Annotated in this window: 94 protein-coding genes and 1 tRNA gene (2 of these 95 only partly in view); 55 read left to right on the top strand and 40 right to left on the bottom strand. The window is 30.9% G+C overall.

The genetic code is table 11. The features are described from left to right. The 10 genes from GYM73_RS09910 to GYM73_RS09865 form a co-directional block, all read left to right on the top strand. On the top strand, positions 1–2757 hold the 3' portion of the coding sequence (locus GYM73_RS09910) for a PAAR-like protein (protein WP_220233739.1). The gene continues 1434 nt to the left of window position 1, outside the view; only the last 2757 of its 4191 coding nucleotides appear in the window; the start codon falls outside the window, past its left edge; its stop codon occupies positions 2755–2757. Next, the gene (locus GYM73_RS09905; protein ID WP_220234382.1) at positions 2705–4036 is read left to right on the top strand and encodes a hypothetical protein; all 1332 of its coding nucleotides are present in this window, start codon (positions 2705–2707) and stop codon (positions 4034–4036) included. The genes GYM73_RS09910 and GYM73_RS09905 overlap by 53 nt, the downstream gene beginning before the upstream one ends. 106 nt (positions 4037–4142) lie before the next feature. Then, complete coding sequence (locus GYM73_RS09900; RefSeq protein ID WP_220233738.1) at positions 4143–5447, top strand: peptidoglycan amidohydrolase family protein; 1305 nt, start codon at positions 4143–4145, stop codon at positions 5445–5447. Positions 5448–5463: 16 nt separating this feature from the next. Next, positions 5464–6732, top strand: a complete 1269-nt coding sequence (locus tag GYM73_RS09895) for a hypothetical protein (RefSeq protein ID WP_220233737.1) — start codon at positions 5464–5466, stop codon at positions 6730–6732. A gap of 42 nt (positions 6733–6774) precedes the next feature. Beyond that, positions 6775–7608, top strand: coding sequence for a hypothetical protein (locus tag GYM73_RS09890; protein WP_220233736.1), 834 nt, complete (start codon positions 6775–6777; stop codon positions 7606–7608). An 897-nt stretch (positions 7609–8505) separates the two neighbouring features. Further along, entirely contained in the window at positions 8506–9636 is a 1131-nt protein-coding gene (gene tgt / locus GYM73_RS09885; protein ID WP_220233735.1) for a tRNA guanosine(34) transglycosylase Tgt, read from the top strand. Further along, complete coding sequence (locus GYM73_RS09880) at positions 9633–10733, top strand: LptF/LptG family permease (RefSeq protein WP_160557815.1); 1101 nt, start codon at positions 9633–9635, stop codon at positions 10731–10733. Before tgt ends, GYM73_RS09880 begins: the two co-directional genes overlap by 4 nt. 25 nt (positions 10734–10758) lie before the next feature. After that, positions 10759–10956, top strand: a complete 198-nt coding sequence (locus GYM73_RS09875) for a hypothetical protein (protein ID WP_146105538.1) — start codon at positions 10759–10761, stop codon at positions 10954–10956. Positions 10957–10961: 5 nt separating this feature from the next. After that, positions 10962–11624 carry a tRNA (adenosine(37)-N6)-threonylcarbamoyltransferase complex dimerization subunit type 1 TsaB gene (gene tsaB, locus GYM73_RS09870; RefSeq protein ID WP_160542993.1) on the top strand — a complete coding sequence of 221 codons (663 nt, stop codon included), beginning with the start codon at positions 10962–10964 and terminating at the stop codon, positions 11622–11624. Positions 11625–12133: 509 nt separating this feature from the next. Next, positions 12134–19636 (top strand): MBG domain-containing protein, encoded by a 7503-nt coding sequence (locus GYM73_RS09865; protein ID WP_220233734.1) that lies wholly within the window; start codon positions 12134–12136, stop codon positions 19634–19636. 38 nt (positions 19637–19674) lie between these two features. On the opposite strand, the gene lpxB is transcribed toward GYM73_RS09865, so the two are convergent. Further along, positions 19675–20793 carry a lipid-A-disaccharide synthase gene (gene lpxB / locus GYM73_RS09860; RefSeq protein WP_220233733.1) on the bottom strand — a complete coding sequence of 373 codons (1119 nt, stop codon included), beginning with the start codon at positions 20791–20793 and terminating at the stop codon, positions 19675–19677. Between the two features lie 200 nt (positions 20794–20993). Further along, positions 20994–21773, bottom strand: a complete 780-nt coding sequence (locus GYM73_RS09855; RefSeq protein ID WP_220233732.1) for an alpha/beta fold hydrolase — start codon at positions 21771–21773, stop codon at positions 20994–20996. Between the two features lie 94 nt (positions 21774–21867). Between GYM73_RS09855 and cycA the strand changes: the two genes are divergently transcribed. From cycA to glpC, 5 genes are all read left to right on the top strand, one after another. Next, entirely contained in the window at positions 21868–23337 is a 1470-nt protein-coding gene (gene cycA, locus GYM73_RS09850) for a D-serine/D-alanine/glycine transporter (RefSeq protein ID WP_317164177.1), read from the top strand. Positions 23338–23570: 233 nt separating this feature from the next. Next, the gene (gene menB / locus GYM73_RS09845; RefSeq protein WP_220233731.1) at positions 23571–24389 is read left to right on the top strand and encodes a 1,4-dihydroxy-2-naphthoyl-CoA synthase; all 819 of its coding nucleotides are present in this window, start codon (positions 23571–23573) and stop codon (positions 24387–24389) included. Positions 24390–24973: 584 nt separating this feature from the next. Beyond that, complete coding sequence (glpA, locus tag GYM73_RS09840) at positions 24974–26635, top strand: anaerobic glycerol-3-phosphate dehydrogenase subunit A (protein WP_220233730.1); 1662 nt, start codon at positions 24974–24976, stop codon at positions 26633–26635. Then, a complete protein-coding gene (gene glpB / locus GYM73_RS09835) occupies positions 26625–27905 on the top strand; it encodes a glycerol-3-phosphate dehydrogenase subunit GlpB (protein WP_220233729.1) in 1281 nt (426 codons plus the stop codon). The genes glpA and glpB overlap by 11 nt, the downstream gene beginning before the upstream one ends. Further along, on the top strand, positions 27886–29100 hold the full coding sequence (gene glpC, locus GYM73_RS09830) for an anaerobic glycerol-3-phosphate dehydrogenase subunit GlpC (RefSeq protein ID WP_220233728.1): 1215 nt from the start codon (positions 27886–27888) through the stop codon (positions 29098–29100). Before glpB ends, glpC begins: the two co-directional genes overlap by 20 nt. 67 nt (positions 29101–29167) lie before the next feature. Here the strand turns inward: glpC and GYM73_RS09825 are convergent, their stop codons facing one another. Next, the gene (locus tag GYM73_RS09825; protein WP_105296437.1) at positions 29168–29935 is read right to left on the bottom strand and encodes a DeoR/GlpR family DNA-binding transcription regulator; all 768 of its coding nucleotides are present in this window, start codon (positions 29933–29935) and stop codon (positions 29168–29170) included. 289 nt (positions 29936–30224) lie between these two features. On the opposite strand from GYM73_RS09825, the gene GYM73_RS09820 reads away from it, so the two are divergent. From GYM73_RS09820 to GYM73_RS09785, 8 genes are all read left to right on the top strand, one after another. Next, entirely contained in the window at positions 30225–31799 is a 1575-nt protein-coding gene (locus tag GYM73_RS09820) for a glycerol-3-phosphate dehydrogenase/oxidase (protein ID WP_220233727.1), read from the top strand. A gap of 61 nt (positions 31800–31860) precedes the next feature. Then, the gene (pgtP, locus tag GYM73_RS09815; protein ID WP_160542972.1) at positions 31861–33219 is read left to right on the top strand and encodes a phosphoglycerate transporter protein PgtP; all 1359 of its coding nucleotides are present in this window, start codon (positions 31861–31863) and stop codon (positions 33217–33219) included. Between the two features lie 330 nt (positions 33220–33549). Beyond that, on the top strand, positions 33550–34776 hold the full coding sequence (locus GYM73_RS09810) for a glycerophosphodiester phosphodiesterase family protein (protein WP_220233726.1): 1227 nt from the start codon (positions 33550–33552) through the stop codon (positions 34774–34776). Between the two features lie 327 nt (positions 34777–35103). Further along, positions 35104–35967, top strand: a complete 864-nt coding sequence (locus GYM73_RS09805; protein ID WP_220233725.1) for a hypothetical protein — start codon at positions 35104–35106, stop codon at positions 35965–35967. 120 nt (positions 35968–36087) lie between these two features. Beyond that, a complete protein-coding gene (locus tag GYM73_RS09800) occupies positions 36088–37395 on the top strand; it encodes a hypothetical protein (protein ID WP_160542969.1) in 1308 nt (435 codons plus the stop codon). Between the two features lie 128 nt (positions 37396–37523). Beyond that, positions 37524–39029, top strand: a complete 1506-nt coding sequence (gene glpK, locus GYM73_RS09795; protein WP_105296443.1) for a glycerol kinase GlpK — start codon at positions 37524–37526, stop codon at positions 39027–39029. 477 nt (positions 39030–39506) lie between these two features. Then, entirely contained in the window at positions 39507–40256 is a 750-nt protein-coding gene (locus tag GYM73_RS09790; RefSeq protein ID WP_220233724.1) for a hypothetical protein, read from the top strand. A gap of 177 nt (positions 40257–40433) precedes the next feature. Next, a complete protein-coding gene (locus tag GYM73_RS09785; RefSeq protein ID WP_220233723.1) occupies positions 40434–42809 on the top strand; it encodes a hypothetical protein in 2376 nt (791 codons plus the stop codon). 66 nt (positions 42810–42875) lie between these two features. Here the strand turns inward: GYM73_RS09785 and GYM73_RS09780 are convergent, their stop codons facing one another. From GYM73_RS09780 to GYM73_RS09770, 3 genes are all read right to left on the bottom strand, one after another. After that, on the bottom strand, positions 42876–43850 hold the full coding sequence (locus tag GYM73_RS09780) for a D-glycerate dehydrogenase (RefSeq protein ID WP_220233722.1): 975 nt from the start codon (positions 43848–43850) through the stop codon (positions 42876–42878). 67 nt (positions 43851–43917) lie between these two features. Then, the gene (locus tag GYM73_RS09775; protein WP_160542965.1) at positions 43918–44637 is read right to left on the bottom strand and encodes a 3-ketoacyl-ACP reductase; all 720 of its coding nucleotides are present in this window, start codon (positions 44635–44637) and stop codon (positions 43918–43920) included. A 19-nt stretch (positions 44638–44656) separates the two neighbouring features. Beyond that, a complete protein-coding gene (locus GYM73_RS09770) occupies positions 44657–45640 on the bottom strand; it encodes an aldo/keto reductase (RefSeq protein WP_105296448.1) in 984 nt (327 codons plus the stop codon). A 572-nt stretch (positions 45641–46212) separates the two neighbouring features. On the opposite strand from GYM73_RS09770, the gene GYM73_RS09765 reads away from it, so the two are divergent. Both GYM73_RS09765 and GYM73_RS09760 read left to right on the top strand, forming a co-directional pair. Beyond that, positions 46213–48405, top strand: a complete 2193-nt coding sequence (locus GYM73_RS09765) for a glutamine synthetase III (RefSeq protein WP_160542964.1) — start codon at positions 46213–46215, stop codon at positions 48403–48405. A gap of 256 nt (positions 48406–48661) precedes the next feature. Further along, entirely contained in the window at positions 48662–50299 is a 1638-nt protein-coding gene (locus tag GYM73_RS09760) for a fumarate hydratase (protein ID WP_220233721.1), read from the top strand. 80 nt (positions 50300–50379) lie between these two features. Here GYM73_RS09760 and GYM73_RS09755 read toward each other — a convergent pair whose 3' ends face one another. From GYM73_RS09755 to GYM73_RS09740, 4 genes are all read right to left on the bottom strand, one after another. Continuing rightward, positions 50380–51324: a carbohydrate kinase gene (locus GYM73_RS09755; protein ID WP_220233720.1), complete on the bottom strand. Its 945-nt coding sequence runs from the start codon at positions 51322–51324 to the stop codon at positions 50380–50382. A gap of 11 nt (positions 51325–51335) precedes the next feature. Continuing rightward, the gene (locus GYM73_RS09750; RefSeq protein WP_166005054.1) at positions 51336–52346 is read right to left on the bottom strand and encodes a LacI family DNA-binding transcriptional regulator; all 1011 of its coding nucleotides are present in this window, start codon (positions 52344–52346) and stop codon (positions 51336–51338) included. A gap of 19 nt (positions 52347–52365) precedes the next feature. Continuing rightward, the gene (locus tag GYM73_RS09745; protein ID WP_220233719.1) at positions 52366–53709 is read right to left on the bottom strand and encodes a sugar porter family MFS transporter; all 1344 of its coding nucleotides are present in this window, start codon (positions 53707–53709) and stop codon (positions 52366–52368) included. A 460-nt stretch (positions 53710–54169) separates the two neighbouring features. After that, a complete protein-coding gene (locus GYM73_RS09740) occupies positions 54170–54748 on the bottom strand; it encodes a DUF4136 domain-containing protein (protein WP_220233718.1) in 579 nt (192 codons plus the stop codon). 175 nt (positions 54749–54923) lie between these two features. Here GYM73_RS09740 and GYM73_RS09735 point away from each other — a divergent pair, with 175 nt between their 5' ends. After that, the gene (locus GYM73_RS09735) at positions 54924–55697 is read left to right on the top strand and encodes a threonine/serine exporter ThrE family protein (protein ID WP_160566143.1); all 774 of its coding nucleotides are present in this window, start codon (positions 54924–54926) and stop codon (positions 55695–55697) included. Then, positions 55684–56244, top strand: coding sequence for a threonine/serine exporter family protein (locus GYM73_RS09730; protein WP_105296456.1), 561 nt, complete (start codon positions 55684–55686; stop codon positions 56242–56244). The genes GYM73_RS09735 and GYM73_RS09730 overlap by 14 nt, the downstream gene beginning before the upstream one ends. A 228-nt stretch (positions 56245–56472) precedes the next feature. Here GYM73_RS09730 and GYM73_RS09725 read toward each other — a convergent pair whose 3' ends face one another. Then, entirely contained in the window at positions 56473–57471 is a 999-nt protein-coding gene (locus GYM73_RS09725) for an acyltransferase family protein (protein WP_220233717.1), read from the bottom strand. A 519-nt stretch (positions 57472–57990) separates the two neighbouring features. On the opposite strand from GYM73_RS09725, the gene GYM73_RS09720 reads away from it, so the two are divergent. Then, positions 57991–58518, top strand: coding sequence for a hypothetical protein (locus GYM73_RS09720; RefSeq protein WP_220233716.1), 528 nt, complete (start codon positions 57991–57993; stop codon positions 58516–58518). Between the two features lie 236 nt (positions 58519–58754). Here GYM73_RS09720 and GYM73_RS09715 read toward each other — a convergent pair. The 10 genes from GYM73_RS09715 to GYM73_RS09670 all read right to left on the bottom strand — a co-directional run bounded on the left by GYM73_RS09715 (position 58755) and on the right by GYM73_RS09670 (position 67924). Beyond that, positions 58755–58828 (bottom strand) — tRNA-Met (locus GYM73_RS09715). A gap of 71 nt (positions 58829–58899) precedes the next feature. Then, positions 58900–59844, bottom strand: coding sequence for a citrulline utilization hydrolase CtlX (gene ctlX, locus GYM73_RS09710; protein ID WP_220233715.1), 945 nt, complete (start codon positions 59842–59844; stop codon positions 58900–58902). Beyond that, on the bottom strand, positions 59837–60757 hold the full coding sequence (locus tag GYM73_RS09705) for a dimethylarginine dimethylaminohydrolase family protein (protein ID WP_220233714.1): 921 nt from the start codon (positions 60755–60757) through the stop codon (positions 59837–59839). Before GYM73_RS09705 ends, ctlX begins: the two co-directional genes overlap by 8 nt. 109 nt (positions 60758–60866) lie before the next feature. Beyond that, positions 60867–61937, bottom strand: coding sequence for a glycosyltransferase (locus GYM73_RS09700; RefSeq protein ID WP_220233713.1), 1071 nt, complete (start codon positions 61935–61937; stop codon positions 60867–60869). Continuing rightward, positions 61938–62486, bottom strand: a complete 549-nt coding sequence (locus GYM73_RS09695; RefSeq protein ID WP_220233712.1) for a serine acetyltransferase — start codon at positions 62484–62486, stop codon at positions 61938–61940. A gap of 1 nt (position 62487) precedes the next feature. Further along, positions 62488–63639, bottom strand: coding sequence for a glycosyltransferase (locus GYM73_RS09690; RefSeq protein WP_220233711.1), 1152 nt, complete (start codon positions 63637–63639; stop codon positions 62488–62490). After that, positions 63636–64658, bottom strand: coding sequence for an acyltransferase (locus GYM73_RS10030; protein WP_220233710.1), 1023 nt, complete (start codon positions 64656–64658; stop codon positions 63636–63638). The genes GYM73_RS09690 and GYM73_RS10030 overlap by 4 nt, the downstream gene beginning before the upstream one ends. Before the next feature lie 11 nt (positions 64659–64669). Then, complete coding sequence (locus GYM73_RS09680) at positions 64670–65806, bottom strand: glycosyltransferase (RefSeq protein WP_220233709.1); 1137 nt, start codon at positions 65804–65806, stop codon at positions 64670–64672. Positions 65807–65819: 13 nt separating this feature from the next. Beyond that, on the bottom strand, positions 65820–66746 hold the full coding sequence (locus GYM73_RS09675; RefSeq protein ID WP_220233708.1) for a glycosyltransferase family A protein: 927 nt from the start codon (positions 66744–66746) through the stop codon (positions 65820–65822). 11 nt (positions 66747–66757) lie between these two features. Continuing rightward, positions 66758–67924, bottom strand: coding sequence for a glycosyltransferase (locus tag GYM73_RS09670; protein WP_220233707.1), 1167 nt, complete (start codon positions 67922–67924; stop codon positions 66758–66760). Positions 67925–68183: 259 nt separating this feature from the next. On the opposite strand from GYM73_RS09670, the gene GYM73_RS09665 reads away from it, so the two are divergent. The 4 genes from GYM73_RS09665 to GYM73_RS09650 all read left to right on the top strand — a co-directional run bounded on the left by GYM73_RS09665 (position 68184) and on the right by GYM73_RS09650 (position 73886). Then, the gene (locus GYM73_RS09665) at positions 68184–70421 is read left to right on the top strand and encodes a patatin-like phospholipase family protein (RefSeq protein WP_220233706.1); all 2238 of its coding nucleotides are present in this window, start codon (positions 68184–68186) and stop codon (positions 70419–70421) included. 231 nt (positions 70422–70652) lie between these two features. Continuing rightward, entirely contained in the window at positions 70653–71069 is a 417-nt protein-coding gene (ybeY, locus tag GYM73_RS09660; protein ID WP_220233705.1) for an rRNA maturation RNase YbeY, read from the top strand. Between the two features lie 46 nt (positions 71070–71115). After that, positions 71116–72984, top strand: a complete 1869-nt coding sequence (gene mnmG / locus GYM73_RS09655) for a tRNA uridine-5-carboxymethylaminomethyl(34) synthesis enzyme MnmG (protein ID WP_220233704.1) — start codon at positions 71116–71118, stop codon at positions 72982–72984. An 89-nt stretch (positions 72985–73073) separates the two neighbouring features. After that, the gene (locus tag GYM73_RS09650; RefSeq protein WP_220233703.1) at positions 73074–73886 is read left to right on the top strand and encodes a bifunctional 2-polyprenyl-6-hydroxyphenol methylase/3-demethylubiquinol 3-O-methyltransferase UbiG; all 813 of its coding nucleotides are present in this window, start codon (positions 73074–73076) and stop codon (positions 73884–73886) included. A 332-nt stretch (positions 73887–74218) separates the two neighbouring features. On the opposite strand, the gene pgk is transcribed toward GYM73_RS09650, so the two are convergent. From pgk to GYM73_RS09635, 3 genes are all read right to left on the bottom strand, one after another. Next, the gene (gene pgk / locus GYM73_RS09645; RefSeq protein WP_160567761.1) at positions 74219–75412 is read right to left on the bottom strand and encodes a phosphoglycerate kinase; all 1194 of its coding nucleotides are present in this window, start codon (positions 75410–75412) and stop codon (positions 74219–74221) included. A gap of 1196 nt (positions 75413–76608) precedes the next feature. Continuing rightward, the gene (locus tag GYM73_RS09640) at positions 76609–78435 is read right to left on the bottom strand and encodes a lysophospholipid acyltransferase family protein (protein WP_220233702.1); all 1827 of its coding nucleotides are present in this window, start codon (positions 78433–78435) and stop codon (positions 76609–76611) included. 4 nt (positions 78436–78439) lie between these two features. Further along, a complete protein-coding gene (locus GYM73_RS09635) occupies positions 78440–79687 on the bottom strand; it encodes an aspartate kinase (protein ID WP_220233701.1) in 1248 nt (415 codons plus the stop codon). 255 nt (positions 79688–79942) lie between these two features. On the opposite strand from GYM73_RS09635, the gene fbp reads away from it, so the two are divergent. Further along, a complete protein-coding gene (gene fbp / locus GYM73_RS09630) occupies positions 79943–80953 on the top strand; it encodes a class 1 fructose-bisphosphatase (RefSeq protein ID WP_105296477.1) in 1011 nt (336 codons plus the stop codon). Beyond that, a complete protein-coding gene (locus tag GYM73_RS09625; RefSeq protein WP_220233700.1) occupies positions 80940–81410 on the top strand; it encodes a GNAT family N-acetyltransferase in 471 nt (156 codons plus the stop codon). The genes fbp and GYM73_RS09625 overlap by 14 nt, the downstream gene beginning before the upstream one ends. Before the next feature lie 82 nt (positions 81411–81492). Here GYM73_RS09625 and GYM73_RS09620 read toward each other — a convergent pair whose 3' ends face one another. Further along, entirely contained in the window at positions 81493–84036 is a 2544-nt protein-coding gene (locus GYM73_RS09620) for a TonB-dependent receptor domain-containing protein (RefSeq protein ID WP_160557762.1), read from the bottom strand. A gap of 365 nt (positions 84037–84401) precedes the next feature. After that, a complete protein-coding gene (locus GYM73_RS09615) occupies positions 84402–84896 on the bottom strand; it encodes a metallophosphoesterase (protein ID WP_166005001.1) in 495 nt (164 codons plus the stop codon). Positions 84897–84923: 27 nt separating this feature from the next. Here GYM73_RS09615 and truA point away from each other — a divergent pair, with 27 nt between their 5' ends. The 4 genes from truA (at position 84924) to GYM73_RS09595 (ending at position 89540) form a co-directional block, all read left to right on the top strand. Then, a complete protein-coding gene (truA, locus tag GYM73_RS09610; RefSeq protein WP_220233699.1) occupies positions 84924–85664 on the top strand; it encodes a tRNA pseudouridine(38-40) synthase TruA in 741 nt (246 codons plus the stop codon). Then, on the top strand, positions 85661–87424 hold the full coding sequence (locus GYM73_RS09605; protein ID WP_220233698.1) for an ABC transporter ATP-binding protein: 1764 nt from the start codon (positions 85661–85663) through the stop codon (positions 87422–87424). The genes truA and GYM73_RS09605 overlap by 4 nt, the downstream gene beginning before the upstream one ends. A gap of 200 nt (positions 87425–87624) precedes the next feature. Further along, positions 87625–88443 carry a 2,3,4,5-tetrahydropyridine-2,6-dicarboxylate N-succinyltransferase gene (locus tag GYM73_RS09600; RefSeq protein ID WP_160542934.1) on the top strand — a complete coding sequence of 273 codons (819 nt, stop codon included), beginning with the start codon at positions 87625–87627 and terminating at the stop codon, positions 88441–88443. Positions 88444–88457: 14 nt separating this feature from the next. Then, on the top strand, positions 88458–89540 hold the full coding sequence (locus GYM73_RS09595) for a glycosyltransferase family 9 protein (protein WP_160542933.1): 1083 nt from the start codon (positions 88458–88460) through the stop codon (positions 89538–89540). Here GYM73_RS09595 and GYM73_RS09590 read toward each other — a convergent pair. The 3 genes from GYM73_RS09590 to GYM73_RS09580 all read right to left on the bottom strand — a co-directional run bounded on the left by GYM73_RS09590 (position 89514) and on the right by GYM73_RS09580 (position 91677). Then, a complete protein-coding gene (locus GYM73_RS09590; protein ID WP_220233697.1) occupies positions 89514–89897 on the bottom strand; it encodes a DUF423 domain-containing protein in 384 nt (127 codons plus the stop codon). The genes GYM73_RS09595 and GYM73_RS09590 overlap by 27 nt on opposite strands. Positions 89898–89909: 12 nt before the next feature. Beyond that, on the bottom strand, positions 89910–90533 hold the full coding sequence (nth, locus tag GYM73_RS09585; protein WP_220233696.1) for an endonuclease III: 624 nt from the start codon (positions 90531–90533) through the stop codon (positions 89910–89912). 274 nt (positions 90534–90807) lie between these two features. Next, positions 90808–91677, bottom strand: coding sequence for an AraC family transcriptional regulator (locus tag GYM73_RS09580; protein ID WP_220233695.1), 870 nt, complete (start codon positions 91675–91677; stop codon positions 90808–90810). Between the two features lie 171 nt (positions 91678–91848). Between GYM73_RS09580 and hemA the strand changes: the two genes are divergently transcribed. Then, positions 91849–93102: a glutamyl-tRNA reductase gene (gene hemA, locus GYM73_RS09575; RefSeq protein ID WP_220233694.1), complete on the top strand. Its 1254-nt coding sequence runs from the start codon at positions 91849–91851 to the stop codon at positions 93100–93102. Between the two features lie 7 nt (positions 93103–93109). Then, a complete protein-coding gene (gene hemC, locus GYM73_RS09570) occupies positions 93110–94027 on the top strand; it encodes a hydroxymethylbilane synthase (RefSeq protein WP_220233693.1) in 918 nt (305 codons plus the stop codon). A gap of 9 nt (positions 94028–94036) precedes the next feature. Here the strand turns inward: hemC and ribH are convergent, their stop codons facing one another. The 5 genes from ribH to GYM73_RS09545 form a co-directional block, all read right to left on the bottom strand. After that, positions 94037–94516, bottom strand: a complete 480-nt coding sequence (gene ribH, locus GYM73_RS09565; RefSeq protein WP_220233692.1) for a 6,7-dimethyl-8-ribityllumazine synthase — start codon at positions 94514–94516, stop codon at positions 94037–94039. Further along, positions 94516–95223, bottom strand: coding sequence for a tetratricopeptide repeat protein (locus GYM73_RS09560; RefSeq protein ID WP_105296490.1), 708 nt, complete (start codon positions 95221–95223; stop codon positions 94516–94518). The genes ribH and GYM73_RS09560 overlap by 1 nt, the downstream gene beginning before the upstream one ends. A 37-nt stretch (positions 95224–95260) precedes the next feature. Next, positions 95261–95923, bottom strand: coding sequence for a leucyl/phenylalanyl-tRNA--protein transferase (gene aat, locus GYM73_RS09555; protein WP_220233691.1), 663 nt, complete (start codon positions 95921–95923; stop codon positions 95261–95263). 64 nt (positions 95924–95987) lie between these two features. Continuing rightward, entirely contained in the window at positions 95988–96377 is a 390-nt protein-coding gene (locus GYM73_RS09550) for a DUF3127 domain-containing protein (protein WP_220233690.1), read from the bottom strand. A 135-nt stretch (positions 96378–96512) separates the two neighbouring features. Beyond that, positions 96513–97349, bottom strand: a complete 837-nt coding sequence (locus GYM73_RS09545) for an OmpA family protein (protein ID WP_220233689.1) — start codon at positions 97347–97349, stop codon at positions 96513–96515. Positions 97350–97562: 213 nt separating this feature from the next. Between GYM73_RS09545 and GYM73_RS09540 the strand changes: the two genes are divergently transcribed. After that, positions 97563–98330 (top strand): alpha/beta fold hydrolase, encoded by a 768-nt coding sequence (locus GYM73_RS09540; protein WP_160542924.1) that lies wholly within the window; start codon positions 97563–97565, stop codon positions 98328–98330. A 96-nt stretch (positions 98331–98426) separates the two neighbouring features. Next, complete coding sequence (locus GYM73_RS09535; RefSeq protein WP_105296495.1) at positions 98427–98756, top strand: iron-sulfur cluster assembly accessory protein; 330 nt, start codon at positions 98427–98429, stop codon at positions 98754–98756. A gap of 72 nt (positions 98757–98828) precedes the next feature. On the opposite strand, the gene GYM73_RS09530 is transcribed toward GYM73_RS09535, so the two are convergent. Then, the gene (locus GYM73_RS09530) at positions 98829–99254 is read right to left on the bottom strand and encodes a hypothetical protein (RefSeq protein WP_160542923.1); all 426 of its coding nucleotides are present in this window, start codon (positions 99252–99254) and stop codon (positions 98829–98831) included. 393 nt (positions 99255–99647) lie between these two features. Between GYM73_RS09530 and sufB the strand changes: the two genes are divergently transcribed. Next, the gene (gene sufB, locus GYM73_RS09525; protein WP_220233688.1) at positions 99648–101102 is read left to right on the top strand and encodes a Fe-S cluster assembly protein SufB; all 1455 of its coding nucleotides are present in this window, start codon (positions 99648–99650) and stop codon (positions 101100–101102) included. Between the two features lie 85 nt (positions 101103–101187). Here sufB and GYM73_RS09520 read toward each other — a convergent pair whose 3' ends face one another. Genes GYM73_RS09520 through GYM73_RS09510 form a run of 3 tightly spaced genes read right to left on the bottom strand, consistent with a single transcriptional unit; the run spans position 101188 to position 103203 of the window. Next, positions 101188–102096 (bottom strand): ferric siderophore ABC transporter substrate-binding protein, encoded by a 909-nt coding sequence (locus GYM73_RS09520; protein ID WP_220233687.1) that lies wholly within the window; start codon positions 102094–102096, stop codon positions 101188–101190. 3 nt (positions 102097–102099) lie between these two features. Then, positions 102100–102504, bottom strand: coding sequence for a biopolymer transporter ExbD (locus tag GYM73_RS09515; protein ID WP_160566225.1), 405 nt, complete (start codon positions 102502–102504; stop codon positions 102100–102102). 3 nt (positions 102505–102507) lie between these two features. Beyond that, positions 102508–103203 (bottom strand): MotA/TolQ/ExbB proton channel family protein, encoded by a 696-nt coding sequence (locus GYM73_RS09510; protein ID WP_160542919.1) that lies wholly within the window; start codon positions 103201–103203, stop codon positions 102508–102510. A gap of 134 nt (positions 103204–103337) precedes the next feature. On the opposite strand from GYM73_RS09510, the gene hisE reads away from it, so the two are divergent. Continuing rightward, complete coding sequence (hisE, locus tag GYM73_RS09505) at positions 103338–103907, top strand: phosphoribosyl-ATP diphosphatase (RefSeq protein ID WP_220233686.1); 570 nt, start codon at positions 103338–103340, stop codon at positions 103905–103907. On the opposite strand, the gene GYM73_RS09500 is transcribed toward hisE, so the two are convergent. Continuing rightward, positions 103904–104323, bottom strand: coding sequence for a dCMP deaminase family protein (locus GYM73_RS09500; RefSeq protein ID WP_105296502.1), 420 nt, complete (start codon positions 104321–104323; stop codon positions 103904–103906). The two genes, hisE and GYM73_RS09500, sit on opposite strands and share 4 nt — an antisense overlap. Before the next feature lie 208 nt (positions 104324–104531). Here GYM73_RS09500 and GYM73_RS09495 point away from each other — a divergent pair, with 208 nt between their 5' ends. The 11 genes from GYM73_RS09495 to GYM73_RS10025 all read left to right on the top strand — a co-directional run bounded on the left by GYM73_RS09495 (position 104532) and on the right by GYM73_RS10025 (position 115048). Then, entirely contained in the window at positions 104532–105848 is a 1317-nt protein-coding gene (locus GYM73_RS09495) for an OmpA family protein (protein ID WP_220233685.1), read from the top strand. A gap of 542 nt (positions 105849–106390) precedes the next feature. Further along, on the top strand, positions 106391–107587 hold the full coding sequence (gene trpB, locus GYM73_RS09490; RefSeq protein ID WP_220233684.1) for a tryptophan synthase subunit beta: 1197 nt from the start codon (positions 106391–106393) through the stop codon (positions 107585–107587). Between the two features lie 3 nt (positions 107588–107590). Beyond that, positions 107591–108982: an anthranilate synthase component I family protein gene (locus GYM73_RS09485; protein ID WP_220233683.1), complete on the top strand. Its 1392-nt coding sequence runs from the start codon at positions 107591–107593 to the stop codon at positions 108980–108982. A gap of 6 nt (positions 108983–108988) precedes the next feature. Continuing rightward, a complete protein-coding gene (locus tag GYM73_RS09480) occupies positions 108989–109540 on the top strand; it encodes a cysteine hydrolase family protein (protein ID WP_220233682.1) in 552 nt (183 codons plus the stop codon). 7 nt (positions 109541–109547) lie between these two features. Continuing rightward, positions 109548–110114 carry an aminodeoxychorismate/anthranilate synthase component II gene (locus tag GYM73_RS09475; RefSeq protein ID WP_220233681.1) on the top strand — a complete coding sequence of 189 codons (567 nt, stop codon included), beginning with the start codon at positions 109548–109550 and terminating at the stop codon, positions 110112–110114. 6 nt (positions 110115–110120) lie between these two features. Continuing rightward, positions 110121–111119, top strand: coding sequence for an anthranilate phosphoribosyltransferase (trpD, locus tag GYM73_RS09470; RefSeq protein ID WP_220233680.1), 999 nt, complete (start codon positions 110121–110123; stop codon positions 111117–111119). Between the two features lie 20 nt (positions 111120–111139). Then, the gene (locus GYM73_RS09465; protein ID WP_220233679.1) at positions 111140–111571 is read left to right on the top strand and encodes a hypothetical protein; all 432 of its coding nucleotides are present in this window, start codon (positions 111140–111142) and stop codon (positions 111569–111571) included. Beyond that, positions 111540–112364: an indole-3-glycerol phosphate synthase TrpC gene (gene trpC / locus GYM73_RS09460; RefSeq protein WP_255570970.1), complete on the top strand. Its 825-nt coding sequence runs from the start codon at positions 111540–111542 to the stop codon at positions 112362–112364. The genes GYM73_RS09465 and trpC overlap by 32 nt, the downstream gene beginning before the upstream one ends. 16 nt (positions 112365–112380) lie before the next feature. Then, positions 112381–113010 (top strand): phosphoribosylanthranilate isomerase, encoded by a 630-nt coding sequence (locus GYM73_RS09455; RefSeq protein WP_220233678.1) that lies wholly within the window; start codon positions 112381–112383, stop codon positions 113008–113010. Beyond that, the gene (gene trpA / locus GYM73_RS09450) at positions 113003–113776 is read left to right on the top strand and encodes a tryptophan synthase subunit alpha (RefSeq protein WP_220233677.1); all 774 of its coding nucleotides are present in this window, start codon (positions 113003–113005) and stop codon (positions 113774–113776) included. The genes GYM73_RS09455 and trpA overlap by 8 nt, the downstream gene beginning before the upstream one ends. A gap of 216 nt (positions 113777–113992) precedes the next feature. Next, a complete protein-coding gene (locus tag GYM73_RS10025; RefSeq protein ID WP_220233676.1) occupies positions 113993–115048 on the top strand; it encodes a bifunctional transcriptional activator/DNA repair enzyme AdaA in 1056 nt (351 codons plus the stop codon). Positions 115049–115100: 52 nt separating this feature from the next. Here GYM73_RS10025 and rnr read toward each other — a convergent pair whose 3' ends face one another. Further along, positions 115101–115343 carry the final stretch of a ribonuclease R gene (gene rnr / locus GYM73_RS09440; RefSeq protein ID WP_220233675.1) on the bottom strand. The gene runs 1911 nt beyond the window's last position, so only the last 243 of its 2154 coding nucleotides appear in the window; its start codon lies off the right edge, out of view; it ends in the stop codon at positions 115101–115103.

The following is a 115343-nucleotide window of genomic DNA, read 5'->3' as shown; positions in this document are numbered from 1 at the left end:
GTTTTGGGAAAGGGCCCGGATACGGCATGGATTGAAGTAGGCAAGAACCGTTTGGAAAGCATCAGCGGTCCTGAAAAAATACCCGTGGGAGCAGAAGCTGTCTATAAGATCCAACCCTTGATGTCTCTGCAAGCGGGAGAAACGCCGCAATGGACCTATCCGCATTCTGTCGAGTTGGAATGGAGTCTGTCCTCCGACTGTCAACAAGCGTTTTTACGAATGGACAGGAAAGATAAAGTTACTTTTTCGGCCCAACTGAAGGGAGAGGAAGTAAGTCGCCGTTCGGTAAAAAAAACCGTACAAGCGGAAGAGGTTTTTCTGGAAAGAGCCCTGTGGTGTTACAAAAACGGAACCAGAAGGACCGAGACGGGCTGGGAGGAAGAAAATTATTTCTACCTTAGTTTGAAAGGGTTGGAGAGCGTTGGAATCAAAGTAACGATTTGGGCAGAACATCCCAACTTTGAACCGTTGGAAACCTTCCGCCGACAAGAATGTTTGATAAAAGAACTGGATGCCGTCTTGGATAAAAAAGGAAGTTGTCAACTTTCCTTTATTGTGGACCGGGAAAGTAAAGAAAAGATACAAACCATCAATCCCGACCCTAAAGTACAGACCCAACTTTTTTTTACGGTGGAATTTACCTCAAAAGAACCGTTGGATCTTTCTCGCATATCCTTGATCCACCGGGCAGACGGTCAAGAAGTGGAAACGGTGCATATAGACGGGAAAACGTTATATTTGATATTGGATCGCAGAGAATATTTGAAAGTCCCTGCTCCTGCGCGCATTACTTCTATGTGTTTTTCTAATGAGGCAGCGGATGATGTTCAGATAAAGACTACTGAGTACGGCATAAAACATACGGTTTGGGTACATACCGTGGGTATGGCTAAGGAAAAACTAACGGTGGTTGTGTATAAAAAATTGGGGGCGGATGATTGGGCGGATTCTTATAACGAAAAGCAAAAGTCCTTTATGGTGGCAACACAGGCAAAAAGGTATGAGGCTGAGGTGGTGGGGACCGACGGCTTACTGTCGCTGGATTTTACCCCGGAGAGGGACTCGAACGTTCCGAGCCCTCAGGTGTTCTATATCGCTGTTTTTAAGGAGGAAAAGGATGCAAACGATGCAACGGTTTGGGTGGAATTGGAATCTCAGCTGAAGACGGTAAACAGGGATTCGTATGAAAAGGTTTTTAATGAGGAGTATTCGCAGGTGGGCATTGCCATGCCCACTTTGGAGGAAGGGCAAACTCCTACCGCAGAACAATTAAAAAAGGTGGAATCTGGTTTTTTCCATTTTTTTAATCCGCTCTATGTTTCTGATCTGGGAAATCTTGAAGATTTATCTTCTGTTTCTTTGGTTACCGTGGCCAGGGGGAAGAATTTGATGAAAAAACGTAATTGTTATTGTCATCGAGATTTTACCGAAGAAGAAATGGAACAATTGCTGATCCATATGAACGGGAATACGAAACTGTGGACCGACGGATTGATTAATGACAACAGCGTAAAAAGTTTAACTAGGGAATTAAACCAAATGTTTCGCAGATATGGTATTAATACTTGCATACAAAAGATTACTTTTTTGGCTCAAGTAAATGCAGAGACGGGATTTTTTAAATTATCGCAAGAAAAACCGAGTAAATATAAATCCAGTACTTCCTTTTATAAAGGGAGAGGATTGATACAACTTACCGGTAATTTAAATAAGGATAAAACTGCTTACGATGATCCCGGACCTTATGAAAACTATGGAAAATATTTAGCAGACAATGGGTATCTGAAAAAAGAAGAGAAAAGAATATTTATCGCCGATCCTGATTTGATATCCAAAGATCTACATTATGCCATAGACAGTGCCGGTTGGGAATGGAGTATTGAAAAAAAGGCACTTTCATATATAAGAGATTATGGTGATAAAGAAAAAAATGCGTACGCTAAATGGAAACGAGATACATTCCCAAAAGGAGTGGGAAAATCATTAAATGATATTGCATTAGCCTATGAAGAAACTATAGAGGAAGAAAAATACTTTTGGTTTCAATCTAAAATATTAAATGGGTATCCGCTCACACATAAAGATAAACCCGATCCGCATGGTTGGGAAAAGCGTAAAGAAGGACTTAGAAAGTTAAAAACATGGTTTAAGTACGACAAAGCTGTTTGTAGAGGGGGCAAAGAGTTGGAGCTGGAAGAAGAAGGAGTATTAGCTAAGATGAAAAGACTAGTTGACAATCATTATGAATATAAACAAGAAACAGACCAATACAGAACAGAAGTCAGTGAAGCCGGGTTGAAATTTATGGATTGTTCAGAGTTAGTAAGCAGATATCTGTATGAATTAGAAATAGGCATAAATAAAGCTAAAAATGAACCAATCTATATGACCACATCAGGAATGACCAGTGAAAAAGAATTTAGGAAGCTGTTAGGTAACAATAATATAGACTTAGTAGGCAAAGAAGAAAGTTTTAAGCCACAAAGGGGAGATATATTTGTATGGAGAAGTCCCTCCAAAGGAGGTCATACAGGAATAGTCTATAAATATGATCCACAAAAAGATTTAGTTACAATTTTAGAGGCTATAGGAAAGTTTGGAAGTGCAGATGAATCACAAAATACAGTTGCTAATGGAGGATTTCCCGGAAATAAGCAAACGCGTACATCCGTTTATAAGCGCACCAGTAAAGCCCTGGTAAATCATGAAGGATGGATTGGATATTTCAGACCTAAAAATTATACAAAAAAATTATAAAAACCTAAAAATGATCAAACAAATATTAATATTACAATTTTGTCTATTTACCTTTTTGGCAAGTTGTCAGGAAAAAAAACAAGTAAACCAAGAACAAAAACAAATAATAGACCAAGAAAACAAAGAAGAAAAAGAAGAAAAGCAAATGCAAATAATAGATACAATGCAAAACTTAGATATGACTTCGATGAAAAAGATGCTCAATGAAGCTTATTATTGTATAGACACAGAAACACCAATATATGATAGCCATGTTAATTGGATTAATTCAGAAATTTTAAAGTCTTTACTTAGCAACGGATATAAAATGCCGACCAGAGAAGAATTTCAGGCAAAGATTCAAAAAGTATTCGGAGTAAATATGAAGATAAATCAACCTTGCAGAATGAATAAAATAGGAGATGAATTTATCTTTTTATATGGCAGTCAATATATGAAAGATGAAAAAAGTGGAGAAAATAAAGGTATCTCAAGATCTGAATATTTTCCTTCAGATTATACAGGTAATATTGTTTTAATGTTGAAAAATAGTTATATGAGCTTTCTGATATCACCAGTTAGGGTTGTAGAATTTCCAATAGATAGTGCTTCATATAAAGTAAAAATACCTCAATATGTAATTTCTCGTAACAAATACATCCTTAATGACGATAAAAGTCAGTTTCCATGGCTGGTTATGCATGATGAATTTTTTATGCGCAGTTTGGTAACTGAATTTGGTTATACTGAGGATAAAAAACTATTGAAATGGGTGATTGAAAATACGGATTTACCACTATTTTCAAAGTTTGCCGAAACAAAACATTTGAAAGAATTGGGAAAACTATTATGGACCAAGGATTGTAATGGAGAAATACGAGTACATCAAAATACCTTGGATTTACTGAAAGAATTATCTACCCCACATGACGATTTATATATTATGTATGTAGCAGAGTATTTATCAAATTATTTGGTATCCTCAGCAATTAAAGAAGAAAATTTGACAATAGAACAAAAAGCAAAAATTGCTGCTTATTTATTGTATTGGGGAGAGCAATATAAATACGATAAACATTATGATTATAATCAAATGTTTATGACCCGATTCTATTACTATCATTTTGAAAGAGAGGCTTACGAAAAAGAATTTAAAAAGAATAATTATTATGGTTTACCTAAATTTAAAGAATGGTATGAGGCAGCGAAGAAAGAAAAAGATTATTTTAATGGAGGAGAAGGAATGGAAGATGATCCAAACCCTTATGATTACAGGCGTATAGCAGAACCAATAAAATAATAATCTCTTTTTAAATAAAATTTAAAATAAAGATAAATTTAACATAGACACTTGTGCACGAAAAGCACATTTTTTTGCACAATCTCGCGAAGAATCGGGCTTAGATTTGAAAGGAGCCTTAGAAGGTGAAAGTTTAAATTATGCTGCGCAAGATTTACCCAAACATTTAAAAGCTTTTCGGGCCAATCCGGCCTTGAATGAAAAAAGCCCTCCTAATGAATTAGCCTATCAATATGGAAGAACGGCTCAGCACCCGGCCAATCAAAGAAAAATAGCAGAAATAGCTTACGGCAATCGTAAGGAATTAGGAAATAAAGGAGGAGAAGACGGCTGGAGATTTAAAGGTCGGGGATTGCTTCAGATAACCGGGAGAGAGAATTACGGTAAAATTCAAGAGCAAATAGATCAACAAGCGCCCGACAGTGGTTTTAATGTATTTACCTCGGCAATTAATGAAAAAGGCTATACCCCGTATCAAGCTGCCCTAACCGGAATGGCCGACTGGTATAAAGATAAAATGTATTTGCAGGCAGATGAAACTGGGAATCTTTCCGATGATAAGGTAGTGGATCTGGTAATAAATATATTAAATAATAATACAGACTCACGTCCTAAAAGAAAAGTATGGTACAGAGGAGGAAAAGAAGAGAAATTATCCGTAGCCTTAGAAAACTCAACCAAGGTCCTATTTAAGGTAGCAGAATGTGAAAGGGTAGACAAGCCGTTAGACTATATTGATGGCGATTTAAAGATACAACAGGGAATAGACTGGTTATTAACCAAAGCCATAAGCCAGGAAGAAGCAAAAGCAGGAAAATCGTATAAAGTAAGATATGCCAACGATCAAAACCGAGTAGAAGAATCGGGAGAAAATACGATGGATTGTTCGGAATTAGTGTGCCGATATTTACAAAAAATAGAATGGAGTAAAAAGGTAATGGCAGGAAATACAAGGATACTGCACGACTTTGGTGAAAACTATTCGGAATATTTACTGAAACATGATGATATAAATTACAAACCTCAAAAGGGAGATATATTTATATGGAAAAATAAAAGCGGAGGAATGGGCCATACCGGGGTAATTATCGATTACGAAGAAAAAAAGATAAAAAAGAAAAATCAAGAAGGAAAAGAAGTAGAACAAACTCTGGAAATAGTCACCACCATCGAAGCAATCAGTTCTTCTGAAACTCCTTATGGAATGAGTAATGAATTAAAAATGAAAGGGGTTATTAAACTTAAATGGTTAAGAAAATCAAAACATTTAATCGGTCATCCTCTAAAAAATGGTAAAGGGCATGAGGTCTCACCTTGCCGTTTTTATACTCCTAAAGTTCACTTTAGTAAGGCAGAAAAAAAAATACGGTGGAAAGATCAAGGGTACACCTTTGAAATAAATAAAAAATAATAAAAAACAAAGAATTATGAGAAAGATATTGGTCTCATGTATACAAGTATTGGTTTTATTTTCTTGTCAAGGCCAAGAAAATAAAACGGCAATACAACTTAATAATGAAAATAAAGAAACAACAACAAAACCTATTGAAAAACCGACAGAAAATAAGCCCGTTATGAATAATGAAATAGATTTAAAAAAAATAGCCGAGCATATTGAACTGCAAAAACGGGTTTTTGTAGAAGATCATATTCCGGAAAACGAATATGTTGCCACCCGGGAAGATTTAGACTTGCAACAACCCTTAATTGAAAAAATGCTATTAAACAGCGGATATAAATTTCCGGAGTATGCCGAATTCAAAGAACGTGTAAAATATCTTTTTGGAATCGATCTGGATAAAAGCAAGGAAACAATAGTTGCGCTATATGGTGATGAACCTCTTTACCATAAAGATAAAGGTTTTACAGATAAAGAAATAAAATATATACTTTCCCAAACAACGAATCTAACCTTTGATAAGTATAAATATTCTTTTGCCTGGGATGGATGGAATTTATTTATAGATAAAGAAAGAAAAATAATAACCCCCATGGTTTTTCTGGAGGATTTAATAAAAATAAATAATATCGATAAAAAAGAGTATGCGATTAAACAAAACTTGAAAGTAATAACCTTAAATAAATACTTAATGTATGGAGATAAAGCCGGTTTGACATATTTACTCTCAAGGGAAAATGAATTGGCCCATGACTTATTATTAAATTTCAATTTTGATAAGGAAGATAAAATTAATAAAAGTGTTTTAGATAGCTTGTATAATCGATGTAATCCAAGAAGTTATGAGTTCGGCAGAGAGGTTACTAAATTAATTTTTATTGATAATGATCAAACGGATAATAAATTGTATATCAGAGAAGGAATATTAAAAACGATAGAACATATAACTAATGAAAATGAAGGCACCTATGCGATTGAATTAATCGACAGTACATTAAATTTATTCTGGAGTTTGGATAAAAGTGATTTAACTAAAGCGCAAAAAGAGTATAGATTTAAAAAAATAGGGTATATAGCCAATACCTGTGATCCTCTATTTAGGAAATATCATTTATCAAAAACCGTAAGGTGGGGAAGGGGAAATATCTTAGGTGCATATCACGCCTCATTAGAAGATTTGGAACCTTGGTATGATTTAAAAAACACCTTCATAGAAAACAACTACTATAATTTACCAAATCTAAAAGAAATGGTAGAATATGCGGAACAATTTAGTGATAAGGAAACTCCCGAATAATTTAAGCAAGGTACACGTAAAGACTCAGATATAATATAAATATTGGTATTCAAAAAGATTACATTTTGGGCTCAAGTAAATGCAGAGACGGGATTTTTTAAATTATCGCAAGAAAAACCGAGTAAATATAAATCCAATACTTCCTTTTATAAAGGGAGAGGATTGATTCAACTTACCGGTAATTTAAATAAGGATGGAACCGCTTATAGTGTTCCCGGACCTTATGAAAAGTATGGAAAATATTTAGCAGACAATGGGTATCTGAAAAATGAAGAGGAAGGAATATTTATCAGCGATCCTGATTTGATATCCAAAGATCTACATTATGCCATAGACAGTGCCGGTTGGGAATGGGAGGTTTTTAAAAGGGTTTCAAAATGGGAAGATAAAGACTATGATTCGGCTAAAATAAAAGAAGTTAAGGCATGGAAACGGGAGCGTTTTAGTAAAGGATTAGATCAAAGTTTAAATCGTTTGGCTTTGGTTATGGAAGAAAGCGGAGAGGAGGAAAATTATTTTTGGTTGCAATCTAAAATACTTAACGGATATTCGCCCGATCATAAAGATAAACCCGATCCGCATGGTTGGGAGAAACGTAAAGAAGGGCTTAGAAAGTTAAAAACATGGTTTAAGTACGACAAAGCCGTTTGTAGAGGGGAGAAAGAGTTGAAACTAGATACTGGAAATAGGGCGCCATGGATAAATATTGCATGGGAAGAATATAATAAATATAAAGGACTTATAGAAAAACAAAGTCCATTAAAAGAAAAAATAAGTATATATTTTAATGAAAATATATTTGAAGGTTATGAAAATTATTTAAATGATGAACCACAACCTTTAGATTATGAATCTAAAGCAAGACCGATAAAATAATAATTATTTTTTAAATAAAATTTAAAATAAAGACAACTTTAACATAGACACTTGTGCTCGAAAAGCACATTTTTTTGCACAATCTCGAGAAGAATCGGGCTTAGATTTGAAAGGAGCCTTAGAAGGTGAAAGTTTAAATTATGCTGCGGAAATTTTCATTAAACTTTAAATAGTTCATATTGGGCTTGCAAAGTTTTTAAATGAGTTCCAAAATGAAAAAAATAATTTAATTGATTAGAAACTACTAAAATAAGTTAAACAATAAAAAACACAGGATTGACTACTTTCACATAAATGTAAACCGAATTTGATGGATGGATTAAATGAAAGTTAAATTGACCTATAAGGGTACTATTCAATCAGTTTTGAAAACAATACAAAACAAAAAAATAAAATACCCGTTTAAAAGTCAATACTATATTTCTATATCTAATAAAATTTGAAATCAATTCACAACATTACATATTTTCCAACCCTTACGGGTACTTGCTATTTAATTTATACCATTATGATTTAAATTACCTAAAAGCGATTCACAACATTCTTACATCAAGTTGTTCACTAGTTGTTATTATGAAAACTCGGTATATCTAATAAAATTTGAAGCAATTCACAACACTAAGTATACTTCATTGTAATAATTAAAGTTGTGAATGATCACTAAAACATCATATTAAAAAAGCACTATCAGCATAACATCATCACTCTTTTAGAGACAAAATGATTACAATTTTGCAAATATATAAAAATTACCATTCTTTATCCAAGAATACTCTTTAATTAAATATCAAGCTCTACATTTAAAAAGCAAAATAGTCGAAATTAACAGGTTACCTTAAATGTTAAAAAACATCCTTTTTTAGAATATTTTTTAAATCAGTTTATATATTTGCATTTATGTTTTTTAGTAGTAACATTAAGGATAAAAATTCTAAAGCAAGAGCAGGTATTTTGCAAACCGATCACGGAAAAATAGAAACCCCTATTTTTATGCCGGTTGGAACGGTTGGATCAGTAAAATCAGTACATCAGAGAGAACTAAAAGAAGATATTAAAGCCCAGATCATTTTAGGAAATACTTATCATCTATATCTTAGACCGGGCACCGATATATTATACAAGGCCGGTGGGTTACATAAATTTATCCATTGGGATCGTCCTATCCTTACAGATAGTGGCGGTTATCAAGTATTTTCTCTTTCTCAAACTCGGAAAATCCAAGAAGAAGGAGTAAAATTTAAATCACACATTGACGGTTCGTATCATTTTTTTACACCTGAAAAATCTATGGAAATCCAACGGTATATCGGAGGGGATATCTTTATGGCGTTTGATGAATGTACCCCCTATCCTTGCGATTATTCCTATGCTAAAAATTCATTGGAAATTACACATAAATGGCTTAAACGTTGTGTGAAATGGTGTGATGAAAATCCGGAATTTTATAATTACAAACAACATTTATTCCCTATTGTACAAGGAAGTACCTTCGATGATTTACGCAAATTTTCAGCAGAATTTATTTCCTCTGTCAATGCGGATGGTAATGCTATTGGTGGGTTAAGCGTTGGAGAACCGGAAGAAGAAATGTATCGTATCACCGATTTGGTAACCGATATTTTACCTCTTGAAAAACCGAGATATTTAATGGGTGTGGGTACTCCATGGAATATTTTGGAATCCATTTCTTTAGGTATTGATATGATGGACTGTGTAATGCCTACTCGAAATGCCCGAAACGGTATGCTATTTACCTGGGATGGCGTTATTAATATTAAAAACAAAAAATGGGCGGATGATTTTTCCGAGCTGGATCCTAAAGGTACTGTTTTTGTTGACCATGATTACTCAAAAGCCTATCTAAGGCATTTGTTTTCTGCTAATGAATTTTTAGGAAAACAAATTGCTTCTGTACATAATCTTGCGTTTTATTTAGACTTGGTTAAAACCGCTCGTAAACATATTATAGAAGGTGATTTTACAAGTTGGAAAAAATCGGTCATTCCGCAGCTAAGAAACAGATTATGATTACTATTTTAGACCGGTATATTATTCGAAACTTTCTGGGAACCTTGTTTTTCATGCTGCTTCTTTTAATTGCTGTTTTTGTAATTATTGATATTCAAAGTCATTATCAGGAATTCAGCGAAAACGGATTTTCCGTATTGGATACCCTAAAATTATATTATCCGTTTTATGTTATTTGGGCAGTAAATGTTTTTGCATCCATACTGGTTTTTATTTCAGTAATTTATTTTACCTCTCGAATGGCAAATAATACGGAAATTGTTGCCATTACCAGCTCAGGGACCAGTTTTTTCAGATTTTCACGACCCTATTTTATCGTGGGAATTATGATTGCGTTAGGTTCTTTCATGACCAATCATTTTCTTCTTCCTTGGGCAAACATTAAAAAGAATGAGTTTAATGTAAAAATTCTTACCGGAAACAAAAAAGATGCTTATATGGCCAATCAAAATATATCTGCACAAATTTCTCCTACAGAATATATTTTCGTTAACAGCTATAATCGTCAAATGAAGAGAGGAACGGGATTTTTATATCAGAAATTTAATGAAAAAAGAATATTGCTGCATGAATTACGTTCTGCTGAAATTTATTGGTCAGAAGAAGACAATACCTATGTCTTAGGCAACTATTACGAAAAGGAAATGTCTTCTAATGGAAATATAGTATCTTTAAAAAACGGAAGTACTTTAAAAAAACATTTTAATTTTACTCCTGATGAATTACTGCCTGAAGCCTTTGTAGCAGAAACTATGAATACTCCTGAATTAAGAGAGTTTATAAAAAAAGAAAAGATGAGAGGTGCTAATAATGTAAATATCTATCTTAATGAGCTTCATCAAAGAACCAGCTCATCTGTAGCTGTAGTTATTCTTACATTCCTTGCCTTATCTCTTTCTTCAACCAAAAAAAGAGGCGGATTAGGAATAAATTTAGCGATTGGTATATCCTGTGCTTTTTTATATATATTTTCTTTCCAAGCCTTGCAAGTATTCTCTTCCAAAGGAATTTTACCTTCTTGGTTTGCAGTATGGCTCCCTAATATTATTTTTGGTATAATTACTTTAGTCTTGTATGTAAAACGCGCATACGCATAAAAAAATAAATAATACTACTAATACGATGAAAAAAAAGATTGCAAATTTTATAGCATTTATAATTGGTATTTATTTTATTATCCGTTCGTTTTTCTGGTATAACCGCTCGCAAGGTGATCCCTCACAAAATAATTTTTTTGCGATCGTTTATTTTTGCATTGGAATAGTTGCCATTATCATTCAATTAGTTGTAAATTACCGTAAGAAAAAGAAAAAACAGTAATGGCAATCAACATTCTTCATATAGAAACCTCTTCAAAAAACTGTTCGGTAGCGATTGGAACTGACGGTAAAATAAATTCATATTGTGAAGAAATATCCCAAGATTATAAACATAGCGAAAATCTTCATTTATTTATTCAATGGGCTCTTGAAGGTGCAGAATTAGCACTTTCAGATATCCATGCCGTCTCTGTTGGAAAAGGCCCCGGATCTTATACGGGTTTACGTATAGGATTAGCATCAGCCAAAGGGTTTTGTTTTGGAAATGATATCCCTCTAATCTCCATAAACTCTTTATATATTTTAGCCGTTCCCTATTTAAATTCCGAGTACGATTATATTATCCCTGTTATTGATGCGAGAAGGATGGAAATATACACGTCTGTCTTAAATAAAAAAGGTGAATATTTAATTGAGACTCATGCTCATATTTTAAATGAAAAATCTTTTGAACAAATAAGTTCAAAGAAAGTACTCTTTGTTGGAGATGCTGTTGAAAAAACTGAGAATTTCTTGAAAGAAACTTCATTTCCTTTGGAAAACGCTACCTTTATTAATGCTTATCCTCAAGCAAAAAATATGGTTGATCTCTCATATAAAAAATTCCAACAAACTATATTTGAAGATGTTGCCTATTTCGATCCTTTGTATTTAAAAGATTGGAAATAGTTTTCTCAAATAACTATTCCAAACTAGATCTTTATACTTTTAAAGTAAAGTTGATTGTAATAACTTATCTAATTACATTTACTCTATACTAATGTAGCCCAATAATTTAAAAAATGTTTTTTTAATTTTAAAATTATTTCTACAATAAGATTAAAAATTATTTTTTTATAAAATTATTTTTATAAAATAAAATCTATTATATAATTCTTACACATTTAATTTATATCTATTAACAATAATTCATCTAAATATAAATAATTTTATTATATAATAAGTAATTTTATACGAATATTCAGATAAACACCTTAATAATAATATAGAAATATTTGTATTTTTGCAAAATTGTGTGTGTGTAATTAGTTTTAGTTTATGTTATTTAAATAGTTCTTACTATCAATTTATTATATTTGTTCATATATTTCTATTTAAATATTCTTTATTAATCAGATTACTTCATTCACTTTGATAATTTAATTAATTATTTAATTTTTTTGATCAATAGTTGATTTATGAAACATCTATATTTTGTTCTTATTTTACTGCAAACTATAGGCATTGGGTCCCTTTATTCGCAAGAAAAAAATTCAATACTTACAGAATCTTCTCAAACACTTAAAGAAAGAACCTACCAACATCTAATTATGTATGGACAAAGTTTGTCCACCGGAGCTCAATCGTATCCCGCTATATCTACCGAAAATATTGAGGGAAACTATATGATAGGAGATCAAGTCTGGATCGAGCAGGGAAATACCCATTTCACGGACTTTAATCCGTTGAAAGCTTCCACTGCTATAATGTACCAAAATTATCCTAAAAACAGAGCATCCATCACGTTGGCGGAAACTCCTTTGGTAGGCCTGGTAAACCATTTACAATTAAAGCAACCCAAAGCAGGTATTAAATATCTGGCTTCTTCCGATGGAGAAAATGGAAAAAGCATTGAAGCTTTATCTAAAAATGGGGCTTTACAAAAAAATTATTATAATGATTATTTTTTAAAATCAGTTGAATCTGCTGCAAATATTGCCCGATCTAATGGTTACAAAATGGTCACTCCGGCTATTTTTTGGCTTCAAGGAGAATACAATTATTTTACTCTTCATGATGATAATAAAAGTGGTGCTACTCTTGACAAATACGGTTATAAAAAGCTTCTGGTTGAATTAAAAAATGATATGCAGAAAGATATCATGAATGCTTATGGGCAAACTAAAAAACCGGTTTTTATTACGTATCAAGTAGGATCGTTACGAAATGATGATAATCTCAATATTGGACTCGCTCAATTAGAGTTATCAAATACATATGATGACATTATAAATGCCGGCCCAATTTATCATTTGCCACACAGAGGAATTCATATGGATGCCAACGGATACAGATGGTATGGTGAAATGTTGGCAAAAGTGTATTATAAAACCCAAGTACTAGGCGAAGATTTTAAACCTTTACAACCTAAACAAATCTATCGTATATCTTCGAATTCAGTGGGGATTATATTTCATGTACCTCAACCACCTATGGTATTTGATACCAATCTTGTGCAAGCACTTCCCAATTATGGATTTAAAATAAAGAATAACGGGGTGGAACAAAAAATATCTGAGGTAAAAATTGATTCGAATAATAATACGATAATTATTTCTTGTACAAATGCTATTACCGGAAATGTAGAGGTCATATACGGGCAGCAAAATATATTTCATAATAAAAAATTATTGATTAAAGCCGGAAACCTAAGGGATAGTGATAACTATCCTGCTTTTTTTACTTATGTAGATTTGGATGCTAAAAAGGATGGCGAATATATCTATCCCAGAGAAAAATCAGAAACAACCTTAAGACCGGACAATGAACCTAAAGACAAAGACGGGAGTTTTTTACATGGTAAACCTTATCCGTTATATAATTTTAGTGTAGCATTCAGTTATACTCTGGATGCCAATAGAACTTCAGTTTTTATGCCCGGTTTCAGATCCAAACAAGACATTTTATATGTTAAAAAAGGTAGTAATGGAGACGGGAGCTCTTGGGAAAACGCTTTGGGAGAATTAGCTGATGCTTTAAAAATTGCTGAAGAGCAAAATATGGGTAATAAGATACAGGTTAACCAAATATGGGTTGCAAAAGGTTCTTATTCTCCATTATATACTGCAGGTGATGGAGGAAATGCTAATGATCGATCATTTGTATTACCAAAAAATGTAGAAATTTATGGTGGATTTACTGGAACAGAAACATCCGTTAGTCAAAGAGATTGGATAAATAATAGTACTACACTTCAAGGGGATAATGTTTACCATGTTGTTATTTCATCAGGAGATGCCGGAAAAACTGTTCTTGACGGATTCACTATAAAAGGAGGTAATGCAAGCCTAGCTACTAATGCATGTAATAAAAAGCCTTTTAATACCCTTTGTCACATTATGCTAAATAATAGTTGGATTTTTACAGGATATGGAGGAGGAGTTTATCTTTCCAATTCATCGCCCAAACTAAAAAATTTGATTATTGAAGAAAACAAAGCAGTGAATGCCGGAGCCGGTTTAATAATTGATGTATCAAACCCTTTATTAAGCAATGTTACAATAAAAGATAATATATTAAAAGGTAGTGAGGTAATTGGTGGTGGTGGTGTTTATAATTACAAATCATCACCTAACCTAGTTAATGTTACCATTAATAATAATAAAATTGAAGCAACTAATAGTACTGTTGGTGCCGGAATATATAATCATGAATCAATACAACCCAAACTAACTAATGTACTAATTGCTGATAATTCTATTACCATTTATTCCAAAAATAAATATGTAATTGGTAGAGGTGGAGGTATTTTTAATAAAAAATCCGGTTTATTATTAACTAACTCTTTAATTGTTAGAAATAAATCCCACATAGGTGGAGGTATTTATATGGAAGAAACAGATGGATCTAAATTTACAAATGTCACTGTTTCAGACAATGAAGTTTTGGCTAACAGAGGAAGTGGTTTATATTGTAATTCTGCTGACCCAACAATTTACAATAGTATTATTTGGGGCAACAAACCCAATACAACCTCAAATGATGAAGGTAAAAAACCTATTTTTAATTATAGTTTAGTTCAGTACAATTTTTCCACCGATAATTTTAATTTAAGCGGTCAAACAGATCCTTTATTCGAAGACGGATATAAATTAAATCTAAACAGTCCGGTTATAAATAAGGGTAATAATGAGTATATAACTGCAACGAATAAAGACTTAGACAACAACCCTCGAATTGTTAACAAAACCGTAGATATAGGTGCTTATGAATATCAAAATGAAACCTCATGTAACAGCTTTAATGATATTACAATTAATGACACAGAAATAACATATGATGGAACACCTAAAGAAATTGTTTTAAATGATCTTCCGGATCATATAAGTGCAGAAATCAAATATAAAGGTATCGGGAATACTTCTTATAATGAAAGTTCTGATGCTCCTATTGATGCCGGAACTTATTTAGTAATCGTTCAATTAAAAAATAATTCTGAATCAACTGATTGCGAAATAACCCTTACGGCAAATTTGACTATTAAAAAAGCTATAACTGAAATTGTTTCGGATGATTTATATACCTACACTTTCGATGGAAAAGAAAAGAAAGTATTCGCTTCCCATAATCATACTGATTCTTCAATTACCTATGAACCCCAACAAGAATATGTAAATGCCGGAGGGTATACCATAACAGCAAAATCTGCTGAAACAAAAAATTACCTTGCCGCAAAAAAAGATATTATATTAGTTATAGAAAAAGCAAACTTTACTAATATATCATTACCTGAAATGAGTGTTACTTATGATGGTTTAGAAAAATCTATGGAGGTTACCGGAACTGTACCGGCAGAAACCGATATAGTGTATGAATACGAAGGCATTAATGCAACATCCTACCCTAAACAAAAAAATAAACCAGTAAATAGCGGTACTTACCTTGTAACGGCAACAGTAAGTAACCCTAATTATAATACCCTGTTGATACATGGTAAATTACTAATTAATAAGGCAAATTTTAACGGTATTAAACTTAACGAGAAAGTAACTACTTACAATGGTGATAAACATAATAATGTTATCACTGTTTCAGATAAACTTCCCAACAATACCGAAATAAAATATGAATACGAAGGAGTTAATCATACTTCATATCCTAAAAATACAGAAGAACCGATTAATTCCGGTACATACCTGGTGACAGCCACTATAACAAACAATAATTATAATACACTGATTCTAAACAACTACCTTATAATAAACAAAGCTGAAGCAATTATTACAGCTGAAGACGAACAAAGTTTTATTTATGATGGTAATGAGAAAAATATAAGTGCCACTCTTAATCATTCGGAAAGCCAACTTCAATATTTACCTAAAAATAAATACATTAATGCAGGAGACTATGAAATAAACATTGAAGCTCCGGAATCAGATAATTACCAAAAGGCCAGCAAGAAAGTAATATTAAAAATTAAAAGGGCAAAAACTGTAATTACAGCCCAAAGCATACAAATATATACATATGACGGCAAGGAAAAAACTGTTACCGGTTCTATTAATCATAAGGAAACCACCATTGATTCTCATCCCCAAAAAGGATATATTAATGCCGGAGAATATTCAATAACATTAAAAACAAAACAAACCAAAAATTATGAAGCAGCATCATTAGATGTAAAATTAATTATTGAAAAAGCACAATCCATAATTTCTGCCGAGAATATACAAACCTTTTTCTATAATGGTAAACAAAGAAACATTTCTGCAACTTTAAACCATAACGAGGTAGATTTAACCTTTAGCCCTCAAAAAGGCTTTACTGAATCAGGTTCTTATGATATTGTTATAAATGCACCCGCTTCAACAAATTATGAATCCGTTTCAAAGAAAGTTAAACTTATAATTAAAAAAGCGGAGGCTTTAATCACCGCTAACGAAATTCAAACATATACTTTTGATGGAACAGTAAAAAATGTAGTTGCTCAATTAAACCATGACGAAGCCATACTAACTTATTCTCCACAAAGGGGATATACAGATGTCGGTTCCTATAAAATTATTGTTAATGCTCCTTCTACCTCTAATTATGAAGCTGTTACAAAATCCATTACTTTAAATATTAATAAAGCTGTTTCTTATCCATCAACGATTAAATTAGAAAGTAAAACATTTACTTATGATGGTAATCCACATAGTTTATTTGTTGAAGGTTATCCGGAAGGCACACAAATTAATTATGAAAATAATGATAAAATTAAAAGTGGAACATATACAGTAACCGCCACTTTAATACATAAAAATTATAAAGATGCTCAATTATTCGCTCAATTAATTATTAATAAAGCTCCTTCAATTATATCCGCTGAAGATTTACAAAATTTCACTTATGATGGTAAAGAAAAAGTTGTAACGGCTTCGCTAAATCATAATGAGACATCCTTATCTTATTTTCCACAACAAGGATACAGTCAGGCGGGTAAATATACAATCACCGCTAAAGCTGCAGAGTCTAATAATTATAAACATTCTTCAAAACAAATCGTTTTAAACATTGAAAAAGCTAATGCTGAAATTTCGGCCGATGAGGTACAAACATTTACTTATGATGGAAATTTAAAAAAGATATCAGCTACACTTAATCATAATGAAACCGAATTAACCTTTTCACCGGTAAACGGATTTACAAATGCCGGAGAATATACAATTACCATTTCTGCTAAAGCAACTGATAATTATAAATCTGTTTCTAAAACCGTAATTTTAAGAATTGAAAAAGCAGAGGCTTCCATTATTGCTGATGATACGCAAATATTTACATATGATGGTTCTGTTAAAAATGTAAAGGCTATTTTAAATCATAAAGAAGCTCATGTAACATATAGTCCTAAACAAGGATATACTGAGGTAGGATCCTATGCTATTACAGCTAATGCTCCTGAAACATCTAATTATAAAAAAGTTTCTAAGGAAATTACACTGAAAATTAATTATCCTAACAAATTCCCGGCTTCTGTGAAATTGGAAAATAAATCTTTCACATACAACGGAGAACCTCATAACTTAGTAATTTCCGGATTACCGGAATCTACCCAAGTTACATATGTAAATAATGAACATATAAAGGCCGGCTCATACTTGGTTACAGCGATATTAACTCATCCTAATTATGGTAAAGCAGAGTATACCGCTACCTTAACCATTGATAAGGCTAAGGCAATTATTTCCGCTGATGATGTACAATCATTTATCTATGATGGTTTAGTTAAGAATGTTACAGCTACCCTTAATCATACGGAAACTGATTTAATTTATTCACAAGGTTATATTAATGCCGGGGAATATACTATAACAGTGAGTGCGCCTGAATCTGATAATTATAAGGAAGTTTCTAAAATAATTACTTTAAAAATTGAAAAAGCTACTACAATAATTTCAGCCGAAGAGATACAAATTGCCACCTATGATGGAACAGTTAAAAAAGTTAATGCTTACCTAAATCACAACGAAACAGCAATCAATTTTGTCCCTAATGAAGGCGGCTATATCAATGCAGGAACTTATAAAATAACCATTGAAGCTCCAGCCACTCAAAATTATAAGGCAGCATCCAAAACTGTAACATTAAAAATTAATAAGGCTGATGCTGAAATTATGGCTCCGGAATTCCAAACATATGATTATGATGGAACCGTTAAAAAAGTTACTGCCAGACTTAATCATGACGAAGCGGTAATTTCCTATGCACCTCAACAAGGATATACAGATATAGGAATTTATATAATTACGGCCAGTGCTCCTGAAACTACTAATTACAATAAAGTTTCAAAAGATATTAAATTAAAAATTGTTGCAACTAATTCATTTCCGGCTTCTGTCTTATTGGAAAGTAAATCATTTATATATGATGGCAAACCACATAGTTTATTGCTTACAGGTATACCGGAATCAACTCAAGTTTCTTATGAAAACAATGGTCATACAAATGCCGGTTCCTATTTAGTTAAAGCTAAATTAAATCACCCTAATTATGGTACTGCAGAATATACGGCGACTCTCACCATCGATAAAGCTCCGTCCATTATTTCCGGTTCTGATACGCAAACATTAACTTATGATGGTTCTGTAAAAAATGTGACAGCTACCCTGAACCATACAGAATCAAATTTAATTTATAGTCCACAAGAAATTAGAAATGCAGGAGAATATGTTATTACCGTTTTTGCTCCGGGGTCCAAAAATTACAAAGAGGCATCCAAACAAATAACTCTAATAATTAAAAAGGCAGTGGCAAAGATTTCTGCTGATAAAAGTCAAAAATTTACATATGACGGTTCTGCAAAATATGTAACAGCGACCTTGAATCATACGGAAACTAATTTAATTTATACGCCACAGAGCTTTATTAATGCAGGTATACATAAAGTAACCGTAAGTGCTCCTGAAACTCAAAATTATTTGGAAGTATCTAAGCAAATATCTTTAATAATTGAAAAGGCTAAGTCTGTTATTTCTGCTGATGACATACAAACTTTCATTTATGATGGTTCGGTGAAAAATGTTCAAGCCAATTTAAATCATATAGAAACTAATTTAATTTATTCTCCTCAACAAGGATATATTGAAGAAGGTTCTTATGATATTACCATTACCGCTAATGAAAGTTCAAATTATTTATCTTCTTCTAAAAATGTAAAACTAGTTATAAATAAGAATTCACTGGGAGTAGATGATATTACAGTTGAAGATGAAGAAATTAAAATAGCACCGAATCCGGTTTCAACTACTTTAAAAATAGCTTTCTCAAAACCACTGGCTAAAAAAGAAGCAATTAGCATCTATGACCTTATGGGTAGATTAATTATGGAAACCACCATTGTTCCGGGAGAAAAAATTAAAGAAATCGATTTTAACGGTTATTATTCCGGTGTTTATATTTTAAAATATAAAAACAAAGTATTTAAAATCGTTAAAGAGTAAAATAATTTTCAAATAACTACAAAAAAAGGATTCCTAAATTAGGAATCCTTTTTTAATTCTTCAACTATCAGTTTTGCCGTTCGAGAGGAAGCTCCGGAGTCTCCCAGCTTATGCCTGAGCTCTAGATAATTCTTTTTAATGCTTACTGCATTTTCCGGCTCCAATATTTTAGTTAATTCACTCTTTAAATTATTGTAATTTAAATCATCTTGGATAAGCTCGGTTACTACTTTTCGATCCATGATTAAATTAACTAAAGAAATATACTGTATATGCTTTATTAATCTTTTGGCTATTTCATAAGAAATTCTACTGCCTTTATAACAAACCACTTCAGGCACATTCAGTAAAGCAGTTTCCAGGGTAGCTGTTCCGGAGGTAACTAAAGCAGCTTGAGATATCCTCAATAAATTATATGTTTGATTGGAAACGATCTTTACATGTGAATTCAAAAATTGTTGATAAAACTCTATTTCAATAGAGGGCGCACCTGCAATGACAAACTCATAGGATAAAAAATCTTTTTCCACCGATAACATTTGAGATAACATCTTTTTAATCTCTTGTTTTCTACTACCCGGCAGTAATGCTATTATGGGCTTATCCGAGAGACCATGCTCCTTTCTGAATTTATTTTGATCAAGTTCCGGTAATGAATTTAAAGCATCTAATAAAGGATGCCCCACAAAATCCACCGGATAATTATATTTAGCATAAAAATCTTTCTCAAAAGGAAGAATTACAAACATTCGATCAATATATTTTTTAATAATCTTTACCCTTCCGGATTTCCAGGCCCATAATTGAGGAGATATATAATAAAATGTTTTTATCCCTAATTTTTTCACACTTTTACAAATGCGAAGATTGAATCCGGGATAATCAATAAAGATGACACAATCGGGTTTATATGCAGTAATATCTTTTTTACATAAGTTAATATTACCCAGTATAGTACCTAAATTAGCCACTACTTCAAGAAAGCCCATAAAAGATAAATCCTTATAATGTTTAACCATTATTCCCCCTTGAGCTTGCATTAAATCTCCTCCCCAGAAACGAAATTCTGCGTTTTGATCCTCTTTTTTAATTTCTTTCATGAGGTTAGAACCATGTAAATCTCCTGAGGCCTCTCCCGCAATTATGTAGTATTTCATATTATTTAAAATTTAAGGTAGAAAATGTTCGAACCATCCTTCTTACTCTTGTAAAGATACGTTCTTCCTACTTTTCAATAATCAATCTGTCTCCAACGTATTTTAAATTTCTCTTATACTAATTTTTACAATTCTTAGATTAGAATGTACGTGTAAAAAATTTCTTCTTATAACTTAAACGCGGATAAAATCTTTATAAATTAAGATTGAAGAAAAGTGGTTACAGTTTCATAAAAAACTGTAGGATTATCTACTTGAACCCAATGACCTGCATGGGGGATAACAACTGTTTTTTCATTTGGAAATTGTTGACGTATCGAAAATTCATCTTCCTTCAAAATATAATTAGACTTTTCTCCGGCAATAAATAAAGTAGGACCTTCATATTTTCCAAAAGAAATTGTATTATTTATTAACTGATTGTATTTCTCTTTTAAGGTTTTTAAATTAAAACGAAAATCGAAACGGTTATCTTCCGTTCTGTAAACATTTTTCATTAAAAACATTAATATTCCGGCATCACTTATATGCTGAGATAACATGTTTTCAACATCTTTTTTTTCATTTACCTTTGAAAAATCAACGCTTTCCAATGCCTTGAAAATTTGCTGATGATGTGGAGGATAGGCTTTAGGAGCCATATCAACAACTATTAATTTTTCAACAAGATCAGGGTGTTTAACAGCGCATTCCATGACAGCCTTTCCCCCTAAAGAATGCCCTAATAAAATGGCTTTATCTAATGAATAATGTTTCATATAATTAACAATATCATCAGACATGGTTGTGTAGCTCATCTCATCCGAATGAAAACTCCTTCCGTGATTTCGTAAATCGATAAGATGTACTTCATTGGTTTCAGAAAATTTTTTTCCTAAAGTCCCCCAATTGTCCAACATTCCAAATAAACCGTGAAAAATCAATAAGGGCATTTTTCCGGGATTATAAAATATTTTTGAATTTAAGACACGATTTTCCATTGAATTATCTTTTTTACAAAAATATGGATATTCTTAAATATACTTATTTTTTAAATAGAAACACAAATAGGTTTTAATTTATATATGAAACTTCATAAAAAAATGTAATTTTATACTATATTTTATCAACAAAACAATTAATTATTACATAACTAAGAAAAAAATTGAACACATGAATAATTCCAACAATCAGTTAAAAAGGAGTTTAACTAACAGACACATACAGCTCATTGCAATTGGAGGAGCTATCGGAACGGGATTATTTATGGGATCGGGAAAAACCATAAACTTGGCCGGTCCATCAATTTTATTGGTGTATACCATTATAGGTTTTATTTTGTTCTTTGTCATGAGAGCCATGGGCGAATTGCTCCTTTCCAATCTTAACTATAAATCTTTTGTCGATTTTACTACCGATTTATTAGGCCCTATGGCAGGTTTTTTTATGGGATGGACATATTGGTTTTGCTGGATAGTTACCGGAAGTGCTGATTTAATCGCTATTTCCGGATATGTAGAATATCTTTTTCCGAATATGGTTGCGCCCTGGATTCCGGCCTTAGCTTGTATAATATTATTCTTATGTTTAAATCTATTAACTGTTAAGCTTTTTGGAGAAACAGAATTTTGGTTTGCCATAATTAAAATTATTGCCATAATTTCCCTTATTGCAATCGGTATACTATTCATAATTAATCATTTCAAATCTCCATCCGGAGTAACTACCTCGCTTTCCAATATATGGAACGATGGCGGATTTTTCCCTACCGGGTTTACCGGATTTGTTGCGGGATTTCAAATCGCCGCTTTTGCATTTGTTGGAGTAGAATTGGTAGGAACGACAGCTGCTGAGACTAAAGATCCGGAAAAAACTCTTCCCAGAGCCATTAATGCCATTCCTGTTCGAGTTATTCTATTTTATGTACTTTCTTTAGCCGTAATCATGTCGGTAATGCCTTGGAGAACTATAGACCCCGACAAAAGTCCTTTTGTTGTTTTATTTTCTTTTGCCGGAATAACTGCTGCATTCAGTATAACTTATTTTGTAGTACTTACTTCCGCTGCTTCTTCTGCTAACAGCGGAATATTTTCAACCAGTAGAATGTTATACGGTCTTTCGTTAAGTAAAAAAGCACCTGTTTATTTCCGAAAACTTTCCAAAGCTTCAGTTCCTTCCTATGGGTTAACGTTCTCCTGCATCTGTTTGCTCCCTGCCGTACTAATCCTTTGCTATGGAAACGAAAATATAATGTATGCCTTTACATTGGTAACTACGGTAGCTACCGTACTTTTTATTTTTATTTGGTCTATGATCCTCATATCCTATATTTCATTCCGAAAGAGAAAACCCGAACTTCACCGAAAATCAAATTATAAAGTTCCCGGAGGTCTTCTATCCATTTATTTATCCTTATTGTTTTTCTTATTTCTCATTGTGGCTTTTTGGTTTAAAGAAGACACAAGACAGGCTCTCATTTTTACTCCTTTATGGTTTATATTATTGGGAATTTGCTACTCAATAATTCCTAAGCAAATAAAAAACCAGTGGAAAGCACATTTTTAGAATTTTATACCTTTTATCAAGTAAAAAGATTTTCTAAAATCAATTAGTTCAAACAATAAGTGATCTTTACTAATCATTTAAGATTTTAAATTGTTTACAGAGTTAATTTAAAAAGCTTTGTCCGTTATCCCTAAAATTCGATAAAACACAAGAAGGCATACTACTCTTACTTTTATAATAGGTATTAAATACCTAAATTTGAAAATTATCAATGAAAATAAATCTAATACAATATGGCTAGAAATTGGGAAACTATAAAAGAATACTCTGATATTTTATTTGAATACTGGAATGGAATTGCAAAAATAACTATTAATCGACCGGAAGTTTATAATGCTTTCCGTCCGGAAACCAATTTTCAAATGATTGAAGCAATGGAATACTGTCGAGAGCATCCCGAAATTGATGTAATCATTCTAACCGGATCGGGAGATAAAGCCTTTTGCAGCGGAGGTGATCAAAATGTGAAAGGTGTTGGCGGCTACGTAGGAGAAGATGGAGTGCCTAGATTAAATGTATTGGAATTACATAAAAAAATAAGGGAAATTCCTAAACCGGTAATTGCTATGGTAAACGGATATGCTATCGGAGGAGGACATGTGCTTCATGTCGTTTGTGATTTAACAATAGCTTCCGAAAACGCTAAATTTGGACAAACCGGTCCGAAAGTTGGAAGCTTTGACGGTGGTTTTGGTTCATCGTACCTTGCCAGAAGTATTGGTCAAAAAAAGACAAGAGAAATATGGTTCCTATGCCAACAATATACCGCTGAAGAAGCTAGAGAAATGGGAATGGTAAATAAAGTTGTTCCTTTGGAACAACTTGAAGACGCCACCATAGAATGGTGTGAAATCATGCAGCAACGAAGTCCAATGGCATTACGTATGATAAAACGATGTTTAAATGCTGAACTCGACGGGCAGCATGGTCTAATGCAATTAGCCGGAGATGCTACCCTTATGTATTATTTAATGGATGAAGCCCAAGAAGGTAAAAAAGCTTTCTTGGAAAAACGTAAACCCGATTTTAAAAAATTCCCTAAATTTCCTTAATAATATTAAAAAAGTTCCTTGATTAAGGAACTTTTTTTATTTGAATATGAAAATACTTCGTTTTATATCGTTCATACAAAATAATATCATTTTAAAACTACAACAATAATTTTTAACTATTAGCAACCTTATTATAAATGATGAAATAATTTCATTGATTATCAAGTCTGTTAGTTCTACATACTCATATCTTTCATTTTACAATTGGTAAAGATAGTATACAAAAAAATACAGGTCATTAAATCTATTTTATTTTCCATCGTTAAATATCACTATTTCTCCCTTATAAAATTTTACCATTACTTACGTTTTAAAACCGCTTTTTAAGATAAAAACAAAAGTAATAGTAGGCCCTATTAGAAAATTTTTCTAAAAATTTTCATCATAATAATTTGTAAATAAATTTTAATTAATTAAAACTTTTACAATTAATTAAGTAATAATTAATCTAATTCATCAATCATATATTGATAAGAAAAAATTATCTTATCTGTTTTTTAAAAAAATGATTAATATCAGAATAGTAACTCCATATTGTTTCGTTTTCTTTCGTAATTTTGCTACTAAAATAAAACCAAACATTTGTGAAAACAGAATTATCTAATTCTAGTAAAACTAACACTTGGGATGTAATTGTTATCGGAGGAGGTGCGACCGGTGCCGGAACTGCCCGAGATTGTGCAAGGAGAGGATTGCGTACGCTTATGTTAGAGCGTCACGATATAGCTACAGGAGCTACGGGAAGAAATCACGGATTATTACATAGCGGCAGCCGTTATGCGGTTACTGATAGAGAATCCGCTGAAGAATGTATCAAAGAAAATATGATCTTAAAACGTATCGCCAGCCATTGTGTTGAAAAAACAGACGGTCTTTTTTTAACCTTACCGGAAGACGATATTGCTTTTCAATCTAAATTTATAGAGGCTTGCCATACTGCAGGAATTGATGCTAAGGCCATAGACCCTAAAGAGGCATTACATTTAGAGCCTTCTGCGAATTCTTCCATAATCGGTGCAGTAGTTGTACCGGATGGAACTGTAGATCCGTTCCGTTTAACTCTTTCTAATATAGTAGATGCTAAACAACATGGAGCAACCATTGAAACCTACCATGAAGTTTTAGGATTAATTAAAGAGCAGAACAGGGTTATCGGAGTAAAAGTTTATGATCATATAACCAAACAGGAAAAAAATTTATACGCTTCTGTAGTAGTAAATGCCGGAGGAATATGGGGGCAAAAAATTGCGGAGTATGCTGATTTAAAAATAAAAATGTTTCCTGCTAAAGGATCGCTTCTTATTTTTGGACACAGAGTTAACAATATGGTATTAAACCGTTGCCGTAAACCTGCGGATTCTGATATTCTCGTACCCGGAGACACCATTTGTTTAATAGGTACAACTTCCACCCATGTCCCTTACGAAGAAATTGACAACATGTATGTTACTCCTGAAGAAGTAGACATCTTAATCCGTGAAGGTGGAAAACTATCCCCTACCCTGCTTCAAACCCGAATATTACGTGGGTATGCAGGAGTGCGACCATTAGTAGCTTCCGATGATGATCCTACAGGACGTAATGTTAGCCGAGGTATCGTTTTATTAGACCATGCTACAAGAGATGGCCTGGAAGGTTTTATCACCATTACCGGTGGTAAATTAATGACGTACCGATTAATGGCTGAATGGGCTACAGACTTAGTATGTAAAAAATTAAATAATACAACTCCTTGTACAACCGCTGAATCCAATCTTCCGGGATCTCAACAAAGTACTGAAGAAATAAATCAAAAAATGACTTCAGTACCAACTACCATACGTAAATCTGCCATTTACAGATTGGGAGATATGGCAGAGAATTTAAAAGCAAACAAGGTTACGGAAAATAGTTTAGTTTGCGAATGTGAGGAAGTATCTGTCGGAGAAGTCGAATATGCTATTAATGAATTACATGTCAACAATCTAATTGATCTTCGTAGAAGAACTCGTGTTGGCATGGGAACCTGTCAAGGAGAACTTTGTGCCTGTAGAGCAGCCGGATTAATGAACCATTATCAAGTTTTAAGCCCGGATAAATCTAAAGAAGATTTAACCATTTTCCTTAATGAAAGATGGAAAGGTATACGTCCTATTGCCTGGGGAGATACTTTAAGAGAAAGTGAATTTACCAGTTGGGTTTATGAAGGAGTATGCGGATTAGATATGACACAAGAACAAATTAAAAAAGCAAAAGATGAAATTTGATACAGTAATAGTAGGAGGTGGTTTAACCGGATTGGTTGGTGGAATTAGATTAATGCAGAAAGGGCAAAAATGCGCTATTATCTCTTCCGGACAAAGTGCTTTACATTTTTTTTCAGGTTCTTTCGATTTGTTAAACAATCTTCCGGACGGAACGCCTGTTAATAACCCGGAAGCTTGCCTATCAGAACTTTCTAAACAAGCGCCGAATCATCCATATACCAAAATGGGCGAATCTAAATTTAAAGAATTAGCCCAAGAAGCTAAAAATTTTCTAAATGGAATTGGAATAAAAATCCAAGGGTCTTCAACTAAAAATCATTATCGAATTACCCCTATGGGTATGATAAAACCCACTTGGTTAACCATGCCAAATTTTGCTTTTTTTGAAGATGGAAAATTTCCGATTAAAAAAGCGGCAATTATAAATGTTGAGGGATTTTTAGATTTTAATCCTGATTTTATTTCCGAAGCATTTAAAAAAATAGGTGTGGAAACTACCATCAACTATTTCAACTTACCGGAATTAAATACAATCAGAAAAAATCCGAGCGAATTTAGATCTACTAACCTGTCCTTTGTATTTGACAAAGAAGCTAACCAAGATCTTCTGGCTAAAATTCTCACTGAAAAAAGTCAAGGATGCGATGCTATTATTTTCCCTGATTGTATTGGCTTTAGAAATGCGGATGTATTACCTAAACTCATTCAAAAGGTAGGAAAACCTATATATTTAATACCGACCTTCCCTCCTTCCCTAGTGGGTGTTAGTACTCAATTATATCTAAAAGATTATTTCACAAAATTGGGCGGTATTTTTATGCTGGGAGATAGCGTAACCCATGCCAACATTGAAGGAAATCAAGTTACCGAATTATATACACTCAACCACGGAAATATTCCAATTTCTGCCAAAAACGTAATACTTTCTTCCGGAAGCTTTTTTAGTCAAGGATTATTAGCTGATAGTAAACAAGTTTATGAACCTGTATTTGACCTTGATGCGGATTATTTACAAGATCGAGCAGATTGGTATAATAGTAATTTATTTGAAAAGCAAAATTATCAACAGTTTGGTGTTAAAACTGACAAAAATTTTCACGGTATAAAAAACGATATGCCTATCGATAATTTATATGTGGCAGGTGCCATTCTTAGTGGGTTCAATCCATTAAAAGAAGGATGCGGTGCAGGTGTTTCCTTTTTATCCGCATTATATGTAGCTGAACAAATTTTAATCAAAGAAAAGACCTATGAACCTATTGCTCAATAAAAGTGAAAATAATTTCGAACAATGCATTAAATGTACGATCTGTACGGTGTATTGTCCCGTATCCAAAGTAAATCCCGATTATCCGGGGCCAAAACATTCTGGCCCTGATGGAGAAAGATTACGTTTAAAAGACCCTGAATTTTATGACGAATCTTTAAAATATTGTATTAACTGCAAAAGATGTGAAGTTGCTTGTCCATCTAACGTTAAGATTGGAGATATAATCCAGATGGCTCGCATTAAATACAGCAAGAAAAAACCTATTTTAAGAGATGTAATTCTTGCTCACACGGACTTTATGGGTACACTGGCTACTCCATTTGCTCCTATTGTGAATGCAATGACTTCTTTTAAACCGGTTAAAAGCTTAATTGAGCCTATCTTAAAAATAGATAAGAGAAGAAGCCTTCCCAAATATTCATTCGGTACGTTCAGAAGTTGGTACAAAAATGTTGCTGAAGAACAAAAAAAATATCCAACACAAGTATCTTATTTTCACGGTTGTTATGTAAATTATAATAATCCGCAGCTTGGAAAGGATATGATCAAAGTTCTTAACTCATTGAACATAGGGATTCAACTTCTTGAAAAAGAAAGATGTTGTGGTATTGCTTTAATATCAAACGGTTTTATAGATAAAGCTAAGAAAAACGCGACCATCGATGAAGCTGAAATTCGCAAATCCGTAATAGACAAAAAACTTCCGGTAATCACTACTTCTTCTTCCTGTACGTTTACTGTACGTGATGAACATTCTCATCTTTTGGGAGTAGATAATAGTTCCGTTAAAGATCAAGTAGAATTAGCTACTCGATACATTTACCGATTACTGAGTTCTTCTGACACTAAACTTAAGTTTAAAAATAAACCTTTAAAAATTGCGTATCATACCCCTTGTCACATGGCAAAATTAGGATGGACGTATTATTCCGTTGAATTGTTAAAAATTATACCAAATGTAGAAGTAACCGTTTTGGAATCTAATTGTTGCGGAATTGCCGGAACTTTTGGATTTAAAAAAGAAAATCACGAAGTTTCTAAAAAAATTGGTGATCCATTATTTAATCAAATTGAAACGGGAGGTTTCGATCTTGTTGCAACCGATTGCGAAACTTGTAAATGGCAAATTGAAATGTTTACCACTAAAAAATGTGAACATCCCCTTAGTATAATTGCCAATGCATTAGAGGATTGATATTATATTTTCAGTAAAAAACCCTTATGAAAAATCATAAGGGTTTTTTTTATAAACAAATCAAAATTTATTTGGCTACAATTACTTCTATTCCGTTATCTTCTAAAGTGGTAAGATCTTTTTCCGTAATATCATTATCTGTAATTAAAACATCTACTTTATCCAGAGAACAAATCTGACCAAACCCTCTTTTATTTATTTTAGTTGAATCAGCCAATACTATGACTTTCTCCGATTGCTCTATCATTACTTTATTAAGATGGGCTTCTGTTGAATTGGAGGTTGAAAGACCAAAGTCCAGGTCTATGCCATCTATTCCCAAAAACAATTTATTACATGAAAATTTTTTTAATTCAGATTCTGCTAAAGATCCTATTACGGAAATGGAGCTTTTCCTTAGATTTCCCCCCAGCTGAATTACATCAATAAAAGAATCCTTACTCAACTCCATTGATACACTTAACGAAGAGGTAATGATCGTTAATTTTTCATATCCTGAAATGATTTTTGCTAAATAATATACAGTAGTTCCTGAAGCTAGAATAATAAAATCCTGATCGTTAACGAACTTAAGTGCAGCTTTCGCTATTTTTTGTTTTTGCATTACTTGCACAAATTCTTTTTCGTTAATATTTTTTTCGAAAGCATAGAGAGGTTGCTTACTTGCTCCACCATGTGTTCTATATAAAAGACCGGTATTTTCCAAATATTGAAGATCCTTTCTGATAGTAACCGCCGAAACATTTAATTTTTCACAAAGCTCATTTACTTTAGTGAAATTATGCTCATCTAATTCATCGATAATAAGTTGCTGCCTTCTATTAAGCTTAATCATGATCAGGAATTTTTGAAAGTTTAAAGTTAAGAATAAAATCTAAATCTTTATTGCATTTTATCAATATGTCAATTAAATTATCATTAACAACTATACAGTCAATAAATTATTTTATTTTTATTCCATTAATTAATAGCCTGCAGCTTTATTTTATCAAATTTTTAACTAAAATTTATAGGATTTTCAACAGAAAATTGTATATTAAAAAATTTCATACTGTTTCGTATTGTTTTTTTTGTAATTTTACCGACAACAGAAAAGAAGCAAAAAACAATTAAATTAAAACAAAATGAAACGAAGTGATCAATTATCAAAACTAAATACAAATTCTGAATGGGATGTAATTATAATTGGTGGCGGTTCAAGTGGTTTGGGAGCAGCTGTAGATGCAGCAACAAGAGGATATAAAACCGTTTTATTTGAAGCTCATGATTTTGCAAAAGCAACATCAAGTCGTTCTACAAAATTACTTCATGGAGGTGTTCGATATTTAGCACAAGGAGATATTGCCTTAGTAAAAGAGGCACTAAGAGAAAGAGGTCTTTTGGAAAGAAATGCCAGTCACCTTGCAAAAAAACAAGTTTTTGTTATACCTAACTATAAATGGATAGATGGTCCTTTTTACACCATAGGGCTAAAAATATATGATATGCTTTCGAAAAAACTTAGCTTAGGAAAATCAGAGCATATCAGTAAAAGCAAAGCGCTTGAAATGCTACCTACTATGGAACCTAACGGTCTACATGGAGGAGTAATATATTACGATGGACAGTTTGACGATTCTCGTATGGCTGTAAATCTTGCCCAAACTGCTGTAGAAAATGGGGGAGCCATCTTAAACTATATGAAAGTAACCGGTTTAATCAAAGATGATAAAAACCAAATTACAGGTGTAAAAGTAAAAGACGAAATTAACGGTACCGAATACGAAGTAAAAGGAAAGGTAGTATTAAATGCCACCGGTGTATTTACTAATGATATTCTTAATATGAATGATCCTAATCATAAAAAAACAGTTGTTCCAAGTCAAGGGATCCACTTAGTATTAGACAAATCATTCTTACCGGGAGATAATGCTTTGATGATTCCTAAAACCAGTGACGGAAGGGTATTATTTGCCGTTCCATGGCATAACAGACTAGTGGTAGGTACCACAGATGTGTTAGTTGATCACCCAAGTTTAGAGCCTAGAGCTTTGGAACAAGAAATTGAATTTGTACTTAATACAGCATCTCAATATCTTGTTAAAAAACCTACTCGAAAAGACGTATTATCCATTTTTGCGGGACAAAGACCATTAGCGGCTCCTGACAAAGAAGGTGGAAGCACTAAAGAAGTATCTAGAAATCATAAAATTTTAGTGTCAGAAACCGGATTATTAAGTATAATCGGTGGAAAATGGACAACCTTCCGACAAATGGCAGAAGACTTTATAGATAAAGCCATAGAGACCGGAAAAATTGATCGTAAACCTTGTAAAACAGTTAATCTTTCCATTCATGGGAATATGCCGGCAAATCAAGTAGACAGAACCAATCATTTATATGTTTATGGTTCCGATATACCGGCTATCAAAAAACTTCAGCAAGAAAATCCTGAATATGCAGAAAAAATCCATCCAAACCATGACTATACAAAAGCTGAAATTATATGGGCTGTTAGACAAGAGATGGCGCAAAAAGTTGAAGATATATTAGCCCGAAGAGTTCGACTATTATTTGTTGATGCGCGCGCTGCTATAGATGCAGCTGAATCGGTAGCAAAAATTATAGCTAACGAATTAGGATATGATGACAATTGGGTTGCTAAAGAAACTAAAGAGTTCCAAGATTTAGCCAAAGGATATTTATTAGTTAATTACTAAAATAAGTTGTCTATCATTTTTTCATTAAAAAAATAATTAACTCTATTATAAATTTAAAAAAATGTCAAATTTTTTAGCTCCACCTAAGCCTATTGAACGTAAGCCGGAATCGGAAGTTAAATCTTCCTATACGCAATTGAGGCTTCAGGTCTTCATAGGAATATTTATAGGATATGCCGCCTATTATCTTGTTAGAAAAAACTTTTCATTGGCTATGCCTTATTTAGTTGAAATGGGTTTTTCTAAATCAGACCTCGGAATTGCCTTTTCATTCAATGCTACTGCGTATGGTTTATCTAAGTTCATCATGGGTGGTATTTCAGATAGAAGTAATGCAAGAAAATTCCTTCCTTTAGGATTAATTTTAGCTGCGGTTTCAACCATTATAGCAGGAACTTCCATAGGAATGTATAATATTACCGTAATGGCCGTTTTCCAATTTTTAGTGGGTTGGTTCGGGGGTATGGGTTGGCCTCCCTGCGGACGAGTGATGACTCATTGGTTTTCTGTTAAAGAAAGGGGAACAAAAATGGCTATATGGAATTTAGCTCACAATGTTGGTGGTGGATTATTAGGTCAGGTAACCAAATGGGGAATTCTTTTCGCTTCATCTCTTAGTATGAGTGTTCTAAGCTGGAAAGTAGGAATGTTTTGGTTTCCTGCAGGAATTGCCATCTTAATCGCCATAATTTCTTATATTCTTATTCGTGACAATCCTCAAGCATGCGGCTTGCCGAGCATTGAAGAATATAAAAATGATTTCCCTCCTAATTATTCTAAAGATTCCGAAAAAGTATTATCAACTAAAGAAATATTTTTCAAATACGTTTTAAATAACAAAATGCTTTGGTTCGTTGCATTCGCAAACGCCTTTGTTTACTTTATCCGATACGGAGTACAAGACTGGGCTCCTACCTATCTTTCAGAAGTAAAAGGGTATTCCCAAAGTGATATCAGCAATGCCTATACCTATTATGAATTGGCTGCTATACCGGGAACCTTATTATGTGGTTGGGTTAGTGATAAGATATTTAAAGGGAAAAGAGCCATGACTACCATTATATTTATGTTATTGGTAATTGTATCAATAGTTGTGTATTGGCAAAATCCGGACAGTAAATTAGTTGATTTAATAGCATTAACTTCAATAGGATTCTTTATCTATGGTCCGGTGATGTTAATAGGTGTTCAAGCATTAGATTTAGCTCCTAAAAATGCAGCAGGAACTGCTGCAGGTCTTACCGGTTTCTTCGGTTATTTTATCGGTACTTCATTACTTGCTAATATAGTTATGGGAAAAGTAGTTGAATCCCTTGGATGGTCGGCAAGCTTCCAATTGTTAATTGGCAGCGGCATTTTATCCATTATATTTATGGCTTTCACTTACAAAAAAGAACAAGAATTGGATAAAAATAAATAACAATATAAAAATACATTCTTTTTCTGTTTTTAATAAGTTTTGATTGTGATAAAATTTTTTGGAATGAATTACAAATGGATGTATAAATCCATTACTGAATAAAAGCTCTGATTTAATTGAAAATTATTTGAAAAAAATAATGATTGATAAAAGATAAAACATGAGTTATAAAATAAGAGTTAAAAATTCTGTTTTAGATATGATGTAAATAGAGCCACCAATAAAATTTTTCACAATCAAAACCTATTAGCATTGAAAAGAAATACCATCAAGTAGCAAGATATCTCAAAAATTAAATTCAAACTAAATTCACTTTTTTATAATAGTTATATGAGAAATAATAAGCTGGTTACATTAGCATGTTTAAGTATGATAGCTTTATCATGCAGTAGCGATGATAACGCATCCACAAACAGTAAAGAAGAAATTCTTCATTTATCTCCTGAAATGCAAAAAGTAAGGGATTATGTTCCTGAAAATGCCGTAATAGGTCACAGAGGAACCTCTTATTGGGCACCGGAGTCTACAGAGTCCGCATATAGATGGGCGCGAAATATGGGCGCCGATTATTTGGAAGCTGATCTTCAAATTACCAAAGACAGCGTAATTTTAGTAGTGCATGACAATGTACTGACCCGAACGTCCAACATAAAAGATATCTATCCGGACAGAGCAACTCAACCTGCCTCTACCTTTACTTATGAAGAATTATTAAAGTTGGATGCCGGTACTTGGTTTAACCATGATAAAAATACATCACCCGACAGAGCCAGACCTAGCTTCTCCTCTCAAAAACAATATATCAGCACCTTGGAAGACTTACTAATGTTTGCACAAGGAAAACGTTTAAAAAGAGATTCTAACGGAGAAAGAATTTGGAAAAAAATAAACGGAAAATATACTTTTGAATATGAAGATGACCCAGCAGATAATGGAAACAGACCCGGAATTTATATTGAAACTAAAGAGCCCAGCTTAAATCCCGGAATAGAGCATGCTTTAGTTAAGGAATTGAATCGACATGGATGGAACATTATTGAAAAACCGGCTACAGAAACCGCCCATTTCAAAAACGGTAAAGTAAATGTCGGAAATACCAATGGAAAAGTTGTATTACAGACTTTTTCTCATAATAGCTTACTGATTTTAAAAGATTTATTTAAAGGAAAAATTCCAACCGCTTTATTATTTTGGAAAGGTACCGGGCCGGATGATATACATGATGATCAACAAGCCACTTATAAAAAACATATTAATTTCGGAATTGAAAATTTAGCACAGTTTATTGGTCCTTCTATTGCCGGAGGAACTCCACCCGACAATTGGCCGGAATTATTAAATCCTTGGCAAGCAGAATTAATACACCAATCAGGCATGAAAATACATCCTTATTCTTTCGATAATAAGGGACAAATGATTAAATATTTTTCTTTTTATGATGGAATGTTTACCAATCAATCGGATCTAACAATTCGTTTCTATCATGAAAAGCAACTCAGAGAAGGAGGACCGGCTTATCAAGATGCTAAAACTATATTGGCAGATTTAGGCTACTAAACAAAAAAATTATAGGTTATTTTCAATTTTATTACTTCGATATAGTTTAAATGTTGTTTTCTTAAGAAGTTTAACAAAATTGAAAATAACCCTTTCATCAAACAGTAAAAAACTACTTATCAAAATTTCACCTAATTAAAATTTAAAAATTAGATACGCGTCAATCGTTTACTATCACATTTCATTTTTTAATCAGATCCTATTAATAAAAATAATCTTATAAAAAAACACGAAGTAAAAAATCTAGCCATTAGTTGATCAATAAAGAATAAATAAACGAGTCAAAATAAAAAATAAAATAAATATTAACGTTACAAAAAAAAGATCATGAAAAAACTAATACTTGCACTATTAGTAGTTGGATTCACTTCCATGAATGCTCAAAAATTAGCAAAATCAGGGAGTAGCTACAAACTAAAAAAAGTTATTCCTGTTGAAGGAAGACAAGGTATTGCTATAGACAAAGATTACTACTATGTATCAAGCAGCACCGCTTTATTCAAATACGATAAAAATGGGAATCTAATTACAAAAAACGATAAACCATTTACCAAATTTGAAAAACAAGTAAATCATTTCGGAGATATCGATATTTATAATGGAGAAGTTTATACCGGAGTAGAATTTTTTGATTCAGGAGTTGTACGCAACATTCAAATTGCCGTTTACGATGCTGCAACTTTAGATTATAAATATTCTATAGACTTTGGAGAAATTGAACAACCGGAAGTTAGTGGTATTACTATTGACAGAAAGAACAACATTGCTTGGATGTCTGATTGGACTTCCGGATGGTATGTATATAAATATGATTTAAAAACTAGAAAATATATTGGTAAAGTTCATTTACAACCCTCTCCGCAATGGCAACAAGGGGTTTATCATATTGATGGAAAACTTTTAATAACTTCTGATGACGGGGATTCCGATATTCCTGAAGCAGATAATGTTTATATTGCTGACGTAAGCGATCCGAACCAAACTCGTGCGGAAGTTTCATTATTTAGATCAATTCCTGAATTTAAAAGAGCCGGAGAAATTGAAGGTCTTTCAATTGATCCTGTAACCAATGACCTTGTTATCCTTAATAATAGAGGAGCAATCATTAAAATGGGTATGCCGTCCGGATTCTACCCAGGCTATGACAGAGAAATTCACGAATTGTATATTTTTGAAAAAACTAAAAAATAATTCTCTTTCGTTCCACTTATTAACATAAAAAGATAAGGCAAAGCATTAAATACCAAATCTTTGCCTTATTTCAACAACTACATTACGAAACCAATTAATTACTAAACAAAAACAACTAACATGAAATTTAAACGCAGTTTATCTCTTTTCTTTACGGCAGCATTTATTTTAGGCTATGGCCAAAAAGCCTCCCTGGATAAATTCCAACAAGACAGCGATTCTATTAAAAAAAGACCTTCACTTGTGGAACGTATGAACAGCGATAGCTCCCAACTTTCTCAAGGTATTAAGTTAAATTTTATTAAAGAATTAACGGGAGGAGATGAAAATAGCTTTACTCCTACTCTGAAATACGGAATCGGTATGGTTCTGGAAACTATTTACCAACAAGTTCCTAGTGAAAAAGGACCTCATAAAGAAGCAAATTCAAGCTATAATTTTCAACCGGCTGCATTCAAAATAGGATTCTTACATACAGATATGGCTATATCTCCTAAATTGAGCGCTAGCATAACTTGGAACTTACACGCAAGCAAAATTTCTGATGCTTTCATTAAATATAACTTCCATCCGTTGCTTAATTTACAGTTAGGACGTTTTAAAGGAGCCGGAAACAGAGCTGCTAATGAAACATCTGCTTATGACTTAGATTTAGCCGACTTTACTTATACATCTGAAAATCAAAGTGCTGCTCAAGGAGCTCCTGATTTAAGACATTATGGTATTAACGTTTCAGGTAACGTTAAAAATTTTGTACGTTACGCCTTCTTTTTGCATAATAGCGACAGCAATCGAGACAGATATTGGTCTTCATTCAACGATGGTCCATCGGAAGGACAAGGAAACCACGGTTTAGAATTTAAAAGCTGGGATGCATCCCTACGTTTTTTCCCTGTAAAAAATGTTGAATTCGGAGGTCATATGGGTGCTGTTAATCTTCCGGGAATGGGCTTTAAACAAGCTTGGGCTTATTCAGGGTTTTTATACTATATAAATCCTAACAAATACAAATTTAAATTTGATTACGGTACTTACAAAAATGTACGATTTACAAGCGTTGATGAAAATGGAAATACTATATTTGTAACCCCTAACAATATGGATTATACTAAACATGATTTTGTTAAGGTTAATAAGTTAGGTTACTCTTTATTAGCAGGATTTAATGTTACTCCAAAAATTGAACCTGTTGCAAGATTTGAATATTTCAATCAAGGAAATAAAGATATTTCCGGATTTGACTATGAAAAGCTTTACTTATATACTGCCGGGGTAAATTTTTATTTATACCCTAACAGTCCAAGAATGGCAAAAATTACAGCGTTCTATCAGCATAGAGCGGAAAAAGGTGGACCAAGCATTGCTAATGATTGGTTCGGATTGAGTTACCAAATCGTATTATACAATAATACGAAAGGAGTTTTTTAACATAATAAAAAACATATAAAATTTAAAATACATTTAAAAAAAGATCATTAAATTACTAATCATCCTATTTTAAATGTATTTTTTGTTTTATTTTATACGGACAAATTAAATAACTAAAATCAATAAAGATGAAAGAAAAATTCATTTTAGCTTTAGATCAGGGAACTACATCTTCCAGAGCTATTTTATTTAATCATGGAGGAGAAATAGTATCGGTTGCACAAAAAGATTATACCCAATACTTTCCAAAACCGGGATTAGTGGAACATCACCCTGAAGAAATTTGGTCTTCGCAAATGTCTGTTGCTGCCGAAGCAATAGCTAAAAAAGGTATATCCGGATTGGATATAGCTGCGATTGGTATTACCAACCAAAGGGAAACCACAATTGTATGGGACAGAGAAACCAGTGAAACCATTTACAATGCTATCGTTTGGCAAGACAGAAGAACTTCCAAATATTGTGATGAACTTAAAGAACAAGGTTTAACTGATATGATCAGAGAAAAAACCGGTTTAATACTGGATGCTTATTTCTCAGGGACAAAATTAAAATGGATATTGGACAACGTTCCGGGTGCAAGAGAAAAAGCTGAGCAAGGAAAACTTTGTTTTGGTACAGTTGATACTTGGTTGGTTTGGAAACTTACGAGAGGAAAAATGCACGTTACCGACGTTTCTAATGCTTCTCGTACCTTATTGTTTAATATTCATACTTTGGAATGGGATGAAGATTTATTAAAATTATTCAACATTCCTAAATCTATGCTTCCTGAAGTAAAACAAAGCAGTGAAGTGTATGGTGAAACCTCCACTACTCTATTCTCAACAAAAATTCCTATTTCAGGTATTGCCGGAGATCAACAAGCTGCTTTATTCGGCCAATTGTGTACTAATAAAGGAATGGCTAAGAATACATACGGTACAGGGTGTTTCTTATTAATGAATACAGGTGAAAAACCCGTTTTATCTAAAAATAATTTATTAACTACCATTGCGTGGAAAATTAATGGTAAAACTTATTATGCGCTTGAAGGTAGTGTATTCGTTGGTGGAGCGGTAGTTCAGTGGTTAAGAGACGGAGCTAAAATTGTTAAAACCTCTGCTGACACTGAAAATTTAGCTAAAACTGTTCCAGATAATGGAGGGGTATATTTTGTTCCTGCATTAACAGGCTTAGGTGCTCCGTACTGGGATCCCTATGCTCGTGGAGGAATTTTAGGAATTACCAGAGGTACTACCGATGGACACATTGCCAGAGCAACTTTAGAAGGTATTGCATACCAAGTGTATGATTTAATAAAAGCTATGGAAGCTGACTCCGGCGTTCATGAAATTGAACTTCGAGTTGACGGGGGGGCTTGTGCTAACAATTTAATGATGCAATTCCAATCTGATATTTTCGGATTTAATGTAATTAGACCTAAAACATTGGAAACAACCGCTCTAGGTGCTGCTTATTTAGCCGGATTAGCTGTTGGTTATTGGAAAAGCATTGATGAACTTCAAGCTCAACGATCTGTAGACCGTGTATTTACACCTGAAATGGATAAAGATAAAGCCGAACATTATTTAAAAGGTTGGAAAAGAGCGGTTAGCAGAGTACTTAATTGGGTTGATGATGAAGACAAATAAAGTTTTCACGCAAAGACTTACATTTACTATAAAATTATATAAAGCAAATAAAAGAAGTAATTAAATTAAATGCTTCTAAAAGTTCTTAACGTTGGTTTTTGTGATTTTTTGTAAAACTAATTACAATTGGAAACAGTAACTAACAATATAGTTTCTATGGATTGATTAATCATACCCATAAAATATAGATGGTTTTACTGATGCTAATTTTGAATGTAATAAAATTTTTCAGAATTCGGCATCTGTAAATCTATCTAAAAAATATATTATAAAATTTAGACAAGACAATTATCAGCTTTATAATAATCTCTAAAATATTTGTACTAAATATCCTATTTTTTTAATCTAATTGATACAAAAGTTTTAATATATTTCCGAATAATTAGTAATAAATTATATATTCCGGTAGAATATTTATATTTTTACATCCAAATTTCAATGCTGATTTAAAATAAAAACAAACTAAAATCCATTAATATGAAAAAAATTCTTATTTTACTTACAGTTCTTATATCTTCTATTTCATTATATAGTCAAGAAATAGAAAGATTAGATTTCAATCTTAGTTTACGATCTAACCACTTTTGGAGAGGTATAACTGTTACAGACGGTGCTATGGCCGACGTAGACATAAATTATGCTTTAGATCATAAAAAATATCTAAAATTGGGAGTTTGGGGCGGTATAGGTCTCGGGGATACAAACGGACAACACTATCATGAAATTAATTATTATTTACACTATAGTACGGGAAAATGGGGTGTCGGTGTATGGGATGTATTCAATTCTACCGGAAGATTAAAAGATGCTAAAGATAATGACATTTGGAATTATGATCACAAAACAACCGGACATCGATTTGATTTCAGAGGATATTTTGTTTTCTGTGACAGCTTTCCTTTAAAACTGGATTATGGAACTTCTTTTTACGGAGCAGACAGAAATGAAAAAGGAGATCAAAGATGGTCTACCTATACCGGACTAAATTATCCTATTATAAAAGGTAAAGTGGTGGATCTAGATATATTCTGCGGTGCTGCTTTTGGTCTTGCAGGAAAATCTAGCTTTTATGGTAATGAAAAACACGATTTCGACATTGTAAATGCCGGAATTACAGCTTCTAAAGATGTTACGGTTCTTGGATATAAATTACCTGTTTCTGCCACAGCCATGTGGAATCCTTCTCGCAAAGAAGCAAGAGTCCAAATCGCCACTTCTTTATTTTAATAAATATTTTTAATTCAGATATAAAAAAAGCCGGTTTATAATAAATCGGCTTTTTTAGTTATTAAAATACTTTAAACCATTTTTGTATAAAAAATAATTTTATAAATTTACGTTTTCAGTACAAGCTAAAAATTCGGATTTTTTAATCAATTGAAGCAAAAAAGATTATTTCTATAAATGCAAACATCTATAAGAAGAAACTTAGTTCTATTATTTTTTCTCTTTTATTCTCAACATCTTTTCTGTCAAATACACATTAAAATTGTAAATATTGAAACCAATCTACCTGTTGAAAAAGCTTTTATTTACAATGAATCAAATAGCCTGTTAGGATTTACCAATGCAGAAGGAATGATTACTTTAGATAGTAATATAAATAAAATAATCATTCGTGTTGATGGTTACTTGCCTAAAATAGAAATGATCGGCAAACTGGATAAAACTATTTATTTATTTAAAAAAATTAAAAAAAAGAGTGATCCAAAGGCTGTATCTATACTAAAAAAAGTATGGGAAAAGAGCAGTAAAAATAATGCTGATCATCTCAATGCGTATAAGTTTGATTCGTATGTAAAATTTACTTTAGACATGCCTTCTGATTCCGTTACTTATATTAATCATCCCAAAAGAAAACTGGATACTTTAAACAATAAATTAAAAGGATTTTTAGAAAAAAGCATGGTTTTTATTGGTGAAAGAACTATGCTTTATGAATATGATAAAAAATATGGTAAAAAAGCCATTGTAACAGCTTATAAAGCAGGAGGATTTAGTAATCCGCAATTTTTTAATTTTTCCATTGCAAAATCAATGGTTAATGATTATCCTGAAATGCTTAAGCCCAGGGAAACGCAGGGAACAATATCCCGATTGGTAGACAGTGTCTATATTAACAACAGAAAAACATATGTTATCTATACCTATTCTCATGGAAAAAGTGAAGCTCAATTTTACAAAAATCTAACTGTTTTTGTAGATTCTGAATCGTATGCGCTCGTAAAATTAATTGGCAATAATTCGAAAATCTCCAATATATACTACGAAATAACTTATGCTCCCTATGAAGGAATTTGGTATACAGAAGATGAATATATGAAGACGGAAATTTTAAGCAGTAATTTCATCAAAAAAATAAATAAACTACTGCCTAAGGGATTGCATTCTATAACTCGATTAACTACTACGGCAACCATAGATTCTCATGTAACCAATTTCACCAACGATGTTTCTTATACTGCTAATGACTTCAAAGGATATGAATATGTTATCTCAAAAGAAGTTTCCCACAATGCAGATGAAAAAATTTCAGCACTGCGAGACGATTCTTTAACTCATCGCGAAGCTACTACTTATAATGAATTATACCGCATATCAAAAGAATACAAACTGGAACCTAAATTACGATTTTTAAGAAAACTCACCGAGGGATATCTGGAATTGGGATTTTTTAATTTTGATGTATACAGTATATTCAGTCATAACCTGTATGAATCTTTCCGTTATCAACTAGGAGGACATACTAACCATAAATTCAGTAAAAATACTCGTATTGGAGGGTATATAGCTAAAGGAACTCGAGATGAGGAAGTTAAAGGAGGTGCAGATGTAACATTTTTTGTAAATAAGCACCAAGGTGGAGAATTATCTATAAAAGCAGAAACCGATGTGCTGCCGGTGGGAAGAACCAAAATTAAATATTTAACTCCAAAAGATGAGCTTACGGCTAAAACCAATAATATTTATAACGGTGATTATTTTAGCTATAGGAAAGTAGAATTGTCATATCAACAAGACTTTCTAAAAAATATTGATATTACTTTTGCGGTTGATTTCCAAAGACAACGGGTGAATTTTCATTATAAATTTAAAGATTACGATGAAAGTACTTGGTTTAATTATGTTAATACTGCCATACGTTTACGATATGCTCCCAATGTAAAATATATCGAATCAAATAACGGAAAATATACATTACAAGATAAGCCTCCTTATTATTATTTTACTTACGCTAAATCTTGGAAATTATTTGAAAACAGTACAGGTATTCATCGTTTATACCTCTCGGCTTTATATACTTTTTTGTCTAAATTAGGTAAAACTGAAATTATCGGGAATATAGGAGCCACTTTCGGAGATACTCCAATTATAAATTCTTTCGAGGGCAACGGGGTTGCGAAGCACGGAAACAGTATTTGGGGAAGATTTGCTTTTAAAGGCTTTCAAAGTTTTGAAACTATGAGACCTTCCTCCTTTTTTTCAGATAGATTTATTTCTTTTCAATTCACCCACCATTTCCGTCCTTTACGCGTAAGTGAATTTAAATCTCTACATTTTGCCATATTATACAATGGTCTTATAGGATGGATGCCGAATAAAGATGTTCATTCGCTTTTTGAATTCGATGTTCCTAAAGATTATTACCAGGAAGTTGGTTTTGAAGCAAATAAGCTATTATTAGGCCTGGTAGGTGTTGGCGTATATGCTCGTTTAGGTGCTTATAAAGTTGGAAATTTAGATCAAAATATGTCTATCAAGTTAACTATGGAATTATAATTTTCAAATAAACACATATAGATTTTACAAGCTCATACATTACTATAAATCAATATAATATTTTAATTATTTATATACTTCGGGATTAACGATGCAAGGTAATTTTTCTCCTTTTAAACCGGCAATAATATTTTTAGCACACAAAGCCGACATCGCATTTCGTGCTTCTATAGTTGCTGATCCGATATGAGGCGTAACCGCAACATTTTCCATGCATAATAAAGGGTTATCTGCTTTCATGGGTTCGGGATCTGTTACATCTAAACCGGCTCCCCAGATTTGACCTTCTTGGATGGCCTGTATTAAATCTTTTTCATTAATCATAGGACCTCTGGCCGTATTTATTAAAATAGATGTTTTCTTCATTTTTTTAAACGCTGAGGCATTAAAAATACCTTTATTTTCATCTGTTAAAGGCGCATGTAAACTTATTACATCCGATTGTTCCAATAATTCTTCAAAAGAAACATAATGCGCTCCTAATTCTTTTTCGGCTTCTTCTTGTTTATGCCTATTATTATAAAGTATATTCATCTCATATGCATTTTTACATTTTTGAGCCATCTTGATTCCTATACGTCCCATTCCAAATATGCCTAAGGTCTTTCCATTCAATTCTTGCCCTAAATATTCTACTGATAAAAAACCGGGCTTCCAATTTCCTTCGATTATTCTTCGATAATTAAAAAAAGCTTTTCTGGAAACATTCAACAGTAATAAGAAAGCAATGTCTGCCGTTGCATTACTGAGAACATCCGGGGTATTTCCCACTGGTATGCCCAAACGTGTGGCTGATTGGATATCGATATGATTATAACCAACCGAAAATGTGGAAATAACTTTCAAATTTGTAACTTCTTTAAAAAAACTTTCCGGCACAGGAGACATCACATTTATATATGCATCGGATTGTTTACATTTATCTATTAATTCTGCAAGGGTAATAGGTTCCGAATTTGTCCACATTTCGACCTCATAACCTGCCTTTTTCAGCATGTCTACTCCTACTTCCGGTATTTTGCCGGATATAAATACTTTCATCTATTTTTAATGTTAAAATAATAAAGTCCGGTACTATTAGCCGGACTTTATCTATGGGTTTATAATTTTAAGGGTTGGTTGACCATAAAGATGCATTTGCCAACAAGGCTCGTTTATTTAACTTAAGAATATCAACCACTAATTCTGCAAAATCTTCCGGCTGTAAAACTTTTTCCGGATTTCCATCCGTAATTTTTAATAATTTTACAGACATGTCTGATGCAATGGTACTTGGTGTAAGAGTTGTAACTCTTATGTTGTGCTTCCTCATCTCATACATCAATGATTCCGACAAGGATATTAAACCGGCTTTTGAAACACTATAGGCTGAAGTGTTTGCGCCCCCTTTTAATCCTGCCGTGGATGAAACATTAATAATATCTCCCCCTTTTTTTTCAATCATTGCAGGCAAAACTGCTCTTGACATGAAATAAGGTCCGAAAAGATTGGTTTGTACAATATTTTGCCACTGATCAACAGGCATATCCAAAAAACTTTGAAATGCTGAAATTCCCGCATTGTTGATCAAAATATCAAAGGATCCGAAACTGTTTTGTAATTTTTCCATTTCCGTTTCAACTTCTTTTTGATTGGAAACATCAAAAATTGAATATGCAGCTTTTATTCCTTTTCCTTCTAATTCCTTTACAGTTTCCTTAACTGTTTTTTCATCTCTTCCTGTAATAGCTACATCTACCCCTTCAGCAGCCAGAGCTAAAGCCACTGCTTTTCCTAATCCTCTATTTCCACCTGTAACTATTGCTTTTTTTCCTGTCAGTTTTTCCATAATAATTCTTTATATGATTTTATAATTTTGCTAATTCCGAATCGATAAAATCCATTTGTTCTTTGCTGATTTTTACTTCTGCAGCTTTTGCATTTTGTTTTGCTTGTTCAGCATTTCTTGCACCGGCCAAGGCTATGGTAATCCCCGGTTGTTCAGCAGTCCATTTTAATACTAACTGAGCCAGGGTTGCTCCTTGATCATCTGCTATATGTTTAATTTTAGCCAAGAAATCATCAATTCTTTTAATACTATCCGGTTGGTACATCTTCATATCCCTTCGGGCATCACCTTCTTCAAATTTATGATCCGGTTTAATTTTACCGGTTAATAATCCTCTTTCCATTGGACTATAAGCTAAGATAGACTTTTTATTTTTAATACAATAAGGAACTATATCTTTTTCTATTTTACGGTTTAACATACTATAAGGAACCTGATCGGAAAGTATTTTGCATGCTTTATTTGCTGCTTCAATTTGAGATGTAGAGCAATTACATACGGATGCATGACGTACTTTACCTTGCTCGATTAATTTTGCAACTGCTTCAAACGTTTCTTCTATGGGTGTAACGGTTTCCGGCCAGTGCAGTTGATATAGATCTATATAATCGGTTCCTAAACGTTTTAAACTTTGTTCACATTCATAGATAACACTTTCCTTTCCAGCATATTTATATATATCGATATCTTTTCCTGAATTGTCTTTACTGTGCATGGCTAAATCTCCTTTAGCTAAATCCCAACGCATTCCAAATTTAGTTAAAATTTGAACTTTATCTCTAGGAATTCCTTTAATAGCTTCTCCTACTATAGATTCACTGGTTCCCTGTCCGTATATAGGAGCCGTATCGATAGATGTTATTCCTGCATCGTGAGCTGATTTAATTGCTTCAACGGCAACTTTTCTTTCTGTTCCTCCCCACATCCATCCTCCGGCAGCCCAAGCTCCAAAAGTTATTACCGATAAAGATAAATCTGAATCGCCTATTTTTCTATGTTCCATGTTTTTTAGGTTTTTGATTAATTTTAATTATTGTTGTTATTTTTATCTTTTTAATCTTATCTTTTATAAGATTTATTTAAAATTATTAATGAAAATATTATACCAACGCAAGATTTTATAAACAAAAATTTTACAATTATCCAGTTTTTATAATTATTTTAAATATTCTATCTTTTTCAATTTTGTATCTCACATTTTATTTCATATAAAAACCGTATTAAAATATTTTACCTACTATACAGAGAAAAATTTATCCATTCGTAACGTATTACAAGTTAACTATTTATTAATAAGTTATCTATTTTTTTTCTTAATAAATCCCGATAAAAAATAATTGAATATAAAATAATTTATTTTTTATACATTCTGTTTTTATGACATTCTCATATTAGAATACTTATTACTTGTTTATTTTATTTTATTTATTAAAATTGAAGTTTTTTTTTGATAATATGTTAAGAATTCAATGAATGATTTATTAGAAAATTTCGTTAATAATGTATAAAAAATGAGGGTAATTTGATTTATTTTAATATTATATTTATATTTACCCTCTAAAAAAAATACCTTTTATGTCAACATTACGTTTTTATGCTTTAAAAAGGCTTCCTTATTTACAGCCTAAACATATAGAAATTCCAAAAAAATTATCTGAACTATATTGTGAAAATGTCTTTTCAGAATCCACCATGCGTGAATATCTGACTAAAGAGGCTTATCAAAGCATTTTAGATGCGATCAAATATGGAAAGAAAATCACAAGAGAAATTGCAGATCAGGTTGCTGTTTCCATGAAAGAATGGGCTATGTCTAAAGGTGCTACCCATTATACTCACTGGTTTCAACCTTTAACGGGAGAGACTGCTGAAAAGCATGATTCTTTTTTTAACCCTATTGGAGAAGGTCGGGCCATTGAAAGATTCAGCGGATCCTTATTAATTCAGCAAGAACCGGATGCTTCCAGCTTCCCTAATGGTGGAATACGTAATACATTCGAAGCAAGAGGTTATACCGCCTGGGATCCTACTTCACCTGCTTTCATTATTGATACAACCTTATGTATTCCTTCAATTTTTGTTTCTTATACCGGTGAGACTTTAGATTATAAAACTCCACTATTACGAGCATTACAATCGGTAGATGAAGCAGCTACTGAAGTATGTCAAGCCTATTTTGATAAAAATGTAAGCAAAGTTTATTCTACTTTGGGTTGGGAACAAGAATATTTTTTAGTGGATTCTTCACTTTTTCAAACTCGTCCGGATTTAGTTTTAACGGGAAGAACTCTTCTAGGTCATGCCCCTGCTAAAGGACAGCAACTCGAAGACCATTATTTCGGTTCTATTCCAACTCGCGTAAGAAATTTTATGAAAGAGTTGGAAATTGACTGTATGAGATTGGGTATACCTGTAACAACCAGACATAATGAAGTTGCTCCGAATCAATTTGAATTAGCTCCATTATTTGAAGAAGCTAACTTAGCGGTAGATCACAATTCATTATTAATGGATGTCATGAAAAAAGTAAGCCGCAGACACGGTTTAAGTATTTTATTTCATGAAAAACCATTTGATGGTGTTAACGGAAGCGGAAAACATAATAACTGGTCGCTTTCAACAGATACCGGAGAAAACTTATTGAGTCCCGGAAAGAATCCTAAGAAAAATCTCCAGTTCCTTACTTTTTTCATCAATACTATTAAGGCTGTTCATGACTATGGTGACTTATTACGTTCTTCAATTGCATCGGCAGGTAATGATCACAGGTTAGGTGCTAATGAAGCTCCTCCTGCTATTATTTCTATATTTATTGGATCTCAGTTAACCGCTGTTTTAGATGAATTGGAAAAAGTAACTAAAGGAAAACTTTCTCCGGATGAAAAGACTGATTTAAAATTAAATATTGTCGGAAAAATCCCTGAACTATTACTTGACAATACAGACCGTAACAGAACTTCGCCTTTTGCATTTACCGGAAATAAATTCGAATTCAGAGCAGTCGGATCTCAAGCAAATTGTGGTGAGCCTATGACCGTTTTAAACACTATAATGGCTTATCAATTACAAAAATTCAAAAAAGAGGTTGATGAATTGATTGCTAAAGGTCTTAAAAAAGATGAAGCAATATTTAATATTCTTCGTGACTATATTACTGAATCAAGATCTATATTATTTGAAGGAGACGGTTATAGTGAAGATTGGGTAAAAGAAGCGGAAAAAAGAGGATTGGAAAATAAAAAAACTACGCCTGAGGCATTAAAATTTGAATTAAACAAAAAATATATTGAGCCATTTGAAAAGCTAAATATTTTATCTCATAAGGAAATTGAAGCCAGAAATGAAATCAAATTGGAAAAATATTCTAAAATGATCTCTATTGAAGCTAAAGTATTAGGAGATATGGCTCGTAATCACATTGTTCCTGTGGCTGTTGATTATCAAACTAAATTGATTGAAAATGCAAAAGGATTAAAAGATATTTTTGGGGAAAATGAAATGAAGTCCATGTGTAAAGAGCAATTGGATCTTATTAAAAATATCTCTTCTCATATTACAGAAATTAAAAGCGGAGTAGATAAATTGTTTAAAGAAAGAGACAAGGCTATCGCTATTTCAGATCCTGCTAAACAAGCTGAAACTTTTTGTAATAAAGTTAAACCTTTATTTGATAAGATCAGAGAACATTCTGATGCGTTGGAAATGCTAATAGACAACGAAATGTGGCCATTAACAAAATATAGAGAATTACTTTTTACGTTAAGATAGGCTAAATTGATTTAATTTTCAATAGATATTTATTATAGAGAGGGTTGATGAATTATCAACCCTCTTTTTTTAATCTTTTTCTAAATATTTCTTTTATAAAATTGTAAATATAAACCACTATTTAAAAAACTTTTTTCCTTTATTTATAATGATTATAAATTTCGTAATAGTCTTTAAAAGCGGTAAATATCATGTTTTATAAATCTATTAATATATAATTTTAGCGCTGTTAAATTTATAAAACTAGGCTTACTATATGGCAACACCGGATTTTAAGTATCAAGAAACTTTTGAACAAGGAAAAGATCTTACAGAATACTATTTACTAACTAAAGATTATATTTCAACCTCTACATTTGAAGGAAAAGAAATTCTTAAAATTGAACCGGAAGGTTTAACTCTTCTGGCTCAACATGCATTTCATAATGTTGAATTTTTACTTCGTCCGGAACATCAAAAACAAGTAGCAAGTATACTATCAGATCCGAATGCCAGTGAAAACGACAAGTTTGTGGCTCTTACTTTTTTACGAAATTCTGAAATATCAGCTAAAGGAATTCTTCCTTTTTGTCAAGATACCGGAACAGCCATTATAATGGGAAAAAAGGGACAACAGGTATGGACCGGAGGAAATGATGAAGAAGCTTTATCTAAGGGAGTATATAATACTTTTACAACTGATAATCTGCGTTATTCTCAAAATGCTCCTTTAGACTTATATAAAGAAGTGAATACAGGAACCAATCTTCCCGCTCAAATAGATTTATATGCTGTAAACGGACAGGAATATAAATTTTTATTTGTTGCAAAGGGTGGAGGTTCAGCAAATAAAACTTATTTATATCAAGAGACTAAAGCATTATTAAATCCCGATAAATTATTTCCTTTTTTAGTAGAAAAAATGAAATCGTTGGGTACTGCTGCTTGTCCTCCTTATCATATTGCTTTTGTAATTGGAGGAACATCGGCTGAAACTAACTTGAAAACAGTTAAGCTAGCTTCTACTAAATATTATGATAACTTGGCAACATCAGGAAATGAAGGCGGACGTGCTTTTCGGGATCTTGAAATGGAAAAAAAGCTATTGAATGCCGCTCGTGAATTAGGGTTAGGTGCACAATTCGGGGGTAAATTTTTTGCTCATGATATCAGGGTTATACGACTACCAAGACACGGAGCATCTTGTCCGGTTGGAATGGGTGTTTCTTGTTCTGCCGATCGAAATATTAAAGCAAAAATAAATAAAGACGGTATTTGGATTGAAAAATTGGAAGATAATCCTGCCCGATTAATTCCTGAACAATATCAAAAGGCAGGAGAAGCCGGAGGTGTTGCGATTGATTTAAATCGACCGATGAAAGAGATTCTTTCCGAATTGTCTCAATATCCTGTTTCTACTCGATTATCTTTAACCGGAACAATTATTGTAGGACGGGATATCGCTCATGCGAAACTGCAAGAAAAATTGGATAATGGAGAAGAGTTACCGCAATATATAAAAGATCATCCTATTTATTATGCCGGACCGGCTAAAACACCTGCCGGGTATGCTTCGGGATCTATGGGGCCCACTACTGCCGGAAGAATGGATTCTTATGTGGATTCTTTCCAATCCCATGGAGGCAGCTTAATTATGATTGCAAAAGGAAACAGAAGCCAACAAGTTACAGACGCTTGTCATAAATACGGCGGTTTTTATTTAGGAAGTATAGGGGGACCTGCTGCAATTCTTGCACAAACTAATATTAAACATTTAGAATGTTTGGAGTATCCCGAACTGGGAATGGAAGCTATTTGGAAAATAGAGGTTGAGAACTTTCCTGCTTTTATTCTCGTGGATGACAAGGGTAATGATTTCTTTCAACAGATAAAAAACACTTCGTGTAACTGCTAATTAATTTTATCTTTATATTTAAAAAGCAGCTTAATAATATAAGCTGCTTTTTATCTATATATAGATAAGATTAGTGTATGCTAATTGATTGTTTGATCTTCTATAAATGTGTTACTGTTTATCGATTTGTCCTGTTTGAATTTTTGGAATTCTTCTAAATCATATACCGGGCATGCTCCTATGTGATTGGTTATAAATGCTCCTAAAGCAATCGCTTCTTTCATAGCATCTAAATTTGAGAATCCTTGAGCTCGTTTAGCTAAAAATCCGGCCAGAAAAGAATCACCACTACCGACTGTATCTTTAATTTCAACTTGTATAGCTTCTGAATATATATATTGATATTGATCACAATATACTGCTCCCTTACTTCCTTTGGTTACAATTAGTCCATCTAAAGAGAATGTTTTACGAACATATTTAACGGCATCTTCTTCGGATGTATATTCTTTCCCCACCCATTCTAACAAAAGCCTTAATTCTGCCTTATTCATCTTTACTAAATCGGCTTTTTTCATAAAATCGATAATCGATTCTTGAGAAATATATGGGGGTCGTAGATTGATGTCAAAAACTTTATATGGCGCAACTTCTATTAATTTTGACAAAGTGTTTTTGGATAAATTATTTCTGCTTCCTAAACTTCCAAATACAAATCCTTGTGAATTCTTTACTAAATTTTCATATTCATCTTTCCATCCTATAAAGTCCCAAGCTACGGGTTCAACGATGGTATAATGAGCTTCGTTATTTTTATCTATTTCTGCTATTACAGTACCTGTGTTGTATTTATCGCTTATCTGGCATTCTTCTGTCGGAATCTCTGCTTCTTGTACTTTGTTAAGCAATTCTCTGCCTAATTCATCATTTCCAACACAACTAATCATTCTTCCATCAACACCCATTTTATTAAGATGATATGCAACATTAAATGGAGCTCCTCCTATTTTCTTTCCTGATGGGAATATATCCCATAATATTTCTCCAAAACAAATGATGGGCTTCGTATTCATATTATTTTTCATTATGTATCTTATTAAGAAGATTGTTTTATTATTAATTTCGAGTTGTACACTCTCGGTTTGAATTTTAAATTTTTATCTTCAATCATGCCGGTAATTATTTCTACAGCTTCTTTGGATATTTCATACAAAGGTTGTTTTATATGGCTCACCGGTACTTTAAAGATGTCAAAGGCTTCTGATTCATCAAAGGTAATTAGTGCTAATTCATCGGGTATTCTTATGTTTAACGTCATTAGCTTTTTAAGTCCTGCCAACGCTAATTTATTTGTTGCAAAAAATAAGGCATCAATGGCTTCTTCTTTTGATAGTAATTCATCTATAGCATGGGAAACTTCTATATCTATCTCCGCTTCATTAATGTATTTTATATTTTCTGATTTAATAGTTAACCCTCTATCCAACACAGCTCTTTTATAACCATTTACTCTTTCATTTATATGAATTAATTCCGTTTGAAATGACAGTATACCTATATTCTTTTTTCCTTTTTTTATTAAATGTTCTGTGGCTTGATAGGATGCTCCGTAATTATTAGTAGTAATTACGGGTATTTCCATATTATTATTAAAATATCTGTCTATTAAAACTATCGGAGCATTGGTTTTAGCTAAATCCAATATATACTTTTCTGAGCCTTCTACCGGTAGAATTATAAAACCATCTACCTGTCTGGTAAGAAAAATATCTATTAATTGCTGCAATTTTTCTGCGTTTTCATCGGAACTTCCAATTAATATTACATATCCTTTGCTGCTTATCTCATCTTCAATAATCCTTGCTATTTGAGAAGCAAACGGGTTGGCAATATCTGCAACCAACAAGGCAATGGTATGAGTTTTTTTGGCTTTGAGACTTCGCGCTATGCTATTGGGTCGGTAATTCAGTTCTTTAGCTGCATTTTTTATTTTTTCTGCTGTAAGTTTACTTATTCTATCGGTATGACGACCGTTCAAAACATATGAAACCAACGCAGTCGAAACTCCTGCTTTTAAAGCAACATCTTTAATTGAAACTCTTTTCATAGTAATTGTATTTTATAGCTTAGTCAATAAGCCCTAATTCTTTTTCAATTTGTTCTAAAGATTTTCCTTTGGTTTCCGGAATCCAAAATTTAACAAAAATAAAGGCAATTACAGTAAATATTCCAAAAATTCCAAATAATGCACTATCTCCTAAATTTGCTCGTATAATTGGTGCAAAATATACAGTTAAAAATGTACAACCCCAGCTAACAGCAGTTGAAAAAGACATTGCTAATCCTTTAATTCTATTAGGATAAATTTCGGATATAATTACCCACATTACCGGAGCGAAGGATGCAGCAAAAAAGGAGATATATCCTAATAAGGCTATTAAAACTCCCATACTATTTTTTTCAGGTTGTAAGAAAGCATATGTCAAATATCCTAAAGAAACAGCCATTCCAAAAGCGCCCCATAATAAAAGAGTTTTACGACCTTTAGAATCCACTAATTTCAAGGCAACTATAGTCATTAATACATTTACAATTCCCACGATCATGGATTGAAGTAAAGCTGTATCTCCACCTACTCCCGCAGAACGGAAAATATCCGGTGCAAATATTAATACAGCATTTATACCGGTAATCTGCTGGAATGCTGCTATAAGGGTTCCTATTGCAACTATTTTGCCAGTCTTTCCGTTAAATAATTCTTTACTGCTGGCTTTTTCTTTGTTCTTTTCAGCATTTATGGATTTTTCCATTTCAGGAAGTTCGTTTTTAACATAACTATCTCCTCCTATTTTATTAAGAATTTCTACGGCTTCGTCTTTTTTCCCCTTAGCTAAGAGCCAGCGTGGACTTTCCGGAAATGAGAATACTAAATATAGTAAAAAAATGATTCCGAACAGGGCTGGAACTCCCAACATAAACCTCCAACTTTCTTGACCTAAATTAATCAAGAAATAATCAAAAACATAGGCTAAAAAGATACCGATGGTTATTGCAAATTGATTGAATGATACCAACGTTCCTCTTTTATTGGCCGGGGAGATTTCTGAAATATACATGGGGCCCACTACTGAAGTAGCTCCTACAGCGAAACCGGAAAGAACCCTAAAAATAGTTAATCCTATAAAGCTGGTTGCAAAAGCACAACCTAAAGAAGAAATTATATATATAATTGCTGTAATGATCATAACATTTTTACGACCGTATTTTTCAGCAATACTACCGGTAAAAAAAGCTCCAATTAAGCAACCAATCATTAAAAAACTGGCAACCGTACCTAATCCGCTATCGCTTAAACTGAAATCTTGCTTTATGAGATCATTGGCTCCGGCAATTCCTGCCATATTTAAACCAAATAATAGACCTCCGTTTACTGCAACGAAAGTAATCCAATATAGATATTTTGTATTCATATTACATTTATGTTTGTGGTTTCATGCAGTAAAATTATATCATTTAACCGATTAAATGATTTTATTTGAAATGAGTTATATCATATTAAAGAATGATAATATTTTTATAGGTGTGGAGATTGATAGTACATAATTATACATCTTATTTTTTCAAATGATTCAAAAATAATTTTATTAAATGTAAACGAAAATGAATTCTTAAATTTAAATATTGTTAGGTTGAAAAAAATGATTCTTTAACTTTAAAAAGATATTTAGTTTAAAAAATATAAATCTTTTATCTTTCCGAATTTATTGTTTAAACGTTTAAACATTTGCTATAGATTTAAATATGCTTTATAATTCTTATATGTTAAAAACATCATACAAACTTACTTAAGAAAGCTAAATAATCTTAACTTAATAATTCTTTGTACTAATATCCTATATTAATATAGGGTTATATATCATTAAATTTAAACTAATTGTAATAGTTCGTTTTGCTTGGTTTGGATTTTGTAATTTTCTTAGGCGGATATTTCTTAAACAACAAATTAATTGATGAATTATAAAAGGAAGCTTTAGAAGCGGTAGAAGTATTAAAAGGTTTAGAATCGACAACTTTTGATGTCCAAACTAAATTCTTTGTTTTAGCATCATCAAAATCGATTTTAAACGAATAATTAACAATTTTACTATTATTTTTTATGGGTATATCTACATTAGTACCTAATCCAAACCAGCCACTTCCTCCTCCAATTCCTAAATTGACCGAACTGTTGGCAGGGTGTGTAAGTTGGGTATAAACTTCCACGGCTATATAAACATCGGGGTTATCAACATCTTTTATTAAACCTTTGGAAAGCAACACCGCATCCAGGTTTTTCATAAAATTTGTACTATCTATTTTATTATTAAGTTTTACTTTATTATCTGCATAATAATTATAGGTTTTTACTGTAGAAAAATTATATCCTGAATCATAATCTACTGATAGATTATTGGTTTGACATGAAGCCAATGTAATTAATAAAATAAATAACAGCCAATGTGATTTCATATATTTATATAATTTACATTCAACATAAGTAACAAATTTACTAATATTTTAGTCATATTTTACTTGCCTATCTAAATTATGTCTCTTTTATGTGATTGTTATCAGGTTTACGTTATTTTATCTCAAAACTCTACTTCCTTGTTATAATTTTACACCTATTAATTAATACTTCTATATGACTGATACTTCAATCGAAATAAAATTTGTAAGTGAAGTTATTTCAGATATTGCTATAAGCCTTATCATGAATGGTGCTAATACTTCGCGAACACTAAAAAATACGCAAAGAATAGCCGGAGCTCTTGGTTATGAAGCTGATTTATTTTTTTCGTTATCAGGCGTTGTACTTAGTGTGAGAGATAAGAAAACTCATGTTATGCATACTATAGTTCGTGCTATACCTCATATTGGAGTAAATTTTGAAATTGTTTCCGAGATCAGCATATTATCATGGAGAGTGATTCATGAACAAATGGATGTGAATGCCGTTAATGAACAATTTAATTCTATAAAGACAATTAATCATTACCCAAAACCCGCCATTTGGTTTTTTGTAGGTCTTGCCGGAGCCAGTTTATGCAGAATTCTTAATGGTAGTTGGATTGAGTTTTTTATTACTTTCCTTGCGACTGTTTTGGGAATTCTTTCCAGACAGTTTTTAACTCAAAAAAAATTCAACATTTTTATAATTTTTACTATTGCTTCTTTTACTGCCGTATCTGTGGTGAATATTTTTAGATTAATCACCGGTCTTGATCTTAAAAGTGCTTTTGCTGCCAGTGTTTTATTTTTAATACCGGGTGTGCCTTTAATTAATTCTTTCATAGATATTTTAGAAGGATATGTTACACAAGGTATTGCCAGGGGAATACACGGATCAATGTTAATTTTTGTTATCGCTATGGGCCTATTTTTATCACTATTTTTATTTGGATATGGATTTAATTAATTTTTTTACCGTTTGTGAGAATGTAACTATTTGGGAAAAAATATTTTGGTCTATGTGGGTTTCCATAGGCTTTGCCGTTATATTTAGAACGCCTTACCGTTCGATGTGGGTGGTGGCTTTGTTAGGAGCTATGGGGTTTAGCTGCAGAGCTGTATTATTACATTATTTCGTAAATCAAATTGTATTTTCAAGTTTTGCAGCTGCCAGCTTAGTAGGTATATCCGGCGTATATTTCGCTCATAGAGTACACACCCCTCCTATTGTATTTACGATTCCCGCTGTCATTAATATTATTCCCGGTAAAATGGGTTATGAATTTATGATTTCTTTGATCGAGGTTATGACTTTAAAAGAGGGGGAACCTCTGCAATTTAATTATTTAGTTGAAATGCTTGAAAAAGCTACTCGTACGGGCTTTACTTTATTATCACTTGCATTTGGTGTTGTTTTTCCTTTATTAATTTTTAAAACCAGATCAGTTAAACAAACTAATCTTAATCAATTATTATTTAATAAACTGGTTCATATTAAGAAGAAAAATGAATAAATGATATGTTAAACAAATTGATAGTCTTATGATAAAATAAATTATTTAACTAATTATATTTAATTTATCTCCATATAATTGAGTAATAAAGAATATGAAATTCAACAATTTAATTATTTAATTAATTATTTTTCAATTAGTTTTTGTTAGTTTATACTATTTAGTAAAAAAACAATCATATAGTTTTATATGATTGTTTTTTTACTAACTTTTTATTTTATTTTTTAATTATCTTTTAATTTTATTAAAGATTATCTCAATTAATTTTAAAGGATTCATTATTAATTGAATAATTTTTAGCTTAGTTAAAAACAAACATACTAAAGTAATTGTTATAGCAGCTAAAATATCAACTACAAGTGGTATATGACTGAAATGTTTTGTAACTATCCCCCAATATACAGGATATACTATCATAATATGTAATAAAAGGATGCCCAAACTAGCGGAACCAAATTTATAGAAGGTATCCGGGATAATATTAAAAAATGCTGCAGAACTGAATATGGCAAAAACAAGAAAAATCAACCTTTGAATCAATCCATCGGTAATGGTAGGAAATACACTATAGGAATATCCTCCAAATGTGGTGAATGCATGATAGCTAGTTCCATACAAACATACCCAGATACCAAATATTGTAAAAAATAATACGGAATATATTTTTTTAATATTTTTTATTCTAGACCATATATCTTGTGGGGCATAATATCCAACAAAAAAATGAGGTATAAAAACCAAGATTCTTAATGCAGAAACATAATCAGGATGTAAGATAGGATCTATCTTAATGAATCCAACAGCTAAAGAAATAGCAATTGAAATTAGTAAGCTTGCCCATGCCGGTATATTAAATTTTTTTATTAGTATTATAAAATATCTCCAAAGAATTAATCCCGCAAGATACCAGAGCGGGCCTATGGGTAATAGTATATATCGTACGATATTGAAATGACCGGCAGCCATGGAGGGGATTGAATAAAAAAGCTGAAATAGATAATATACTAAAACAAAGCCTAAGATGAATTTTTTAAACTTATCCCATGTTAAATTTTTTGAGAAGTAACCTGAAATGATTATAAATAAGGGTATAGTAAAGGTTGAAGAAAAAATGTAAATCAAAAGTTTGATTTTAGATGTAAATAAATCATATTCACAGGTATGTGCTAATACTACAAAAAATATTAAAATGAACTTAGCGGAATCTAAAGATTTATTCCTTTCCATAAAAAAATAAAATTACTTAATAATAAACTATTTGTATAATAAATTTAATTTAAAATATAACGATCTGTTTATAAATATATAGAGATCCAACTTTTAATTATAAATTTCAATATTCTTAAAATTTATAAAAATCTTCAACTTCATATAAATAAATAATTACTTTATTTATCAGCATTTCCAAAGGTTGAAAGCTTCTATTTTTTATAAAAATTGGTCAAATATACATATAAAATGTTAATGCAATTCATACAATAATCATGAGTGAAAAGTAATGATAAAAATCACTTAAACAAATAAAAATCAAAAAAATGTTTATTTTATATTAATAAAATATATTTTTTTATATAAAATTTAGAACTAATCATACTATGGGTTATATTTATTTTTATATAAGATCATCACCAATTGTTGTTCAATTCTTTTTTTCTCAAAACTCCTATCTTTTCTCAAAAAATATAGTGGCAACAAAGTAATGGAGGAAACCAAATTAATTATACCGACCTTGAACCTATTGAAGTGGTGGGTAATAATTCCTTTTTACCTGATTATATATCCGGTGCATACAATCATGCAGTAGCAAGTGTTCAATATGGAAGATATAGCCCTTATAAGCCCGATGCATTTAGTTTCAGCTTGGGATTTTCTTTTCAAGGAATCTTTGGAGAAGCAAACTTAAGTATTGGAATTGCAGTAGCCAACGGTGATGCGGATTTAGTTGTGGGAACTGGAGGTGGTATGGGAATAAAACCGAGCATACCGGGGGTAAAAACCGGGGCTCAATTTGCTTTTCATGATAACTATTGGGATAATAAAGATCTTTTAAAAGGTCTTTCCGGAACGGATGTTAGCTGGGAAGGCTCCTTTTTGGTGGAAGGTATGTATTCAACGTCTGCAACAGACTCTTTAACACCTGCTAAATCAGGTGTAAAAACAATGGGAATAAATGCCGGATTGGGGTTTGGAGCAGGTGTTGCTGTTTCTAAATACGAAACTTTTAGATTAAGTAATGGTATTCGTCAGTTAAGTAATTGGTTTAACAATAAATAGATAATGAAAAAGATAATTATTTTATTATTGGGAATTACTATTAAGTTCTTGTTTAAAAATTGATTGTGAAAAAAATGCTGATTTACATAGAGATGAAGAATGCATTATGATCTTAGAGAAAGAACCCTCAACAAGTCAAGCTTATTTAGATTTCAATAATGAATGAAAATAAAGGATAATAGGAATGTCTCTTATATAAAAAACCCTCATAATTCTATATGAGGGTTATAATTTTGTAGCGAGGAGCAGACTTGAACTGCCGACCTTTGGGTTATGAATCCAACGCTCTAACCACCTGAGCTACCTCGCCAATTAATTCGAGGTGCAAATATAACGGGATTTCATTAATTTACAAAATTATTTAATAGTAAAAGCCGATTTTTAACTTTCTGCTTTAGGTAAAAATATTTCTGCTAACATACATCGTACGCCACCGCCGCCGTATTTTTCAATTGTGGGAATATCAAATACCAATATTTGACTGTATTTATTTATGGCATTTATTTGACCTGCATTCAAGGATTGATAGGCTGTATTGGACATTACTAAAAATCTTTCTTTTTTATCGTTTTCCAGTTGTAAGGTATTTCCTAAAAAATGATTCATTTGTTCTTCTGAAATGATAATTACCTCCTTTTTCGTAGTTTGTAAAAAGTCTATTACTAGTTTTCTTTCTTTTACATCTTGGATAGATTCTTTACAAATTATGGCGAAATCTTCTGCCACGCTCATCATTACATTGGTATGATACACCGGGTATCTTTTACCATTTTTTTCTTGTGTAGAATGAAAAACTACAGGTGAGAATTCCAAATCTTCACAAAACTCTATAAAAAGTTCTTCGTTGGTTCTTTCTGAAATGGCAGCATAGGCGATTTCATTAGTACGATCCAATACCATGCTTCCGGTTCCTTCTAAAAAAATATCTTCCTCTTCAGCCCGGCTGTAATCTATTATTTCATTAATTATAAATCCTTCCTTCTCTATACTATCCAATATATCTTCTCTTCTTTCTACTCTTCTATTTTCAGCATACATAGGATACAGCACTACTTTACCGTCTGAATGAAAAGAAATCCAGTTATTTGGAAAAATTGAATCCGGTGTATGCGGTTGATCCGTATCTTTAACAACCAAAACATTTATTCCGAATTTTCTAAGTTTTTCAACCATATTTCTGAATTCTTCCTTTGCTTTTTCTTGAATAGATTCTACGGAAACCGAATCGTTTTGTTGGAAGAAATTATTTTTTGCTGTTTGATAATTATACCCAAAGGAAACGGGTTCTATCATCAATACGGTATTTGTTATCTGCTTATTACTCATTTGTACGTATTAAAGGTAAAGTGGAACATCTTAGAAGGCCTCCCATTTTTGATATTTCATGGTATGGAACTTTTTCTACTTTTATATTCCATTCGTTTTCCATAAAATTATTAAGTCTTTCAAATTTATTTTCCGAAATAACCACTTCCGGTGAAATGGAAAATACATTAGTATTCATGTAATACAATTCTTCGTCCGTTACTTCAAAGACATTATTTGTGCCAAAAAAATCAAGTAAGAAATGATAGTCTTTTTCATTTGCAAAACCTCCTTTGTAAAGAATAGCTTTATCTTTTCCAACAGGCATAAAGGTGCAATCGAGATGTAAAATTCCGTTTCTCGGGTTTTTATCATCTTTTTTTAACGGTAAATTTATAAAGGTTTTATTAGGAAATAAATCTTTTAAGTAATCTATAGCATATTGGTTTGTTCTCGCTGTTTTAATATTCGCAAAGTCTTTTCCTTCATAAGCTCCGCAAAAAACAACATCGTTGTGAGGTATAATATCCCCTCCTTCAACTTTTGCTTTTTTAGGAAGATTATAAATATTCTGAAAATATATGGATTTGAATATTTCTTTATAAGCATAGAGTTCTTCTGCTCTATCTGCAATCATATTAGATATAATGATCTTATCTTCTATAACAAAGGCTACATCTCTTGCAAATACTTGGTTATAATCTTTTAAAATTTCGGGAGATAAAACCGTAACATCATATTTTTGAAGGGCTTTTTTAAATTCCTTCATTTCGTGTATTACGTCTTCTTCTATAGGGTAACTGTTGTTTTTTACATTTTCATAAGACTTTGCATCATAAGTTTCATTTAGTTCCGGTGTTTTTCCCATAGAACAGGGTTGACCCAGAATAACCACTTTCAGCTTTGATGTTTCATTTTTTATGTTGAGCTGCATAATATTTCATCTAGTTAATTGATTAAAAAAAATCAAAGTTAGTTCAAATTTACAGAAAATTTATTTTTAAGGAGTTTTACTTTATGTTAACGGGCTTTATTCGCCTAATTTAGTTTTTATTAGCTTCCAAAATTTTTTCATATTGGTGTATGATCTTATCTTTTGAAAATCTATTTATTATGGAATTTTTTATACGATTTTTATCGTATTTCTTATTTAATGTTATTTTTATCTCCTCTGCAAAATTTTTATGATCTTCAATGGAAATAATTCTTCCATTGACATTTTCTTCAATTATTTCATTGATTCCCCCTTTACAATTATTTGCTAATGAAAATGTTCCGGTTGCTCCTGCTTCTAACAATACATTGGGAAAACCTTCATATCTGGAAGAGAGGATAAATAAATCTGCATTTTTAAAATATGGATAGGGATTAGTTATTTTTCCTAAAAATTTTACATTCTTAATTTGTAAAGAATCTTTTAATTCTATCAATTTTTCTTTATCGTCTCCCTCTCCTATGATATATAAAAATATATTTTCTTTTTTTAGGTATGAAAAAACTTTTAATAGATTGTCAAAGCCTTTACGATAGGAAAGATTGCCGATAGCCACTACATTTTTAAAGCCTTCGAAAAATGGAAAATTCATAAGTTCGAGTGATTTTGCTTCAACTGCATCTACATCCACCGGATTATTGATTTTTATAATCTTTTTCTCACGTATTTTTAAGTTGTTTATAAGATCATATTTCATATCATCACTCTGTGCAATGACGGTATCAAAATTATTATAAAAACGATAAAAAAATCTTATTTCCGGTCGGGTTACATGTTGAGAAACTATATTGGTTTCTCTTGCTATAAAACGTATTTTAGGAAAAAAGGGTATTATGGGGGCTAAATAGGCCGATACTTCACCCCATCCGCCAAAAACAATATCAGGTTTTAATGTTCTAAGTACCTTAATTATGGGAAAAAATGCATTTCTTATTCGAGACGTTTTTATATCTATAATTTCAATATTTTTATCTAAAAGCTCAAGATAATATCCTTCTTTTCTCATTAGAAGGAGCTTTGGAGTAAATTTATTTTTATCCAAATTATTTATAAGCAAAGTAATTATTCTTTCTGCCCCGCCCATATTTAAATCCGGAAGTATAAACAGTATGGTTTTCATTTACACTTTATTGTTAATATATCCTTCGGTTGCTTTTTCATTGGGTTGTATTTGAGCTACATTTCCAATTACAATTGAATTATCGGGAATATCTTCCGTAACATAAGCATTAGGCGCTATCAAAACATTATTTCCTATTTTTATATTGCCCACAAGTACTGCATTAGTACCTATCCATACTTCATCTCCTATAACAGGTACTCCTGCTTTTTTGCCTCTGTTCGTTTTTCCTATAGTAACTCCGGGAGCTATATTGCAGTTTTTGCCAATTTTTACTTTGGGATTTATGATAACTGTTCCCCAATGACCAAGGTAAAAGCCTTCTCCAATTTGTGTTTCCGGATATATCTGAAATCCATATTTAGTTTGGTAATGATATAAAATCAATCGATATAAAGTTCCTAATACCGATTTTTTTGGATATACGGACGCTTTTCTTAAAAAATATATATACCGAAAATTGGGATTTATTAGAGCTTTGCCTAAAAATTTCCCCGGCCATTTTCCGTATATTCTGAAATAATCTTTTTGTATTAAAGAGTTTGACATTTTATAAATTGTCTAAAATAGTTGTTAATCGGGATACAGCATTTTCTAATGTAAAGGGCAATTCCTTGTCGTTCATTTCTTGTATATATTTTTGGGTGATCTCGGGTTGTGTTAAAAATTGTTTCATTCCGGTATAAATCCCTTCTTCAGAATTTTCAACGATTTTTCCTAATTTACCCTCTTGTAATATTTCGCTGACTCCGGAAACATCCGTAGCTATTATCGGCTTTTTCAACGTTAATGCTTCAAATAAAACGGTTGGATATCCTTCATATCGTGAAGATAAAATAAAATAATCAGCATTTTTAAAAAATGGATAGGGATTTTCTTGATAACCTACCATTTTTACTGTATCATCCAAATTCAATGATTTAACCAAAGTATGGATATTTTTAAAATCATACCCGTCTCCTACTATATAAATTTTATGCTTATATCCTTCTTGTAAAAGCCTTTTATGCATTTTTATAAGTCGGTCAAAACCTTTCTGTGGAAAAACTGTACCAACAGCTACAAAAATTTTTTCATTCTTTTCTTTTGTAAAAGTAAAGTTAATATCTTCTTCTGATTTATTTATAATTTCTTGAGAATCAATTGGATTATAAATTCTAATTAGTTTTTCTCTGTCCACTCGGGTTGTAGCTAATTTTTCGAATCCGGATTTAATTTTTTCAGATATTACCCATATTTTATCTGCTTTAAAAAAATTACTTAATTTTTTGGTTGTATATTCTGATATGCTAAACAAATCATTATGAACCCAAACTACTTTTTTTGAAGTTTTTATTGGACTATTTAAAACTTCTTCCAACAGTCTGTGATTGGCAATTAGCTCTATATCATAATGTTGTTTTTTTAAAATAAATTTATAAAGTGCTTTAGGAAATAATTTCAACAGTACTTCATAGGATCTTCTAAAAGCTTTAACGGGTATTTCCCACGGTTTGTTTGTTGTTATCATTTCTCCTTTATGTAGATGATATACTGAGACCCAAGAGGGAACGTCTTTTAAATATTTTCCTGATTTAAGATTTAACAACAGATCTATTTCATACTTATTTTCGGGTAAATTTTTTAAAAATGTTACTAAAACTTTTTCAGCTCCTCCATGACGTAAGGATCCTATTCTAATAAGTATTTTCTTTTTATTCATCTTAACTTTAAAAAATTTTTTAATTCATTTGAAAGTTTTTTTTCAATGAATTGAAAGAGTATATATGAAAATAATATGATGCTTAATATCATTAAAATGTAGAAAAAATAATTAAATAAATCATTATTAAATATTCCCGGAAAAATATTAAAATGATTCATTAATAGATTTGGTATAAACGGATGAAATAAATATAAAGAATATGATATATTTCCTAAGAAATAAAGGGCATTTAGATTTATTTTTATTTGAGAAAAATCAAAATTAATTACGCTATATACGATAAATGTAAAAAAAAGTAATAAACTTCTTTTATTATTTATTTTAATATAATTGAATAAAAATAAAATCAATATAAACATTGATACTGTAAACAATGTTAATGAAATTTGAGAATTATTTATTATAATTTTTTTTCTAAATAATCCTAATAAAACTCCTACTAAAAAGTAATTTAGCTGAAAGCTGGAAATCATATTTAGATAACTATTTTGATATTTAAAATGTTGTAAACTTATAAATATCATAAAAAATATAAGCAATACTATATATTTATAATGCCCAAATAATAAGCTTATTGCAAATATCAAGTAAAAAAACATTTCATAGTTTAAAGACCATCCTAAATATAAAATAGGTAGTTCATTATACGGAATAAACATTATGGATTTTATTATTTTAATAAATACATTCCAGTTAAAAGAATCAATAAATATAATATACCAAATAATTGTTAATATAGTATATAAAGGAACAATTCTAATTATTCTTTTCTTTATAAATGATATTGAATACTTATATTGACTTTGTAAATAATTATCTTTTGTGGTATATATCATTATAAATCCACTAATTATAAAAAATAATTCTACTCCATACACTCCTTTTCCAAATAAAAAATTTCCTAACTCACTATTATCATTTAAATTAATCCAATAACGTGTATGAAATCCACATACAAGTAATGATGCTAAACCTCTTAAACATTGAACATAGTATAATAATTTCTTATTTTCCATTTTGAGATTAGTTAGTTTTTATCTAAAAGAATTTTCCATGTTGAAATAATGCTGTCCTTTTTCCACTTTTTAGATTCTTCATAAGAAGATTTATTTAATTTTTTTAATAACTCTTCATCAGTTATTAATAATTGAAGCTTATTTGTAAAATCTTCTTTATTATGATGCTTTATAAGAAAACCATTTTTATTATTTACTATTGAAGCAGGACCAAATTCACAATCATAAGAAATCAAAATATTGCTACAAAACATAGATTCAACCAGTACCAGACCAAAAGCCTCAGATTCTGATGCTAATACTAATATTTTACTTTTTTTCATATAATTACAGACCTCTTCTTTAGTTTTATTACCCAATATCTCTATATGTGAATTAGGGTGATCTTTTACATAATTTTCTAAATAACTTTTTTCAGGTCCTTCTCCGATTATTTTAAAATTCCAACCTTCTTTTTCTTTTAAGTTAGAATATATTTCCACCAGTTCCCTTATATTTTTTTCAGGATGTAGCCTTCCGACAAATAAAATGGTATTTTCTTTTTCTTCACAACGTATAAATGGCATATTTTCAAAAGGATCACCTATGAGGTTATAAATTAAATAGCTGTTAGGATTTATCTTTTTATAATGTTCTTCGGATTCTTTATTTATATAAATAATTCCTTTTAAATTCTTGTAATATGGTCGCATGAGGGTATACCAAAAAAAACCTCCCATCTTATAGTTTATGTGTTCCCACGCCCATGTTTTCTTATTTATTCCTTTCATGGTGGACAACATGCTTGAAAGGGTATATCTGCAAGAAATTATGGTATCATAATTCTGATGGTTTTTTTTTAACCATTTTTTTAATAGGCAATATACCCCGTATTGATAAATATAATTTTTAATGTTTTGTTTCTTTGGCAACCACGAAAAGTATTTGTTAATTAGAACCATTGCCTTAAATGATTTTGTATTTCCAAAAGAATTTAAAACCACTGACTTAATTTTAGGGTTTAAATCGTATAGAAATTCCTCATTTCCATCCAAACATAAAACCGTTATATCGAACTTAGTACATAGTTCATTCATTAAATTAGTTAAAACGGTTTGTACTCCTCCGGATTTACCTAGTGAATAGGTTATAAACAATAACTTTTTCATTTTTTTATTACAGCTATCTTTTATTTATAAAATAATATATATAGCTAAATGGCAATGTTAAAACACTCATAGTCTTAATTAAAGGATTATTAATGTCTGCGATATTTGACGCTAAAGATTTTTTATTTAAAAAGGAATAAAATTGAAATCCTATTAAATTTCTAAGCAAAGTTTTAGGATATGAAAATAACTGATAGTTATAATTGTTTAGCATGGCTTTATATCCCTCTCTTAATCCGAAAATATTTTTGCCCTTCCAACGAGTATTGGAAACTGATTCTGAATCGTTATCGTCTTTATGATAAGTACGAATTATCTTATTAATAAATTTTGTTTTTAACCCTTTTGCATCGTAAATGGTAAAGAAAACACTTTGAGGAATATAGCCTTTATTTTCATAAATTAAATAATCAAATTTATCCAATTCTCTTTGATAACTCTTTGTTATAAAAATACCATTTTTATCTCCCTTTACTTTGTATTTATACCGCATTTCTAAAATAGAACCTATAAATCCGTTTTCAGGGAAATAACTTCCTACTAAATTTCCTTCCGTATCTGCTGAATGTCCAATTACTCCAATATATTGATCTTGGTTTTCAATGCTGCAAACTTCATCATACAATATTTCAAATGAATTCTCAGGCCAACTATCATCTGAATCAATAATTACAAAATAAGGCGTTTTTACCTTCTTAATTCCTTCAAATACGGTAATAAATTTATGACGATTTTTCCCTTTACAGTATTCAATAGGAATACTATTTTCATCTATATATTTTTGTACCAACTGACTGGTCGAATCCGTAGAACCATCATCCATAATTATCCACATAAATTGTTTAAATGATTGTTTTTTTAGTGATTCATAGACTCTATCGAGCGTATGAGCCCTATTATAAGTGGGTGTTATTACTGTTATTACGGAATTTTTTTCCATTCATTGATATTTTACTTTGTTAACAGCTTTTCTATTTCTTTATATATAGGAACTGGTGAGAAAATTTCTTTACATTTTTTATTATTTTCTATAAAGAATTGCACTTTTTTTGGGTCATACAACAGGGTTTTCATTGATTCATATAGGGCTGGTTCATTCTTACTTGGAATGAATATACCGTTTTCTTGGTCGACCATCATTTCTCTAATTCCTCCAACATCGGTGGTTATAATCGGCTTTTCCAATATAAGGCTTTCCGCAATAACTAAAGGATACGCTTCTGAAAATGAAGGAAGGATAAAATAATCTGCTTCTTTAATCAACGGGTAGGGATTACTATGTTCTCCCAAAAATATAAATGTTTCTTCTATACGATATTCTTTTACTTTTTTTAGTAATTCTTCTTTATATTCTCCCTCTCCAACGAGATATATTTTATGATATAATCCATCATCAATAAGCTTTTTATGGGCTTCAATTAAAAGTTGATAGCCTTTACCCGGTTTTATTCTTCCAACTGATATAAATGATTGTATTGAATCATTTTTGTGTGAACTGATTTTTATAGTTGGTTTCAGCTTGGATTTAGCTATGATATCATCAACCTCTATTGGATTATAAATAATCTTAGCATTTGCAGCAATCTGATCATTAAAACTTTTTGCACTTTGCATCGTTTGTTGTGAAACATAAACCATGGTATTAAATCTCAAAAATTTCGCTACAAATTTCTCTTTATTTCCATTTATGGTAATATTTTTTATATCACCATGCATCCAACCTATTTTTTTTGATTTTAGATTAGGACTGTTTAAAACATCATCGTAATTATAATGGAAAAAAGCTATTTCAACATCTTGATCATAGAGTTTTAGGTTTTTATATAATAATCGAGGAAATTTTGAATACAATTTTAATTTTGCAGCCCTAGTGATTAATTGAAATTTTTTTATAAAAGAATTTAAATTCATAAATTCTCTTCCTTTTCCTATATATTGAACTTTAATGGATTCCGGTATTTCCTTAATTAATTCTCCTTGATATAGATTCAACAATAAAGTAATATCAAAAATATTCTTATCTAAATGATTTAAAATATTTAGCAAGACTTTTTGAACACCTCCGGTTTCCATGGATCGGATTCTAAAAAGAATTTTAGTTTTCTTTACTTTTTCCATTTATATAAGTAAAATATAATTATAGATAAATCTATTTTTAATATTTTTTAATTATTTGTTTTAATCGCTATATCTCAATTAATAATATATAAATTTTAAATTCATTATTTATGAATAGTACCATCTTTCCTTTTAAAATAGATTTTAAAAATAAATGTAATACTAAGTATATTTTTAAGTAAATCTAAAAAAAACTTACCAATTCTTTCTATTTTATTATTACTTATATAAATTACATGTTTTTAATATATTTGCTATTATGAAATTTTGTAAAAAATACTTATTATTTTTTATTTTACTAATAGGAAATTTATTTTACGGTATAAATAGAGATTCAACTTTTATATCAATTCAGGATTCTTTAAATCGTAGACCCAAAGTAGGCTTAGTTCTTAGTGGCGGAGGTGCTAAAGGGTTCGCTCATGTAGAAGTTATAGAAGCTATTGAAAAAGCAGGAATTAAAATTGATTATATAAGCGGTACCAGTATGGGTGCCATAGTGGGTTCGTTATATGCTGCAGGTTATTCTCCTAAAGAAATGAGAAATATCATTAAAAGCATTGATTTTAACGAACTTTTTTTACAGGACAGAAATCGAAATTTTATTCCTTTTTTTGATAAATCTTACAGAGAAAAATATATTTTAACTTTACCCATTTCCAATTTTAAAGTAGTTTTTCCATCAGCTTTAAGTAAGGGACAAGGACCTTTAATGCTTTTAACCAATTTATTGTACAATGTTCATGATATTCATGATTATTCTAAACTACCGATACCTTTCTTATGCATAGCAACTAATTTAGAAACCGGTGACGAAGAACAAATGGAAAAAGGTTTTCTTCCTCTCAGTGTTTTGGCCAGTGGTGCTTATCCTTCTCTTATCGAACCGGTTAAAATTGATGATAAAACCTTAATTGACGGTGGAATTGTTAATAATTTTCCTTCCCGAGCGTTACGAGATAAAGGCATGGATATCATTATCGGAGTTGATTTAGGTAATGGTTTACAAAAAGCGAATGAAATTAAATCTATATTAAATATTATTAGTCAAATTATAAGCTATCGTATCAATATTAAAACGGATTTTGAAAGAAGTTATGTAGATTTACTAATTCGACCCGATGTAAAGAATTATGATGTAACCGATTTTGATAAAAAGGATTCCATTTTGTATAAAGGAAAACTAGCCGGAGAAAAGGCGTTTCCTGAACTATTAAAAATTGCAAAATTACAAGGGTTTGATACTATCAATAGACCGAGAATACAGGAACTACCTTCCGAAAAAAATTTGTTTATTACCAAACTTTCCATTATTGGTAATTCTTCTAAAGATTCTGTTTATATAAAAAGAAAATTAGGTTTGAAATTACCTCAAAATACCTCTATTACCAAATTAGATAAAGGAATTTCTGCTTTATATTCTACGGGAAATTATAATCGGGTTTTTTATGAGCTAACTTCTGAAAACTTTAATGAAAATCAACAAGTTAACTTATATCTAGATAAAAAAGATAATAATTCCATAAAATTTGGAATCCATTATGATGATGTATATAAAACTTCTCTTTTAGCTAATGTTACTTTAAATAAGCTTATATTAAATAATTCCAATTTATCCATTGATGTAATTTTTGGAAATAATTTCAGAACTAATATAAATTATTATATTGATAATGGAATATTACCAAGTATTGGATCTAATACGACGTTTAATTCTTTTAATTTTAATTATTCCGATATAAAAAGAAGTGAATATTCGTTTAATCGTATTCGATACTTTAATCAACAACTTTATCTACAATCTACCTTAAATGAAAAATATGCCGTTGGTACCGGTATAGAATATAGTTATATGCGCATCTCTCCTTTTTCCTATGATCGGATTAACGAAGTAGATCACAAAAATTTTAATAAAGACGAGAGTTTTTTTTATAATCCTTATTTTTATATAAAGGCTGATACGAGAGATAACTCTAACTTTCCTTTTAAAGGTTTTAAACTAGATGCCTCTGCTAAATATATATTTTATTCTAATGCTCCTAATTTTGAAAAGTTTTCCACAATTAAAACTCAATTAAGTTATTCAATCCCTTTCGGACATCGATTAGCTTTAGAAAATCAACATTTTTTAGGAGTATCTTTTAATACGCCTTCTTTACAATACAAATATTTTAACGGTGGTTATTTTGAACAAGATTTCTTAAATTTCAGTAAATTTTTAGGATTACCATTTGCCTATAAATCCGGGGATCAACTATTCTCATTATATTCTTCTTTAAACTATAAAATTTTAAAAAATCATTATGTAAAAATATATGCAGACATGGCTAACGTTGAAGATGAATTTAACGATATAAGATATTTTAAATACAAATATTTTAGTTATGGAGTGGGATATGGATATGACAGTCCTTTTGGACCTATTAACTTATTATACACATTTTCTACCAATCAAAACAAAGGTGTATTTAGTGTTGGTTTAGGATATTGGTTTTAACAAAATAGTTACCTATCATTTTTTTCAATCCTATTTATGTAAAATTACTTTATTTAAAAAATTTTTATTCATTATAAACATTTTCTCTTAATTTATACAGAAATTATACTTGGTATTAATTGTAAAAGTTATTATAAAATTTAATAGTATTAGTAATTAGTATGAAGAATTTTATTATATTAAAATTTCAGAATTTAAATATTAATTTAGCTAAGTAGAAATTAACATAAAATGATAAATTATTTTTCAAATAATGATTTTATTTTAAAAAATAAATTAAAAAGAAAAAAGTGGTTAAAAGAAGTTATAGAACAAGAAGCCTGCCGTGTAGGAGATATAAATTATATTTTTTGCTCTGATGAACAATTATTAGAAATTAATATTCAATATTTAAATCATGATTATTACACGGATATAATTACGTTTGATTATAAAGAAAACCAATTAATTTCGGGTGATATATTCATTTCCACAGACAGAGTTATAGAAAATGCAGTAATTAATAATGAAGACTTTGATCATGAATTAAACCGTGTTTTAGTTCATGGAGTTCTGCATATCATCGGGTACAAAGATAAATTGGAAAAGGATATTGAACTTATGAGAAAAAAGGAAAAAACTTATATAGACTTATATAAAAATTATTAAAAATTAATTATAAAAAAATTTTGTTTCACGTGAAACATCTGTTAAAATGATATTAGAAAAATACGATGTTATTGTTGTAGGTGGTGGACATGCAGGTTCAGAAGCTGCCGCTGCTGCTGCCAATTTAGGTTCAAAAACACTACTAATTACCATGAATCTTCAGACTATTGGACAAATGTCTTGCAATCCGGCTATGGGAGGTATTGCAAAAGGACAAATAGTTAGAGAAATCGATGCTTTGGGCGGATTATCAGGTATCGTTACTGATAAAACTATGATTCAATTTAAAATGCTTAATTTATCTAAAGGACCTGCCATGTGGAGTCCAAGAGCGCAATCTGATCGAATGAGATTTTCGGAAGAATGGCGATTACAATTAGAAAGCATTCCAAATCTTGATTTCTTTCAAGATATGGTTGTTGAGTTATTAACAGAAAATGATCAAATTATTGGTGTTAAAACCTATATGGGAGCTGTTATTTATTCAAAAGCTGTAATATTAACTAATGGAACATTTCTAAATGGTTTAATCCATATTGGAAACAAACAGTTCGGCGGAGGTAGAATGGGTGAAAAAGCAGCATTTGGAATCACTGAAAATCTAGTTAAATTAGGATTTGAGGCCGGTAGAATGAAAACTGGAACTCCTCCCAGGGTAGATGGTAGAAGCATAGATTTTTCAAAAATGGAAGAACAAAAAGGAGATACTAATCCACAAAAATTTTCCTATACTAATACACCTAAACTCGACAAACAAAGAAGTTGTTATATTACCTATACTAATGTAAAAGTTCATGAAGTTTTACGAGAAGGATTTGAAAGATCTCCTTTATTTAATGGAACAATTAAAAGTACAGGTCCAAGATATTGTCCTTCGATCGAAGACAAAATTAACAGATTTGCAGATAGAGAAAGACATCAAATATTTGCTGAACCGGAAGGTTGGCAAACTGTTGAATTTTACATCAACGGATTTAGTACATCTTTACCGGATGATATTCAAATTAAAGCTTTACAACTAATCCCGGGATTTGAAAAAGCTAAATTTTTCAGACCGGGTTACGCTATTGAATATGACTACTTCCCTCCTACTCAATTAAAAAATACATTAGAAACAAAAAATATTAATCATTTATATTTTGCGGGACAAATTAATGGTACAACGGGTTATGAAGAGGCAGCAGCTCAAGGATTGATGGCCGGTATTAATGCTTCACTTAAAATTCAAAATAAAGAGCCGTTGGTTCTTAAGAGAAATGAAGCGTATATTGGAGTATTAATTGATGATCTTATTACCAAAGGAACTGAAGAACCTTATCGAATGTTTACCTCACGTGCAGAATATAGAATGAGTTTAAGACAGGATAATGCCGATGAACGATTAACGCCATTAAGTTATACACTTGGATTAGCATCATCTGAAAGAATGCAAAATTTAGATAAGAAAATCAAGCAAACGAATAATTGTATAGAATTTATAAAATCAACATCCATAACCAAAGAAGAAACTAATCCAATTTTACTACAAAAAAATTCAACACCTATTTCTCAAACTGTAAAAGCTGATAGTATATTGGTTAGACCTAATATATACTTAAAAGACTTGGAAAACATATCCTCTATAAATGATTATATCAAATCAAATCATTTTTCGGATGAGGTACTTGAACAAGTAGAAATTAAAATTAAATATAAGGGATATATTGACAAAGAACTTGAAAATGTTGAAAAATTAAATAGATTAGAAAATATAAAAATTCCTTCAAATTTTGACTATTCAAAATTAAATAGTATTTCTACTGAAGCGAAACAAAAATTAATGAAATTCAAACCTGAGACTATAGGTCAAGCCAGTAGAATAAGTGGCGTATCTCCATCCGATATAAATGTTTTATTAATTTACATGGGTAGATAATATAAAGTTATAAATAAATGTTCCACGTGGAACATTTATTTATAAACCTAAATATTTTACTATATGATATTATATATACAAAATTGAAAATGAAAATTAAAGATCACTTCTTATCTAATGAAATTTTTGAAATTCAAAAATCTGAATATACCGATATTTTAAAAACTACCCAAATACCTGAAGATCTTTCAAAATATTATGAAAGTGAAAAATATTTATCCCATTCGAAAGATCAGTCTTTAAAATCAAAAATATATTTATTAATTCAAAAACTGAATGAAAAATATAAATTAAAGATTATTAATAAATACAAAACGTCCGGAACATTATTAGACTATGGTTGTGGAGATGGAACATTTTTAAAATTCATAAAAGATAAAAATTTTTCAATTCTAGGTTTTGAACCTAATATAAAAGCAGCAGAAACTGCTAAATCTAAAATTGATGAAAATCATATAACTACTTCTTTAGATTCTGTTGAAAATAATTCTTTAGATGTTATTACACTTTGGCATGTTTTAGAACATATCTCTAATCCGGAAGAAATCCTATCAAAATTAAGATTAAAGTTAAAAAATGATGGGTATATAGTAATAGCAGTTCCAAATTACAAATCTTTTGATGCCAAATTTTATAGAGAATTTTGGGCTGCCTGGGATGTACCTCGACATATATTTCATTATTCTAAAAAAGGAGCTATCGATTTTTTTAATAATCATAAGTTTGAAGTAATTCATACCTATCCCCTACCCTTTGATAGTTTCTATATTTCTTTAATCAGTGAAAATTATATGAATAATCCTTTAGGAATTTTTAGATTTCCATTCATTGCTGCTTTATCAAACTTAAAAGGAATGAATGATGGTAATTATTCATCTGTTATTTATATTTTGAAAAAATAAAATTTTTCACAAAATTCTTATTATTAAATTAACAAGTATGCTAAGTTTAAAAGAGGATAATTTGTAATAATAGATATTTAAAAGTTTAAATATTAATTAAATAAATCTATAAAATAGTATTTTTGGTATAAATAACTATATATTATATTTTATATTAATAAAAATATAGATTTATTTATACAAAAATATATTAAAAAAAGATATTATATATTAAAATTTATTAGAGAAATAATAAAATTAAAGTTACTTTGAATAGTTACTAACATATAAAAAAAGAAGCTTGAAATATCAAGCTTCTTAATATGTATTGTATATTGTGCTAGATTTTAATACTAATCGTTTAAAATAGCTGCTACTCCGGGTAATTCTCTACCTTCTAATGATTCAAGCATTGCTCCTCCCCCGGTTGAAACGTAACTAACTTTGTCAGTATAATTATTTTGTTTAACAAATGCTACACTGTCACCTCCTCCAACTAAGGAGAAAGCTCCATTCTTAGTGGCTTCACCAATAGCGTCTCCAATAGCTTTCGTACCAACGGCAAAATTTGGCATTTCAAATACTCCTAAAGGTCCGTTCCATAATATGGTTTTAGAAGCTAAAATAACATCAGAAAATGTTTTAATAGTTTTAGGTCCAACATCCAAACCTTCCCATCCATCAGGAATATCATTAGTATCGACTACTTTTCTATTTGCATCATTTGAAAAGTCATCACCTATAACAGAATCTTCCGGAAGATATACCTTTACACCTTTTTCTTTTGCTTTTTTAAGTATATCTAGTGCTAATTCTTGTTTATCATCTTCACAAATAGAGTTTCCGATCTTACCTCCTTGAGCTTTAATAAAAGTATAGGTCATTCCTCCACCGATTATTAAGTTATCAACCACCGGAAGGATGTTTTCTATAATAGTAATTTTAGAAGAAACTTTAGAACCTCCTAATATAGCTGTTACAGGTTTTTCGCCAGTTTTAAGGACTTTTTGAATAGCATCAAGCTCTTTGGCCATCAAAAGACCAAAACATTTGTTAGAAGGGAAGAATTTAGCAATAATAGCAGTAGATGCATGAGCGCGATGTGCAGTTCCGAATGCATCATTTACATAAATATCACCTAACTTAGCTAATTCTTTAGCAAATCCTTCATCTCCTTTCTCCTCTTCATTGTGAAAACGTAAATTTTCTAACAATAAAACTTCACCGGGTTTTAATTCTGCTGCAGCTTTTTCGGCTTTAGGCCCTACACATTCATCAACGAACTTAACAGGAACACCTAAAACTTTTGATACCTCATCAACAATGTGTTTTAAAGAATATTTATCTGTAACCTGACCTTTAGGTCTGCCTAAATGCGTCATTAATATTACAGAACCTCCATCTTTCAATATTTTATCTATAGTTGGCTTAGCAGAAACAATTCTTGTATTATCAGTTACCTTAAGATTTTCATCTTGAGGAACATTAAAATCAACTCTAATTAATGCTTTTTTTCCATTGAAATTGAAATCATTAACTGTTTTCATAATTTTTACTTATTTTTCTTACAAATATACCTTCATAAAAACGAAAAGAGAAATTTTGAAACCTGAATTTTTTCCACAATTAATTATTATTTATATATCTTTTTTTAATTAATTAAATAAAATTTAAAGTAATAGTAATAATAGACCTGTTAATATGTTAATAACTTTGAAATAGTGAGTTATTAATATTTCTAAATATGATATTAACAAAATTTATTGAAAATAAATAAGTATAAATCAATAAACTAAATCACTTATCAACAATTTTTAGAAGTTATTAATAAAGTGACTGTTTAAAAAGTAACTGTTATTAAACTTATCAAAAGGAAGGTAAAATTCATTTTTAAAAAGTTTTATAAATATTTGGAAAAATCTTAAATCTTTATAAATGGAAATTGTAACTCTTGAAGCAAAATTTTTTGTTTAAAAATGTTAACAATAATTTATTTAAATTGTTAATATTGTTTTAACTTATTGAAAATTTATGAGTTAATAAAAATAATTTTTAATAATAATTATATAATTTTATTGATTTATAGTCAATTATATAATTGAAGGAATTTTTGAAATAAATTAAGTTATTAACATATTTATTAATTAATTCATAATTAAGTATTTATATATGTATTATTTTGTAAAATATTGATAGTTAATATATTATATTATGTTAAAATTTATAAAGTTTAGAAGTTTAAAACATTTCTGTAGTTAAAAAATTATATTTTAAAATTATAAACTATAAACAGCTCTAACATTAATTATATTTATTTATTTAAATAAAATCAAATTAATCATTAAAAATAAATCTTTACATTATTAATGCTTAGTTTTACATACAATCAATAAGAATTTTATGATAATATGATATAACTATTCTAATTTTAATTTATGGTATTTTTTAATTTATGAACAGTTATCTATTGGGATAATTATTAAAAAAGAAAACATAGAAAAAGCCTTTAAATAAGCTTGTAGACAGGCTCAATATTAATAAAGGATTGAAGAATGTGAAATAATCCTAGTATAGAAATAAAAAAAGGTAAATAATAGCTATTTACCTTTTTAAAATAGTAGATTAAATTTTTATAAAAAGTTCAACATTAGTAAGGTGTTGAAAATCTAAGTATAGAGTACTTTAATAAAAGCAATTAGTAATCTTGTTTCAATTGAATAGTTATAAACTTGTTAACAATTGTTTATTTTTCTTCCTTTTGGTTTTTTTTGTCCATAGAATCTAACTCCTCTAACACCGGATTAATAGTACTATCCGGAATATCACTTATTCTAATATACATCAATCCGTCAATGGCATCATTAAACTTAGGATCGACGTTAAAAGCAATAACACGGGCGTTTTGTTTTAAATATTTTTTGATCAATACGGGAAGTCTTAAATCGGGCTCAAGTTCATCTATTAACTTGTCAAATTTATTAAGATCATTATCCGCAGCATCAAAGAATAAATCTTTTTCATTGGATTTCAGATGAACTTTAAATTCATTTTTTGAATGTACATATTGAGCAACATAAGAATCAAAATAATGAGAACGCATAAATTCAACCATTATCGATTTTGAAAAGTTGGAAAATTGATTGCTTATACTTACACCTCCCACCAGGTATTTATAATGCGGATTTCTTAAGCAAACATGTACAATCCCTCTCCATAAAAGTAATAAGGGCATAGGTTTTTTTTGATATTCACTGGAAATAAACGCCCTACCCATTTCAATGATTTTTTTAAAGAAAGGATGTACTTCCGAATCATATTCGAAAAGAGAAGCAGTATAAAAACCTTTAATTCCGTATTTTTCATAAATCTCTTTTCCCATTCCCATTCGATAAGCACCCGCGATAAGTTTATTTTCTTTATCCCATAAAAATAAGTGATGATAAATTTGATCGAATTCATCCAGATCAAAAGGTTCATTGGTTCCCTCTCCCACTTCGCGAAAACAAATTTCTCTTAATCGGCCAATTTCACGTAAGATATTAGGTATTTTTTCAGGTTTAGCTAAATAAACTTCATATTGAGAATTGGAAAATAGTTCACAGTCAATTTCTTTTAAAAGCTCAACTTCTTTTAAGATTAATTCATGAGGTGTCTCTTTAATAATAGGCTTAACTTCATTGGAATTAGCGGACTTAGTCATTGCTGATACTGAAAGGAACTTTATATTTTTAAATGGATTCTTAACCGTAGTATAGAATGATTTAAGCATATATACCTTATTCCTTAAAAAATTACCGTAAGACTTGATATCTGTATATTCATCTTGCTGTTTAACTGAAATAGGTTTACCGATTCGTATTTTAATAGGCGCTTTTCTTTTTCTAACCAATTCTCTAGGCAGCATCGCAGTCTGTAAATCCGGATGAATATTAGACATTTTATAAAACAACTTACTGTTTCTCGCATGAAAATATACAGGAATTACGGGTACTTTAGCTTTTTTCAAAAGTTTTAAGGCACTTTCTACCCATTCTCTGTCTTGATATTCTTTGGTATCCGGGTAATAATGAGAAACTTCACCGGCCGGGAAAATGATAACACAATGATTATCTTTCAAGATACGCAAGGTTTCAATAAAACCTTTTTTACTGTCAAAAGTATCTTTTCTGGTTTCAAAAGGATTAACAGGAATAATAACTTTTTTTAAAGGTTCAATTTTTTGCAATAAAAAATTAGTCATTATTTTAAAATCCGGACGAATTTCTGAAACAATTTTCATTAAAATTATCCCATCTAATCCTCCTAGAGGGTGATTGGAAACGATTATAAAAGGTCCTTTTTCAGGAATTCTTTTTAAATCTTCTTCATGAATTTCGTAGTTAATTTTTAAATGTTTTAAAACTGCAGTAAGAAATTCATTGGTAGGTAAATCTTTATTTTCAGTACAGAATTTATTTATATGACCAAGTTTTGAAACATTCATAAGGGTCCATGCTATACCCTTTCCAATAAAACCAAATTTCTTTAGGTTTAAAGTATTTTGTATATCCTCTAAGGTGACTAAACTCATATTGTTATTCTTTTACAATTGCTTGGTAAGTTTGTTTTACCAATTGTTCTAATAAAACTGTTTTTCCTTTTTTAAAATTATTTCGTATTTTTTGTGAACTATTCGTTATCGTAAATAGACGCACATTTTCTTCTAATGTTACATTAAAAGAATTTGCGAGTATATTCAGTAAAATGTTAATTGAATTAAATTTGTCTTCAATAACCAGTGAAACTGAACAAGCAGAAACCTTGATCATGTTAGTTTTAATATTCAGTTCAGTAAGTTGTTTGAAGAGTATACAAAGAGTATCTTCCAGATTATAAGTAAAATAAATGGAAGAAATAGTAAGCAAATGTACATTTAATTTTCGTATGAAACAAGAGACGCTGGGATCTCCCTTAACTCCTTTCGTAATATAAGTGCCATGATTTTCAAGTTCTAAAAAAGAACGAATGTTCAATGGAATCTCACCTTTATACAAAGGAAAAATGGTTTTCGGATGAAGGATGGATGCTCCAAAAAATGACATATCCATAGCCTCTTCATAGGAAAGAGATTTTAATAATTGAGCATTTTCATAGTAGTCAGGATCTCCGGTCATAATTCCCGGAACATCTTTCCAAATGGTAACACCTTCAGCATGTAAACAATAGGCAATTATGGCAGCAGAATAATCTGAACCTTCCCTTCCCAGAGTTACAGTAAAATTGCCGGAATTCGAAGCTAAAAAACCTTGAGTAACATATGTTTGAGAAGTATCAAAATTTTCAAATTGTTTTTGCGTACGTTCCCAATCTATAGTCCCTTCTCTATAATTATCATCAGTTTTTAAATAATTTCTACTATCAATCCAAGTATTGGTAATTCCTGAATAATTTAAAAAAGAGCTTAAAATTCTAGATGAAATAATTTCACCAAAACTTACCGTTTGATCGTATAAGAAATTAAAATTATCAGATGTATTGTTAATTAGTAAAGATCGCAAATTTTTAAAAATATTCTTAATATCGTTATAAACTTCCGTATAATTAGAAAATAATTTTTTAACTATTTCTAAATGCTCCTCCTCTATTCTGTCAATTAATAGTTTATAAGTATCATTATTTTGAAAGTATGCTTGAATAACATCTTCTAATGCGTTAGTCGTTTTACCCATGGCCGAGACAACAATAATGGTTGATTTGTATCCGGTTTGGTTTAAAACTTTTAAAATAGCACGTACATTTTTTTCATTTTGTACTGAAACACCTCCAAATTTATAAACTTTCATAAATGATAGTTATATATTTTCAATATATAAAAAACACATTTTCCCATAAATAAATCTTGTGAAAAAAGAATTTTTACACATCGGGAATTCACGTATTAATAGACTTAAAATTTATATTATAATGATAAACAGTACAATAAGTATTTTAAATATTAAAAGACCTTCAGCAAATATATGACAAATCTGCATATTACTTATAAAGTACAACCAAAAATCAATATATTTGGAACATTCAAAAAACTAAATATATAAAATATGAAATCGAAGAGCTCACAGACTTTAGGCGAATTTATAATTGATAAACAGGCAGATTTTAAATATTCTTCAGGAGAGTTGTCACGCCTTTTAGGAGCAATAAGATTAGCCAGTAAAGTTGTTAATCAGCAAGTTAATAAAGCTGGGCTCGTTGATATTATTGGAGCAATTGGAAATCAGAATATACAAGGTGAAGAGCAACAAAAATTAGATGTGTTTGCCAATGATGTATTTATTGGTGCCTTAAAAAATAGAGAGGTCGTTTGTGGAATTGCTTCCGAAGAAAATGAAGACTTCATCAGTATAAATTCTAAAGATAATTCACATAACAGTAAATATGTGGTATTAATTGATCCTTTAGACGGATCTTCCAATATCGATGTAAATGTTAATGTAGGAACTATTTTTTCTATTTATAGAAGAATATCGGAAGATGGACCGGTAACATTGGAAGATTTTTTACAACCCGGAAATAAACAGGTAGCAGCAGGATATATAGTATACGGTTCATCAACAATGTTAGTATATACAACAGGTAACGGTGTAAATGGTTTTACTTTAGATCCGGCTTTGGGAGTATTTTATCTTTCACATCCTAATATTAAAATACCTGAAGATGGAAAAATATATTCCGTAAATGAAGGAAATTATCTTAAATTTCCTCAAGGAATTAAGAATTATATAAAATATTGTCAAGAAGAAAAAGAAAATAGACCGTATACTTCTCGTTATATCGGATCTTTAGTTTCCGATTTTCATAGAAATATGTTGAAAGGAGGCATTTACCTGTATCCTTCCTATTCACAAGCCCCTAAAGGCAAATTACGATTGTTATATGAATGTAATCCTATGGCATTCCTTGCGGAACAAGCAGGAGGAAGTGCCAGTGATGGTTTTACACGAATATTGGATTTAAATCCTGTTGAATTGCATGAAAGAACACCATTTGTTTGTGGATCAAAAAAAATGGTTGAAAAAGTAGAAAAATTTATGAAAGATGCCCAAGAGTAGCACTCATCCCTATGATTATGTTTTAAAAAAATTTGATCAACTTACTTTAGACGAATTGTATAACTTATTACGATTAAGAAATGAAGTATTTATAGTCGAGCAAAAATGTTCATACCAGGATTTGGACTATAAAGATTATAAAGCGCATCATTTATTACTGTATAAAGGGGAACAATTAGTTGCTTATTCCAGGATTTTTCCTGAAAAAGTTTCCTTTAATGAAGCTTCCATTGGAAGAATTATAGTTTGTAAGGAATATCGTTCTACCGGTTTAGGAAAAATTTTAATGGAAAAATCCATAGAGTCATTATTTACAATTCATGGTAAACAACCTATAAGAATCGGTGCCCAATATTATGCAGTTCCATTTTATAAAAAATTTGGATTTGAAACTGAAGGAGAAATTTATTTTGAAGATCATATTGAGCATATTGAGATGGTAAAGAAAGAAAACTAATATTCATATAAAAAAAAGTAAAAATTAAAGGCTGATAATATTTAAATTATCAGCCTTTATTGATTTATATAAAATTGAGTATTTATTTTAACGGACCGGAAGGTAACAATTTGTTAGAATTTGAATTAGTATCTTCTTCAATAATTGTATTTTCCTTTTTAATATTACGGTTTTTATCAAAACTGTAAGATAGTTTAATATAGAACAATTGATCGCTGTCTCTACTATAATAATTGGTTCTTAAATTAAAGTTATTAATATCAGAATTAAACTTAGTAGGACCCAATATATTTTGAATACCTAAAGAAGCCTTAATAGTTTTGTTACTAAAGGATCTTGAAAGTTCTATATTAGAATAACGGAAAGGTTTATAGGATTTGTAAATTTCAAAATATCCCTTATCTGTACTAGATAAAAAGAAAGTGGTTAATTTAAAATCTTTTGGAAGGATTAATTGAGCATATATTACATAAAACCACATAGGTTTTACTTTATCTAAATATGGATAATCGTTTACTTTGTAGTAATTATACATCCCGTAAAGGTAAATGAAATTCATTTTATCCATATTCATAGGCTCGTCAAAGAATTTTTTACCCATGGTAACCAATTTAAATGGAATAGGAATACCAACCCATACGTTATAGTTTTTCATGCCGTGAAATGTACGAGTAGTTTGATTTACGGTTAATGAATTGTCTTCAGTCTCGTAATACAGCATATTTATATTTTTAGAATACGTATAGTTGAAAGAGATTTTCAAATATCTCCATGCACTTAAAGAAACTTCATAGTTATCGTAATAATCCGGTTTAAGATGTAAGTTTCCTTCCGAAGTATTGAATTCGTCAAAATAGTTGGTTAAATTCGGATCCATATTAGAATAGGAAGGAGGCATCATACTCTTTCTGTAGGTAGCATTAAAATCCAGCGTAGGATTAAATTTATATAGTAAACTAAAAGATGGGAAAAACTTTTCAAACGTATATTTAATACTTTGATCCGTAGTTTTTACTTTATTTTTAAATTCTAAATTTTCATAACGAACCCCTGCAGTCAAATCCAACTTTTCAAATTTTTTGCTTAATTCACCATATAAAGCATATTGATTTTCATCGTATATAAAATCCCTGAATGAATTATAATCCGGATTTTCCAGTATAGAAGAAGAAGTGTTTAAAAGATTATATTTTCCGTTACTGGTATATTTAGTATGAGAATACTTTCCACCGGTATTCATTTTTATTCCTACCTTATTAAAAGAAAATTCAAAATTAGGATTCACTTGAAAATAATCGGATTTATAATCAATATCGTTTACAGAATATTTATAAACACCCTCATTATTTTGAATACTGTTATTTGTTGAATTTTTGTTAAAGTGTTTATAAGATGCCGTTATATCAAACAAATTTCCTAACGTATCTAATTTAACCTTATACTTTGTAGTTAATTCATGATTGGTGTTATCTTCCGAATATTTTGAATTATTTAAAAGATTAATTGGTTCAATATCGTTAGAGCTTAAAGATTCACCTGTATAATGATTACTGTTATCAGTATAACTTAAGTTATAATTGATCAATAAATTACTGTTTTTGTTAAGGCGAATATTTGAAGAAGGTCTGAAATAATAAAAACGATTATATTTATTTTCAATATTCTTTTGATCAAAAATAATGGAAGGAGTGAAAGAAGTAAATTCCCTTTTATAATAGGTAGTTTTATCGTTTTCCCTATAATTATAACCACTATTTAATTGTAAGGATACACTTTTTAAACGACTATTTAAACTAATAGAAGGAGATACGCGGTTGTTTTTGTTAAATTGGTAATTTAAAGAAGCAGACCCGTTTATTCCTCGCAATGCCCGACCATTAGTAATAATATTTATAATACCACCCCCTGTTTTAGCATCGTAAGAAGCTCCCGGGTTAGATATAATTTCAATTTTTTCAATAGCATTTGATGGTAAACTTTGTAATAAATTTTCTAAGTCTCCACCCGATAGACCTGTCGGGATATCATCAATATAAATAGTCATGGACTTACCATTTACGGTAAGATTTCCACCATATCCCTTGATTACCCCCGGAAGTTTTGTTAAAGTTTCTTGTGCACTTCCGCCGGAAAGTAAATCATTATCCTTTATCGTATAAGTTGTCTTGTTAGCTTCTAATTTAATAAATTTCTTACGTGCCCCGGTCACTGTTACTCCCTCAATTTCTTTTTCAGCAGATTTGGAAGGTTTCTGAATTTCTTCACTAATTTCTGGATACGTACGTGTTAGATAAACCTCACCTAAATATAGGGTATCTTTACTTTGTTTGGTAATAGTGAAATCAAGATATTGTGATTCATATTCAGGTACTGAAATATAAATTCGAAAATTACCAGAAATTTTAGTTATTGCATAACTATTAAAACACTTTGTAGAAACTAAACTTTTTAGGTCTTTATAACCGGAACTATTTTCATATTGGAATGTAAAATTTTTCTTTACGTTAACATCAACACAGGAATTTTTTTCTTTATCTATAACTTTAAAAGCTACTACAACTTTTGATTGAGCAACACCTATTAAAGGGAGCATTATTAAAGATAAACGAATAACAGATCTTATCATAAACTGAATTTGGCAGAATAATTTTTAAACATTAGTATCATTTGATATTAATTATGTTACGTTAAATACTGTAAAATATTTAATCATAATCAAAAAATTTGCCTAAATGTAACAACAAAATTCGTTATTTTAAATCAGTATATAGAGTATCATTAATATATTATGATTTAAATAATAATATTAATATTAGTTAATATTTATAAATTTAATAATTATTTAGGAAAAAAATAAATTAAATTGAAGAAATATCCAGGCGAGTATTATTAGAATTGCTAAAGATTAAATTTTAAAATTTTTTGAATTTTACTGTTTAAAAGAGACGCTAAGTCGATAAATTAGTACTTATAGGAAAACATAAAAACAAATCATCTAGTAAATTCAATAACTTCTAAATTCTGTATAGTTTCCTGATTTACTTCAAATCTTAACATAGTCCTTACTTTATGAAATCCATAGATTCCTATAGCACCCGGATTCATATGAAGTAAATGAAGTTTTTTATCATTCATAACTTTTAAAATATGTGAATGACCGCAAATAAAAAGTTTAGGAGGATTCAATTTTATTTCTTCGCGTATGATTGGTGCATATTTACCCGGATAACCGCCAATATGGGTCATCCATACATCCACTTTTTCACAAAAAAAACGTAAATTAAGAGGGAATTCTTTACGAATTTCTGTTCCATCAATATTTCCATAGACCGCTTTAAATACCGGAACCGTTTTTTTTAAAGTTTCGGAAACCTTTATATCACCAATATCACCTGCATGCCAAACCTCGTCTGCTTGGGAAGCATATTCCAATATACGATCATCAATATAAGAATGGGTATCGGAAAGCAATAATATTTTTCTCACTATTTTTGTAGTAAATTTACAATAAAATTGCGTTATTTCATTCAATTTTCATACGATGGTACTCTGTATTATGGGTATCAGAGACAGCCAAAACATATATCAGTACAAGAAAAATTAGAATCGGCATTAAGTCGATTACTTAGAAAAGAAATAAAAACAATAGGTGCAGGAAGAACCGATACGGGAGTTCATGCGGCTGAAATGTATGCTCATTTTGATTGGGAAGAAGAATTGCCGGATCAAATGGTTAGAAAATTAAATTCTTTATTGCCTTCGGATATTTCCATAAAAGCAATATTCCGAGTTAAAGACTCCGCACATGCACGTTTCGATGCAACGGAAAGAATTTATAAGTATAGAATTTCTACTCTGAAAAATCCTTTTAAACAGCAATTCCATGCTCAATTTCTTTTCTATCAGTTTGATGTAGATAAAATGAACAAAGCTGCAAAAGTATTATTTGAATATAAAGACTTTACCAGTTTTTCAAAACTACATTCGGATAATAAAACGAATGATTGCTATATTTACCAAGCAGAATGGAAACAATATGAAGATGAATTAGTATTTACCATTGCTGCCAATAGATTTTTGAGAAATATGGTTAGAGCAATTGCAGGAACTCTCATGGATGTTGGCAGAGGAAAAATTGATGAAAAGGAATTTAGAAACATAATTGAAAAAAAAGACCGTAAATTTGCTTCCACTTCAGCACCTGCTAAAGGTCTTACTTTAGTGAAAGTTAACTATCCTCAGGATATATTATGAAACATAAAAAAGAAAAAAACGTAAAAGCAGGTCAAGCACTTTCTCGATTAATGGAATTGGGAAGTAAATATCCTGTATGGTTTTATTCTACAATTTTTATAGCATTGGCGTTAGCATATGTTTCCTCTTTCCGTCCGGTTGTAATTAGTCATGCAATAGATGTTAATATTATTAAAAATAAAAATTTTTCAAATTTATATCATTCCCTTTTGCTTATTTTTTTATTAATGTTGACTGAAGTTGTTTTACAATTTTTTTTAGTTTATGCTTCTAACTTTGTTGCCCAAAATGTAATTCGTAGCTTACGTATAAAATTATACAAAAAGCTCATATATTTTAAATCTTCTTTTTTCGATAAAACGCCTTTAGGAGTGTTAGTCACTCGTTCTGTATCCGATATCGAAACTATTTCAACTATTTATACCGATGGAATTTTAATGGTTTTAGGAGATATTCTTCGTATAATTTTTGTGGTAGTAACGATGTATTGGATTAATTGGGAATTAGCAACCATAGCATTGTTCATCTTCCCGATAATGACTATTATAACCCGAATATTTCAAAAAGCCATAAAAAAAGCTTTTTCTGAAGAAAGAAATCAAACAGCTAATCAAAACAGCTTTGTTCAAGAGAGGCTGTCAGGAATGACCATCGTTCAAGTATTTAATCAACAGAAAAAAGAATATAAAAAGTTTTTTCAAATTAATCAAAAATTAGAAAAAGCCTATCTTAAAACAGTTTTCTATTTTTCACTTTTTTTTCCTGCTGTAGATATTATTACCGGTATTGCCATTGGTGTCATGATATGGTATGCAGGTTATAATGCATTAACGGCACACAATATATCACCGGGTGTAGTTATAGCTTTTACTACTTCCTATGTGAACATGCTGGTGAGGCCCATGAGGCAAATAGCAGATCGCTTTAATACCATTCAAAGAGGTATTGTTGGAGCGGAACGAGTTTTTACCGTTTTGGATTCCAATCATGAAATATCAAATAAAGGAACTGTAAAAAAAGATATCATTAAAGGAGATATCATTTTTGACCATGTGTCATTTTCATACGTAAAAGGAGAAAGTGTTCTTAAAGATCTTTCATTTACGGTTTCCGGTGGAGAAAAAGTAGCAATTGTTGGAGCTACCGGAGCAGGAAAATCAACTATTATAAATTTATTAAGCCGTTTTTATGAAATTTCGGGAGGACATATATATATAGACGGAACGGATATAAAATCATATGAATTATACAATTTACGGTCGCACATCGCTGTAGTATTACAAGATGTATTTTTGTTTAATGATACCATTTTAGAAAATATCACTTTTGGAAATAAAGATATAACCTTAGAAGAAGTAAGCAAAGCTGCAAAAGAAATTCAAATAGATGATTTTATAATGAGCCTTCCCAATGGTTACGGCTATGAAGTAAGCGAACGGGGAGCTTCCATCTCTTTAGGTCAACGACAATTGATTTCCTTTTTACGGGCTTATTTATATAACCCTTCTATTCTGGTGTTAGATGAAGCAACTTCTTCTATAGACACTAAATCAGAGGAATTAATACAAAAAGCTACCGATAAGATTACTAAAAATCGAACTTCCATTATTATTGCTCATCGTTTAGCTACCATACAGAATGCGGACAAAATTATCGTATTAGATCATGGAAAAATAGTTGAAATGGGAAACCATAATTCCTTGTTACAACGAAAGGGGTACTATAGAAAACTTTACGAAGCCCAATTTTCCCAAACTTAAAATCAATATCCATTATAAATTTTTAATATTTACCGGCTAATTATATTTATACATTACTGTTTATTTTATTAAAAATGAATAAAAATTTATCTAATAATAAATTTTACTTTTAGTATATTTCTAAAATATGTGTGTATACATGTAAATAAACGTAAAAAACAATTATAAAAATTGTTAAATTTGTTGTATAAACAAAAAATATGAAAGATTTACAACAAACTATTGAAAAAGTTTGGAATGACCGTGCATTATTATCGGATAAAGAATATCAAAAAGCAATTAGAGAAGTAATTGAATTGTTAGATTCAGGAAAACTAAGAGTAGCACAGCCGTTAGAAGATGGAAAATGGCAAGTAAATGAGTGGGTTAAAAAAGCGGTAGTATTATATTTTCCAATACAAAAAATGGAAACCTATGAAGTAGGTATTTTTGAGTATCATGATAAAATTCCTTTAAAAACAGGATATGCAGAAAAAGGAGTTCGTGTAGTACCTCATGCAGTTGCAAGAAAAGGAGCATATATTTCCAGCGGTGCGATCTTAATGCCTTCTTATGTTAATATAGGTGCTTATGTAGATGAAGGTACTATGGTAGATACTTGGGCAACCGTAGGAAGTTGTGCTCAAATTGGTAAAAATGTACATTTAAGCGGAGGTGTTGGTATTGGTGGTGTTTTAGAACCTTTACAAGCGGCACCGGTTATTATTGGAAATAATTGCTTTATTGGTTCACGTTGTATTGTTGTAGAGGGTGTACATGTTGATGATGAAGCGGTTTTAGGAGCAAACGTTACCTTAACTTCTTCTACTAAAATAATTGATGTTTCAGGAAGCGAACCTAAAGAATATAGAGGATATGTGCCTCCACGTTCAGTAGTAATTCCCGGGTCTATAACTAAAAAATTCCCTGCAGGAGAATATAACGTAAATTGTGCCTTAATTATAGGAACTAGAAAAGAAAGTACAGACAAGAAAACATCGTTAAATGATGCTCTTAGAGAGCATAACGTATCTGTTTAGATATTAATCATATAGTGAAAGCGCTATTAATACAATATAACAATGTGGGAGAAGTATTACTCTCCAGTGTAATTCCTAATAATCTAAAGAAAATCTATCCGGATATTAAGATAGATTTTCTTTGTTATAAAAAATATATTGGAGTTATACAGAGAAATCCTAATATTGACCGTATAATAGCTATAGATACGGAGCATATACGTTCCGTACTTTTCGTATATAAATATATCCAGTTAGTAAGAAGTGAAAAATACGACATACTAATTGATATGTCGCAGAATTTTAACAGTATTCTGCTAACCCTATTTTCAAAAGCAAAGAAAAAATACAGTTTTTCCAATCCTTTATTGGATAAATTTTATGATAAAACTGTCTCTAAAGTAGAAGAACCAATTACTCAAACGTGTACCTTATTGGAAGATCGTTTAGTAATCTTACAAGAATTTCTAAAAGATAACCCTATACCTATCGATCCGTTAGCTAAAATATATCTAGCTGAAGATGAAATTGAGGACGCTAAAGAAAAAATGATAAATGCAGGCATACATTTTAAACGACCGGTAATTATGTTGGGTGTTTTGGGTTCAAACATACATAATACTTGGACGATGGGTAATATGGCAAAACTTATAGATTTTATATGGGCAAATTATAGAGCCGATTTATTATTTACCTATTTGCCATCGCAGTATAAACAAGTAAACGAACTGCTATCTTTACTAAATTCCAATACCAAAGTATTTGTTCAGCCGGTAGGAAAAACGATACGTGAGTATGCCGCTTTTATGCAAAATTCCACTTTATTTATTGGAAATAGCAGTAGATTTGTAATTACGGCAAAAGCCCTGCAAAAACCTACTTTCACCATTTATCCTCCTTATATCAGTAGAAAAGATATTGCTTGTTATGAAAATACTAACTTACACCAAAGTGTTCATTTACACGACTTTTCTCCCAGGCTATACGAAGACTTTTATCAAAATGAATTAAAAAATGACTCTTCTAAATTTTACTTGATGTTGTCATATGAATTTGTAATAGTAAAAGTTAGAACGTTCTTAAAAGAGCATTTAATTACTTTTAATAAAATAAAATAATAAACAAGCCCACCCTATGATCATAAATGTTCCACCAATGGGAGTTACAGGGCCTAAAAAACGTAAATTGATATTCCAATAATTAGAAAAAGCTAATAGATAAATACTGAAAGAAAATAGAAATGTACCTATGATCATTCCCCATCCGGCCCATTTTTCCAAACCCGAGCTAAACGATAGAGAAAATCCAATAATTAAAAGAGCCAATGCATGATACATTTGATATTTAACACCCGTTTCAAAGCTTACTAATTTTTCAGCTGAAAGTATTTTTTTAAAAGCATGAGCACCGAATGCTCCTAGAATAATGGAAATCAACCCATAAAAAGCCCCTGCTACAAGAACAATATTTTTCATAATTTTAATTAACTAATTTTCTAATAAATATTTGGTTATAAAATCTTTTTCTAGATTCCAGCCTCTAGCCGGAGAATATTCCCGACCGTAAAAAATAATTTGAATGTGTAAGATATTCCATAATTCTTTAGGAAATAACCGTTTAGCATCTTTTTCTGTTTGTTCAACATTTTTTCCGTTGGTTAATTTCCATAATTTCATAAGTCTGTGAATGTGTGTATCAACAGGAAATGCCGGGTGTCCAAAACCTTGGCTCATGACAACGGAAGCCGTTTTATGACCCACACCGGGTAAGGCCTCTAATTCCTCAAAACTTTCCGGAACTTCACCGTTATATTTTTCTACCAAAATAGTAGAAAGTTTATGGATATTTTTGGATTTAGTATTCGATAAGCCTATTTCTTTTATATATTCTTTGATTTCCCACTCAGGCAATTCAGCCATTTTAAAAGCATTGGGAGCAACTTTGTAGAGAGCAGGTGTAACTTCATTAACCTTCTTATCCGTTGTTTGAGCAGAAAGTAATACGGAAATTAATAAAGTAAATACATCCTGATAGACTAACGGAGCAATAGGGTTTGGATAGAGCTTGTTTAACTCCGTTATTATGTATTCTACTTTTTCCTTTTGTTTCATTAAAGCATATAAATTATAATCTAAAAATACTAAATTTTAAATTAGGTTGATGTTATAGAGAAATAAAATTTCTATTTGTTTTGAAAATGCAAAGAAATATATGTCTTATAAATATTTAATAATTTATTATGTATTTGAATAAAATTAGTTGGAGAAGATTTAAATTATCGTCATATATAAAAATAATGATCCCGATTCGGAAGAAGATATTTATATCCTAATAAAGAGAAAAAAAAATTTAAAATAAATGTATATATCAATTATGAAAAAATTGTTATTTCATCATCCATTGCTTGGGAGTAATTCCATATTTTTTCTTAAAAGCTTCTATAAAATGACTGGGATTTTCATATCCTAAATCATAAGCGATTTCCTGCACCTGTTTAACTTTCAAGTTTAATTTTTCTTTACCGATTTCTAATTTTGTATCCAGTATAAAATGAGAAATTGATTTTCCGTATATTTTTTTAAAACCTTCTTTAATTTTATACTCACTTAAATTAGTAGATTCAGAAAGTTCTTTTAAAGTAGGTGGAGAAGCTATATTCTCCATTAAGACCTCTTTTATTTCATAAATCTTACGAATGAATTTTTCATCTTTTATAGGTAAATGGTATGAAGAAGTAGAGGTATTTGAAGAAAAATAATAAAGTAAGAATTCATGTAATTTCAATGTCAAATAATGGTTTTCAAATTCTTGATCTAAGGTAAAATCTTCAAGTTGTGAAATAATTAACTTTTCTTGAATGCTTAAAGGCTTTTCATGATAAAATTTAGTGTAATTGTTTTGAATGAGTAAAGGAAGTTTATCTTTATGTTTGGAAAAAATATCTTCCAGTTTTTGAATAGCTATTACAAAAATGACCAGTTTTGATTTTTTCGATAAACTGATATTAATAGGAATATCTATTTCAGGATGAAAAAGAAGTAAGGAATTCCCTTCATTCATAACACGTAAAGATTCATTTTTAAAATGAAAAGAGGCTCTTCCTTTAGTACAAAGATAAAATTGCACAAACCGTTTACCAACAGGTTTGGAAATAGTATCAGTCAGAATAGTATAATTATCTATCTGAGCCATATAAATATCCGATCCAATTTTGTTTTCTCTGATTCTACTTTTAAAGGTATTTTTTAAATCCATTATCAAATTCTTTATCTATCAATTTACTACCACAAAATCATGATATTTATCATGTTAATTAACTATTTAGATTAGTTCTAAAATTGTAAAAATTTACTTTTAGAGGTATTTTTTTATAAATATAGGTATTTTCTCCATACATGGACTCATAAATTTGCTTCAACAAAATATATGAAAAAGCTTCAGCCTAATAATATTAAAAACTTTTATGCAATAAGTTTGAGCTTTGTAAAGGCAGATACAGAAATTAGAGGAAAATTTAGTTTTTTTCCTGAATTTGTGGAAGAGTTTTCCAACAAAATTAACTCCCTGTCGGACACTCATATTTTCATACTATCCACATGTAACCGTACAGAATTATATTTTCAAACAGAAAACCCGGATTATGTAATTGATATATTTTGCAAGCAAATAAAAGTAGATTCTGCTGAATTTAGAAAGTATATAACCCTTTATAGAAGAGAAGAAGCCATTAAACATTTTTTAAGAGTTTCAGCCGGTTTAGAAAGTCAAATTATAGGTGATTTTGAAATCATATCTCAAATAAAAACATGGTTTAAAAGATTTAAAAAACATAATTGCACTAATGCTTTTTTGGAAAGATTACTAAATACAGGCATTCAAACCTCAAAAAAAATTAAGTATACAACTTCAATAAGTACAGGAATTACGTCTATGTCTTATGCAGCAGTGCATTATATTTTAACTCATTTCACGCAACTATCAGAGAAAAAAATTACCTTGATTGGTACAGGAAAAATTGGTAAAAATACTTGTGAAAATTTAATAAAACATATCAATAATCCTAACATAACAGTACTTAACAGAACCTTTTCTAAAGCGCAAGAAGTAGCCCAAACATTCAATCTAAAGGTGGCAAACTATGAGCAAATGCAAGAACAGGTTATTAATTCAGATATTGTTATTGTAGCAACCGGGGCATCGAAACCTATAATTACAAAAAAAGATTTACTTTCTAATCAACCCATAACTTTAATTGATTTATCCATCCCTTCCAATGTTTGTTTATCTGTAAAAGAATACAATCATATAACTTTACTAAATGTTGATGATTTGTCCCAAAAAATCAACGAAACACTGGAACTAAGAAATAAAGAAATTCCTATAGCCGAAGTGATTATAGACGAAATGATAAATGAATTTATAATTTGGTCTGAAAATAGAAAATATGCGCCGATCATTCACGCTTTCAAATCAGATTTAGAGAGAATTAAAGAACATCAATTGAAAACACTAAAAAAAGATCAGATGGTAGTTTCAGAAGAAGAAACAGAATTATCAAATCGTTTAGTACAAAAAATTACCAACAGACTAGCTAACTATCTTATTACTAACCCTGAAAAAGCAGATGACACCATAAATTTATTTACGGAAATGTTTCAACTGCAAGAATATAAAGTATAAAATATTTATGAGCCCTATTCGTATTGGAACACGAAACAGCCCATTAGCAATGTGGCAAGCGTTAAAAGTGCAAAAGAAAATTAAGGAATTAGGTTTCCAAGCTGTAATTGTACCCATTACCTCACATGGAGATAAAAATCTCACACAACCTTTGTATCAAATGGATATTATAGGTGTTTTCACAAGAGATTTGGATATTGCACTTTTAAATGATAAGATAGATGTTGCTGTACACAGTCTCAAGGATGTACCCACCTTATTACCGGAAGGAATACATTTATCAGCGGTTCTAGAAAGGGATTATGAAGCAGATGTATTAGTTAGAAATCCGAATAAAATAGACAAACTAAGTTCTTATGAAAATTTATATTTAGGAACAGGCAGTTTAAGAAGGAGAGCCTTTTGGAAAGCAAAATATCCAGAAGTAACATTTGGAAATATACGCGGAAATGTACAAACCAGATTATCAAAATTAGATGCAGAAGGTTTTGATGGGACTATTTTTTCACTTGCAGGAATAAAGAGACTGGGTTTACCTTTGGATTATGAAGTATTGGATTTTATTATTCCGGCTCCGGCACAAGGTGTAGTTGGCATTACCTCTTTGGAAAAAAACAGAGAATTAACAGAATTGGTAAGAAAAATTAATCATAAGGACACTCAAATCTGTATAGATATTGAAAGGGATTTTTTAAATAGCATTGAAGGAGGATGTACCGCGCCCATAGGAGCTTTAGCCAAAATTAAAAATAATCAAGTATATTTTAAGGCTGGAATAGTTTCTTTAGACGGAACTAAAAAAGTACTTCTAGATGAAAGTTTTCCAATTTCAGAATCATTTGAAAAAGGAAGAATACTTGCCTTAAAATCTAAAAAAATGGGCGCTGAAGAGATAATAAACGAAATTAAAGCCTATAGAGAATAAGTAATAAAATTACTTATTCTTTAACTCAGCCATTCGTACTGCAACTACTCCGGCTTCTACCCCTTTATTTCCTAATTTTCCACCACTACGATCTAAAGACTGTTGTACATGATCATCCGTAAGTACGCAAAATACCACCGGTGTGTCCATGTGAGTATTTAAATACGTAACACCATCCGTAACAGTTTTACATACATAATCAAAATGAGCCGTTTCGCCCCTTATAACGCATCCTATTACAATAACTGCATCATAAAGCTTTGTGTTACATAGTTTGGTTGCACCGTATACTAATTCAACAGATCCGGGTACGAATATAGAATCAATATCAGATTCTTTAGCACCTAAATCAAGTAAAGTATCAACAGCTCCTTGGTGTAAGTTATAAGTAACTTCAGAATTCCAATCTGAAATAACAATACCGAAACGATAGGCTCCGGCATTGGGTAAATTTTCTTTATTATAGATAGATAAGTTTGTTGTTGCCATTATTGTTTTCCTGTTGCGTATTTAAGTCTTTCGATATATGCGTCTACTTCTCCTGAAGCATCTACATCCGGAAATTTATCTTTAATATTTTGAAAAAATTCTAAGGCTTTTTCGTTTTGGTTTAAAGACATAGCTAATATACCGGCTTTTTTACTGAATTGATAAACAGTGGCTGCATTTGAACTTTCATTAGCAGCTTTAGTCATATAATTTAGTGCTTCATCTGTGTTATTAAGTTCGGCATAAGTATCAGCAATAGCGCCATATTTAACGGCTTTTAAATCTTTGTCAGAAGTATCAAATTGGTTAAAATGGTCCAATGCATTTTGATAGTTTCCTTTTTTAAATTCGGCTATTCCGGCATATAAATGAGCAAATTTTCCTGCTTTTGTAGATCCATATTCTTCAGCGATGTCAATAAAACCGGAAACTCCGCTGGATTTTCCACCTAATGCCTGATCTGTTTTTCCTTCATCATATAAATTTTGAGCATCTACCAGTAAATCGGAAGCCTCAATATTCTTTGGAGTTACTACATAATTATCATAAATAACATATCCTAAAACTGCGATAATTACAATAGCAAAAAAAATACCTATCGGTTTTGCATACTTTTGTAAGAATTTTTCACCATCTAAGGCAGAAGTATTTAAAGAATCTAAAATTTCTTTAGTTGCGTAATTGTGCTTTCCTTTATGTTTTGACATGTGTCTGAATATGTTTTTAGTGCGCTAAAATAGGCATTTATAAATTGAAATCCAAATTTTTAATGGCCTCGCATTCTAAGTAGGTTTTGAATTTTTCCCGTGAGATTTCAACGGCTCCAAGTTGTTCCAGATAAGAAGAATAAATTTGACAATCAATAATTTTATATTGATGAGAATATTTTTGGGTGAAATAGGTAAATCCGCATTTTGAAGCATTACTGATTTTTGAAAACATACTTTCTCCGCAAAATACGGTATGTAAATCTATACCGTAAAATCCTCCCACCAAATCATGGTTTTTCCAAACCTCAACACTTTTTGCCAATCCCCTTTCATGCAAGTTACAATAAGCATGGAACATTTCTTCGGTAATCCAAGTTCCTGCTTGACCAGTTCTTTTAATGGAAGCACATTGTTTAATTACTTCCGGAAAACATTGGTTTTCCGTAAATTCAAAATACTCTTGATTCAGTAATTTCTTAGTTGATTTAGAAATTTTTAAATTTTTTGGATAGAGTACAAATCTGGGATCAGGAGACCACCATTGTATAATTTCCTTAGGATTATACCAAGGAAAAATCCCAGATTTGTATGCCAGAAGTAATCTTTCCGATGTTAAATCTCCACCTATGGCAAGAAGTCCGCTTTCATCAGCCAAAGAGATATCGGGAAATTCTAATTTTTGTGTTAACCAATACATACGTATAAAAAAAGCACCTTTTTTAGCGGTGCTTGAATAATTTTAAAATATATGAGTATTTTATTTAAAACGGTAAATCATCATCCTCTTCTTCTTGCATACTTGGAGCAGACGATGCAGGAGATATATGTGCGGAAGGAGGAACCATAGGATTATCTTGTCCCATTCCGGAAGAAACAGGCATTAATTTTTCAATTCTCCAGCCGGTTATGCTGTTGAAATATTTAGTTTCACCTTGTGGATTAACCCATTCACGGCCTCTGATATTAATTGATACTCTTACATCATCTCCTACATTAAAAGAATTAATGATATCTACCCGATCTCCTAAAAGCTCAATTAAAATATGCTGAGGATATTGTTCTTCCGTAGTTAACACTACTTCTCTTTTTCTGAATCCGCTATCAAATGTTTGAATATCAGATATTAATTTTATTCTTCCTGCTATTTCCATATCTACTGTTTTTAGTTTAGAATACAAAATTAAAAAATAATTTTCAGCGAAAAAAAAAGATATTACCGGGTTTTTAATAAAAAGAAAAGGATCCCAAAAAGGATCCTCGTATATTGTAAATCAAAGAAAAGTATTTTATTTTACTTTTTGATCCATTAATTGCATAAATTGATCTAGTTTAGGAAGAATTACAATTTCAGTTCTTCTGTTAACTGCTTTATTTTCAGGATTTGTGTTAGGAACTTTTGGTTGATATTCTCCGTGACCTCCGGCAAGTAATCTGGCAGGATCCACTCCGAATTTAGTTTGTAACATTTTAACAACTGAGGTTGCTCTCATGGCGCTCAAATCCCAATTATCTCTTATACAACCTGCAGCAGAATTTTTAAATTGATCATTGTCAGTATATCCCTGAACTTGAACATCATAATCTTTATAATCATTGATAATTTTAGCTACCTTTTCCAAAACATTTTCTGCAGTTGGAAGCACATCATAACTACCGGATTTATAAAGCATTTTATCTGATAATGAGATGAATACTACTCCTTTTTGAACTTGAACGTCTACATCGCTGTCATTTAAATTATCTAAAGAACGTTTTAATTTATTAGATAAAGCAAGATTTAAAGAGTCATTTTTTGCACGAGCTTCAGTCAAACGTTTAATATACGCATTAGATTCATTAATTTGACTAATTAATTTGTCTATATTAACAGTTCCGGCTTTTCCGGTAGCCATACAGTCGGCTAAATTTTGTTGTAATACGTCATTTTGTTTACGTATCAAATTCATTTGTTCTTCCAAAGATTTGTTTCTCTCTTTTAAAGAAGTGATCGAACGATCTTTTTCAACATTTCTTTCTAGACAAGATTCATAATTAGCTTTTGCCTGTTCAAATTCTTTTCTACTTATACAAGACATTGCTAATAAGCCAATAGAAGATAGCAATGCTAATTTAATAATTTTCATATCTTTTATATTATATATATTTTATTAAAAAATCTGTAAAAACAATCAATCAAAAAGTAGATCGTTAAAGGCTACTCAGGATAATTTTAATGGTAAAAATAGTAAATTAAAATTAAAAATGGTATAAATACTGATATAAAAATTGAAAACAAAGGATTCTTAAGTTGCTTTGTAAAAAATTGTACTTTTGTATTTATTAATGCTTATAACAGTATGCTATACTACAGAGATAAAGGAAAAGGTAAAGTTATAGTTTTTTTACACGGTTTCTTAGAAAATTCAAGAATGTGGAGGTTTTTTCAAAATAATTTATCCAAGAAATACAGAGTTATAGCCATTGATTTACCGGGCCATGGAAGATCTTCTAAAAAAACAAATGAAGTCAACAGAATGGAAGATATGGCCAAAAAAGTAAACAATGTTTTGGAGCATTTGAAAATAGATGATGTAATAATTATAGGCCATTCGATGGGAGGATATGTAGCATTGGCCTTTGCAGATTTATATAAGTATAAAGTTTCCGGATTGGGTTTATTTTATTCTACCACATTACCGGATGATGAAATAAAAAAAGAACAAAGATTAAAAGCTGCCGAAGTAGTAGTTAAAAATCCTAAAGAATTTTTCCGTTTATCAATTCCTAATTTATTTGCTCCTGAAAATGTTCCCCTTATGCAATCAGAAATAAAAACAGCAATTTCTTGGGCTAAACATGCTTCTTTAACAGGGATATCAGCTGCTTTAAAAGGCATGAGGTTACGTAAAGACAGGACAGATGTTTTAAGGAATTTAGACAAACCCATCTTACTCATTTTGGGTAAATATGATACTGCAATTAAAAATGCCGAATTAATAAATAAATTAGAAGGTACAGAACATCTTTCTATTTTTGAGATTTCTACCGGACATATGGGAGCATTAGAAGCACCTGAAGAATGCTTAGAAATTATGGAATTCTGGTTAAATCAAAATTTTAATTGATGTCATTATTACAATTACTTATATGTAGTGTAAAATGAGTAAGAATTATTATTTGTAATTTTGTATTAGTGTAAACCTATTTATTTGTTTAATAGTATGATAAAGGTATCGCAAGAAGCAGAAAAAAAAATCATTGAATTAATGAAAGAAAGTGGTTTTGACAGTACTAAAGATTTCGTAAGAGTAGGAGTAGCAAGCGGGGGGTGTTCGGGATTGTCATATAAGCTGAATTTCGATCACAATCAAAACCCTGAAGATAAAGTCTTTGAAGATAAAGGAATTAAGATATTGGTTGATAAAAAATCCTTTCTTTATTTAGTAGGAACTACGTTAGAGTACTCCGGAGGTTTAAATGGAAAAGGTTTTGTTTTTAACAATCCCAATGCTCAAAGAACCTGTGGGTGCGGTGAAAGTTTTGCTGTTTAAAAGAATAAAAAAGTATATAAAAAACCTTCTTTTTAAAAAGAAGGTTTTTTTATAGCTATTAATTACTTACACTTATTTCTTCATTACTTCAGCAGCCATGCTATCTAACTTTCTTACGAAATCATTAAATTTATTTAATTCTTTAGGGTTTGAAGACAATTCTTCACTTATAATTTTTCTAGTAATAATTAATTTTTGATTTTTCTTGGTAAGCTCTGTTAATTTATTAATATCTTTTGCATCGGCAGCATTAATATATTGATCAATATACGATTTATAATCTACCAAAAACTTTTGTATTTTAGCGTCTGAAAATTTAGGAATGTCTTGGTTTAAAATTTCACTTACAGTGTCTGTAGATAAGTCAATAGGTTCTTCCTTTATTATATTTGAATTGGATTCCGTTATTTGTTGATTTTCAGTTGTTTTTTGGTCGTTTTTACAAGATTGAAAAGTAATTGTATTAACAATAAATAAAGATAAAATTATTTTCTTCATATAAAAATTTATTTTCGGCTAATGTATAAAAAAATGATTCAAAAATTATAAAAAGATACTTATTAGTAGTTTTATGAAATATTTATTATAATTTATTATATATTTATTTTAAATAATTTATAATTAGTCTAATACATGCTTAATTTATAATTTTAATTTTGAATATTTATATTTTTATTAAACATTTTTTTTAATTAATATAGCTTAATAAAATACTTGATTTTATTCTATTATTCAAAAACCATCTCTAGTTTAAAATTTAAAATTCCATTATTTAAAAAATCTATCAATGTGTATTTATAATGTTTGATAAACTCAGTATTTTTGCACATAGAACCAATCCAAGTTTAATAAAGATGGCTGAGCTGTCTTCGAATCAAATCAATTGATAAAATGAGCAGAGCAAAATATACAGAAGAAGAATTACGGTTAGACCTTGAACAAAAAGATTATGAATATGGTTGGACCACGGATTTGGAATATGAAGATTTCCCTACCGGATTAAATGAAGATATAGTTCGTGAAATTTCCAAAAGAAAGAATGAACCGGAATGGATGTTGGAATGGAGATTAGACTCTTTTAAATTATGGAAAGAAATGAAAGCTCCTCATTGGGCTAATGTTACTTTTAAAGAGCCTGATTTCAATAATATAAAATATTATGCGGCACCTAAACAGAAAAAAGAATTAACGAGTTTAGAAGAAGTAGACCAGGAATTATTGAATACTTTTGACAAACTAGGCATTCCGTTAGAAGAACAAAAAAGATTAACAGGTGTAGCAGTAGATGCGGTAATAGATAGTGTTTCAGTTAAAACAACCTTCACAGAAACATTGGCTGAAAAAGGAATTATTTTTTGTTCTATTAGCGAAGCCATTCAAAATCATCCGGATTTAGTTAGAAAATATTTAGGAAAAGTAGTGCCTAAAAGCGATAATTTTTATTCTGCTTTAAATTCGGCAGTTTTTTCAGATGGTTCGTTTTGCTATATACCAAAAGGAGTGAAATGTCCGATGGAACTTTCTACCTATTTTAGAATTAATCAATCCGGAACCGGTCAATTTGAAAGAACACTTCTAATAGCCGATGAAGGAAGCTATGTTTCCTATTTGGAAGGATGTACAGCACCTCAAAGAGACGAAAATCAATTACATGCAGCCGTGGTTGAATTAATCGCTTTAGACGGAGCAGAAATAAAATATTCAACCGTTCAAAATTGGTATCCGGGAGATAAGGATGGTAAAGGAGGTATTTATAACTTCGTAACCAAAAGAGCTCTTTGCGAAAAAAACGCTAAAATTTCTTGGACACAAGTTGAAACGGGTTCTGCTGTAACATGGAAATATCCATCCTGTATTTTAAAAGGAGATAATTCAATTGGAGAATTTTATTCAATAGCAGTAACTAATAATTTTCAACAGGCAGATACAGGAACAAAAATGATCCATATTGGAAAAAATACACGATCAACAATTATATCAAAAGGAATTTCTGCAGGTAAATCACAAAACAGCTATCGAGGATTAGTTAAAGTTTTACCTCAAGCAGATAATGCAAGAAATTTCTCTCAATGTGATTCTTTGCTGATGGGTAATAATTGTGGAGCTCATACCTTTCCCTATATTGAAATAAAAAATAAATCTGCCCAAATGGAACATGAAGCCACAACCTCCAAAATAGGTGAAGATCAGATTTTTTATTGCAACCAGCGAGGTATTGATACGGAAACTGCAATAGCATTAATTGTTAATGGATTTAGTAGAGAAGTACTTGATAAGCTTCCTATGGAATTTGCAGTAGAAGCAAAAAAATTACTGGAAATTTCGTTAGAAGGCAGTGTTGGATAAAAGCGTTGCATAAATATATTGTTCAGTAAAAAAAACTTTCTATGGTATAGAAAGTTTTTTTTATTTGGTTTTTTTTCAACTATTTTTAAAAATTGATTTTATACGTGCCGGTTACCGATCGAGTACCTGCATTACCTTTTACGTATTGTTTAATCCATTTAATGCCTGTATTCAATAAACAAGTATTATTTATCCCTGACTTTCGACTAACAGAAATAACATTTCCATTTTTATCAAGAATATAGGAAAAAATAATAGTTCCGGAACCATTGCAACTATGTTCGGGAACTTTTCCGCCTCTTCCCATAGTACCCGGAATGAAGCTGACTAATTTTCTTCCGTTTCCAATTCCCTCTCCACCGCTTCCGTTTCCTCCTGTTTCTACTCCTTGGTTTTGACCCGGTCTTCCTCCGGTCCCTTCACCGGTGGAAAATGTTCCTGTTCCTTTACCTTTTATTAAATTTCCTAGAGCGGCATTTCCTTTGGGATTACCTCCTGTAGAACTCTTATTTCCTACACCTGCTACTGTTTTGGATTTAGTTTTATTTGGGATAGTTTTTGAGTTAATTTTAGTTACAGGTTTGGTTTTATCCTTTTTCTTAATTACCGTTTTTTTAGCAGGTTCGGGAACAATATCTTTGGTTTCGCTCTGATTGGCTAAAATAGGTTTGTTTTCTTCTTCTTGTTTTGAATCTTGGGAAGATTTATCTTCAAGATTTGTTACTGATTGTACTTCTCCACCTTCACCCGATAAAACATCTTGATCAATAGGCTCTTCATCCCCTAAACCCACTTCATCAGTTCCAAAATTAGCACCCATATCATCCATATCAAAGTTTATATCAATATAAGCAGGGGGAGTCATAGTTAAAAAAACGGTTTTATAAGTTAAAATAAATGATAATATGGCGGCTGAAATTATTAGAGTAATAATACCGCTAATTAACTTCTCCTTTTTATTATCATAATACTTAATTTTATAACTATCACTCATAGCTTATTTTTCCTCTTGAGTATGCGGATTCGTCGCAATTAAAACTTTGTATTTATTTCTATTGGCAATATCCATTAAAAAAACAACATCTTTGTGTAAAGCCTCTTCATCTGCTGCAATAACAAAAGTAGGAGATGGATTGGCGTTAAATATCGTTTTTAAGGTGGGCTCGATTTCGTTTTTAGCTATTAATTTTTTATTTAAAAAATATTTTCCATCCATTGAAACCCCTATATAAACTCTTTCAGCAGGCATTTCCTGACCTTTGGCAGTTGGCAATTTTATATTTAAAGCAGACTGATTTGCAGATGCAGTAAGCATAAAAAATGTAAGTAATAAAAATATTACATCTGTTATGGATGCCATGCTAAATTCCGGAGTTACTCTATTTCTACTTCGTAATTTCATAAATTAATGAGTAACAGGTTTGTTTAATATATCCAGAAAATCAATAGCGGTAAGCTGTAATGCATGTACACTTCTATCAATACGAATAACCAAAATGTTATAGAATAAATACGCCAATAAACCAACAATTAATCCCGCAGCAGTATTTGCCATAGCAGAATAAATACCACCGGCTAACATTTGAGCGCTGGCTTGATCTTGTGCGCTGGTAGCAAAGAAAGCAATGATCATTCCGATTACCGTACCCAAAAAACCTAGCATGGGAGCGGCTCCTGAAATAGTACCTAAAACACCTACATTTTTTTCCAATTCAAAGATTTCCAACTGAGCTGTGTTCTCTATAGCATCACTAATATCCCGAGTAGGTTTACCAATTCTCATTAATCCTTTATAAAGCATTCTACCTTCAGGGGTATGAGTTCTTTTGCATAAATCTAAGGCTGCGTTGATATTACCCTGATGAATAAGATCTTTAATATCATTAAGAATGGAAGAATTTTTATTGGAAAACTTTTTTAAGGTTAGAAAACGTTCAAAGAAAATATAAAGAGAAAGCATGAAAAGCAAGAAAAGGCAGATCATTACAAATATACCTATAGGCCCCCCATGTGTAAACATTTCTAAAAGGGAAAATTGTTTTTCATTAATTTCTCCACTTTGTGCAAGTATTTTTTCTGCGGTCTTTAAAGAATCATTCATATAAATCCTTTTTTGTATAAAAGTTTTTTAAATTATTTGTGCAAAGGTAGGAATTATTGTTAGTCTTTTCTTAAATATAATCATATAAGATTAGAAGTAAAATGGTATCTTCGCGTTGTTAATTCTTAAAATGAATGAGAGATACTAACACTAGTAAAGGAAAAGAATTTATAGCTGTCATTCAGGATAATAAAACAGGTAAGGTTTTAACATCCGGTCAATGCACCTTTGCGTTGCTAAAAAAAACTCAGGCAGAAAAAAAAATTTATTTTGTTGGTGATTTTTTTGATGATTTATACACAGCAGAAGAATTTTTATGGAACAAAGATAAGACTGTGATATTAATCAAAGTTAAAACCAACAAAGATTCAGATAAATATTTACCAACAACGGATTTCTTGGAAGAAAATAGAAATTCCTATTCCTATTTAAGTATTTTAGAAAAAAAAATAGGAAAAAGCATTAAAGGAGAAAAGCAAAATACACATATTACTACTGTTTTAAAGAAAGGCAAATCCAAAATTGCGCAAAAATTTGGAGAAGAAGCAGTAGAGTTGGTAATTGAAGCAGCTAAGGAAAACGATAAATTATTTAAAGATGAAGCCGCAGATGTTTTTTATTATTATCTGATATTGCTGCAGGAAAGAGGATTTTTATTAGACGATATTTTAAAGCAATTAAAGCTACAACGAAGAAAAATTTAAAGTTCTTCCTCCTTAATCTGTTCAATTTCGATTCCTGCCTCCCTTAAAAAATCAATGCCACTCGTATCAGAATACTCATTGATATATACCAAACGCTTAATACCTGCCTGATGAATCAATTTGCTGCATTCGCGACAAGGAGAAAGTGTAACATAAAGAGTAGCTCCTATGCAGGATTGTGTAGATGCAGCCACTTTAAGGATGGCATTAGCTTCAGCATGCAAAACATACCATTTGGTAGTTCCCGTTTCGTCCTCGCATATATTTTCAAAACCTGTAGGAGTACCATTATATCCGTCAGAAATAATCATACGGTTTTTAACAATTAAAGCTCCTACCTTCTTTCTTTCACAATAAGATAATTTACCCCATTCTTGAGCCATGCGTAAATAAGCAATATCATATTTCGTTTTCATAAGCTAAAAATACATTTTTTTACTAAAAGGCTTAACTAATTTATTGATACTTTTTTATTTTTTTAACAGTTATTAAAAAGGGAAATACAGATATATAAAAAAAGTATTTATGAATAATTTAAATTATTTGGAATAATTATTGTCATAAACAAAAGATAAAATATGTTATAATTAAATAATAATACATTTAACACGGAAAAATTTTGTTATGGAAAATCTATTAGATTCATTAAAGAAAATTATTACACCCGAAGCTGTTTCTAATATATCTTCAGAATTGGGAGAAGATACAGGAAAAGTTACATCAGCAATAAAAACAGCCGTTTCCAGTTTATTCGGTGCAGTTCTAGAAAAAGGTAATGATAATAAGTTAGAAAATATATTGAAACAAGCGGGAAATATTCCTTCTATTTCAAATGTAAAAGGATTGTTTTCCGGACAAGCAGATGCTGAAACACAAAAATTAAGTTCAGGCTTTTTAAATAATCTTTTTGGGGATAAATTAGGAAACTTTTCTTCTCTGATATCTTCTTCATCCGGCTTAAAAAGTGAAAGTACCACCAAACTAATGGGAGTTATATCTCCATTAGTAGCAGGATTTTTAGGGCAAAAATTATTAGCAGGAGGAAATTTCAAAGGCTTATTAGGACAGATAAATTCAGAAAAAAATGGATTTTTATCATCAATACCTTCTGGTTTAGCCGGTATTTTAGGGGTTTCTTCAATTTCAGGATTAGGAGATTCTTTTCTAAACAAAGTTTCATCTCAAACTAAAGAAACTGCAGAAAACGTAAAAGAAAAAGTAGAAGATACCTATCATGAATATAAAGATAAAATGGAAAAACATTCCGGTGGCGGTTGGTTAAAATGGCTTATCATATTTTTACTTGCGGGTATTCTAATCATTTGGTTATTTTCTAAAAATGGATGTTCTAAAGGAAAAGGTACTACAGCTCCGGTAAATGATTCCATTCAAAAAGTAGAGCCTAATGCAAATAATAGAGACACAGTTTCAGCTAATAGTACTAATCCAACAGATCATAAAATAAAAGAATTACTTCCGATTACGTTGCCAAGCGGAACAGTTATCAATGCTTTTCCTGGAGGAATTGAAGACAAAATGGTCAATTTTTTGCAATCCGATGAATATAAAAATGCAACTAACGACGATTTAAAAAATAAATGGTTTGATTTTGATGCCATCAATTTTGAATTTGGAAGCGGAACAAAATTAACGCCTGAATCGGAAACACAAGCAAAAAATATTGGAATTATACTTAAAGAATTTCCTGATGCAAAAGTTAAAATTGGAGCTTATACCGATAAAAAAGGAAATGACCAAGATAATTTAAAATTGTCTCAAGAAAGAGCAAATACTGTAAAGGAAATATTTATTAAAAATGGATTTGGAGATAGAGTTGACGGAGCTGAAGGGTATGGTTCCAAATTTGCAACAGTTGATGCAAACGCTTCCGATGAAGAAAGAGCTAAAGACAGAAGAATTTCTTTACGTTTTGAAAAATAAAATTTAGACAATTAATTTAAAAAAACTATTATATAACTGTAGCAATAGGATAAATATGTAAGAATCTAATAAATAAGAGTAAAACCTTAAGAATTCTATTCGTAACCCATTCTTTATTTTATATAAATGAATGGGTTTTTTCTTTTAATTTAAGAATAATATCTAGTATTTGTAAACTCAGCACATAGCTAAATAGTCAATTTATATGCATAGCAAGAACAAAATATATAAAGTAAAGTACACTATTAAATCACGCTCATAATTAAATAATAATCTAAATATAAATTAAAGAAAAACATAAAATCGGCTGAAATATTTTGTATTATAAAAAGATAATTAGTATTTTTGTTAAAATAATTAAGTAAAGTGAAAGCAATATTTTTAAATAATATATCTTGGTGGTGGTGCTCTCAGCTTCAATAGCCGTGGGCAGTAAGGTGTATTATTTTAAATAAAATAGTAAAAGAATAAGAAAAACCTACCGTGTTCACGGTAGGTTTTTTTGTTTTTTGAAATGATTAATTACATAAAATGAAAAAAAAATGAAGCATACATATAGTGTAAACCAAGAAGGTTACTATGGAGAATTTGGAGGAGCTTATATTCCTGAAATCCTTTATGAAAATGTGGAAATTCTAAAAAACAATTATTTAAAAATATTAAATGACCCAAAATTTCAAAAAGATTACCACGATTTACTAAGAGATTATGTAGGAAGGCCTTCACCTTTATATTTGGCAAAAAGACTGTCTCACAAATACGGATGTAAAATCTACTTAAAAAGAGAAGATTTAAATCATACCGGAGCGCACAAAATCAACAATACAATAGGTCAAATATTATTGGCGCAAAGAATGGGTAAGACCCGAATCATAGCTGAAACCGGAGCGGGTCAACATGGAGTTGCCACGGCTACAGTTTGTGCACTAATGAATATGAAATGCGTAATTTACATGGGAAAAGTGGATGTGGAAAGACAAAAGTTGAATGTTGAAAAAATGCAAATGTTAGGAGCAGAAGTACTACCCGTGACGAGTGGAAATATGACCTTAAAAGATGCTACTAATGAAGCAATTCGCGATTGGTGTTCAAATCCGAAAGACACGTATTATATTATAGGTTCAACCGTAGGACCTCATCCTTATCCGGATATGGTTGCTCGTTTACAATCAGTCATCAGTGAAGAAATTCGCAAACAACTGTTAGAAAAAGAACAAAGAGAAACCCCCGACTATTTGATAGCATGTGTAGGAGGAGGAAGCAATGCTGCCGGAACCATCTATCATTTTTTAAATGAACCTTCGATAAAGATTGTCTTAGCTGAAGCAGCCGGAAAAGGATTAAACTCCGGAGAATCTGCTGCGACGATCCATTTAGGAAGATTAGGAATCATTCACGGAAGCAAAACATTACTCATGCAATCAGAAGATGGACAAATAGAAGAACCGTATTCTATATCGGCCGGATTGGATTATCCGGGAGTAGGTCCCCTTCATGCCCATTTGTCTAAAACCAAACGTTCGGAAGTTCTGGCAATCACAGATGAGGAAGCTCTAGATGCAGCCTTTGAATTAACAAGATTAGAAGGTATAATTCCCGCCATTGAGTCGGCACATGCCTTAGGAGTATTGAAGAAAAAGAAATTTAAAAAGGAAGATATTATTGTGATCTGTCTATCGGGAAGAGGAGATAAAGATATGGAAACATACATAAAAGTTCAGGAAAATCGAAACGAATAAAATATGAAAATACAGGTAAAAACTAAGAAATTATTAGCAGACTTACAAACTCCGGTGGGAATATATTTAAAAATAAGGGATGCTTTTCCTGAATCTGCCTTACTCGAAAGTTCTGATTTTCATGGTGGAGAAGACAGCTCGTCTTTTATTGCGATGGATCCTTTAGCTAAATTTAAAGTTAAAGACTATGAAATTACAACGGAAATAAACGGGCAAACAAAAATCAAAAATTTAGAACAACCTTTAGTTAACGAATTGGATGATTTTATTAAAAGCTTTCAATTACAAGGAGAGAATCCTGCTAAAATTAATGGTTTTTTTGGATATACTTCCTATGATAGTATTCAATATTTTGAATCGGTTGATCCTAAAAATAAAAAATATGAAAATGCGGATATTCCTGAATTATTTTACATTTTTTACCGATTTATATTAGTTATTAATCATTTAAAGAATGAATTAACCATAGTTGAAAATATTCCCGAAGGGGAAAAATCAGATATTCATCAACTAGAAGCCTTATTGCAAAATAATAATTTTGCTTCCTATAATTTTAAGATCAAAGGAGATGAAAAAAGTTTTATTTCCGATGAAGAATATATAGAGTCTGTAAAAAAAGGGATTGCACATTGTAAAAGAGGAGATGTCTTTCAGATTGTTCCTTCACGGTGTTATTCACAAGCATTTACCGGCGATGATTTTAAAGTATATCGAGCGTTACGATCCATTAATCCGTCTCCCTATCTTTTTTATTTCGATTTTGGTTCTTTTCGAATATTCGGATCATCCCCCGAAACGCATTGTAAAATAAATAAAGGACGAGCTTATATTGATCCTATAGCCGGAACATATAAAAGAACCGGAGATGATGAAAAAGACAGAAAACTTTCAGAAAAACTCTTACAAGATGAAAAAGAAAATGCAGAACATGTTATGTTGGTAGATTTAGCAAGAAATGATCTGAGCCGAAATTGCCATGAGGTCCAATTAGAGTTTTTTAAACGAGTACAGTATTTTTCACATGTGATACATTTAGTTTCCCGTGTGAGTGGAATTGTGGATGAAAATAAAAACAGTATTTCTGTATTTGCAGATACATTTCCTGCAGGAACCTTATCCGGAGCACCCAAAGTTAGAGCCATGCAATTGCTGCACGATATAGAAAAACATATGCGGGGAATATATGGAGGATGTATCGGTTATATTGGTTTAGACGGAAATTTAAATCAAGCAATTACCATCCGGTCATTTTTAAGCAAAAATAATGTATTGTATTATCAAGCAGGGGCGGGCGTTGTATCCAAGTCAAATCCCGAAGAAGAGTTAAAAGAAGTAAATAACAAGTTAGGAGCGCTTAAAAAAGCAATTGATCTGGCAGAAATTTTAAAAAATTAATTATATATGAAAGCTTTACTTATTATCGATATTCAAAATGACTATTTTGAAGGAGGAAAAAATCCTCTAAATAATTCTATACAAGCTTGTGAACAAGCAAAAAACATATTAGTAAAGTTCAGAAAAGAACAATGGCCGGTAGTCCATATACAACATGTATCGTCAAGGTCGGATGCTACTTTTTTCCTTCCTCATACTCAAGGAGTAGAAATACATTCCCATGTTAAGCCGAAAGACGAAGAAAAAGTCATCATCAAGAATTTTCCAAATAGCTTTATAAATACAGATCTTCAAGATACTTTAAAGAAACTTAAAGTTGATGAACTTGTAATTTGCGGAATGATGACCCATATGTGTGTGGATGCAACTACTAGAGCAGCAAAAGACTTAGGCTATTCTTGTACTTTAATAGGCGATGCTTGTGCAACACGAGATCTTGAAATTAAGGGAGAAAAAATACAAGCTAAAGAAGTTCAAAATTCATTTTTAGCAGCCTTAAGTTATTACTATGCCGATGTACAAACGGCTAACCAATTCTTAAATTCATGTTCTAAGTAAATATACAATGAAACTATTGGTTTTAGATAATTATGATTCATTTACCTATAATTTGGTTCACTTAATCAAAGAATTGAATTATACCGAAGTAAATGTATTTAGGAACGATCAAATCACGGTATCAGAAGTAGCAGACTATGATAAAATAATATTATCACCGGGCCCGGGAATACCTTCCGAATCAGGAATATTGCTCTCATTAATCAAACGATATGCTTCAACTCATTCGATTCTGGGGGTGTGCTTAGGAGAACAAGCTATAGGAGAAGCTTTTGGTGCTAAATTGACCAATTTGGAAGATGTGTATCATGGAGTTGCAACGAAAATAAGAATAATAGATGAAGACTATATATTCAAAGGTATTTCTGAAGAAATGGAAGTTGGGAGATACCATTCGTGGATTGTAGATAACCAAAATTTTCCGGATGAACTTCAAATTACGGCTGTCGATCATGATAATCAAATTATGGCTATAAAACATAAGCATTATGATGTCCACGGAGTTCAGTTTCATCCTGAATCCATACTTACCCCGAAGGGCAAAAACATTATAAAAAATTTTTTAGAAAATTAAGTTGATATGAAACAACTATTAAACAGACTCTTTGAGCATCAATATTTAAACCGAGAAGAAGCGAAAGAAGTATTGACTAAAATGGCCGCGAAAGAATATAATGAATCTCAGATTGCCGCTTTTATAAGCGTTTTTCTTATGAGAAATATTAGCATCGATGAATTTTTCGGTTTTAGGGATGCCCTTATGGATTTATGTACGGATGTTTCATCATTAGCCGCATATGATCCTATAGATATCGTAGGTACGGGAGGGGATAATAAAAATACGTTTAATATTTCTACTCTTTCTTGTTTTGTGGTAGCCGGTGCCGGATATAAAGTTGCAAAGCATGGAAATTATGGCGCAACTTCTGTTAGCGGAGCTTCCAATGTGATGGAACAACACGGAGTTAAATTTACTGCCGATATCGGTAAACTTGAACGATCATTAGATCAATCCAACCTGGCCTTTTTACATGCTCCTTTATTCAATGATGCCATGAAGGTGGTAATACCCATAAGAAAAGCATTAGGAGTTCGTACATTCTTTAATATGCTGGGACCTGTAGTAAATCCAATAAAGCCTAAAAGAAATGTATTAGGAGTCTTTAACCTTAAAATGTCTCGTTTATATTATTATATTTATCAAAATACCGATTGTAATTATACGGTCGTACATAGTTTAGACGGGTATGATGAAATATCCTTAACCGATAATTTTAAAGTAGTTACCCATTTAGGGGAACATATCTATTCTCCCGAAGATATCGGTTTGGTAAGATGTACGCAACCGGAGTTGGACGGAGGAAAAACACCTGAAGAAGCTTCAAAAATTTTTGATAATGTATTAAATAATCAAGCAACCAAAGCCCAAAAAAATGCTGTGATAGCTAATTCGGCATTTGCCATACACAATATAAATCCCAAATTAACTATTGAAGAATGCATAAATCAAGCGAGAGAATCGTTGGAAAGCGGAAAAGCGAAACAAACCTTTCAAAAATTTTTAAGCCTGAATAATTAGGTTTAATAAAAATAAAAAAGATGAAAAAATTAGTACTTATAACATTTATCTTGTGGAATCTGGTATCCTATTCTCAAATAAAAGAAAGAGATCAAAACTTAATTGGATTTTGGCAAGGTACAGAAAAAGGAACTCGAGAAGGAGGAATACGTAACTATTGGATTAAGCAACGGAATATTGACGGAACTTTTCTTTTGTTGAAAATTCAATTGTTGGGAGGAACTGAAGAAAGAGCAATTGTAGATAAAGGGGAATGGTGGACGGAAAAAGGTAATTATTATGAACTTCATTTTACTAGTAAAACAATTGATACCTATTTTTATTATTTTCCTGATCAACAACAAGTTCAGTTTAGAAGAGGACAAATAAATGAAGATTCTGTTGATTTAGATGATGAATTTGTAGAAAAAAAAGTAGTTGATGAGGATAGTAACTCATTCATTGAACCATAAAAGAAAAAAAATGCCTACCATTTTAGATAAAATTATTGATTGTAAAAGGATTGAAATTGAAAAATCAAAAAGGAAAATTTCAATTAAAGATCTGGAAAATAAAATACAAAATGTAAAGAAAAGACAATCGTTTAAAGAATCCTTACAAAGATCTTCAACCGGTATAATTGCAGAATTTAAACGTCGATCTCCCTCGAGGGATTGGATTTTTAAAGATGCAAAAATAGAACAAATTATACCTTGTTATTCTGAAAACGGAGCAAGTGCTATATCCATTCTCACCGATACTGATTTTTTTGGAGGTAATTTGCAGGATTTGGTTAATGCACAAGCCATTACACAAACTCCCCTTCTTCGTAAAGATTTTATGATTGATGAATATCAACTTTTTGAAGCTAAGGCTTACGGGGCAAGTGCAATATTGTTGATAGCCGCTGCTTTAACTGTTGAAAAAACTAAAGAATTGGCAAAACAAGCTAAAAATCTTGGATTGGATGTGTTGTTGGAATTGCATCATGAAAAGGAATTAGATTATATTAATGAATGGGTAGATGTAGTAGGAATTAATAACCGTAATTTAAAAACCTTTGTTACGGATGTACAAGTTTCATTTTATATGGTTAATAAAATACCCCCGGAGTTTTTGAAAATTTCTGAAAGTGGAATATCTTCTTCTCAAACTGTAAAAGACTTAATGCTAGCCGGATATAAAGGATTTTTAATGGGTGAAAATTTTATGAAAACGAATAATCCCGGTAAAGCTTTACAAGATTTTATTGAAGAACTTACATAATCATACCAATTAATAGATGAAAATTAAAGTTTGTGGGATGAAATATCCTGATAATATTGAGCATCTTTCTCTAGTACCTATAGATTATATGGGATTTATATTTTACCCGAAATCCTTACGTTATATGGATAAGATACTCCCCGAAACCATTCTTTCACAAACTAAAGATATTTTGAGGGTAGGGGTCTTTGTTAATGAAAAAATAGAATTGATTTTCCATAGGATTGAAAAATATAAGTTGGATGTTATCCAACTTCATGGATCGGAACATCCAAAATATTGTTCAGATCTCATAAAAAGTTTTCCTAATATAAAAATAATTAAGGCTTTTAATGTATCATCCCCTAATGATTTGCACAGTACAAAAGAATATAACTCAGTTTGTGACTTCTTTCTGTTTGATACTAAAAGCACGCAATATGGAGGTTCAGGGAAAAAGTTCGATTGGTCGTTGATGGATTTTTATGCAGGTGAACTTCCTTTTTTTTTAAGTGGAGGTATTTCAATGGAAGATGTAGGGAAAATTAAAGAAATAAAGCATCCGAAATTATATGGTTTGGACTTAAACAGTAAGTTTGAACTAGAACCGGGAAGAAAAAATATTGAATTAATAAAAGAATTTATAGAAGAAATAAACTATGAATAGAATAAAGCAATTATTTAATAAAAAACAGAAAGGCATTCTTTCCATTTATTTTACGGCCGGATATCCGAATCTTGCCGATACTGGTAAGATCATAAAAGAGCTTGAAAAAAACGGCATAGATTTAATAGAAGTGGGTATACCCTTTTCAGACCCTATGGCAGATGGGCCGACCATTCAGGAAAGCGGCACGTTGGCCTTGAAGAATGGAATGAATTTAAAATTGCTTTTCGAACAAATTAAAGAAGTGAGAAAAGAAGTTGAATTGCCGTTACTATTAATGGGATATCTAAATCCTATTATGCAATACGGAATTGAAAATTTTTGTAAAAAATGTAAAGAAGTCGGTGTAGATGGAGCAATTATACCTGATTTACCTTTTAATGATTATACTACAAAATATAAATCGATTTTTGAAACTTATGATATAAAAGTTATAATGCTTATAACTCCCGAAACATCAGAAGAAAGAATTCGCTTGATTGATGAAAATACGGATGGATTTATATATATGGTTTCATCTGCCTCAACAACGGGAGCGCAAAAAAGTTTTGATGATAAAAAAGTAGAATATTTTCAAAAAATTAATTCAATGAAATTGCGTAATCCTCGTTTAATAGGGTTTGGTATTTCAAATAAAACTACTTTAGAAGTCGCACAATCTTATGCTAACGGCGCTATTATTGGTAGTAAGTTCATTACCTTGTTAAAAGATAATAAAACAATAGAAAAAGCGGTTCAAGAATTAAAAAACACTTTAAAAACTTAATGGGTTTTTTAGTTTTTAAATGTTTGGTTAATACCCTTTATCTTTTCATGGAAAAAATATATGTTCATTTTTCGGTTGCAGTACAATCTTCGCCTGAACTAATTTTAACAAAAAAATTATTTTAAAATAATTTTTTAAATAGTAAGTGTATTTCTGTTTATCCTTATAATAAAGGGATTTACAGAGAAAGCGGGTAGATTAAAAAATACTTTTTCCATGGATCAAAAAAAAATATTTTACAAAGCCTTATTAGAAAGGGATAGTTCATTTGAAGGAACTTTTATTGTTGGTGTTAAAACTACCGGTATATTTTGCCATCCTACCTGTTCAGCACGAAAATCTAAATTTGAGAATGTTGAATTTTTTTCTTCGACTAAAGAAGCTTTAAGTAAAGGATATAGAGCATGTAAAATATGTCATCCTATGGAAAGGAATGGTGAAACGCCGGAATTTATTCATAAATTATTACAACATTTGGAAGACAACCCCAATATTAAATTAAAAGACTTTGATTTAAGGAATTTTGGAATTGAGCCAATAAAAGTTAGAAGGTGGTTTCTTAAAAATCATGGAGTTACTTTTCATATGTATCAAAGAATGTATAGAATAAATGAGGCATTTAAAAAATGTAAAGAAGGTAATAATATTACACATATTGCCTATGACTCAGGATTTGAATCGTTGAGCGGATTTAATGAAACTTTTAAAAAAATAACAGGAATTACACCTAGAATGAGTAAAGAAAAACAATTAATTAATCTTACCCGCTTGGCAACCCCTTTAGGTACTATGATTGCTTGTGCCTCAGAGAAAGGCATATGTTTATTGGAATTTTCGGATCGTAAAATGTTAGAAAGAGAGCTACAATTAATATCAAAGCGTTTTAATACTTCTATTGTGCCAAGTGAAAATAGTTTATTTAAACAATTAAAGCAACAATTAGACTCATACTTTGAAGGTACTTTAAAAGAATTTACAGTTCCATTAGACTGGGTTGGTTCTGATTTTCAAAAAGAGGTATGGAAGGTCCTTCTTAAAATACCTTACGGAAAGACTTCAACTTATGCCATTCAAGCAAAACGTATCGGTAAGCCCTCTTCTGTTCGAGCGGTTGCAAATGCTAACGGTATGAATATGATTTCTATATTGGTTCCTTGTCATAGGGTCATTGGTTCGGATGGATCTTTAACAGGTTATGGAGGAGGACTGTGGAGAAAGAAAAAATTATTAGAGTTAGAAGCAAAAGGTTCGTTACAATTAAAATTGTTTTGATATTAGCAATATAACAGACTATATAGTATAATTGGTTACTAATTTATTTTTATCAATTCTCAATAAGTTCAAAATCTAATTGTTTCTTTTCAAGATTAGCTTTTATAACTTTAATATATACAGAGTCACCCAACTGATATTTATTGCCGGTTCTTTGTCCTATAATAGAATAGGTCTTTTCATCATAGCGATAATCATCATCCCGTATATCTCTTGTTTTAATCATTCCTTCGGTTCCGAATTCTTTAATTTCTACATAAATACCATATTCGGTTACTCCGGTGATTACTCCCTC

Origin of the sequence: Apibacter sp. ESL0432 (genome assembly GCF_019469225.1) — a bacterium.
Lineage (GTDB): Bacteria > Bacteroidota > Bacteroidia > Flavobacteriales > Weeksellaceae > Apibacter.
This window is presented reverse-complemented; position numbering and strand designations above follow the sequence as displayed.

Excerpts from the sequence above, each read along its gene's own strand:
- GYM73_RS09455 (WP_220233678.1), top strand. The coding sequence starts at position 112,381 with ATGAAAATTAAAGTTTGTGGGATGAAATATCCTGATAATATTGAGCAT.
- aat (WP_220233691.1), bottom strand. The coding sequence starts at position 95,923 with ATGTATTGGTTAACACAAAAATTAGAATTTCCCGATATCTCTTTGGCT.
- GYM73_RS09755 (WP_220233720.1), bottom strand. The coding sequence starts at position 51,324 with ATGAAAAATAATATGAATACGAAGCCCATCATTTGTTTTGGAGAAATA.
- GYM73_RS09745 (WP_220233719.1), bottom strand. The coding sequence starts at position 53,709 with ATGAATACAAAATATCTATATTGGATTACTTTCGTTGCAGTAAACGGA.
- trpA (WP_220233677.1), top strand. The coding sequence starts at position 113,003 with ATGAATAGAATAAAGCAATTATTTAATAAAAAACAGAAAGGCATTCTT.
- GYM73_RS09600 (WP_160542934.1), top strand. The coding sequence starts at position 87,625 with ATGAAAGATTTACAACAAACTATTGAAAAAGTTTGGAATGACCGTGCA.
- GYM73_RS09580 (WP_220233695.1), bottom strand. The coding sequence starts at position 91,677 with ATGGATTTAAAAAATACCTTTAAAAGTAGAATCAGAGAAAACAAAATT.
- GYM73_RS09810 (WP_220233726.1), top strand. The coding sequence starts at position 33,550 with ATGAGAAATAATAAGCTGGTTACATTAGCATGTTTAAGTATGATAGCT.
- GYM73_RS09740 (WP_220233718.1), bottom strand. The coding sequence starts at position 54,748 with ATGAAATCACATTGGCTGTTATTTATTTTATTAATTACATTGGCTTCA.
- GYM73_RS09495 (WP_220233685.1), top strand. The coding sequence starts at position 104,532 with ATGGAAAATCTATTAGATTCATTAAAGAAAATTATTACACCCGAAGCT.
- GYM73_RS09620 (WP_160557762.1), bottom strand. The coding sequence starts at position 84,036 with ATGATAAGATCTGTTATTCGTTTATCTTTAATAATGCTCCCTTTAATA.
- GYM73_RS09530 (WP_160542923.1), bottom strand. The coding sequence starts at position 99,254 with ATGAAGAAAATAATTTTATCTTTATTTATTGTTAATACAATTACTTTT.
- GYM73_RS09750 (WP_166005054.1), bottom strand. The coding sequence starts at position 52,346 with ATGAAAAGAGTTTCAATTAAAGATGTTGCTTTAAAAGCAGGAGTTTCG.
- trpB (WP_220233684.1), top strand. The coding sequence starts at position 106,391 with ATGAAGCATACATATAGTGTAAACCAAGAAGGTTACTATGGAGAATTT.
- GYM73_RS09545 (WP_220233689.1), bottom strand. The coding sequence starts at position 97,349 with ATGAAAATTATTAAATTAGCATTGCTATCTTCTATTGGCTTATTAGCA.
- GYM73_RS09735 (WP_160566143.1), top strand. The coding sequence starts at position 54,924 with ATGACTGATACTTCAATCGAAATAAAATTTGTAAGTGAAGTTATTTCA.
- hemC (WP_220233693.1), top strand. The coding sequence starts at position 93,110 with ATGAGCCCTATTCGTATTGGAACACGAAACAGCCCATTAGCAATGTGG.
- GYM73_RS09780 (WP_220233722.1), bottom strand. The coding sequence starts at position 43,850 with ATGAAAGTATTTATATCCGGCAAAATACCGGAAGTAGGAGTAGACATG.
- GYM73_RS09875 (WP_146105538.1), top strand. The coding sequence starts at position 10,759 with ATGAAAAAAAAGATTGCAAATTTTATAGCATTTATAATTGGTATTTAT.
- trpD (WP_220233680.1), top strand. The coding sequence starts at position 110,121 with ATGAAACAACTATTAAACAGACTCTTTGAGCATCAATATTTAAACCGA.
- GYM73_RS10025 (WP_220233676.1), top strand. The coding sequence starts at position 113,993 with ATGGATCAAAAAAAAATATTTTACAAAGCCTTATTAGAAAGGGATAGT.
- GYM73_RS09640 (WP_220233702.1), bottom strand. The coding sequence starts at position 78,435 with ATGAGTTTAGTCACCTTAGAGGATATACAAAATACTTTAAACCTAAAG.
- GYM73_RS09865 (WP_220233734.1), top strand. The coding sequence starts at position 12,134 with ATGAAACATCTATATTTTGTTCTTATTTTACTGCAAACTATAGGCATT.
- GYM73_RS09550 (WP_220233690.1), bottom strand. The coding sequence starts at position 96,377 with ATGGAAATAGCAGGAAGAATAAAATTAATATCTGATATTCAAACATTT.
- pgtP (WP_160542972.1), top strand. The coding sequence starts at position 31,861 with ATGTCAAATTTTTTAGCTCCACCTAAGCCTATTGAACGTAAGCCGGAA.
- glpK (WP_105296443.1), top strand. The coding sequence starts at position 37,524 with ATGAAAGAAAAATTCATTTTAGCTTTAGATCAGGGAACTACATCTTCC.
- GYM73_RS10030 (WP_220233710.1), bottom strand. The coding sequence starts at position 64,658 with ATGGAAAATAAGAAATTATTATACTATGTTCAATGTTTAAGAGGTTTA.
- GYM73_RS09825 (WP_105296437.1), bottom strand. The coding sequence starts at position 29,935 with ATGATTAAGCTTAATAGAAGGCAGCAACTTATTATCGATGAATTAGAT.
- glpC (WP_220233728.1), top strand. The coding sequence starts at position 27,886 with ATGAACCTATTGCTCAATAAAAGTGAAAATAATTTCGAACAATGCATT.
- GYM73_RS09695 (WP_220233712.1), bottom strand. The coding sequence starts at position 62,486 with ATGTCAAACTCTTTAATACAAAAAGATTATTTCAGAATATACGGAAAA.
- GYM73_RS09500 (WP_105296502.1), bottom strand. The coding sequence starts at position 104,323 with ATGAAAACGAAATATGATATTGCTTATTTACGCATGGCTCAAGAATGG.
- hisE (WP_220233686.1), top strand. The coding sequence starts at position 103,338 with ATGAGAGATACTAACACTAGTAAAGGAAAAGAATTTATAGCTGTCATT.
- GYM73_RS09805 (WP_220233725.1), top strand. The coding sequence starts at position 35,104 with ATGAAAAAACTAATACTTGCACTATTAGTAGTTGGATTCACTTCCATG.
- GYM73_RS09680 (WP_220233709.1), bottom strand. The coding sequence starts at position 65,806 with ATGAAAAAGTTATTGTTTATAACCTATTCACTAGGTAAATCCGGAGGA.
- GYM73_RS09465 (WP_220233679.1), top strand. The coding sequence starts at position 111,140 with ATGAAAAAATTAGTACTTATAACATTTATCTTGTGGAATCTGGTATCC.
- GYM73_RS09485 (WP_220233683.1), top strand. The coding sequence starts at position 107,591 with ATGAAAATACAGGTAAAAACTAAGAAATTATTAGCAGACTTACAAACT.
- GYM73_RS09625 (WP_220233700.1), top strand. The coding sequence starts at position 80,940 with ATGCCCAAGAGTAGCACTCATCCCTATGATTATGTTTTAAAAAAATTT.
- mnmG (WP_220233704.1), top strand. The coding sequence starts at position 71,116 with ATGATATTAGAAAAATACGATGTTATTGTTGTAGGTGGTGGACATGCA.
- hemA (WP_220233694.1), top strand. The coding sequence starts at position 91,849 with ATGAAAAAGCTTCAGCCTAATAATATTAAAAACTTTTATGCAATAAGT.
- glpB (WP_220233729.1), top strand. The coding sequence starts at position 26,625 with ATGAAATTTGATACAGTAATAGTAGGAGGTGGTTTAACCGGATTGGTT.
- GYM73_RS09775 (WP_160542965.1), bottom strand. The coding sequence starts at position 44,637 with ATGGAAAAACTGACAGGAAAAAAAGCAATAGTTACAGGTGGAAATAGA.
- GYM73_RS09515 (WP_160566225.1), bottom strand. The coding sequence starts at position 102,504 with ATGAAATTACGAAGTAGAAATAGAGTAACTCCGGAATTTAGCATGGCA.
- GYM73_RS09895 (WP_220233737.1), top strand. The coding sequence starts at position 5,464 with ATGAGAAAGATATTGGTCTCATGTATACAAGTATTGGTTTTATTTTCT.
- GYM73_RS09475 (WP_220233681.1), top strand. The coding sequence starts at position 109,548 with ATGAAACTATTGGTTTTAGATAATTATGATTCATTTACCTATAATTTG.
- GYM73_RS09800 (WP_160542969.1), top strand. The coding sequence starts at position 36,088 with ATGAAATTTAAACGCAGTTTATCTCTTTTCTTTACGGCAGCATTTATT.
- GYM73_RS09510 (WP_160542919.1), bottom strand. The coding sequence starts at position 103,203 with ATGAATGATTCTTTAAAGACCGCAGAAAAAATACTTGCACAAAGTGGA.
- GYM73_RS09540 (WP_160542924.1), top strand. The coding sequence starts at position 97,563 with ATGCTATACTACAGAGATAAAGGAAAAGGTAAAGTTATAGTTTTTTTA.
- GYM73_RS09700 (WP_220233713.1), bottom strand. The coding sequence starts at position 61,937 with ATGAAAACCATACTGTTTATACTTCCGGATTTAAATATGGGCGGGGCA.
- GYM73_RS09765 (WP_160542964.1), top strand. The coding sequence starts at position 46,213 with ATGTCAACATTACGTTTTTATGCTTTAAAAAGGCTTCCTTATTTACAG.
- ybeY (WP_220233705.1), top strand. The coding sequence starts at position 70,653 with ATGATAAATTATTTTTCAAATAATGATTTTATTTTAAAAAATAAATTA.
- lpxB (WP_220233733.1), bottom strand. The coding sequence starts at position 20,793 with ATGAAATACTACATAATTGCGGGAGAGGCCTCAGGAGATTTACATGGT.
- GYM73_RS09790 (WP_220233724.1), top strand. The coding sequence starts at position 39,507 with ATGAAAAAAATTCTTATTTTACTTACAGTTCTTATATCTTCTATTTCA.
- GYM73_RS09905 (WP_220234382.1), top strand. The coding sequence starts at position 2,705 with ATGAAGGATGGATTGGATATTTCAGACCTAAAAATTATACAAAAAAAT.
- GYM73_RS09730 (WP_105296456.1), top strand. The coding sequence starts at position 55,684 with ATGGATTTAATTAATTTTTTTACCGTTTGTGAGAATGTAACTATTTGG.
- GYM73_RS09725 (WP_220233717.1), bottom strand. The coding sequence starts at position 57,471 with ATGGAAAGGAATAAATCTTTAGATTCCGCTAAGTTCATTTTAATATTT.
- pgk (WP_160567761.1), bottom strand. The coding sequence starts at position 75,412 with ATGAAAACAGTTAATGATTTCAATTTCAATGGAAAAAAAGCATTAATT.
- tgt (WP_220233735.1), top strand. The coding sequence starts at position 8,506 with ATGTTTTTTAGTAGTAACATTAAGGATAAAAATTCTAAAGCAAGAGCA.
- GYM73_RS09605 (WP_220233698.1), top strand. The coding sequence starts at position 85,661 with ATGAAACATAAAAAAGAAAAAAACGTAAAAGCAGGTCAAGCACTTTCT.
- GYM73_RS09820 (WP_220233727.1), top strand. The coding sequence starts at position 30,225 with ATGAAACGAAGTGATCAATTATCAAAACTAAATACAAATTCTGAATGG.
- GYM73_RS09535 (WP_105296495.1), top strand. The coding sequence starts at position 98,427 with ATGATAAAGGTATCGCAAGAAGCAGAAAAAAAAATCATTGAATTAATG.
- GYM73_RS09760 (WP_220233721.1), top strand. The coding sequence starts at position 48,662 with ATGGCAACACCGGATTTTAAGTATCAAGAAACTTTTGAACAAGGAAAA.
- ribH (WP_220233692.1), bottom strand. The coding sequence starts at position 94,516 with ATGGCAACAACAAACTTATCTATCTATAATAAAGAAAATTTACCCAAT.
- GYM73_RS09880 (WP_160557815.1), top strand. The coding sequence starts at position 9,633 with ATGATTACTATTTTAGACCGGTATATTATTCGAAACTTTCTGGGAACC.
- menB (WP_220233731.1), top strand. The coding sequence starts at position 23,571 with ATGGCTAGAAATTGGGAAACTATAAAAGAATACTCTGATATTTTATTT.
- trpC (WP_255570970.1), top strand. The coding sequence starts at position 111,540 with ATGAGGATAGTAACTCATTCATTGAACCATAAAAGAAAAAAAATGCCT.
- GYM73_RS09635 (WP_220233701.1), bottom strand. The coding sequence starts at position 79,687 with ATGAAAGTTTATAAATTTGGAGGTGTTTCAGTACAAAATGAAAAAAAT.
- GYM73_RS09770 (WP_105296448.1), bottom strand. The coding sequence starts at position 45,640 with ATGGAACATAGAAAAATAGGCGATTCAGATTTATCTTTATCGGTAATA.
- GYM73_RS09675 (WP_220233708.1), bottom strand. The coding sequence starts at position 66,746 with ATGGAAAAAAATTCCGTAATAACAGTAATAACACCCACTTATAATAGG.
- ctlX (WP_220233715.1), bottom strand. The coding sequence starts at position 59,844 with ATGAGTAATAAGCAGATAACAAATACCGTATTGATGATAGAACCCGTT.
- GYM73_RS09480 (WP_220233682.1), top strand. The coding sequence starts at position 108,989 with ATGAAAGCTTTACTTATTATCGATATTCAAAATGACTATTTTGAAGGA.
- GYM73_RS09855 (WP_220233732.1), bottom strand. The coding sequence starts at position 21,773 with ATGGAAAATCGTGTCTTAAATTCAAAAATATTTTATAATCCCGGAAAA.
- GYM73_RS09560 (WP_105296490.1), bottom strand. The coding sequence starts at position 95,223 with ATGTCAAAACATAAAGGAAAGCACAATTACGCAACTAAAGAAATTTTA.
- GYM73_RS09520 (WP_220233687.1), bottom strand. The coding sequence starts at position 102,096 with ATGAGTGATAGTTATAAAATTAAGTATTATGATAATAAAAAGGAGAAG.
- GYM73_RS09705 (WP_220233714.1), bottom strand. The coding sequence starts at position 60,757 with ATGCAGCTCAACATAAAAAATGAAACATCAAAGCTGAAAGTGGTTATT.
- GYM73_RS09665 (WP_220233706.1), top strand. The coding sequence starts at position 68,184 with ATGAAATTTTGTAAAAAATACTTATTATTTTTTATTTTACTAATAGGA.
- nth (WP_220233696.1), bottom strand. The coding sequence starts at position 90,533 with ATGAAACAAAAGGAAAAAGTAGAATACATAATAACGGAGTTAAACAAG.
- GYM73_RS09650 (WP_220233703.1), top strand. The coding sequence starts at position 73,074 with ATGAAAATTAAAGATCACTTCTTATCTAATGAAATTTTTGAAATTCAA.
- fbp (WP_105296477.1), top strand. The coding sequence starts at position 79,943 with ATGAAATCGAAGAGCTCACAGACTTTAGGCGAATTTATAATTGATAAA.
- GYM73_RS09670 (WP_220233707.1), bottom strand. The coding sequence starts at position 67,924 with ATGGAAAAAGTAAAGAAAACTAAAATTCTTTTTAGAATCCGATCCATG.
- GYM73_RS09590 (WP_220233697.1), bottom strand. The coding sequence starts at position 89,897 with ATGAAAAATATTGTTCTTGTAGCAGGGGCTTTTTATGGGTTGATTTCC.
- sufB (WP_220233688.1), top strand. The coding sequence starts at position 99,648 with ATGAGCAGAGCAAAATATACAGAAGAAGAATTACGGTTAGACCTTGAA.
- GYM73_RS09785 (WP_220233723.1), top strand. The coding sequence starts at position 40,434 with ATGCAAACATCTATAAGAAGAAACTTAGTTCTATTATTTTTTCTCTTT.
- GYM73_RS09690 (WP_220233711.1), bottom strand. The coding sequence starts at position 63,639 with ATGAATAAAAAGAAAATACTTATTAGAATAGGATCCTTACGTCATGGA.